At 37.5% G+C, this 115,343-nt stretch carries 108 protein-coding genes, 1 tRNA gene, 1 pseudogene, 1 CRISPR repeat array and 1 riboswitch (2 of these 112 running past the window's edge); of the genes and pseudogenes, 23 read left to right on the top strand and 87 right to left on the bottom strand.

The features are described 5' to 3' along the window. Window positions 1-38: the 3' portion of a uracil-DNA glycosylase gene (locus NXG62_RS12465; RefSeq protein ID WP_427112750.1), read on the top strand. The gene continues 622 nt to the left of window position 1, outside the view; 38 of the gene's 660 nt are visible here — the last part of the coding sequence; its start codon lies beyond the left edge, outside the window; the stop codon is at window positions 36-38. A 52-nt stretch (window positions 39-90) separates the two neighbouring features. After that, window positions 91-164, top strand: a tRNA-Gly gene (locus NXG62_RS12460). Window positions 165-307: 143 nt separating this feature from the next. Here NXG62_RS12460 and NXG62_RS12455 read toward each other — a convergent pair. The 13 genes from NXG62_RS12455 to NXG62_RS12395 all read right to left on the bottom strand — a co-directional run bounded on the left by NXG62_RS12455 (window position 308) and on the right by NXG62_RS12395 (window position 10,953). Then, window positions 308-772: a hypothetical protein gene (locus NXG62_RS12455; RefSeq protein WP_427112749.1), complete on the bottom strand. Its 465-nt coding sequence runs from the start codon at window positions 770-772 to the stop codon at window positions 308-310. Window positions 773-778: 6 nt separating this feature from the next. Continuing rightward, window positions 779-1,525: a DUF805 domain-containing protein gene (locus tag NXG62_RS12450; RefSeq protein ID WP_427112748.1), complete on the bottom strand. Its 747-nt coding sequence runs from the start codon at window positions 1,523-1,525 to the stop codon at window positions 779-781. Between the two features lie 19 nt (window positions 1,526-1,544). Further along, window positions 1,545-2,579: a zinc-ribbon domain-containing protein gene (locus tag NXG62_RS12445; protein WP_427112747.1), complete on the bottom strand. Its 1,035-nt coding sequence runs from the start codon at window positions 2,577-2,579 to the stop codon at window positions 1,545-1,547. Window positions 2,580-3,042: 463 nt separating this feature from the next. Continuing rightward, window positions 3,043-3,999, bottom strand: coding sequence for a hypothetical protein (locus NXG62_RS12440; RefSeq protein ID WP_427112746.1), 957 nt, complete (start codon window positions 3,997-3,999; stop codon window positions 3,043-3,045). A gap of 55 nt (window positions 4,000-4,054) precedes the next feature. After that, window positions 4,055-4,336 carry a hypothetical protein gene (locus tag NXG62_RS12435; protein ID WP_427112745.1) on the bottom strand — a complete coding sequence of 94 codons (282 nt, stop codon included), beginning with the start codon at window positions 4,334-4,336 and terminating at the stop codon, window positions 4,055-4,057. A 35-nt stretch (window positions 4,337-4,371) separates the two neighbouring features. Further along, the gene (locus tag NXG62_RS12430; RefSeq protein WP_427112744.1) at window positions 4,372-4,656 is read right to left on the bottom strand and encodes a helix-turn-helix domain-containing protein; all 285 of its coding nucleotides are present in this window, start codon (window positions 4,654-4,656) and stop codon (window positions 4,372-4,374) included. A gap of 417 nt (window positions 4,657-5,073) precedes the next feature. Beyond that, on the bottom strand, window positions 5,074-5,988 hold the full coding sequence (locus tag NXG62_RS12425) for a GGDEF domain-containing protein (protein WP_427112743.1): 915 nt from the start codon (window positions 5,986-5,988) through the stop codon (window positions 5,074-5,076). A 395-nt stretch (window positions 5,989-6,383) separates the two neighbouring features. Further along, on the bottom strand, window positions 6,384-7,004 hold the full coding sequence (locus NXG62_RS12420) for an ERF family protein (RefSeq protein WP_427112742.1): 621 nt from the start codon (window positions 7,002-7,004) through the stop codon (window positions 6,384-6,386). Window positions 7,005-7,058: 54 nt separating this feature from the next. Continuing rightward, window positions 7,059-7,781 carry a hypothetical protein gene (locus tag NXG62_RS12415; protein WP_427112741.1) on the bottom strand — a complete coding sequence of 241 codons (723 nt, stop codon included), beginning with the start codon at window positions 7,779-7,781 and terminating at the stop codon, window positions 7,059-7,061. Between the two features lie 175 nt (window positions 7,782-7,956). Beyond that, window positions 7,957-8,844 carry a hypothetical protein gene (locus NXG62_RS12410; RefSeq protein WP_427112740.1) on the bottom strand — a complete coding sequence of 296 codons (888 nt, stop codon included), beginning with the start codon at window positions 8,842-8,844 and terminating at the stop codon, window positions 7,957-7,959. A 1-nt stretch (window position 8,845) separates the two neighbouring features. Further along, the gene (locus tag NXG62_RS12405) at window positions 8,846-9,112 is read right to left on the bottom strand and encodes a hypothetical protein (RefSeq protein WP_427112739.1); all 267 of its coding nucleotides are present in this window, start codon (window positions 9,110-9,112) and stop codon (window positions 8,846-8,848) included. Beyond that, entirely contained in the window at window positions 9,084-9,716 is a 633-nt protein-coding gene (locus NXG62_RS12400; protein WP_427112738.1) for a JAB domain-containing protein, read from the bottom strand. The genes NXG62_RS12405 and NXG62_RS12400 overlap by 29 nt, the downstream gene beginning before the upstream one ends. A 118-nt stretch (window positions 9,717-9,834) precedes the next feature. After that, window positions 9,835-10,953, bottom strand: a complete 1,119-nt coding sequence (locus NXG62_RS12395; RefSeq protein WP_427112737.1) for a DUF932 domain-containing protein — start codon at window positions 10,951-10,953, stop codon at window positions 9,835-9,837. A 298-nt stretch (window positions 10,954-11,251) separates the two neighbouring features. Here NXG62_RS12395 and NXG62_RS12390 point away from each other — a divergent pair, with 298 nt between their 5' ends. Then, window positions 11,252-11,377: a hypothetical protein gene (locus tag NXG62_RS12390; protein WP_427112736.1), complete on the top strand. Its 126-nt coding sequence runs from the start codon at window positions 11,252-11,254 to the stop codon at window positions 11,375-11,377. Window position 11,378: 1 nt separating this feature from the next. After that, a CRISPR array of direct repeats spans window positions 11,379-17,938; the repeat unit is 28 nt; unit sequence GAATCACCCCCGCTTGTGCGGGGACTAT. A gap of 53 nt (window positions 17,939-17,991) precedes the next feature. Here the strand turns inward: NXG62_RS12390 and cas2e are convergent. The 8 genes from cas2e to cas3 are packed head-to-tail and all read right to left on the bottom strand — an operon-like array spanning window position 17,992 to window position 27,200. Then, complete coding sequence (gene cas2e / locus NXG62_RS12385; RefSeq protein WP_427112735.1) at window positions 17,992-18,927, bottom strand: type I-E CRISPR-associated endoribonuclease Cas2e; 936 nt, start codon at window positions 18,925-18,927, stop codon at window positions 17,992-17,994. After that, on the bottom strand, window positions 18,924-19,871 hold the full coding sequence (gene cas1e, locus NXG62_RS12380) for a type I-E CRISPR-associated endonuclease Cas1e (protein WP_427112733.1): 948 nt from the start codon (window positions 19,869-19,871) through the stop codon (window positions 18,924-18,926). The genes cas2e and cas1e overlap by 4 nt, the downstream gene beginning before the upstream one ends. 14 nt (window positions 19,872-19,885) lie before the next feature. Next, window positions 19,886-20,455 (bottom strand): type I-E CRISPR-associated protein Cas6/Cse3/CasE, encoded by a 570-nt coding sequence (cas6e, locus tag NXG62_RS12375; protein WP_427112732.1) that lies wholly within the window; start codon window positions 20,453-20,455, stop codon window positions 19,886-19,888. A gap of 11 nt (window positions 20,456-20,466) precedes the next feature. Beyond that, window positions 20,467-21,117 carry a type I-E CRISPR-associated protein Cas5/CasD gene (cas5e, locus tag NXG62_RS12370; protein ID WP_427112731.1) on the bottom strand — a complete coding sequence of 217 codons (651 nt, stop codon included), beginning with the start codon at window positions 21,115-21,117 and terminating at the stop codon, window positions 20,467-20,469. Then, complete coding sequence (gene cas7e, locus NXG62_RS12365; RefSeq protein WP_427112730.1) at window positions 21,117-22,322, bottom strand: type I-E CRISPR-associated protein Cas7/Cse4/CasC; 1,206 nt, start codon at window positions 22,320-22,322, stop codon at window positions 21,117-21,119. Before cas7e ends, cas5e begins: the two co-directional genes overlap by 1 nt. Beyond that, complete coding sequence (casB, locus tag NXG62_RS12360; protein ID WP_427112729.1) at window positions 22,315-22,905, bottom strand: type I-E CRISPR-associated protein Cse2/CasB; 591 nt, start codon at window positions 22,903-22,905, stop codon at window positions 22,315-22,317. The genes cas7e and casB overlap by 8 nt, the downstream gene beginning before the upstream one ends. A 22-nt stretch (window positions 22,906-22,927) precedes the next feature. Then, window positions 22,928-24,520 (bottom strand): type I-E CRISPR-associated protein Cse1/CasA, encoded by a 1,593-nt coding sequence (gene casA / locus NXG62_RS12355; RefSeq protein ID WP_427112728.1) that lies wholly within the window; start codon window positions 24,518-24,520, stop codon window positions 22,928-22,930. Next, window positions 24,501-27,200 (bottom strand): CRISPR-associated helicase Cas3', encoded by a 2,700-nt coding sequence (gene cas3 / locus NXG62_RS12350; RefSeq protein WP_427112727.1) that lies wholly within the window; start codon window positions 27,198-27,200, stop codon window positions 24,501-24,503. Before cas3 ends, casA begins: the two co-directional genes overlap by 20 nt. 364 nt (window positions 27,201-27,564) lie before the next feature. Here cas3 and NXG62_RS12345 point away from each other — a divergent pair, with 364 nt between their 5' ends. Both NXG62_RS12345 and NXG62_RS12340 read left to right on the top strand, forming a co-directional pair. Then, on the top strand, window positions 27,565-27,753 hold the full coding sequence (locus NXG62_RS12345; protein WP_427112725.1) for a helix-turn-helix domain-containing protein: 189 nt from the start codon (window positions 27,565-27,567) through the stop codon (window positions 27,751-27,753). 120 nt (window positions 27,754-27,873) lie between these two features. Further along, complete coding sequence (locus NXG62_RS12340) at window positions 27,874-28,059, top strand: helix-turn-helix domain-containing protein (RefSeq protein WP_427112724.1); 186 nt, start codon at window positions 27,874-27,876, stop codon at window positions 28,057-28,059. 330 nt (window positions 28,060-28,389) lie between these two features. Here NXG62_RS12340 and NXG62_RS12335 read toward each other — a convergent pair whose 3' ends face one another. The 6 genes from NXG62_RS12335 to NXG62_RS12310 all read right to left on the bottom strand — a co-directional run bounded on the left by NXG62_RS12335 (window position 28,390) and on the right by NXG62_RS12310 (window position 32,894). Continuing rightward, a complete protein-coding gene (locus NXG62_RS12335) occupies window positions 28,390-29,400 on the bottom strand; it encodes a ParB N-terminal domain-containing protein (RefSeq protein ID WP_427112723.1) in 1,011 nt (336 codons plus the stop codon). A gap of 364 nt (window positions 29,401-29,764) precedes the next feature. Beyond that, window positions 29,765-30,298, bottom strand: coding sequence for a relaxase/mobilization nuclease domain-containing protein (locus NXG62_RS12330; protein WP_427112722.1), 534 nt, complete (start codon window positions 30,296-30,298; stop codon window positions 29,765-29,767). After that, window positions 30,279-30,710 carry a plasmid mobilization protein gene (locus tag NXG62_RS12325; RefSeq protein WP_427112721.1) on the bottom strand — a complete coding sequence of 144 codons (432 nt, stop codon included), beginning with the start codon at window positions 30,708-30,710 and terminating at the stop codon, window positions 30,279-30,281. Before NXG62_RS12325 ends, NXG62_RS12330 begins: the two co-directional genes overlap by 20 nt. A 254-nt stretch (window positions 30,711-30,964) precedes the next feature. Further along, window positions 30,965-31,330, bottom strand: a complete 366-nt coding sequence (locus NXG62_RS12320) for a viroplasmin family protein (RefSeq protein ID WP_427112720.1) — start codon at window positions 31,328-31,330, stop codon at window positions 30,965-30,967. Between the two features lie 61 nt (window positions 31,331-31,391). Beyond that, window positions 31,392-32,603 (bottom strand): tyrosine-type recombinase/integrase, encoded by a 1,212-nt coding sequence (locus NXG62_RS12315; protein WP_427112719.1) that lies wholly within the window; start codon window positions 32,601-32,603, stop codon window positions 31,392-31,394. 72 nt (window positions 32,604-32,675) lie between these two features. After that, window positions 32,676-32,894 carry a helix-turn-helix domain-containing protein gene (locus NXG62_RS12310; protein WP_427112718.1) on the bottom strand — a complete coding sequence of 73 codons (219 nt, stop codon included), beginning with the start codon at window positions 32,892-32,894 and terminating at the stop codon, window positions 32,676-32,678. A 197-nt stretch (window positions 32,895-33,091) separates the two neighbouring features. Here NXG62_RS12310 and NXG62_RS12305 point away from each other — a divergent pair, with 197 nt between their 5' ends. Then, window positions 33,092-35,779 carry a hypothetical protein gene (locus NXG62_RS12305; RefSeq protein WP_427112717.1) on the top strand — a complete coding sequence of 896 codons (2,688 nt, stop codon included), beginning with the start codon at window positions 33,092-33,094 and terminating at the stop codon, window positions 35,777-35,779. A gap of 924 nt (window positions 35,780-36,703) precedes the next feature. Here NXG62_RS12305 and NXG62_RS12300 read toward each other — a convergent pair. The 20 genes and pseudogenes from NXG62_RS12300 to NXG62_RS12205 all read right to left on the bottom strand — a co-directional run bounded on the left by NXG62_RS12300 (window position 36,704) and on the right by NXG62_RS12205 (window position 54,556). After that, the gene (locus tag NXG62_RS12300) at window positions 36,704-36,970 is read right to left on the bottom strand and encodes a type II toxin-antitoxin system RelE family toxin (protein ID WP_427112716.1); all 267 of its coding nucleotides are present in this window, start codon (window positions 36,968-36,970) and stop codon (window positions 36,704-36,706) included. Next, complete coding sequence (relB, locus tag NXG62_RS12295) at window positions 36,970-37,173, bottom strand: type II toxin-antitoxin system RelB family antitoxin (RefSeq protein WP_427112715.1); 204 nt, start codon at window positions 37,171-37,173, stop codon at window positions 36,970-36,972. The genes NXG62_RS12300 and relB overlap by 1 nt, the downstream gene beginning before the upstream one ends. 296 nt (window positions 37,174-37,469) lie before the next feature. Then, the gene (locus tag NXG62_RS12290; RefSeq protein ID WP_427112714.1) at window positions 37,470-37,706 is read right to left on the bottom strand and encodes a hypothetical protein; all 237 of its coding nucleotides are present in this window, start codon (window positions 37,704-37,706) and stop codon (window positions 37,470-37,472) included. Window positions 37,707-38,127: 421 nt separating this feature from the next. Then, window positions 38,128-38,589, bottom strand: coding sequence for an IS200/IS605 family transposase (tnpA, locus tag NXG62_RS12285; RefSeq protein WP_427112560.1), 462 nt, complete (start codon window positions 38,587-38,589; stop codon window positions 38,128-38,130). 210 nt (window positions 38,590-38,799) lie between these two features. After that, complete coding sequence (locus NXG62_RS12280) at window positions 38,800-39,300, bottom strand: cupin domain-containing protein (RefSeq protein WP_427112713.1); 501 nt, start codon at window positions 39,298-39,300, stop codon at window positions 38,800-38,802. Between the two features lie 62 nt (window positions 39,301-39,362). Further along, window positions 39,363-40,163, bottom strand: a complete 801-nt coding sequence (locus tag NXG62_RS12275) for a TrmB family transcriptional regulator (RefSeq protein ID WP_427112712.1) — start codon at window positions 40,161-40,163, stop codon at window positions 39,363-39,365. Between the two features lie 159 nt (window positions 40,164-40,322). Next, window positions 40,323-40,478 (bottom strand): hypothetical protein, encoded by a 156-nt coding sequence (locus NXG62_RS12270; RefSeq protein ID WP_427112711.1) that lies wholly within the window; start codon window positions 40,476-40,478, stop codon window positions 40,323-40,325. A 51-nt stretch (window positions 40,479-40,529) separates the two neighbouring features. Further along, the gene (locus NXG62_RS12265; RefSeq protein WP_427112710.1) at window positions 40,530-40,778 is read right to left on the bottom strand and encodes a hypothetical protein; all 249 of its coding nucleotides are present in this window, start codon (window positions 40,776-40,778) and stop codon (window positions 40,530-40,532) included. Continuing rightward, on the bottom strand, window positions 40,775-41,437 hold the full coding sequence (locus tag NXG62_RS12260; RefSeq protein WP_427112709.1) for a hypothetical protein: 663 nt from the start codon (window positions 41,435-41,437) through the stop codon (window positions 40,775-40,777). The genes NXG62_RS12265 and NXG62_RS12260 overlap by 4 nt, the downstream gene beginning before the upstream one ends. Window positions 41,438-41,944: 507 nt before the next feature. Next, on the bottom strand, window positions 41,945-42,820 hold the full coding sequence (locus NXG62_RS12255; protein WP_427112708.1) for an NAD(P)-dependent oxidoreductase: 876 nt from the start codon (window positions 42,818-42,820) through the stop codon (window positions 41,945-41,947). A gap of 1,032 nt (window positions 42,821-43,852) precedes the next feature. Further along, window positions 43,853-44,821 (bottom strand): alpha-ketoacid dehydrogenase subunit beta, encoded by a 969-nt coding sequence (locus tag NXG62_RS12250; RefSeq protein ID WP_427112707.1) that lies wholly within the window; start codon window positions 44,819-44,821, stop codon window positions 43,853-43,855. Further along, complete coding sequence (locus NXG62_RS12245) at window positions 44,818-45,804, bottom strand: thiamine pyrophosphate-dependent dehydrogenase E1 component subunit alpha (RefSeq protein WP_427112706.1); 987 nt, start codon at window positions 45,802-45,804, stop codon at window positions 44,818-44,820. Before NXG62_RS12245 ends, NXG62_RS12250 begins: the two co-directional genes overlap by 4 nt. A gap of 13 nt (window positions 45,805-45,817) precedes the next feature. Then, entirely contained in the window at window positions 45,818-47,545 is a 1,728-nt protein-coding gene (gene lpdA / locus NXG62_RS12240) for a dihydrolipoyl dehydrogenase (RefSeq protein ID WP_427112705.1), read from the bottom strand. Window positions 47,546-47,573: 28 nt separating this feature from the next. Beyond that, window positions 47,574-48,893 carry a dihydrolipoamide acetyltransferase family protein gene (locus NXG62_RS12235; protein WP_427112704.1) on the bottom strand — a complete coding sequence of 440 codons (1,320 nt, stop codon included), beginning with the start codon at window positions 48,891-48,893 and terminating at the stop codon, window positions 47,574-47,576. Window positions 48,894-48,929: 36 nt separating this feature from the next. Then, a complete protein-coding gene (locus NXG62_RS12230) occupies window positions 48,930-50,237 on the bottom strand; it encodes an MFS transporter (RefSeq protein ID WP_427112703.1) in 1,308 nt (435 codons plus the stop codon). Between the two features lie 353 nt (window positions 50,238-50,590). Beyond that, the gene (locus tag NXG62_RS12225) at window positions 50,591-51,280 is read right to left on the bottom strand and encodes a response regulator (RefSeq protein WP_427112702.1); all 690 of its coding nucleotides are present in this window, start codon (window positions 51,278-51,280) and stop codon (window positions 50,591-50,593) included. Window positions 51,281-51,283: 3 nt separating this feature from the next. Beyond that, complete coding sequence (locus NXG62_RS12220; protein WP_427112701.1) at window positions 51,284-52,867, bottom strand: ATP-binding protein; 1,584 nt, start codon at window positions 52,865-52,867, stop codon at window positions 51,284-51,286. A 99-nt stretch (window positions 52,868-52,966) separates the two neighbouring features. Next, window positions 52,967-53,542 (bottom strand): annotated as a pseudogene (locus NXG62_RS12215) (IS3 family transposase); the annotation flags it as partial. A gap of 336 nt (window positions 53,543-53,878) precedes the next feature. Further along, complete coding sequence (locus NXG62_RS12210; protein WP_427112700.1) at window positions 53,879-54,385, bottom strand: IS256 family transposase; 507 nt, start codon at window positions 54,383-54,385, stop codon at window positions 53,879-53,881. 39 nt (window positions 54,386-54,424) lie between these two features. After that, a complete protein-coding gene (locus NXG62_RS12205) occupies window positions 54,425-54,556 on the bottom strand; it encodes a transposase (RefSeq protein ID WP_427114284.1) in 132 nt (43 codons plus the stop codon). 130 nt (window positions 54,557-54,686) lie between these two features. On the opposite strand from NXG62_RS12205, the gene NXG62_RS12200 reads away from it, so the two are divergent. The 5 genes from NXG62_RS12200 (at window position 54,687) to panD (ending at window position 57,831) form a co-directional block, all read left to right on the top strand. After that, the gene (locus tag NXG62_RS12200) at window positions 54,687-54,875 is read left to right on the top strand and encodes an excisionase family DNA-binding protein (RefSeq protein ID WP_427112699.1); all 189 of its coding nucleotides are present in this window, start codon (window positions 54,687-54,689) and stop codon (window positions 54,873-54,875) included. Between the two features lie 120 nt (window positions 54,876-54,995). Next, on the top strand, window positions 54,996-55,220 hold the full coding sequence (locus tag NXG62_RS12195; protein WP_427112698.1) for a helix-turn-helix domain-containing protein: 225 nt from the start codon (window positions 54,996-54,998) through the stop codon (window positions 55,218-55,220). 358 nt (window positions 55,221-55,578) lie between these two features. Beyond that, window positions 55,579-56,514 carry a bile acid:sodium symporter family protein gene (locus tag NXG62_RS12190; RefSeq protein WP_427112697.1) on the top strand — a complete coding sequence of 312 codons (936 nt, stop codon included), beginning with the start codon at window positions 55,579-55,581 and terminating at the stop codon, window positions 56,512-56,514. Window positions 56,515-56,593: 79 nt separating this feature from the next. Then, window positions 56,594-57,451 carry a pantoate--beta-alanine ligase gene (panC, locus tag NXG62_RS12185; protein ID WP_427112696.1) on the top strand — a complete coding sequence of 286 codons (858 nt, stop codon included), beginning with the start codon at window positions 56,594-56,596 and terminating at the stop codon, window positions 57,449-57,451. Then, window positions 57,448-57,831 (top strand): aspartate 1-decarboxylase, encoded by a 384-nt coding sequence (gene panD, locus NXG62_RS12180; RefSeq protein WP_427112695.1) that lies wholly within the window; start codon window positions 57,448-57,450, stop codon window positions 57,829-57,831. The genes panC and panD overlap by 4 nt, the downstream gene beginning before the upstream one ends. Window positions 57,832-58,072: 241 nt before the next feature. Here the strand turns inward: panD and NXG62_RS12175 are convergent, their stop codons facing one another. Then, on the bottom strand, window positions 58,073-58,237 hold the full coding sequence (locus NXG62_RS12175) for a hypothetical protein (RefSeq protein WP_427112694.1): 165 nt from the start codon (window positions 58,235-58,237) through the stop codon (window positions 58,073-58,075). A 369-nt stretch (window positions 58,238-58,606) separates the two neighbouring features. After that, a complete protein-coding gene (locus tag NXG62_RS12170) occupies window positions 58,607-59,554 on the bottom strand; it encodes an NAD(P)-dependent oxidoreductase (protein ID WP_427112693.1) in 948 nt (315 codons plus the stop codon). Between the two features lie 422 nt (window positions 59,555-59,976). On the opposite strand from NXG62_RS12170, the gene NXG62_RS12165 reads away from it, so the two are divergent. The 3 genes from NXG62_RS12165 to NXG62_RS12155 all read left to right on the top strand — a co-directional run bounded on the left by NXG62_RS12165 (window position 59,977) and on the right by NXG62_RS12155 (window position 63,446). Further along, window positions 59,977-60,681, top strand: a complete 705-nt coding sequence (locus NXG62_RS12165; protein ID WP_427112692.1) for a GntR family transcriptional regulator — start codon at window positions 59,977-59,979, stop codon at window positions 60,679-60,681. A 330-nt stretch (window positions 60,682-61,011) separates the two neighbouring features. Beyond that, window positions 61,012-61,965, top strand: coding sequence for a bile acid:sodium symporter family protein (locus NXG62_RS12160; RefSeq protein ID WP_427112691.1), 954 nt, complete (start codon window positions 61,012-61,014; stop codon window positions 61,963-61,965). 68 nt (window positions 61,966-62,033) lie between these two features. Further along, on the top strand, window positions 62,034-63,446 hold the full coding sequence (locus tag NXG62_RS12155) for an FAD-binding oxidoreductase (protein WP_427112690.1): 1,413 nt from the start codon (window positions 62,034-62,036) through the stop codon (window positions 63,444-63,446). A gap of 224 nt (window positions 63,447-63,670) precedes the next feature. Here the strand turns inward: NXG62_RS12155 and NXG62_RS12150 are convergent, their stop codons facing one another. From NXG62_RS12150 to NXG62_RS12140, 3 genes are all read right to left on the bottom strand, one after another. Beyond that, complete coding sequence (locus NXG62_RS12150; protein WP_427112688.1) at window positions 63,671-64,576, bottom strand: glycyl-radical enzyme activating protein; 906 nt, start codon at window positions 64,574-64,576, stop codon at window positions 63,671-63,673. After that, window positions 64,563-66,932, bottom strand: a complete 2,370-nt coding sequence (locus tag NXG62_RS12145) for a glycyl radical protein (RefSeq protein WP_427112687.1) — start codon at window positions 66,930-66,932, stop codon at window positions 64,563-64,565. The genes NXG62_RS12150 and NXG62_RS12145 overlap by 14 nt, the downstream gene beginning before the upstream one ends. A gap of 200 nt (window positions 66,933-67,132) precedes the next feature. Continuing rightward, the gene (locus NXG62_RS12140; protein WP_322351597.1) at window positions 67,133-67,702 is read right to left on the bottom strand and encodes a helix-turn-helix domain-containing protein; all 570 of its coding nucleotides are present in this window, start codon (window positions 67,700-67,702) and stop codon (window positions 67,133-67,135) included. Between the two features lie 142 nt (window positions 67,703-67,844). Then, a riboswitch (ZMP/ZTP riboswitch) is annotated at window positions 67,845-67,923 on the top strand. A gap of 66 nt (window positions 67,924-67,989) precedes the next feature. Between NXG62_RS12140 and pflB the strand changes: the two genes are divergently transcribed. Then, window positions 67,990-70,242, top strand: a complete 2,253-nt coding sequence (gene pflB, locus NXG62_RS12135) for a formate C-acetyltransferase (RefSeq protein WP_427112686.1) — start codon at window positions 67,990-67,992, stop codon at window positions 70,240-70,242. A 58-nt stretch (window positions 70,243-70,300) separates the two neighbouring features. Beyond that, window positions 70,301-71,041 carry a pyruvate formate-lyase-activating protein gene (gene pflA / locus NXG62_RS12130; protein WP_427112685.1) on the top strand — a complete coding sequence of 247 codons (741 nt, stop codon included), beginning with the start codon at window positions 70,301-70,303 and terminating at the stop codon, window positions 71,039-71,041. A 120-nt stretch (window positions 71,042-71,161) separates the two neighbouring features. Here pflA and NXG62_RS12125 read toward each other — a convergent pair whose 3' ends face one another. The 8 genes from NXG62_RS12125 to NXG62_RS12090 all read right to left on the bottom strand — a co-directional run bounded on the left by NXG62_RS12125 (window position 71,162) and on the right by NXG62_RS12090 (window position 80,047). Next, window positions 71,162-72,787, bottom strand: coding sequence for an FAD-dependent oxidoreductase (locus tag NXG62_RS12125; protein ID WP_427112684.1), 1,626 nt, complete (start codon window positions 72,785-72,787; stop codon window positions 71,162-71,164). Window positions 72,788-72,810: 23 nt separating this feature from the next. Next, entirely contained in the window at window positions 72,811-73,374 is a 564-nt protein-coding gene (gene ahpC, locus NXG62_RS12120; protein ID WP_427112683.1) for an alkyl hydroperoxide reductase subunit C, read from the bottom strand. 177 nt (window positions 73,375-73,551) lie between these two features. Then, entirely contained in the window at window positions 73,552-74,760 is a 1,209-nt protein-coding gene (locus NXG62_RS12115; protein WP_427112682.1) for an alanyl-tRNA editing protein, read from the bottom strand. 334 nt (window positions 74,761-75,094) lie between these two features. Then, complete coding sequence (locus tag NXG62_RS12110; protein WP_427112681.1) at window positions 75,095-75,859, bottom strand: sugar phosphate isomerase/epimerase family protein; 765 nt, start codon at window positions 75,857-75,859, stop codon at window positions 75,095-75,097. After that, window positions 75,840-76,955 (bottom strand): ABC transporter ATP-binding protein, encoded by a 1,116-nt coding sequence (locus NXG62_RS12105; protein ID WP_427112680.1) that lies wholly within the window; start codon window positions 76,953-76,955, stop codon window positions 75,840-75,842. Before NXG62_RS12105 ends, NXG62_RS12110 begins: the two co-directional genes overlap by 20 nt. Next, complete coding sequence (locus NXG62_RS12100; protein ID WP_427112679.1) at window positions 76,955-77,782, bottom strand: carbohydrate ABC transporter permease; 828 nt, start codon at window positions 77,780-77,782, stop codon at window positions 76,955-76,957. Before NXG62_RS12100 ends, NXG62_RS12105 begins: the two co-directional genes overlap by 1 nt. Beyond that, window positions 77,772-78,650: a carbohydrate ABC transporter permease gene (locus NXG62_RS12095; RefSeq protein ID WP_427112678.1), complete on the bottom strand. Its 879-nt coding sequence runs from the start codon at window positions 78,648-78,650 to the stop codon at window positions 77,772-77,774. The genes NXG62_RS12100 and NXG62_RS12095 overlap by 11 nt, the downstream gene beginning before the upstream one ends. A 92-nt stretch (window positions 78,651-78,742) precedes the next feature. Continuing rightward, window positions 78,743-80,047: an ABC transporter substrate-binding protein gene (locus NXG62_RS12090; protein WP_427112677.1), complete on the bottom strand. Its 1,305-nt coding sequence runs from the start codon at window positions 80,045-80,047 to the stop codon at window positions 78,743-78,745. Between the two features lie 571 nt (window positions 80,048-80,618). Here NXG62_RS12090 and NXG62_RS12085 point away from each other — a divergent pair. Continuing rightward, complete coding sequence (locus tag NXG62_RS12085) at window positions 80,619-81,038, top strand: NusG domain II-containing protein (RefSeq protein ID WP_427112676.1); 420 nt, start codon at window positions 80,619-80,621, stop codon at window positions 81,036-81,038. 70 nt (window positions 81,039-81,108) lie between these two features. On the opposite strand, the gene NXG62_RS12080 is transcribed toward NXG62_RS12085, so the two are convergent. The 3 genes from NXG62_RS12080 to NXG62_RS12070 form a co-directional block, all read right to left on the bottom strand. Then, window positions 81,109-81,531 carry a hypothetical protein gene (locus tag NXG62_RS12080; protein WP_322351623.1) on the bottom strand — a complete coding sequence of 141 codons (423 nt, stop codon included), beginning with the start codon at window positions 81,529-81,531 and terminating at the stop codon, window positions 81,109-81,111. After that, the gene (gene arsB / locus NXG62_RS12075; protein WP_427112675.1) at window positions 81,528-82,604 is read right to left on the bottom strand and encodes an ACR3 family arsenite efflux transporter; all 1,077 of its coding nucleotides are present in this window, start codon (window positions 82,602-82,604) and stop codon (window positions 81,528-81,530) included. The genes NXG62_RS12080 and arsB overlap by 4 nt, the downstream gene beginning before the upstream one ends. A 74-nt stretch (window positions 82,605-82,678) precedes the next feature. Beyond that, window positions 82,679-83,026, bottom strand: a complete 348-nt coding sequence (locus tag NXG62_RS12070) for an ArsR/SmtB family transcription factor (protein ID WP_427112674.1) — start codon at window positions 83,024-83,026, stop codon at window positions 82,679-82,681. 192 nt (window positions 83,027-83,218) lie between these two features. Between NXG62_RS12070 and NXG62_RS12065 the strand changes: the two genes are divergently transcribed. After that, a complete protein-coding gene (locus tag NXG62_RS12065) occupies window positions 83,219-83,788 on the top strand; it encodes a phosphatase PAP2 family protein (RefSeq protein WP_427112673.1) in 570 nt (189 codons plus the stop codon). Window positions 83,789-83,935: 147 nt separating this feature from the next. Here the strand turns inward: NXG62_RS12065 and NXG62_RS12060 are convergent, their stop codons facing one another. Beyond that, window positions 83,936-84,514: a DJ-1/PfpI family protein gene (locus NXG62_RS12060; RefSeq protein WP_427112672.1), complete on the bottom strand. Its 579-nt coding sequence runs from the start codon at window positions 84,512-84,514 to the stop codon at window positions 83,936-83,938. A gap of 519 nt (window positions 84,515-85,033) precedes the next feature. On the opposite strand from NXG62_RS12060, the gene NXG62_RS12055 reads away from it, so the two are divergent. Both NXG62_RS12055 and NXG62_RS12050 read left to right on the top strand, forming a co-directional pair. After that, window positions 85,034-85,375 carry a hypothetical protein gene (locus NXG62_RS12055; RefSeq protein WP_427112671.1) on the top strand — a complete coding sequence of 114 codons (342 nt, stop codon included), beginning with the start codon at window positions 85,034-85,036 and terminating at the stop codon, window positions 85,373-85,375. A 175-nt stretch (window positions 85,376-85,550) separates the two neighbouring features. Next, window positions 85,551-85,760, top strand: a complete 210-nt coding sequence (locus tag NXG62_RS12050; RefSeq protein ID WP_427112670.1) for a hypothetical protein — start codon at window positions 85,551-85,553, stop codon at window positions 85,758-85,760. 306 nt (window positions 85,761-86,066) lie between these two features. On the opposite strand, the gene NXG62_RS12045 is transcribed toward NXG62_RS12050, so the two are convergent. The 8 genes from NXG62_RS12045 to NXG62_RS12010 all read right to left on the bottom strand — a co-directional run bounded on the left by NXG62_RS12045 (window position 86,067) and on the right by NXG62_RS12010 (window position 95,495). Then, entirely contained in the window at window positions 86,067-87,032 is a 966-nt protein-coding gene (locus NXG62_RS12045; RefSeq protein ID WP_427112669.1) for a cobalamin biosynthesis protein CobD/CbiB, read from the bottom strand. A 359-nt stretch (window positions 87,033-87,391) separates the two neighbouring features. After that, the gene (locus NXG62_RS12040) at window positions 87,392-88,174 is read right to left on the bottom strand and encodes a short-chain-enoyl-CoA hydratase (RefSeq protein WP_427112668.1); all 783 of its coding nucleotides are present in this window, start codon (window positions 88,172-88,174) and stop codon (window positions 87,392-87,394) included. Between the two features lie 110 nt (window positions 88,175-88,284). After that, window positions 88,285-89,424 (bottom strand): acyl-CoA dehydrogenase, encoded by a 1,140-nt coding sequence (locus NXG62_RS12035; protein ID WP_427112667.1) that lies wholly within the window; start codon window positions 89,422-89,424, stop codon window positions 88,285-88,287. A 98-nt stretch (window positions 89,425-89,522) separates the two neighbouring features. Then, the gene (locus NXG62_RS12030) at window positions 89,523-91,070 is read right to left on the bottom strand and encodes an acyl CoA:acetate/3-ketoacid CoA transferase (RefSeq protein ID WP_427112666.1); all 1,548 of its coding nucleotides are present in this window, start codon (window positions 91,068-91,070) and stop codon (window positions 89,523-89,525) included. Between the two features lie 44 nt (window positions 91,071-91,114). Further along, window positions 91,115-92,521, bottom strand: a complete 1,407-nt coding sequence (locus tag NXG62_RS12025) for a GntP family permease (RefSeq protein ID WP_427112665.1) — start codon at window positions 92,519-92,521, stop codon at window positions 91,115-91,117. A 467-nt stretch (window positions 92,522-92,988) separates the two neighbouring features. Next, window positions 92,989-93,450, bottom strand: a complete 462-nt coding sequence (gene tnpA, locus NXG62_RS12020; RefSeq protein ID WP_427112560.1) for an IS200/IS605 family transposase — start codon at window positions 93,448-93,450, stop codon at window positions 92,989-92,991. Between the two features lie 212 nt (window positions 93,451-93,662). Continuing rightward, the gene (locus NXG62_RS12015) at window positions 93,663-94,670 is read right to left on the bottom strand and encodes an electron transfer flavoprotein subunit alpha/FixB family protein (RefSeq protein WP_427112664.1); all 1,008 of its coding nucleotides are present in this window, start codon (window positions 94,668-94,670) and stop codon (window positions 93,663-93,665) included. A 21-nt stretch (window positions 94,671-94,691) separates the two neighbouring features. Then, a complete protein-coding gene (locus NXG62_RS12010) occupies window positions 94,692-95,495 on the bottom strand; it encodes an electron transfer flavoprotein subunit beta/FixA family protein (protein WP_427112272.1) in 804 nt (267 codons plus the stop codon). A 621-nt stretch (window positions 95,496-96,116) separates the two neighbouring features. On the opposite strand from NXG62_RS12010, the gene NXG62_RS12005 reads away from it, so the two are divergent. Then, the gene (locus tag NXG62_RS12005) at window positions 96,117-97,613 is read left to right on the top strand and encodes a hypothetical protein (RefSeq protein ID WP_427112663.1); all 1,497 of its coding nucleotides are present in this window, start codon (window positions 96,117-96,119) and stop codon (window positions 97,611-97,613) included. Between the two features lie 124 nt (window positions 97,614-97,737). Here NXG62_RS12005 and NXG62_RS12000 read toward each other — a convergent pair whose 3' ends face one another. From NXG62_RS12000 to NXG62_RS11965, 8 genes are all read right to left on the bottom strand, one after another. Next, window positions 97,738-98,397 carry a 3-oxoacid CoA-transferase subunit B gene (locus tag NXG62_RS12000; protein ID WP_427112662.1) on the bottom strand — a complete coding sequence of 220 codons (660 nt, stop codon included), beginning with the start codon at window positions 98,395-98,397 and terminating at the stop codon, window positions 97,738-97,740. Beyond that, window positions 98,397-99,140 carry a 3-oxoacid CoA-transferase subunit A gene (locus NXG62_RS11995; protein ID WP_427112661.1) on the bottom strand — a complete coding sequence of 248 codons (744 nt, stop codon included), beginning with the start codon at window positions 99,138-99,140 and terminating at the stop codon, window positions 98,397-98,399. The genes NXG62_RS12000 and NXG62_RS11995 overlap by 1 nt, the downstream gene beginning before the upstream one ends. 56 nt (window positions 99,141-99,196) lie before the next feature. Continuing rightward, window positions 99,197-99,991, bottom strand: a complete 795-nt coding sequence (locus tag NXG62_RS11990; protein ID WP_427112660.1) for an enoyl-CoA hydratase/isomerase family protein — start codon at window positions 99,989-99,991, stop codon at window positions 99,197-99,199. Between the two features lie 669 nt (window positions 99,992-100,660). Beyond that, window positions 100,661-102,013: an aminotransferase class III-fold pyridoxal phosphate-dependent enzyme gene (locus tag NXG62_RS11985; protein WP_322351622.1), complete on the bottom strand. Its 1,353-nt coding sequence runs from the start codon at window positions 102,011-102,013 to the stop codon at window positions 100,661-100,663. A gap of 66 nt (window positions 102,014-102,079) precedes the next feature. Beyond that, window positions 102,080-102,361 (bottom strand): hypothetical protein, encoded by a 282-nt coding sequence (locus NXG62_RS11980; protein ID WP_427112658.1) that lies wholly within the window; start codon window positions 102,359-102,361, stop codon window positions 102,080-102,082. Between the two features lie 123 nt (window positions 102,362-102,484). Then, on the bottom strand, window positions 102,485-102,622 hold the full coding sequence (locus NXG62_RS11975) for a hypothetical protein (RefSeq protein ID WP_427112657.1): 138 nt from the start codon (window positions 102,620-102,622) through the stop codon (window positions 102,485-102,487). 1 nt (window position 102,623) lies between these two features. Then, window positions 102,624-103,808: a M20/M25/M40 family metallo-hydrolase gene (locus tag NXG62_RS11970; RefSeq protein ID WP_427112656.1), complete on the bottom strand. Its 1,185-nt coding sequence runs from the start codon at window positions 103,806-103,808 to the stop codon at window positions 102,624-102,626. A gap of 39 nt (window positions 103,809-103,847) precedes the next feature. Continuing rightward, on the bottom strand, window positions 103,848-105,470 hold the full coding sequence (locus NXG62_RS11965) for an ABC transporter substrate-binding protein (RefSeq protein WP_427112655.1): 1,623 nt from the start codon (window positions 105,468-105,470) through the stop codon (window positions 103,848-103,850). A gap of 597 nt (window positions 105,471-106,067) precedes the next feature. Between NXG62_RS11965 and NXG62_RS11960 the strand changes: the two genes are divergently transcribed. Next, window positions 106,068-107,231, top strand: a complete 1,164-nt coding sequence (locus NXG62_RS11960; RefSeq protein WP_427112653.1) for a PucR family transcriptional regulator — start codon at window positions 106,068-106,070, stop codon at window positions 107,229-107,231. A gap of 66 nt (window positions 107,232-107,297) precedes the next feature. On the opposite strand, the gene NXG62_RS11955 is transcribed toward NXG62_RS11960, so the two are convergent. From NXG62_RS11955 to NXG62_RS11940, 4 genes are all read right to left on the bottom strand, one after another. Then, the gene (locus NXG62_RS11955) at window positions 107,298-108,173 is read right to left on the bottom strand and encodes an MBL fold metallo-hydrolase (protein WP_427112651.1); all 876 of its coding nucleotides are present in this window, start codon (window positions 108,171-108,173) and stop codon (window positions 107,298-107,300) included. 81 nt (window positions 108,174-108,254) lie between these two features. Next, the gene (locus NXG62_RS11950) at window positions 108,255-108,752 is read right to left on the bottom strand and encodes a GNAT family N-acetyltransferase (protein WP_427112649.1); all 498 of its coding nucleotides are present in this window, start codon (window positions 108,750-108,752) and stop codon (window positions 108,255-108,257) included. Continuing rightward, window positions 108,745-109,191 (bottom strand): MarR family winged helix-turn-helix transcriptional regulator, encoded by a 447-nt coding sequence (locus NXG62_RS11945; RefSeq protein ID WP_427112648.1) that lies wholly within the window; start codon window positions 109,189-109,191, stop codon window positions 108,745-108,747. The genes NXG62_RS11950 and NXG62_RS11945 overlap by 8 nt, the downstream gene beginning before the upstream one ends. A gap of 451 nt (window positions 109,192-109,642) precedes the next feature. Beyond that, a complete protein-coding gene (locus tag NXG62_RS11940) occupies window positions 109,643-110,902 on the bottom strand; it encodes an NAD(P)-dependent malic enzyme (protein WP_427112646.1) in 1,260 nt (419 codons plus the stop codon). Between the two features lie 377 nt (window positions 110,903-111,279). Here NXG62_RS11940 and NXG62_RS11935 point away from each other — a divergent pair, with 377 nt between their 5' ends. Further along, window positions 111,280-112,209, top strand: a complete 930-nt coding sequence (locus tag NXG62_RS11935; RefSeq protein ID WP_427112645.1) for a LysR family transcriptional regulator — start codon at window positions 111,280-111,282, stop codon at window positions 112,207-112,209. 162 nt (window positions 112,210-112,371) lie between these two features. Here NXG62_RS11935 and NXG62_RS11930 read toward each other — a convergent pair whose 3' ends face one another. The 3 genes from NXG62_RS11930 to NXG62_RS11920 form a co-directional block, all read right to left on the bottom strand. After that, the gene (locus NXG62_RS11930) at window positions 112,372-113,484 is read right to left on the bottom strand and encodes a 4-hydroxybutyrate dehydrogenase (RefSeq protein WP_427112643.1); all 1,113 of its coding nucleotides are present in this window, start codon (window positions 113,482-113,484) and stop codon (window positions 112,372-112,374) included. A 102-nt stretch (window positions 113,485-113,586) separates the two neighbouring features. Next, window positions 113,587-114,918, bottom strand: a complete 1,332-nt coding sequence (locus tag NXG62_RS11925; RefSeq protein ID WP_427112642.1) for a hypothetical protein — start codon at window positions 114,916-114,918, stop codon at window positions 113,587-113,589. Window positions 114,919-115,115: 197 nt separating this feature from the next. Next, window positions 115,116-115,343, bottom strand: the 3' portion of a protein-coding gene (locus tag NXG62_RS11920; RefSeq protein WP_427112640.1) for a transposase. Its footprint extends 12 nt past the window's final position; 228 of the gene's 240 nt are visible here — the last part of the coding sequence; its start codon lies off the right edge, out of view; it ends in the stop codon at window positions 115,116-115,118.

Genomic DNA, 115,343 nt, shown 5'->3' with positions numbered 1-115,343 from the left:
ATGAGTACAAGGAACTGAAAAATCAACGACATTTCTAAATTTATATATTTACAATTACCTTACATTTTGGTATACTACTAAAGTACCTTTGCGGATGTAATTCAGTGGTAGAATACAAGCTTCCCAAGCTTGATACGAGGGTTCGATCCCCTTCATCCGCTCCATAGATAAATACTGGCCTCACGGGCATTTACCGTGAGGCCGTTTTTTTGTTGAATAACCTTAAAAAAACCTTATCGGAAGTAAAACAATATATTGTAAACCATTCAATCTTTTAGTTAAATGACAAATAATTATCCACATAAAGTTAACAATTCAAAGAATTATTGGTAATAATCGTCTTATTTACTATGGCTTTACATATACGTGTTGTTATGAGCATTCTTCCCATGATAGGATCTTCTATATTTTGCAATACACTGTTCAAATGATTCCAGTAATTATCACCACTACTATTTTTAAGTATTGGCATAACATTTTCCTGTACATTGTTCTTAGCTACGACAATTCCTTTTTTTACAGCCTTAGTTCCACCAACAACGACTTTTAATATTAGTCCACATAAACAAATCAATAAAATTATTCCTAATATTCCCATGCCAAGCCTAAAAATTCTATCTGTTGATATTTGTTGCATAATGCTACTAGTCGCAGCATTCACAAAACAATCACCATAAAAGATCAAGAAACTTGACACAATTAATAATATTACAGTTTTATGCATACGTAACACTGAATCATCTTCTTCTCTTTTACAGCTATATATCGGCATACAATTTCATTCTAATGGATCCAATCCATACTGATTATCACCTGATGTACCTTTAAAAAAGATAAGGTAACTTAAAAGAAATAAATTTATAATAGGAATAACTAGAAATCCCGCAATTTTCCCTGATTGATTTAGGTCATGTAGTCGTTGAACTGAGATAAGAATTTGATAAATATTAGCAATAACAACAACAATAACAAGTATATAGAGTCCAAATTTATTATGCGTCGGCATCGACATTGCGGACAATATATATACCAAAATAATACTCATAACTTCTGACGTAATTAATCGTATATTATAAGCAGCTCTATTTAATCGCCTTTTAAAATCAAAAGCATAAAATCCCTGATTTTGTGAAATAACCACATGTTTCATGGATTGAGGCTGTGAACTTTGTGATGTGGTAGAACTGGGTGTAACATATCCATCTTTTTTGATTTCGTCAGCAATACAATCAAATATATTAACATCCGAAACGGACATTCCACAATGAGGACAGGTGGCATCATCTTTATTAAGTTTTGTACCACAATATGGACAAATATGTTCTACTCCATTATTTTTTGTTTTTGATAATTCAACTCCACAAGACGGGCAGAATATCTCATCGCCCACTAATTGTGTTCCACATTTTGGACAAACATCCTTTTTAAGTTCATCAATGACTTCTATAGTGGAATTTCCGCAATACGGACAAAAATCAACATCATCACCAAATTGTTTATTGCATCTTTGACAAAATTTTGGCATATGAAAAACCTCCACAAAATTACTGCTTTTTAATATCACTGGTATTCATACCAATCACAAAAATTGAAAGCCCTTTTTGCTGTTCCGAAAAACCTAAAAAATTTCCTGTTGCAACGATATGGTCACCTACATGTATATTATTAATAATCTCTTTCCTATCAGATGGTACTCCAAGATTTACTACATACCGAGTACCATTATAAGACCATTGGTACAACGTAATACATTTAGTTTTGTCTGTATCACTAAAATCACCTATTTTGTCTGCATTAGTAAAATCACTTATTCTAACCACGGTTCCACTAATAGCAAGTTTTTCCCCTTTATATTTTTTGTCTGCAGCTAGGGAACCTATCCTACGATAATCACCCATCAATTGTTCCGCAGTTATATTAACAGGCTGAGAAAAAATATTATTCTTGTAGCAGTAAAAATACCCCGCAAAAAACAGTACTACAATAAGTATAACTGTGTAAAAAGCCATTTTGTTGCTAGTGTCCGGTAAATTATTATTGCTATCATTATTCTTATGACGATTTTCAGCTTTAGTCTCTACTGATAATAATAATCTGGCTCCACAATGAGGACATATATTTTCATCCTCGTTGATCAACTTAAAACAATATGGGCAAAAACAGTTTGACTGTTCTGTTTGAACAGATTGTTTGGTAAGTGAATCATCAATCAATTTTGATTTTTCTTTAACTTTTCCAGAAATTGTATGTCTGTTTTCCTGTTGTTCTACACCCACTGATTGTTCTTGTGTTTTCATCTGTATAGGGTGCTCTTCTAGCAGTGTACCCAACATAATACTTAATGGATCTTCATTATCTTCATTTCCCATATCAGAATTTTGTGCCACATTTTTATCTAGAACTATGTTGTCTGACTTTTCTATTATTGGTGGCCTTTCGTTTTTGATTTTTAAATTATCAGCCGAAGAAACATTTGTTTTCCCTTCATCAAAACTTTTGACAGGAGTACCACATTTAACACAAAATTTAGCATCTTCACGCAAAGGTGCCCCACATTTTGTACAAAACTGTTTTTTCATTATTTCTTCATCTCCTGACTCTTGATTAACAGTCTGGGTATTGATACTACCTACATTTATTACCTGATAATGATACTATACGTGCATAATATCACTTTTATTGCAACTGCGTCAACGATAGTAATATATGCTTCATTGTTTATCATATAAATACTTTGTTTTTATGAAACAAGCACTCTGCAATATATGCAAAGCGCCTGTTATCTTACATCTGTATTTCTATCTCAATGCCCGATTTGAGCTCCACTTTGAAGATATCATCAAAACCGTTATCTTCTCAATTAACCGCCGAACCAGCTGATCTTCGTATTCAATAATTTTCATTGGCTACTCATCCAAGAAGGCAATCACATCCTGAACCCGTCTCCGGATGCCGTTCCGTTCTGCATCATCACGCTAGATAGCCTATTTCTGTTCACGCATCTTATAAATCTCATGCTCATACCATTAACAGTTGTTAACATCATCCGGCATAATCATTATTTCGCCATTTCCCTTTGTATTCCACACTACCATCCTTCAGATATGAAGTACCTTTCCCATCATACTGACCGGATGAAAATTCACCTTCATATTTTTTGCCACCATCCGGATAATACAGGATTCCCTTTCCGTTATATTCGTTATCTTTATATTCACCTTCATATAACAGGCTACCATTGACATATATTTTGCAATTTCCCTGCAGTTCTCCCTTGTGGAAATTCCCAATGTTTATACAATACGCTGTCTTTTTCAGGAAACTAACCGAAATAAATTGATACGAAATACCATTACCTTCCGCTGTTCCATCCTGCACTGTTCCTTCATAACTCAGATAATAATGCCCGGTTGCCTGATTTCGCTTGTATATTTGACCATACCCATTTAATCGCCCCTTTTTATATTCTCCCGCATCTTCGATTACTACGGCATCTTCCTGGGTATTTGGCTTCTTATATCCTGTCTTTTTAAACACAATACCAATTCCATCCGGTTTGTTTTCTTTTAATTCCCCACAGTAATAATAATCACTTGTCCCATTCGTCCGCATCCATTGTCCGTCTTCTTTCCGGACAGCGATTTCCTGCGGATTATCTGTTACCGCCTGTTTTATCTTTTCCCGTATTCCATTAAAATAAGGACCGGCATACTGGTTCACCTGATAAAATGCATATTCTGCAGATTCCGGAGGATAGTTGACAAACTCTGCATAGGGATTGGTATCTTCTACCTTCTGATTCAAAAAATCCGAGGTAGACATCCCCACCATTTTACTGACAGAGGAAACATGACCACAACCCATTATACATATACTGATTACAAACAGTAGAGCAGCCACACTCAGATTGCTCCCTTTTTTCTTCCTATAGTGGTTGAAATACGACAAGATATTCCGTCCGTATTTCCACAAGTTTCTACTGATTCTGTTGATTCCCATTACTACTAAATACCTCCCTAATATGATTATCTATGGTATAAAAACGCTGGCAGTGTTACCTCTTTGCCCAAGCCCGGATGCCGAACAGTATAATTAAGATGCCGATAATATACATATAATCATCCTCGATAAAGTCAATCACCCAGCCTACTGCACTCGCCAAACAGCTCAACAGAATATATCCGACAACAGTCGTCCCGACGACACAACTTAACCAAAGGCTGAACATTCTCATCAGACTGGGATTAATTATAAAGCTGTTTGCCAACAATACTCCAAATACGATCGTCCCCACAACACCAATACCAATCAACATACCTAATCCTAAAAAATCCATTCATCTATCCCTCCTATTTACTACAATCTTCCGTATTACTTTGCCCCTATATTCCCGCCTTCCTCCCACCAGATCTGTTTTTCTTTTTCTTCGAAGGTAACCAGCAGAGAAATATCTATATTAAGGGCATTGGCAATATCAATCAGAATCGACATTGGCACATTATGGTTATATTTCCCTCGTTCAATCCGTCCGATAGAACTGACACTGACATGCGCCAGTATTGCCAATTCTTTTTGAGTTAGATGCCGGATGTTCCGGTAATAGGCAACTTTAGCTCCTATCTGTTTAAATACAGTATCCTTATCTGCATACAACACTATCACCTCTTGTTCGGATACCCACTATTTTTTCTACTTGCTACATAAAAAAACAGAAAGCGGGGCTGGCTGCCTTCTATTTTTTATCCTATACTGGAAAGAACCTGATACCCGCTTTATTTCTTATTTATATTATCTCATACTTTCAGCATGTCAGGTTCGCATATACCCGCTGGATATCCGCATACATACGCTGTTTTCAGTGTCGCGTTATCTTCTTTGTACCCTAAGGCTTTCTCAATATATGCCCTTTATTTGCATCCAAAATACCGCCCACACCATCCTATCAAGTCTTGCTTGATAGGATAAAAACAGAGTTCACGGGATTTCCCATGAACTCTGCTTCTATCCAGTTTCCGTATTTTTACTTTTAGTACCCGGGTACTCTTTACTAGTTCGTCCACCATCTACATAACACTACCTGTTCATTGCCGTACAGTTTCCTCCCCGTTTTTTGGCAAGGTACATCTGTTTATCTGCCATATCTATTATTTCTTCCATGGACATATTTCTCAGCGTCTTTTTCATGTTTATTGTATACACGCCAATAGATGCTGAAATGCCTGGATCCTTATCTTGTCGTAATTGAAAAATCTTGATCCGAATTCGTTCAGCAATCTGATACGCAGACGCTTCCTTCACGTTGTTCAAGCATACTATAAATTCGTCTCCGCCAAAGCGGCACGCCCAGTCCTCTTTTATCCGAATCGTATTACAGAATATTTTTGCTACATCCGCCAGTACCTGATCCCCTTCCATATGTCCGCAGTCATCATTAATCAATTTAAATTTATCTAAATCTATAAATAAAAGTGATACGGTTTGTTGATTGGCTGCTGCTTCCCGAATATCCCGGTCCAGCCGGGAGTACAGATACTTTTTATTATACAGCCCCGTTAATTTATCCTTAACGATTGTATCATTCATTTGCATAAAAAATTGTTGAAATAAAACCGTTTCCCTATACTCATCATCCTCAATTGTTAAAGCACTTGTCACATCTTTTACCAGTTCCAGTACACTTGGTTTTGCTTTATATAACAGCGGGATTACGGCAACCAGCCACAATTTATGGTGATATCGGACTAATTTATGTAATCCTTTCTCTTCCATATATGCTTTTTCCGCCATACAGCCATCTTGTTTACAAGGATGAGCCTGTTTTTTGGAACAGATACAGCATCCACTAAAGAGTTGTGATTCCTTGTTGCTGTAATCAACAAGTACTTCTTTAGAAAAAGGATGTACGATTCTAACAACAGTATATAATGAACTTAAAAAAGACACAGCTACAACGTCCTGTGTATCTTCAACTCTTTGATTATTCATCATAAAAATGATGTCATCTCCTATATCATTTTTTCTCAATCTATAATAATGCATTATATAATAAGGTAATTAATACATCATTTGCTACGTCACTCCTTTAGTATAAATTACAACAATCACTACTTTTGCAGTCTGGAATTTATTATACCACGATATATTCCGCCGTACAGTACCTCTTCTTTTTTATTTATTACCCCTACATAAATGCTATAAATAATATAGAATCCTCTTTTAAAAATAAAAAGGAGCAAAAGGCAGGACTGGCTGCTTTCTGCTCCTTTTTCACATGCGAGAAGGGTCGGATACCTGTGGTGGTTCTCTCCTATTATCTCATAATTTCATTGTATCGGGTGCGCCTGTATCTGCGGAATATCCGCATACATACGCTGTCTCCGATGTTACGCTATCCCTTTTGCACTTCGCTGACAGTCCATACACAAGGCTCTGCCATATTTATCCTTGGAAAACTGGAGTACCTTTTCCGTGATTACCGTACCGCAGACACTGCAAACAGGCTGTCGGGTAGATTGCCGGGTTCGGTTCGGTACCGACTGCATCTGATGATGAGGTGCTGTTTTTTCTTCTGGAGCGGTTGTTATTTCATCCGTATGGCAGTCGGCTTCCGGATCATCGCCGGTACTAATGGCAAAGCTCAGGAGATAGGCATACTTAATGGCGGCGGTCTGGGCTTTCATGACCGCCTTATCTCCGCCATCCTGCCCGCTGCCCAGTCCTGTGATCTGGATCGTTTCCCCGGATTCTATATCCGTTAACTGGATATCCATCCGTACGGTTGCCAGTTTTTCTACATTTCCCTTTGCCGTGGTAATATCATCCAACCGAAGTAATTCCGGTACCGCCGCAGATGCAATTCCATATTGGACGAACGCCGTATTTATTTTTTCCAGTACATCGGCACTGGTCGTATACGTATACCCATGGTATTTGTTTTCCCCTTTTTTCATAACATATCCGCAATCTTTCATAACGGCGATTAGTTTTTTTGCTAAGGCTTTCATATACATTCACTCTCCTTGTAACAAATAGAAGTTTACCTATCCTATTTTTTCTCATCACACAGCAGCATCACAGTTACGACAGCCTTCGCAGCCGTGATACTGTTTGTGTCCCTCATCATCGATATAGAGACAGGGGGATGGTCCCCAGCAGGTTTCATACACTTCATAGGCCGTACTGGAATGAGTAGGAGCTGTATAGTCTTCCTGCAATTTTCCGTCTTGATACCTCATCCATCCACAGTTCGTACCGATATCTTCATCGGCCCATAAATGCGTAATGGTACTTTCTGAAAACATCGCTGCCAACTTTTGGATAACAGGTATCGGTGCTGCCCATGCTGTCTGGAAGGATATGGTATGATCCGGCTCCGTCATCACCACATCCATAGCATTCCATTTGGTGCCCCAGTGTGCGATAGACCAGCCATACCAATCCGTATATCCATATTGCTGTTGATTCTGATACGCTTTTTTACCTAAATTCCGGTTGATCTGCTGCTGTTTTTCCATCCGGCGAAGATACGCCTTAATCGACTCATGCGTATGTCGTTCTTTTTCATAGCGGCTTCGTAGGCCGTCCGGAAGTATTTCTTCCTGCAGGTATATTTCCGCATAAAAAGATAGTTCCATTACACTACTGGATTCGATTTGCAGGGACTGTGGCATCGGAATAATCCGGTTGAAATCCAATAGGCTGGCCTTCCCTTTCATGGCTTCCCATAGTTGTCCGATATGGGGACCGGTAATCGTCATCTTGTTTTGCACATAATTTGGCATACTATTATTCTTCCTTTCCTATTTGTTTTATGTACCTTTTTTAGCTATAGCATAAAGGCTGTCCCACCTGTCCACGTTGTCCGCAAGATAAAAATAACCTATATACAATATCCATATAGGATTATATTTTTAGGACAGTGTGGACAAAACGGACAGATACTATTTTAATAGGTCATTACCCGGCTTTTCTAAACTGTTGCAGCTTTCTGCCGTAGGGACAATATTCTCTGCCATTGCAGTAATCCAAGCATTTCCGATTCTGCCATCGTTCCCGGGAGGAGCATATCGGAGGTAGGATATGGGTATCTTTTGCTTGCTGCAGCAGTGCTGCTTTTTGGCTGAAATATCGGTTGATCCATCGGTTGCTGATTTTATAAATGGGAATGATATACAAAGATTGGTCAATTCCCCGTTCGGCAGCAATACGCAGCCCGCTGTCCCGGCAAAGTGCCTGGATATACATCCGGTGTACCGGAAATCCTGCCTGTTCCAAGAGCATCCGGTAGTAGTTGAGCTGTACGGCCCAGTCCCATACGTGTCGTACGCCGTCATGACAGAGAATTGTTTTGTATTTTAACTGTCCTTTTTTTAATCCGGTTTTATACACTTCACCGGTTGCTATTTTTTGTTTATAAATTCCCAATGCCTTCATCAGCTTATAGGAACTCGTGACTTTTAAATCACCTAAGACTCCTTCTTCCGTATCCAAAATCTTACCGTAGAGGTCAAATTGACCGCTGGTAATCTGGTCTTTCAATCGGATCTCGCTTAAGATTTCACCCTGCGTACAGCGTTCATGCATCGTATGAACGGCTTGTCCCTGCAGCGCATAGAGAATACGCTGGGGTGATACCACATAGGGCATGGTTTTCTTTAAATACGTTTCCCGCACCCCGGCAATCAGTTCCGTCACCGTTGGTTCTGCTATTGGACGGTTAACGGATTTGGCAATGGCACGGAGTGTTGGCAGAAACATGCAGCGTGTCTGTTTCGGACACGCTGTCAGGCATTGCAGAATCGGAATATGTTGTCCATCCGGGCAGATAAATTGTGTGGCTGGCATATTATTCACTTCCTTTCCGTACGGTTACGTGTTTCGTATCCGGCATCAAATGTTCGTCTGGAGGAGTATTCGGTACTGCCGGCAAGCTCAATTTCATTATCTTTCGTTCTTCATCCTGTACGGCAATATATACCTGCCGTGTTGTTTTTGTCTGAATCAAACCGATGGATACGCGTCCGACTTGCAGCACCATCCGTTCCGGCAGATTGGCTTCTATGATCAATTGCAACTGGTTCATCTTATTCATCATCTTCTTTCCATAACTCATTCATGGCTTTCCGAAAACTGTAGCAGTCATATTTTCCGATGATGATATGATCCAGCAGCTGGATATTCATCAGTGTTCCTGCTTCCAATAATCGTTTCGTCATCGCTGTATCCTGTGTACTCGGGGAAGAATCACCGGAGGGATGGTTATGGATCACAATCACTGCCGCTGCCATCTGCTGTACGGCCGCATGGAATACTTCTCGAGGCGTTGCCAGGGATGCATTGACTGTACCAATGGTAATCTGTTTCTTTCGTAAAATATGATTTTTGGCATCTAACAGCAAGGCCCAGAGTTCTTCCTGCTGCCGGTCCGCTAAAAACTGGAAACATTGGATCGCCTCAGACAAGCAGGTGATGCTGGCGATGGGTTTCGTCCGTTCTTCCTGCACTTTCGTGATGACTTCTTGGAGGCAGCGGATCCGTTTTGCGTTTCTCCGTCCGACACCGGGAACGGCTTGTAATTGTGCCTCCGACGTATGTAATAAAATGTGATATAAGCTTTGGTATTCCCGTAGTAGCTGATTAACACAACTCTTCGGTAAAAACGTGGCCAATAGTTCTTTTTCTGTCAACGGATGCCGTGTTGTATTGGTATGACGCATGTTGTTTCCTCCTAATTAAAAAAGCTCCGGATACCCGTAGTATCCAGAGATAGATGTAATGAAATGAATAAAATGATAGAAATATATGTTGTTATCGTATGGCTGTTCATAACACTGTTTATTTTACGACTGTCAGCCGTGGCAGATCCGGTGTCACATTCCGCATCGGTTTCGCTGGTTGCTGCCCGGCTGACAAGGTTTTCGGAGCCGGGTACGCTAATAATTCTCCACCGATCCGTTCTAATTCCGTAGCCCGTTCATAGGATTCGGATAACTGGCTGGCAGCGGTTACCGCATTGATCAATCCGTATCGGCTGCAGTCTTTGCCTAAGAACAACTGGCGTAATACGTCACCCCGTTCGTTCTGGTTGAGCTGGAAGCTATCTGCCAGTACTTCTACCGCTTCTACTGGATTATGGGTGAGTGGAATCTGTTTGGCTTCCTGCAATTTACGGACAGACAAATGGAATTTCGTCTCATCGACGGCACTGCGGACAATATCCTGTACTTTCATAAAGAAAGCTTTATCATCCTGTACCAGTGTTTCATCGGAATAGAGTTCATAGGCATCATTCGGCTGTTCATTGATTTGCCGTCCTACATGATATTTCTTTTGGGCGTAGTCTTTGACGATCAATCCATTCTTGCAGACTAAGCGGAATACCAACGGTTCCACCCGCAGACTACCCAGCCCGATTTCACTGTTGCTGATGACAAAGCCGGCCTGTACCACATCGCCTACGGCTACTTCTTCTTTCAGCTTCCGGTTAATGACCTTCAAATACAAATGGGCATCGGTCACGTCACAACTTGTAATCTCGGCCCCTTTCATGTTCTGAATCACCGGTAACACCGCACTGCATAATTCCAGATGGTCCAACCTGCGGTACCGGTCGGACAAAAATGCCCGGACGTTGTGATCCAGTACCCGGACCATGCGCCGTTCCGGACGCTGTCGGAACCAACCGTTCACACTTTCATCCAACAGCATGGGAAATTCCTGCTGCATCTTCTGATAGTACCGGTACGGGATCTGCAGCCGGGATGCAATCTGTTGATGGGCAATGGGTCCTACGGCATACTGCTTCTCCGTATTGCCAAGCAGTACCGCTAATTTTGATACGCCGTCTGTTGTCTCCAATTCCAAATTCCGGGTATCGGCCAAAAAATCCTTCCGGCTCTTTCGCTGCCGTGTCAGTTCGGCACCTATTTCTTGTAACGTGTGTCCTTGCTTCATGATGCGTTCCTCCTTATATACTCTATATGTGAACTATAAAAATAGATGGTACCATTCTAAGACAGCAAAAAGTCCGGACTACTAAGCGTCCGGACTGGCTGTTTTCTCTGTTACTATGTTCCTCTGCAGGGGATTGCGATGTCATTCGCAATACTGCTTAGTCACATATATAGTATATAAGTCAAAAAAGGGGAAATGACACAGAATAGCACTATCCGTTATTTGTTGTGATAAACTATAATTGTAATGTAAGTGGCTAATAGGATATAATCATCTTATTAAAAAAGAGGAAAATATCATGCCACAAAACTATGAAGCAGAATTCAAGAAGAAAATTGTTCGTCTCCATATTGAACAAGGGCAAACCTATAAAAGTATCACCGATAAATATCATATTCCAAAAGCCAGCATCTCCAAGTGGTAATAATCATCCCCCGCTTGTGCGGGGACTATAAAACGGGAGATGACAAACCATGAAGAAAAAAAAAATCACCCCCGCTTGTGCGGGGACTATGGTTATCTGATACACAAAAATTAGCTAGATTTAGAATCACCCCCGCTTGTGCGGGGACTATACCTCAAGCGACGATAACGGCCATTCTTCAATAGAATCACCCCCGCTTGTGCGGGGACTATGCCATTGCTCCGGTCGTGTTGTCTAAATATTTAGAATCACCCCCGCTTGTGCGGGGACTATTTGTTTATTTTTATCCACAATCCGAGGCGGAAAAGAATCACCCCCGCTTGTGCGGGGACTATAATGCGTTGATTGATAAGAAAATTAAATCTGTAGAATCACCCCCGCTTGTGCGGGGACTATTTATTGACTTGGATGCTTTTATTCGTAATTTTGGAATCACCCCCGCTTGTGCGGGGACTATGAAAATAGACAATTTATGCGCGGTTGATGAGTAGAATCACCCCCGCTTGTGCGGGGACTATAACACAGGCACAAGCAGCCGAAAAAATAGGTTAGAATCACCCCCGCTTGTGCGGGGACTATACATCTAGGTCCTGAATCACATGATAGTTACACGGAATCACCCCCGCTTGTGCGGGGACTATTTCCACAAAATCAGCTCATCATAGGATTGACGGGAATCACCCCCGCTTGTGCGGGGACTATGTTCAGACGTTAGGTATATAGGAGGTGAGATAAGAATCACCCCCGCTTGTGCGGGGACTATTTGATGATTTATGGACTAAAATTCATAATATAAGAATCACCCCCGCTTGTGCGGGGACTATCATGGTTAAACAATTCAATTAAGGAAACTGTTGGAATCACCCCCGCTTGTGCGGGGACTATTTAAAAATACAATTGTTCCAAACTTAAGAACAAGAATCACCCCCGCTTGTGCGGGGACTATGGCAATCTTCCACAAGAATGTTATCGTATGATCGAATCACCCCCGCTTGTGCGGGGACTATTATGTTACAAAACCAAATTGATGAGTTATTATGGAATCACCCCCGCTTGTGCGGGGACTATACATATAGGGGGTGATTATGGACACTGTAACTAGAATCACCCCCGCTTGTGCGGGGACTATACATATAGGGGGTGATTATGGACACTGTAACTAGAATCACCCCCGCTTGTGCGGGGACTATCATTCTCCCTGCAGTTGACTTTTTAACCGTGTAGAATCACCCCCGCTTGTGCGGGGACTATGGATATTGGAGTAACGGTCTATATGGAACAAAAGAATCACCCCCGCTTGTGCGGGGACTATTGGAATGCCATACAGTATTTTCCAACAACTTCAGAATCACCCCCGCTTGTGCGGGGACTATAGCTTACATCAATTGTAAGTGTACTACTATTTGGAATCACCCCCGCTTGTGCGGGGACTATTCCATCAATTGACAACAGACTTGATCACCATCAGAATCACCCCCGCTTGTGCGGGGACTATGTAAAATGATTGCGGCCGTTACTACCAATTGTGGAATCACCCCCGCTTGTGCGGGGACTATGTTTGAAGGATGCCCAGATGTCGCCCCAGCAAAGAATCACCCCCGCTTGTGCGGGGACTATTGGGTCGAATGGTTCAGCGGCGGCAACGATGAGGAATCACCCCCGCTTGTGCGGGGACTATCTTATTGTCAATTCCGTATGTGATATATTGCGAGAATCACCCCCGCTTGTGCGGGGACTATGTATCAAAGTGTCAATATGGGAATAATAAAAAAGAATCACCCCCGCTTGTGCGGGGACTATTTTTTCAGCTAGAAACATTTCAATTGTCTTCAGGAATCACCCCCGCTTGTGCGGGGACTATTAAAAAACAAATTAAGATACACAAGTATGCAGAGAATCACCCCCGCTTGTGCGGGGACTATTACATAATATAGGTTACCTATAGGTTAATTCAAGAATCACCCCCGCTTGTGCGGGGACTATTGCTTGCGTGGGTTATATTAGCAGCAATATTTAGAATCACCCCCGCTTGTGCGGGGACTATTATACCACCGTTGCCATTGTCGCACCATCCATAGAATCACCCCCGCTTGTGCGGGGACTATCCTTTGACATATTTCTGATGAAAATTGAAGCTGGAATCACCCCCGCTTGTGCGGGGACTATTATACCACCGTTGCCATTGTCGCACCATCCATAGAATCACCCCCGCTTGTGCGGGGACTATATTTTTATCAATCGTAAGCTTTCCATCCACACAGAATCACCCCCGCTTGTGCGGGGACTATATGCGGCTGTGTAATTTTCCTGGCATGTAGCAAGAATCACCCCCGCTTGTGCGGGGACTATGTTCACGAACCAAAGAAAAGGCTTGTCATGGCAGAATCACCCCCGCTTGTGCGGGGACTATAACAACAGGTGATAGTGTTGTTATTGCACGATAGAATCACCCCCGCTTGTGCGGGGACTATTGTACGCATTAGCGAATAAAACAGCAGGTGTGAGAATCACCCCCGCTTGTGCGGGGACTATAATAGACCTGTTACTTTCATATTCTCGATACTAGAATCACCCCCGCTTGTGCGGGGACTATGAATTAACAAACACTTCAACAAATGTTGGGTTAGAATCACCCCCGCTTGTGCGGGGACTATATATAGGGTTAAATATGTCGGCAAGAGTTGATAGAATCACCCCCGCTTGTGCGGGGACTATCGAAATACACCCACAATCTCCGTTACTTTCATAGAATCACCCCCGCTTGTGCGGGGACTATAAATAAACGCAGGAACAAAAAATGTAACATTTGGAATCACCCCCGCTTGTGCGGGGACTATAAAATCATATTCACTCATTTTCCGCCTCCCCGAGAATCACCCCCGCTTGTGCGGGGACTATCTTGTTCGAATTCTTCTGAATTGTTATTCGCAAGAATCACCCCCGCTTGTGCGGGGACTATACATGCTACACTACTGTTGCAGGAGGGTGTCAAGAATCACCCCCGCTTGTGCGGGGACTATATGGAGTGGTCAAATTGTTTAAATTGATTGGAAGAATCACCCCCGCTTGTGCGGGGACTATCACTTACGAAACTATACGACCATCCATGACTCAGAATCACCCCCGCTTGTGCGGGGACTATTACTTCATAAAATATAATACAAGCATTTGTACTAGAATCACCCCCGCTTGTGCGGGGACTATTAAACCTCAGGAAACTGTACAGCCGACGGAAATGGAATCACCCCCGCTTGTGCGGGGACTATATACTATCAGGTCGTTCAATGTTCTCTGGTAAAGAATCACCCCCGCTTGTGCGGGGACTATGTACGTACTCGTTGCGCTGCGCTCCGGCTTGTGGAATCACCCCCGCTTGTGCGGGGACTATAAGTAATCTATGAGGAGGACCAAGACTGACTTAGAATCACCCCCGCTTGTGCGGGGACTATAGTTGTCTACATGTTTTGTGAGCTCCATGGCTAGAATCACCCCCGCTTGTGCGGGGACTATGTTAATACCTGATATACAACGTGTGTTAGGGGGGAATCACCCCCGCTTGTGCGGGGACTATGCTTTTACCATTTGTAAAAGTCTTTTAGTTTGAGAATCACCCCCGCTTGTGCGGGGACTATATATCTACCGCCGTGAATATTGCAGGTTTTAAAGAATCACCCCCGCTTGTGCGGGGACTATAACGTCAGACCGAGCCAATGCTGTCGAAGTCACGAATCACCCCCGCTTGTGCGGGGACTATAATTGCGGCATCCCATGAACAGGTACGGAGTAGGAATCACCCCCGCTTGTGCGGGGACTATTTCAGCTGAAAAGACGTCGAAAGGTGTTGAAAGGAATCACCCCCGCTTGTGCGGGGACTATATTAGCAAAATGACGCATACCGCTGCGGTTAAAGAATCACCCCCGCTTGTGCGGGGACTATATCTAGAAGGAGATGATGAATTGCTACAAAAAAGAATCACCCCCGCTTGTGCGGGGACTATGAAGTGAAGATACCTTATTATATTCCCAATTAAGAATCACCCCCGCTTGTGCGGGGACTATGGTAACGTCAACAACAACAACGGTACGAACTCGGAATCACCCCCGCTTGTGCGGGGACTATGAAGGATTGGCAGAATTTGGTCGTCAATATCTAGAATCACCCCCGCTTGTGCGGGGACTATCTTTATCTGCGTTTTGTTGCTGTTGCATTACCAGAATCACCCCCGCTTGTGCGGGGACTATGATGGTAAATCTTGATACCATTGCTGTGAGTAAGAATCACCCCCGCTTGTGCGGGGACTATTCATCGTATGGATACCTTTTAGCGTACTTATAAGAATCACCCCCGCTTGTGCGGGGACTATAGATATGGGTCCAAGTACTGAAAACAAGATGAAGAATCACCCCCGCTTGTGCGGGGACTATGTAACTCGAATACCACATTCATGTCCACACACAGAATCACCCCCGCTTGTGCGGGGACTATCAATCATCAAAATGATTATAGGCTCCTACGTGGGAATCACCCCCGCTTGTGCGGGGACTATGAATATTTGTTTTAATGTAACTGGATATTTAAGGAATCACCCCCGCTTGTGCGGGGACTATTTCAAAAAGTATATGCTGAACAGCAGGAAGTTAGAATCACCCCCGCTTGTGCGGGGACTATGGCGCATTTGGTCCTAAGCAGTTAAGACGTCGGGAATCACCCCCGCTTGTGCGGGGACTATGACCATATCCGGCGTAATCGTTATTGTTTTCAGGAATCACCCCCGCTTGTGCGGGGACTATTTTCAGGACAACCTGCTAAAATACAAGGCATAAGAATCACCCCCGCTTGTGCGGGGACTATGTTGAATGGCGGCGGTAACGCGGGAAATAATAAGAATCACCCCCGCTTGTGCGGGGACTATGATCCAGATTTTAAATTGATGTTAGACAATTTAGAATCACCCCCGCTTGTGCGGGGACTATCATTTTCTGCCGAAGACGCCGAATAGTACTCCAGAATCACCCCCGCTTGTGCGGGGACTATTGATCCACGCCATTTACATCGATTTTTCGATATGAATCACCCCCGCTTGTGCGGGGACTATCCAAGACAAGAATGAAGGTATTGTTAAATGCTGGAATCACCCCCGCTTGTGCGGGGACTATTTTACCTCAGTTACTTGAAAAACACGCTGAGAGGAATCACCCCCGCTTGTGCGGGGACTATGAATACAAACCGGATATCTAGCTGTGGATATTGGAATCACCCCCGCTTGTGCGGGGACTATAAATATGGGAGCCAATGTGTGGAGAAGGACATAGAATCACCCCCGCTTGTGCGGGGACTATATTTTTATTCCTCCAAACCTAATAAGTAATTAAGAATCACCCCCGCTTGTGCGGGGACTATAATAAACTCAAATTATTTGCCTGCAGGGTTTAGGAATCACCCCCGCTTGTGCGGGGACTATTTAAATTACAGATTAACCTTAATAATTGAAAATGAATCACCCCCGCTTGTGCGGGGACTATAAAACTGAATAGTTGATAGTAGTTATTTTTCTAGAATCACCCCCGCTTGTGCGGGGACTATAAGTGTCCATAAACCTTCTTCCCATTCAATAGGGAATCACCCCCGCTTGTGCGGGGACTATCATGTTCCATTTTATAAAGTGTCATGGAAATTGGAATCACCCCCGCTTGTGCGGGGACTATTCATGCCCTCTTTGTAGTACATAAATAGCATTAGAATCACCCCCGCTTGTGCGGGGACTATCCTAAGGACATACACGCGTCCACCACAGTCACAGAATCACCCCCGCTTGTGCGGGGACTATTTCCGAATGAAAAACGCAAAGGGGAAATCCAGAGAATCACCCCCGCTTGTGCGGGGACTATAAGTTCCGTCTGTAAAGCATCAGGACTTGTTAGGAATCACCCCCGCTTGTGCGGGGACTATTAGAACCTGAACTGGTTGTGGTAGTTGTTTCTGGAATCACCCCCGCTTGTGCGGGGACTATATTTGTACATAAACATTTTTACCATCATAAGTAGAATCACCCCCGCTTGTGCGGGGACTATTTAATTGTTTACATTTAAAATCAGAAGAACCTGGAATCACCCCCGCTTGTGCGGGGACTATATTTTGATACTAAACGGGTTTTATTAGAAGATGGAATCACCCCCGCTTGTGCGGGGACTATCAAATTCTACATTTAACGCAAAATTTACAGCAGGAATCACCCCCGCTTGTGCGGGGACTATAGATGAAGGAAAGGTGATTATTAATGGCTGGTAGAATCACCCCCGCTTGTGCGGGGACTATGCCACAACCGTTTGCCCTTCTTTTGGCAATTCCTGAATCACCCCCGCTTGTGCGGGGACTATCTCCCACAGGAAGAGCCGAAATGATGCTAGGTAGAATCACCCCCGCTTGTGCGGGGACTATAATAAGATATCCTTTTTTACCTTGCCCTATCCAGAATCACCCCCGCTTGTGCGGGGACTATTTTTGGTAAAGATTTAAAATGCTATTTTGACAGGAATCACCCCCGCTTGTGCGGGGACTATAGCAAAAAATACTGATAAATACTCATTGCTCTTATTAATTTCTCATTTTTTTATTACTTCTTAGCAGATACAATAGTAATTTTCTTCAACGCTTCATAAAGTAAATATACATTTCGTGCATCACTTAACGCACGATGTTTTATTTTACTCTCAATATTAAGAAACTTAAGCAAGTTACCCAATTTATATGATACTAATTGCGGAAGCACAGCTTGAGCAATCATAAGCGTATCAAAATAAGTTGTCTGCAAATGCATTCTTTCTTTTTTCAGTGCCTTTTCCAAAAAGTTTTTATCAAAGTCAGCATGATGTGCTACTAACACATTATCACCAACAAAATCAATGAAATCATCTAATACATATGATAAATCTTCACCTTTAGTAACCAATTCCTTAGACTTAATTCCTGTCATTTCTTCAATTATTACCGGCAATGTCTGTCCAATATTTATCAATTTAGAAAATTCTGCTTGAATATGACCTTGGCATATTTTAACAGCTCCTATTTCTATAATACAATCTTTTTTGACAGAAAGACCCGTAGTTTCAAGATCAAAAGCCACATAATTATCTACCCAATAATCATCTGTTAATACTTCCAGTTGCTTCGTAGTCTCATTATCTTTATTTATTTTTACTTTGTATCTATGTTTATAACGCAAAGCTGCTACACCTTTTTTTAAGGTATCGGGGTCAATATCAGCAGCTATTTGTTCAAAATTAGGTCGTAACATTAGTTGCAAACCCTCATATTCCTCAATCTTCCATGTATTACCATGGGTCCTAAAGGTAAAACCTTGTTCATTGTTAGTGCTATAAGCCATCACTGCTCTTCCGGATTTTAAATTTTTTACAATACGCTCCCACAAAAGATCTCTTACCCGCGAACTAACTTTGCCCACATACACATTTGTATCAAGTTCAAATAACCACCGGGTTAAATCACCTCTTAAATTAAGTGGACATTGCGTCAAAGTTATAACAATCATTCTTGTTTTTTTCCTCCGACATTATTCTCATTTGTATATAACACACCACTGGGTACATTGTTTTGTTTATTATCCCATAAAGTTAACACATCAGCCTGAACCAAATTGTCATTTGACACATTTAATAAAGACTGAATATCACCTACTATTTGAACAATAAGTTTATTTGCTCTAAACTTATCACGTAACAACTTACGCATTTCACTGCCAATGTCCTCTACTTCCTGAGCAGCTAACTGGAAAGCATACGGTATAACATATTGAGACTTATATAAGTCCGCCATATCATAGACAAATGACCGTTCATGACCATTATGCACAAAGCCCAATCCTGGCGAACAGCCCATGGATAATATCACACTATGACATAAACCATACAAACAGACATTTCCTGCCGATAGGGCTTGATTAACTGGACTTCCATCATTAAAATTATCTACATCATAGTTTCTGCCATCCCAAGGCACCTTAAATTCTTTCGACAGTTTTCGATAAAGGGAACGCATACGTGCTCCCTCTTTTCCTCGTAATTCCTGTATAGTATAATTTCTGTCATCTACATAAGTAAATCGCATTTTATACATTGCTTTGACAACTGACGCCCTTTTATGAACATTAGAGGCCAATGTAGCTTGACGTATCAAAAGTTTCGAACTATGTGTTAGAGGAGAACCATAAGCATAAAATCGTACTCCTTCCTCACCTACCCACAGTATGGATACCCCTGCTTCTCCTAACAACTGTACTGCTCTATGGGTAATATTCGAACCTGGTCCAAGCATAACAACACTTAATACCGCTGCCGGTATATGAACTGTTCCCCGTATGTCTAAAACAGTAATTGCCCCATCTTGTCTATTTATTTTGCAATGTTCCAGATATACATAGGTAATTCTGTCCTTAATTACAGGGATTTCTTGCAGTGTAGCTTTATCTATACTCATGGCACCTCCTAATATTATGCAAGGGTTAAAAGTCCGCAACCATACGCTTTACCATGCCCTATACCTTGTATTAATGTATTTTTCAATTTATTAGTATCATTGATACGCAAACTTCCTTGATATGTAACCGTCTGTAAAGTAATCGTAGCATTACTTTTTTTAAATTTCAATTTATCAAATGATGCAATGGTCACACTAAGAAAAACAACCCCCATAGTTTTGCTACGGTTAGCCAGCCAATCTACCCAGTTATTTGCTCCTACCAAAGGTATCCTATTTTCTTTTATACATTTTACCGGATTTCCACATAATTTAAAGTACCATTGCTGTCCGTCAGCCAGCTTCCACAATAAGTTATTATAATCCTTTATTTCCCACTCTGCTTTAGAAAAAGGATAAGTAGGTTTGTCCTCACTTAAGCATAGCAAATACGTCTTCCCCTGTAATTGATCTATACGCCATCTTGCACTCTGCCTATTTCCGATAAAACACCTTTCCAATTCACCATGAATCCGTGATGGAGATGACATGATTCTTTGTATTATGCGATTATTAGTATATAATTCAACTCTAGATAAATACATTTTCTCACTCCTTATCCCCTTTCAAAAGCATCATGTTCTTCTGGATGGGTTGTTTTGTCCATATATTCTTTTTTATTCCGATATTGGTATTGTCTATATGTACGGTCAAAGGTAACCGGCAAATCACGGGACAATACAGCATTCTTATCATCAACACCAGCATCGACTATATATCGTTGAATCGCATCATTGTGCATAACTGGCTGATAACTTTTTAAGGCTTTTTCCACACTCAATTCAGATATCCCCACATATAATTCTGGTGTAACCGGACAGGATCTACGTCCACAATAGATAGGAAAGTATGGTTTACGAACAGCCTCCGCCAGTTTAAAAATAAAATTATCTTCCCCATTTATAGCTGTCAAAAACACAGCATCTGCAAGATAATAACTATATTTTAATGTATTATCTGCTGCTCTATCAGGATTTGTAACCATCTGAAAATCATAAAACACATGTCCTTCCCGTAATACCCGTACACCAAATTTGAGTTTTGCCAAATCCGTTATTGGCTCGCTGCGCCGTCTTCCTAAAGCCGCAGCAAGTACCCCTACCATACCACTTTTTGTTACTTCCCGTTCTGTTTCACGATAATCGAATTTAGTAGGCCCCCCCCAAGCTTGCAAGGGAGCATTAAACAACAATAATAATGTTTTCATTATAATTGCTCCTCAATAACCTGTTCCACATCAGTAAGTAAATCTCTTAATGTAGTCTTTTTCCCTAAATCTTTTAAGTCTGTATCCCCTACCACCCAACTATATTGAGGAGCAGATACAAAATTATCATAGACAGATTTGGCATACTGGTCAAAAGCCTGAACAGATTGAGTTTCATATCCTCCGTTCGCAATAACCGGTTTTTCAAAAGCACCAACTAAATTAACTGGTTGATCTTCCCGCAAAGTTACCATAACTGCAAAAGGCAACGTTCTATTAGCAAATGTATTCTGCTTACCAGTAGGCATAGATCGAATAAAAGCGTCCACAAAACACTCTGCCGCTTTAGCTACAGCATCTTTATTATCAGACAGTTGTTTATTCAGTTCATGTAATGCAATAGTAGCATACCGATACAAAGTAGAAGAATTAAATTCCACCGTACCAATCATGCCAGCACCTGCCGTTTCCCCCTGAGCCTCCTGAATATCGTCTACTGCAGTAAAATAATCAAATTCCGTACTAACTTTATGTGTAGAGATAGCATGGGCTACTTGACAGCTGGCATCTACATTCATCGTAGGATCATTCGCTACCATCCGGCCAAATAAAGCCATATCAATAGTTGGCGCAACATTAATAGCTTCTCGTAATTTCTTGGTCAAGTTTTTATTTGCCTTAGTTAATTCTTTTTTCGCTAATTCTAATTCTTCGGATTTTTTAGGTGCATTTTGAACATTGGCTTCAGCAATATGTAATTCACTTAAATCACATTGAGCCATCGCTTTGATTTGTGCCGGACTGATAAAGAATAACGCCTTAACATTATCCGTACTGTCCATCTCATTATCTTCTGTTTTTTCATCAGTTTCCTTTTTATTAATTATATTAGCAATTAATAAAAGCTTACGAGCCATTTTTTCAGCTTCTTCAGCTTCTTTTCCTTCTCCCATCAATTCCTTAGTCAATAATTCAACTAAATGCAAAGTTCTAATTCCTACTTTATCAGCGGGTAATTGTTCTACAAATTGTTTTCTCACCGCTCTTTTCCAAGCCTGTGAACTGACCCTGCCTCTCATTACTCCGCCATATACAGCAGTCTTGGGTGAATTTGTATCATCTCTGTTAATACAAGAAGGCGGTACTGTTTGCAAAACATGTATATCTAAGAATAATCGTTTTCCTTGATTAAAATTTTCAGTCATGATTTTCATCCTCCATTTTTTTTGCATATTTTTTGTAATAATCTTGTCCCCATCGCAAAGTAATCTTATCTTTACTATCCTCATATTGTAAAACATAAAGGTCTTTGGCCAGCAGAACATAATCTAAAGGTATAGCATGTGAACGCAACTGCCCCACTAAACTACGCAGATGAATAGCAATAGATTCTATGCTATCTGCGCTTACTAATGCCTGCATTCTCCGTGTTACTGCTTCACTACGCTTACCAATTCTACCTTCCGTAGCAAGCAACCGCACCGCATCACCAAAGCTGGCACCGAGCTTATGCATACTCCTTGTTTGCCCCTGCTGATGGTATGCATATAAAGTTAAGGTTAAATAAATAGCCCATTCTTCATAAGTTGGATTTCCTGTATGAGACAATAATTCGTCATCTAAACCTTCAAGCGTATATTCCCATAAATCTGGCAATGTACCTGGTTTTTTACCCAAGCCACGTCTTAACTTGGCTAAAGCAACTCTTGTAGCAGGATGTGTCAGCGTATGAGACCACTGTTCCACTCTTTGTGTTACAAAATTTGTCAACAGTTTTGTTTTTCCCATCAATGTTCTCTCCTTTCATGTATTATTTAAATTTAGCTAATTTATCTTGTTGTTTCGGTGTTCTATACAAAAAATCGTTATATGCTTCACTAACACTTAATACACTAATTTTACGTTTTTTTTCCTGTCTAGAAGTTACTAAACGTATATAGCGGGAACTATTCTCAAGACCAGCTATTTCTTTACCACACATTCTTATGATATGTTGTGCCTGTATATACCACTGGTTCATATCTTCATCAATATCGTCCTGCTCTGGATTAATATTAGCCAGCCAACGTCGAAATGGCACATCTAACCTTGCATAAGTTTGCTCGGATATATGCTGATTATTTAATCCTATATCACTCATAAATCTTCTTAATGCCCCTACCAACTGATCTGTAACAGCAACAATCTCAATAATTCGTTCCCCCCAGTTATCATAACGTTCTTGTAAAAGATTACCCGGATAGGACAGTGTATCAACCACACTGGTTAGTACAGACATATTCATATTACCATATTCTATGCCTACACACACTATTTTTACTATTCTAGTTCCTTGTAAATATCCTTCATTGACCAATTTCCTATACCATGCCAGAATACCAGGATTATGTCTGCCACTTATTTGTTGTTTTAAAGTAATCAGGCTGGCAAACCCTTGCCACAAACGTTTAGCAATAGAATATTTCATAGGGACTATTTCTTTTTTATTTTTAGGTCCCACTTCTTTCCATGTAGTAAATTGTTCTGCAAAACACAAATGCCTATTATTGTCTGCAAAATATTCCCCGGCATCTTTATCTACCGTCACATAACCTATTACGCAATGTTCCTTACACAGTAATTTCACACAGCGGGATTGTAACGTTAATAAAAGTTTGGGATTAGCTGGTAATGGTATTTTTACCTTATGATTGACAGGCTGCCTTTCCCAAATCGCTTCTCCCTTACCCCATATCCGTTCTGAACCATCTGGCACTAGAATCAAATTAAGAAGAAGTGTTTCAAACATATTATTTCCTTCTATCATGATAGAACCTATTTGTCCTAACCAACCCGTACCTGATCCGCCTTTATTAGAAGTATCATCCCAAGCTTGTAAGTTTAATAACCAACGAGCTGCTTCTGCCATAGATATGGATTCACAATTAGGCCGGTGATTAAATAAGCGTCTTTTATTATTGCTCTCTGCTATGTTACCAATTAGTTTATTCAGACCGACCTCTTTCACTTTGACATTTTCCCTGAATTCACTAACCTGATAAAAAGGATATCGGGGATGTACCAGCCAAAAACGCTCACTATATTTGTCTAAATACGTATGGATAGGCCCCACTTCAAATCGTTTGCATTCCCACAAACTATGCCACGTATCATAAATATCATCGATATCTTCTGCATCTGTCAATGGCTCACCATTCGCATTATTTCCTTCATACACGCAATGTAATACTGCCAACAAAAATCGTAGCATAGCCACATCCTGCGTAACGGCCTCGCCAGCTAATGCTCTGTATTCATGAGCATGCTCATATACGTTTTTAAGTGAAACCATATCTTCATTGCCATCTAACTTTAATACTTTAATCCAAGGTTCTGTTAACAGGTTAAATTCTTTGTCGTTCATATGTCAATCCTTCCTCCTTAGAATAAGATACGATATAATCGCCAAATTCAGCTTGTCCCTTTTCATCCACCAACATTACCAGCGCATATTTTAATACCGGCGAATTATTAAACAAATAACCACAACGAACTGTTGTTTCCTTAATACTTTCCAATACGGTATCATTTATAAGTATTAGTGGCAATCCCACCGCTTGGGAAGCAATTTGTTTATCCCGTTGCGCAGTTTGTTCTTCCGGTACTTGTTCCCCTTCAAAATAATATATATATTTATTTTTTTCTTGCAATAAGATAATTTCCTGACTTAAGGTACTATCACGAACACCAGTATCATCATTGCCTGAATCCGAATTTTTAGTAAAACCAATTAATGTTTTATTCAATTTATTCAGCTTTTTAGGTGACTCTATCATATATCCCCGAGATTTATTTTCCTTATTTTCAATTTTTTCCTGCCACAGTTTCCATAAACCTTCATTCTCTGCATTAAAATCTTGTGTTTCATATACTGCATCTATTAAGGAAGGGATATCGTCCGGCAACGTAACTTTTGGGCGTATATGCAGTAATTCATATGTACGTTCAAGTATATACTGATCATATACGTGCAAACTCCCCTTATCCTCGACTTTTCCTTGACTGTTTACCCCCATTATATAACACAATGGCTGCTGTTTATGCGTTGGTCTTATTACATCTGCATGTCTGAACAACCGCCCAATACGTTGAAAAAACAAATCAATAGGACAAATTTCGGTAATCAGCACATCGAAATCAATATCTAAGGATTGCTCCAATACCTGTGTACCAATAATAACCTTATGGACCTTGCCGTGATTCTTATTACTCTTGCCAATTTGTTTAATCAATGCAGATTCACGTTTACTTCTATCTGCTGCTAAAAATCGGGAATGAAACAATTCGACATTATCAGAACCAAATTTCTCTTTAGCCATCTTATATAACTGCTGTGCTTTGTTTACTGTGTTTACCACAATACCAATATAACCGCCCTCATAGTACAACTTTTCTACCAAATTCAGATTATCAGTTATTTCCCCTTCAACGAATTTAATATCAATATTCTTAACTCTTTCGTTCCTGACAGTTACATTATAAAAATTAACACGATCATTTAATATATCCGTATACGTAATAAGCGGATATGCTAATGATAAGATACTTTCTGTTAATTCTATATTACCTGCTCCTTTAGCATATTCTTCCGCTAATGTTTTTCTTAAACTTTTTGTCAATGTAGCTGATAAAAGAATAACCGGTATCTGATACGCTCCCAACCAACGTAATGTTGTTTTTAAATATTCGTCGGTATATGCATCATAAGCATGACATTCGTCTACTATAACTATCTTATTTAAGAATGCTAAATGTCTCAGGAATATATGTTTGCTTATGTGCGACATCATCAAAAGTTGATCTACAGTTCCTACCACAAAATCAGCCAATAATCCTTGTTTTCGTCCAGTAAACCAGTCATTTATTTCGGCACAAGACGACGTATGTTTCTTCAAGTTATCATCTTCATCATATATCATGCCATTTTTAGAACCTACGTGTGATAACGTAGTAAAATCATCATTTAACCAAGCATTACCATGTGCTAAATTAACAGAATGCCCAAAACCATCATTTAAATAATCTACCCACCCCTTCAAGCGAATAAACATACTGTTTGAAGTTGCCTGAGTAGGTAAAGCAAAATATACACCATCACAATTTGTTTTGTTGGCAAAATATTCTGCTGCCACTAATGCTGCTTCCGTTTTCCCCTGTCCCATTTCGGCTTCGATAATTAATAATCCAGGACTTTTTATTTCTTTTACAATACTCTCTACAGTTTGTTGCATCAAATTAGGAGTGAAACCAAATCTATCTTTATACAAATTATTTAAGTTTTTACTTTGCCAATGACCTGTTAACTTAAATTTATGCCAGCCACTAATAATTCTATACTCTTCATCAATATTATCAACACCTTGCTCCCAATCAATTAAGGGGAAAAATGTCTCATTACTAGCAATCCAATCCGCCATAATTAATAATCCACACAATACGACTTGTGCCGATTTAGAAATCAATGGTATTTCTGCTGTCAACCGATATCCTCCCAGCTCCAATGCTATTGTGCATAATTGTGCTTGTACCTTAGTCCATTGTACAATTTTTGCACCATAGTATTTGGGATAGGTATTTATCTCCTCACTTTTGGCATCATCTGTTGCAAGTCCATGGTGTGCTCCTATAATCGAGGCCACCCCTGCATTACAGCCAAAATTAGTTAGCAGTACTTCCCCCGCTCTGGCATGTTTAACTTCATTATACGCATTAGGATAGGTATTTATTAAGCCAATGTCTATCAGTCGTTCCCCCAAGTCTTGATTAGAAAACACAACATCTGTTCTAAATTGAAATCCAGGCGTAGCCTTACCCAAATCATGTGCAAGTCCTAAAAATCGTAAAAGTTTCGTTAAATTAACTTCACTAAGATTAGTTAATCTGCTTAGTTCATATTTTGCATGGCCTGATAACCATTTATCATACAGTAATTTCATTACCGCGGCTGTATCCTTAAGATGAATCACCAACGGAAGCCATTGATTATTACTTTTAATTTTTCCCCATAATGTATCCATTAATCTTGCATCGTTATAACAATCCATTGTCCATCACCTTAAATTAACTGCATATTAATAAACAATTTTTTACTTTAACAGCATCTTTTCCATTCAACTTTTATCGGCTACTACAAGGTTGGTCGTCAAAGGATCCATGTTAGGTTCCACACATTCCACAAAAGTGTAGAACGATTTCAGGTCAATTGCAATGTATGTATGATTGTCCATTGTTACCGCCTCCTTGATGAGTGGTTTCACTGATTACATTTTATCACAATACATGTTCGTCATCCATCTTAAAACAAATCACCGTGTAATAAAAATATCATTTTCCCATTCAAAGATAACCTTCTTAGCATTCAAAAATACTAACTTCCTAGTAAATAAAAAAAGAAGGGAGATCTTAATCATGAAAGCAATACCAATTACTAAAACCGTTCTCCATGTTTCCAATGTGGCATGTTTGATGAATTGCAGTTCCAGCAAAGTATATAATCTAATCAGAGCTGGAAATCTTGATGCTTACAAAGTTGGAAAAGCATGGCTGATCACCGTAGACGCCTTGAATAATTATCTGCACGTTGAAAGTCACCGATAAACCATTAGATTGATTTTTCCGACATATGTACCATTTTCAAAACATTCATATATAATCTATAACTCTTAAAATTTTATTAACATAATAATGATAAAAAATTAAAAAAAGAGGTGCATCATCATGTTTGAAATGTATGGAGATCTGTTAACCGTCGAAGAATTTGCCGAAATGCTGTCGATCGGCAAAAACGCGGCCTACAAACTACTGGCATCAGGCAAAGTAAAGTGCTTTCGGCAGAACCGCATATGGAAAATACCAAAAGAAGGCGCAATACAATACATCCGGGAACAAAGTCATCTAATATAAATCATAAGTTGAAGTGCTATACTATGAAAAAAAGAGGAATTTACAAATATGGACCTTGGTTATTTCCAAGGTCCATATGTATTATTTCTAAGATATATATTCTATAATTATTATTAATAAATTATTAATATTTGTTAATAGTCCAAAAATCATGAGCCAACTGTAACATAAAAAATCGTACTAATCCAAATATTTCTTAATATTCACATCAAATGTTTGCTCTTTAATAAATTGAAGCTCATCGACTGTATGGTATGGTCATGAAAATACCTTGATATGTATTGAATTTTTTCACTTTTTCATTCATAAATGTCCTTTCAATCACTACATTTATAATAATTGCTCTTTTTCTAATTGCATTCCTTTTATCTTTTCATCCAATGTTTGAATATCATCTTCTAATTTTTTTCGTCTGCCAGCTTGTTTGCTTACTGGAATATTTTTCAATTGTAGTTTTTTAGCTTCCATTTTTTCTTGTTTTTTTGTTACTTGATTATCTAATATTTCGATTTTATTTTTTCTTTCTCTTTCTTCTCTTTCTTTTTTCTTCGCATCTTGGAAAGCGGAATTTTGTTTTAATTCCATTTCAACTTCACTCAAAATATCTTTAATAGCTTTAATGGATTCGTTGGCTTTAAAAGAATCTTCTACCTCATTCAAATTTTTCAAATGTTTTAAAATACTGTCTACCGCTTCAACAAAATTATCTTCAACCTCTTTCTGATTAAAAGATATTGTATTGTCATTTCCCCATATAAGATATTTACCCTCATTGGATATAGGCTTATCTTTTTTCTCTTCTAACCCGGCTTTATATACATTATGCAGCTGTGTTACACGTGCTGGGGTAATTCCAAGTATAACAGCAATCTCTTTTTGAGACATCGTTTTGACTTTGCCCTTATTCCTACCTGTCATATAAATTTCCTTACCATTTTCATCCGTTACTGGCTTCTTAGTAAACTCGTCAATAATTTCCCCTTTTTCGTACTCCGTCATATCTACTCTAGAAAAGTTACTGATAAGTCCTATCAGTCGATCATCAATATCATCATCATCAATGATAGCAAAAATTTTACTCCATTTTTTGTCTTTCGTTTCTTCATATAATTTAGAAACGATTTGAAATCGTAAATTTCCGTCAATAATTCCATATTTTTTCTCCGTATTTTCCATTCCAATATTTTTCAATAGTCTTAGAATAATTGGCTGTACAACTCCGCTTTTTTCAATGCTGTCTTTCATAGCCTTAAATTCTGCTGTACCCATTGTTTTCTTTTGATTTTTCCTTACATTGTTGATTGCATTTGCATCAATGTCCGTTAGCTTAATTTTATTCATGTGTATTCCTCCCACCAATTTTAAATGTATATTACAAAAAATTAATTAAATGATTTAATTTTTATATATGACTACATTTTATCACTTTTATCCATAAAATGCATGCATTAGCACAAATAATCATAATATTTATACACTGAATTTTTGTAATATGGCACGGTATTGAACTTTCATAAATTCAGTATGCTCAGTCTTCCTTCAATTTCACCTTACGATTTATCCCTATTGCTTTGAACAGCATCCTCGACATTATTACCAACACTGTAAATGTCTTCACAAAACAGATGCCATGCTCAAGTACCCTCCCAAACAGTTACCCTTAGCATCAATATTGCTAAGGGTGTGATATACAATCTTTTATTTCCTATTCACCGGTATTACGGCCTGTATCAATATCTATAAGAGAATATCCATTACGTTTCAAAATGCAGTTAAGATGATCAACAATATCGTAAAAAGTGCTTTCACTGTTACTAAATCTTTTCCCTGTTATAAAATCAGTATTATTCACGACAAAATGAACGTGAAGGTTATCCGTATTAATATGAACACTGCTAAGCACTTGATAATGGTCGCCATTGTAATTAGAAAACATCTGATTGATTTCGACCATTGTGTAAAAAAGATCATACACATCCGAATCGTCATCCAAAGATAAGCTTACTACAGCCTCATAAAAGGCAACTCCTTGAAAAGGATTCCATCCGCCTTTTTGATCCATATTGCTTTTTTTCGCCAGCATCATTTCCGGATATGGATTTACTGTACTAACAAATTGACCATAGATAAGTTCTTTCCTTGTCGAAGCTGCATTTAAAATGTAGTTTAATCGTTCATATAATTTGACATAATTTTTCTCACCTTTTCTTGTAATAATTTTAAATATCGCCATTTTCATTTACCTTTACCCTGTCTACTACCTGAATCAATCCTTGCATTTTTAAATTAATTTCTGCTAGTTGAACATTATTCTGTTGGTTAATAACCTGCAAAATGTTCATAATCTCTTTTTCACAATAGCCGTTACCATCCAATTGGGTCGTAATTTGATTTAAATTATCTTGTTGTTCCCGAAGAGAATGAATGTTTTGCTTTAGACTTAAAACATGTTGATTTACCTCATTATGTAAGGAAGCTAATTTTATTATTGTTTCTCTCCCATATGGATTATACACAATGGTACTGTTTTTAATTGCTGCCCGTACAAACTCACTTTTACTTAAATGTGCCTTTTTAGCTTTCCCATTTAAAATGTTCCATGTGTTTTCGTCAAGTCTTATATTTAGGCTTTTATTGGCTTTATCATTCATATTTTCCACTCCTATTTTATATATTATAAAAATATGTAATACTTTTTTCAATCTTGATTAACTATTCTTATCCATTTTTAATATACATTCTTTTTCATCCACCTACAGTAGGTTTATTCTTTCTGTGATCTACTAACACTTATGTTCCCTATAATATGTATCATGTGTTTAAATTACATCATTAATAATTATATATATTTTATAGACCTTACTTAATGTTACATAATTTTAAAAAATAAATTAAATAATTTAATTTATTTTTCTACTCGAAATACAATCATGTCTTTCATCTTCTGTTTTTGGGGTTTAAGATGAATAAGCTTGAATTGGTAAAAAAAGTTCATACGAATAAAGCTGTTTTGGTTAATCGTTCCTGAACCCGTTAGGACTTCCAAGCTATTGGCTATAAAAGCAACTGCTTCTTGCCATGTTGAAAATTTCTTTACCATAAATCCTTTTATATACTTTTTACTCTGCACTACAGAAGCCCAATTAGTATATACACCAGCCCCGTTAAATCCATATACCCCGTAATATACTTTTGGGGTTCCAAGACTGTTCACAAGTTGTTGAAAATTGCTTTCGTACCATTCTGCTTCTTCTCTATATGTATTCATCATTTGACCCTCCAAATAAAAAATAAAGGGAATCGTCATAATTATCATGGCGTCCCCATTAAAGCTAATAATTATTTTGATCCCTCAAAGTTTTCAATTGATTCGATAGTACCTTTGCTGTTTCTCGTTTTTTAGAATCCAAGGGATGCAAATAAATAGACGTTGTCCGTATGCTGGTATGGCCAAGCATGCTTTGTACCGTTGTCAGTGTCGCCCCATTATTTAATGCGTAAGTAGCAGCCATATGCCGAAGAGAGTGGACACCAATATGCGGCAACTTATATTTTTTTGCCATATGTGAAAGCCATTGATATAACGCATTGGGAGAAATGGGAACTATTTGATTCCCTCGTAATCGTTCAGCCAAGAATACATAGCCTTTATCGTTTTCATAACGATTTTTCTCCAAATATACATCCTGATACTTTCGATGTAGCTTTAAAAGATTTATCGTATATTCGTCGACATATAATTTTCGAACAGATTCCGGAGTCTTAGGTGCAGAAATTTCTACATGGTTTGCGCCAGCATATTTTTCTGACTTATTTATACGAATTGAACGATCTTCAAAATCAATATCAGCCCAAGTTAAGGAACATATTTCGCCTCTTCTAGCTCCGGTAACAAGATACAAGTAAAACATCGTTTTATGCTTTACTTCTCTTGGTGTATTCGGGATAATATCTAAAATTTGAAGAAATTTCTGTAAATCTTCTTCCTGCCAAATGGGATAATGATGGTAGTCGGGCTTAGGCCAATTCTCTTTGGGTATATCTTGACATGGATTTTTCACTACATATTTCCATTCCACTGCCTTATTAAACATTTCGTTCAACAACTTAAAATGTTTATAAATCGTCGTTTTAGATAAAGGCTTACTACGTTTGTTTTTATTGATTTTAACCTGAAATAACAATTGGACAAAATCGAATATCATGACCCCTGTAATATTGTTTAACAGCACACCACCAAAAGTATCCATAATTCGATCATTTAAAAGACGACGATGTACAACTCTTGTATTCAAGGCTAATTTTTCATTGTGTTTTCGATCCCAAATTTCTGCAAACTGTTTAAATGTAATAGAGTTCTGTACCATCGTCATTTCTGGATTTTGTGTTATTTCTAAATAAAAAAGATCTAATTGTTTTTCTGCCATTCGTTTTGAAGTAGCATGAATCTGTCTCGTCATCCTTTTTTGTTTTCCATTTATATATCCCATGGAAATTCTCAGTTCCCATCTATTATTTCCTCTGTTTACTACTGTACCCGGCATATTATTTTTCCTCCAGACATAAAAAAAGAGCAGCCTGTTAGCTGCTCTAAATATTCATAACAATTATTACTATTAAATTTTAATTTTGCTCCAGCAAGGAGTTGCAAAATTATTTTCTGCCCATTTCTCTAACTCGCTGCGTCTATACAAATATCCCTTTCCTATTTTAACTGCTGGCAATTTTCCCTGCCGTGTCATGCGTAAAACAGATTGATAATGAAATTTACCATTAAAAAAATCTGTAACCACTTCTGCTGCTGTTAAAAATTCTGTTTTCTTTAATTCATCCATTTGATGACCCTCTTTGCTCTTAATTAATTTTCACTCATTATGCATGATTATTTTTCGATCATCTAAATGTATATTCTATTTTAAAAAGTTATATTTTTTGTTCCTATATAATATAAGATAATATAGTCAATAATTTTAAGAAAAATATTATCTCTGACTCGAAATCTATATCTCCACTGATGTTCAGGATATCCTATATGATAGTTTGGACTCCTATTTGGATTTTTACCCCAGTTTTATATTGGATTCTGCAATATGCACCGACCTACAAAGCGCTATTTAATCAAATTTATATACAAAAAGAAGGAATTAGCAAACTTATGTGGAATTTATTAGGTAAAATGTTTGGATTTTTTTGGATTTTATCAAAAATGGAGGGATTATATGTGAACGAAGATACAAAAGTTAACACATCTTACACATCAAATGAAATTAAACCACTTCCGAAGGTAGATGAATCTGCCATGAAAAAGTTTTTGAAAAACAATATATTTCTTAGAATAAATCGCACATTGAATCATAAGGGAAAAATAGAAAATGCACAATCTGTAAAAGAAAAAAATGAATCTTTAGCATATAATTATATCAGCAGATTTTGTCAAAACAGTGAGTGCCGAAAACATCAAAACATAATAAGTTGTATCAATAATTGTATTTTTCCTAATGCTAATATCATTTATTATTTATTAGACGATTCTTTTATATATTATTATTCTTATTCCAAAAATCAAAAAAAACTCATTATGACACCCGAAGATATTCAGAAATTATTAACTTATTACGACAACGTTTCTGATAAAAAATTAATGGAAATATTCCGAGTAAATGAAACAGATTTATCAGAATTGAAATCACATTTAATCTTTACTTCATTTAGGAATATAATAGATAAGTTCTTTAGTGAATATACTCCACAAGATATTATACGAATTATTCAGCTTTTATTACAACCTAATGGGAAAATATTAAATCCAATTGCCTTCTGGAAATTAATGCATTCTGTTCAATTACAATTTAAACCCGGTGAAACATATGATGATATCCATAAAAAAATATCATCCTCAAAAAATATACGCGATATTCCAGAAATATATTTGAAAGAAAATAAAATGACCTATGACACATTGCAATCAATTTTATTTCCAAATTCAGTTGATGCTTTTTTAACAGATCGTTTTTCCAAGAGTATTCCAACTCAAATTCATAATTTGCTTTGTTATACTAAATTTTTTGTTAAAAATTTAGTTGGATTAAAACAAGAAGAATATAATACTGCCCTCTATCATATTGCTCGTTTTTTATACTATAAAAGGCTTTCTGTATTTAACCTTTACCCCACTTCCATCGAAGAATTGATGTCTTTGTTTTATTGCCATCGTACACAATTTGAAAAACTAGAAAAACCCTCAAATCCTATTTATTTTATTAGTCTACCAGTAAAACTTACCCATCATATTGCCGCACAACGTCTTCTTGTCGCTTCTCATATGGCATTTAAAACGATAGCACAACATTCTACGATAAATGAAAAGCTGCGTGCCTACGAAAAATTAGAACAAACTATTTATCAAAGATTAGGAATTGCTATAAAAGATCCTGATGAACTAACTATAGATTTCGAACGATTTATTTCACCAAATACAAACATCTCATATTTTACAAATTTAAGAAGAGTTCTTTATAGTGTTACAAAAGGAAATATTAATGACTTAGAATCCCTATTAACTTTAATTGCTAAATCATATCTGGGAAATTCCCTATATGAAGATATTACAGGACATTCCACAAAACAACTTACTATTATTTCGTGTAATAATCCAGCCTTTATCAGTGCTTTCTTAAAAGAAATATTTTTCTGCCAAATTACAGAATATTCTTTGAAAACATTAGCAACCCCTTCCAACCTTTCGAGGTTTATCGACGATAAAATGAATGGAAAACTTGCTAATATTGATACAACTGAAATTAATTTTGCACCTGAAAATATAGGATGGTTTATAGAATTAGCGAAAGGACGCAAAGTAAACACCCGATACAAAATGACAAATCAAAATCAGGATAAATTGACAGCACAATACAAAATTACACACAGAAGTACAATACAATACATTTATATAACTAAAAATGCGATTTACAAAAAATTATCTAATATTCCTCACCATGCTATCACTCTATTAGGTGATATTGGTGAAATAGAATATCAATCCATATCTTCACGTGAAGCACTCACCTTTGCAGTTGCTTCTGTATGTTGGTTAATAAATAAATACGCCTCACCAAAAGAAAAAGATAAAACATTAAAGGAAGATATTGAAAATTTTTTATTACCGGACAAAGAAGACGCAGTTGAACAATTTATAGAAAATTTTTGTATAAATAGAACTAGTGAAATTCCAGAAAATAAAATTAATAAAATAGATAAAAGAACAATTGAAGGATCTAAAAACGAATTTCACAAATTAGACATAGCAAAAGAATTAAATATAACCTCTCTGCCATTTACTATATCTAGCGATTTTTCTTATGTATTTAAAATTTGGTATAGACTATCTTTCAATAAAATTTTTAAAGGTAAAGATAAAGATATTACCAATATATTAAAAGATAAATTACATCCAATTTTTTATCTTAAAAAAAGGAAGGTAACCTATCAATTTGGAAATAAGGAAGGAAGAGAAACCACAGGAACTCGTGGATTTTATGGTATTAAAATTAAAAAAGATGTACTACAATTTTATATTAAGGAGATCAAGATAAAAAAAGAGGATAACAATGTTTCAGCATTTAACAGCTATTTTGATAATTTGATAAATGAAACATTAAAGTATATCCCCAGTGTTAGACTAAAAATAGTACAAGACAAAATGAGAAAATCATATAAATGAAACCATAATACAATAGAAATATCAGAAACAGGAGAACTTATAATGGTGAAACACCTTGAGAAACAATTTAAACTGGATGCCGTCCAATATAATATATGTGAACTATAAAAAAACGTGTTACCCTACTTAGACAGCAAAAAGCCCGGACTGCGTAAGCATCCGGACCATCTGTTTCTATGCTACTATGTTCCCTATCTGTATATTTCGTTTTATCGTTATGGCTCCTTCTTACAGATCAATACCCTTTGGCAAGTTAAAGCGAGGATACATTTCTCATTTTATTTTGTACTAAATCTTGACATAGGACCACTCTCTCAATTCTTATAAAATAAGCTTACCGCAAAAATAGAGTCAAAAAGAGGATAACAATACCACTGTATAATATGAATAATTATAATATGCACCTTATTCACACCTTATGAACATAAAAATGAATGAAAACGTATGATGATAATGATTAATATGTTAAAATTTTCTGTTTGAATATAAATAAAGTTAAATAGCTGTAATTGCTTATATTACATGCATTTGCAGCTATTTGTTAACCGTATTTATTTATTGAATAAAAATTCACTATATTGCTTCCCAAGCTTGATACGAGGGTTCGATCCCCTTCATCCGCTCCATAGATAAATACTGGCCTCACGGGCATTTACCGTGAGGCCGTTTTTTATGTTTTGCACCTTATTGAAGAAAGTTTGCATATTGTAAGCTATAATTGCTTTAAAAAAGTTTGCAATATTAGAGTGAAAACTTGACAACTAAGTTAACAATTAAGCCAACTTTTCCCTAACGATTTAGCAAATCTATGGCACTCTTTTTAACCCTTTTTAAATAATTGCATAAACTTAGGTATAATCAAGGTTATTAACGATTTTAATTAAATTCGTCTCTTTTCTTCTATCGTAAACTAGCAGGTAATCATCACTTATAAATATTTTTTCGATGACCCACTGTCAAGATTAGGATAGTAACCGTTTCTTCAGATATATCTGCAATTAATCTATAACTTCCTACACAATATCGCCACTGTCCGCTTCGATTAGCCGTTAAGCCTTTTCCGTGCTGACGTGGATTACTACATCCTACAAGATTTTTATCAATCCAGCCAAAAATCAAGGCACGTGTATATTTATCTATTTTTTTTAAATCTTTTACCGCTTGCTGCGTATAATTTACTTGATAGCCCATTATTCTAACTCCAGCATATAACGAACCTCTTCATGGGAATACGTAACAGGATTTTTTTTATATTCTTTTACTGCCTTTTCATATGCTTTTAAATCATATTCATCTTCTATTTTTTCAAGAACAGTCCGTCTAACCAATTCGGAAACACTAATACCATTCAATTTAGCATAGTTTTTAATCAAAATAGCTTCTTTTTCATTCAAACGTACCCGATATACTCATTTTCATCGCCCCTCTCTTGTATTACATTGTAATACAAGAGAAATGTATTAGTCAATAATATATTAATAAAGCAGAAATAAATTTGATATAAGGAATTTAGTGTTCTTTATCATAGCCTATATTCATATTTTTTTGATAAAAGCTGTTTCATCTATCTGCTCTATATAAAGTTTTCTCCTTTTTTATTCTATCTTGAACTGTACGTTCTTCAATGAACAGACCCATTTCTGTATTTAAACTAACGTCACCAGCCCCTGTAATATTTTTAATTTTTTCATCATACGGTTTTTGATGCTTTATCAAATTCTACTGCCTGTCTTTTAACCTCATTATCATAGGCAACAAATAAATTAGTAACATTGACGGAACTGATTTTCCAATCACCTCCACTTTTCTTTATCGTCATGGGAATAACTATAGAACTATTCTCTACCGCCTTTGCAAATGGTTTTTGGCATCTAACAGTAAGGCCCAGAGTTCTTCCTGTTGCCGGTCCGCTAAAAACTGGAAACATTGGATGACCTCAGACAAACAGGTGATACTGGCGATCGGTTTGGCCCGTTCTTCTTGTACTCTTGTGATGACCTCCCGGAGGTACGTGATCTGTTTTGCGTTTTTCCGTTCGATACCGGAAACAGCTTGTAATTGCGCTTCCGACGTATGCAATAAAATGTGATATAAGATTTGGTATTCCCGTAGCAACTGATTGACACAGCTCTTTGATAAAAATGTGGCCAATAATTTTTTCTCCGTCAACGGGTGACGAGTTGTGTATATGATGCATTTGAGTTCCTCCCAACAAATCAAAACTACCTGTATAACAGGTAGTTTGCTCTGCGGCTAGAAGCCTTATTACCTGCCTAGGCCGCAAGGGCCTATGGAAAATCCACCAACCGCACTACACTTACCTGCTGCCCCTCTCCGAGGGGCGCTTCTTATTTATAGGGATTCCCCGTGAATGGATCTACCAGTTCTTTCAGTGTCATTTGGTCACACACCATATCTTCCTGTAACTGTTCTCGGATATATTGTGCTATTACCTTCTGATTTCTTCCCACTGTATCAACGTAGTATCCTTTACACCAAAATTTTCTGTTTCCGTATCGATATTTTAATTGTCCATGTCTTTCGAAAATGATTAGAGAGCTTTTTCCTTTCAAATATCCCACAAACGCAGATACGGACAACTTAGGTGGAATACTCACTAACATATGTATATGATCCCTACACGCATTAGCTTCCAGTATTTCTACATCTTTCCGGCTACATAATTCCCGTAAAATTTTTCCAATATCTTTTTTTAATTTCCCGTAAATCAATTGTCTACGGTACTTGGGTGCAAACACAAGATGATATTTACATCTCCATTTTGTATGTGCTAAACTTAAAGTGTCCATGGATAGCATTTTCCTCCTTTGCTCTAAGTACGGTTGGCGAACCTGTGCTTAGTATAGCAAAGGAGGTTTTGCTTTTTCTACCTATAGCTATAAGCTTTTAGAACCATACGCACAGCGTATGGTTTTCAATACGACAAAAAAACGCTGGATACCCTATGGCATCCAGCGTAAATTTCATAATAATCAATTTACTTTTCTTGTAACTAATACTTATTTTCCCTTTATGTCTTCGTTATCCTCTTCCCCTTCATACAGGCCTACAGTGCTTGTTTTCCGTAACACTCCAGTATAATTTTCACCAAAAATACCGATTTTATCCTTACCTGGATAATAGGTGATATCAAGCGGTACATAAGTATCAAAATCAATATAAATTAAATTCTCCGTAGAGGAACGATTCGTTAATTTATGCATTCCTTCAGATCCTGTAGGAAAAAACATAATATCTCCCGTTTTTACTTCCCGTTTTCCATCCTTGGTCTCTAACACCCCTTCGCCTGAAATAATATAAAATGTTTCCTCGCTGTATTCATGATAATGCAATGGAAATGCGGCTTTTTTAGGTGGAAGGCGTAAAAAAGCAATATTAGACTTAAACCCATCTTCACCCTTAATAAATTTATAACGATCATACTGATATGTCTTACCAAAAGAATTACCTTGCTTATCAAGGTCTTCCCATCTGGAAATTACAGCCTTCTTATTATCCATGTGAATCACTCACCTTTCTAGTATACGTATACGTCTTCTTATCTTACCCAGTGTTTGGATTATCATTTGTTTTGTATCAAATACGAAACTATTGCATTCGTTTGACGTAATTCGTTAAAACGTTCCGTTCCCAATTCATCAATAAGCACTTTTCCCCATATGTCATGTTTAACATATTCTTTGGCTATCAAAACAATACAAGGTGTAGTAGTCCATATTCCCGAAGTTTCTGTTTCATCACCTGACTCACTGATTACCACCATATTGGAATCAGCAATTACAACATTTAATCGTCGTCTAAGACGTCTTTGAGAAGTTTTTCCGCAGGATTCTAAATTGACAGTATGCATACACCCCGGATTATAGGGACCGAATATGCCTGCAATAACACATACTCCGTTTTTTTCTGCCTCGACAAGTTGCGCTTGTACTACCTTTGCTTCCTGTGGCCATAGTGAAACCAGCAATTCATCCGAAGCACCTTGAATAACTTGTATGATTTTTTCAATAACATTCTCCTGTCCTTTTAGATTCCATGTTATATCTATCTGATTCGGTATAGGCGGTATATGGTCCAATAAATCGTTGAGATCTTTTATTTTCTCATCAAACCCCGACTGAATCCGTTTCAAAAGCATATCTGGCTCCAGTGGATAATAAAGCACGGGTTCTGATGAACTGGAAAGAACCATTCCCTTATTCTTTAAATTAGTTAATGTTTCATAAATTTTGGCAGTTGGTATCTTTGCAATTTTACTCACTTCATACCCAATAATAGGATGTTTTTGTAATAACGCCAAATATGCCTTGGCTTCATACGTAGAAAAGCCAAACTGTGTCAATTTAAAAACAATGGGGTCCATAAATTTCCTCCTCTCTATATAAATTATTTTAATATACTATATACTACTAAAAACGTAAGAATACTGCAATAACTACTAAATATCGGTAGTATGGATTTTACATTTTTGTTTATCAAGCCACATATTTTAATACCCATACCCCATCAAATAGAATTTTCTTTACTTCACCACTGTCAGCCGTGGTAAATCGGGTGTCACATTCCGCATCGGTTTCACTGGTTGCTGCCCAGACAGTAATGTCTTCGGAACCTGGTAGGCTAATAACTCTCCGCCGATTCGTTCTAATTCCGTGGCCCGTTCATAGGAATCAGACAACTGACTGGCAGCGGTTACCGCTAATCAACCCGTACCGGCTGCAGTCTTTGCCTAAGAACAATTGGCGTAATACACGCCCCGTTCGTTCTGGTTGAGCTGGAAGGTCTCCGCCAGTACTTCCACCGCTTCTACCGGATTGTGAGTCAGTGGAATCTGTTTAGCTTCCTGCATCTTACGGACAGAAAGATGAAATTTCGTCTCATCGACGGCACTGCAGATAATATCCTGCACCTTCATAAAGAAGGCTTTATCATCCTGTGCCAGTGTTTCATCGGAATACAGTTCGTAGGCATCATTCATTTGTTCTGTAATCTGCCCCCTATATGATATTTTTTCTGGGTATAATCTTTACTAATCAACCCATTTTTGCAGACCAGCTGGAATACTAACGGTTCCACCCGCAAACTTCCCAATCCAATTTCACTGTTGCTGATGACAAGTCCGGCCTGTACGACATCCCCTACCGTCACTTCTTCCTTCAGCTTCCGGTTAATGACCTTCAAATACAAATGGGTATCGGTCACGTTACAACTCATAATCTCGGCCCCTTTCATCTCCTGAATCCCCGTCAACACGGCACTACATAATTCCAGATGATCCAATCTGCGGTACCAGTCGGAAAGAAAAGCCCGGACGCTGTGCTCCAGTACCCGGACCATGCGCCGTTCCGGTGTTTGCCGGAACCAGCCGTTCACGCTTTCATCTAGCAGCATAGGAAATTCCTGCTGCATCTTCTGATAATACCGGTATGGAATCTGCAGCCGAGATGCAATTTGCTGATGGGCAATGGGTCCTATGGTATACTGTTTCTCCGTATTACCGAGTAATATCGCTAATTTCGATACTCCATCTGTCGTCTCCATCTCCAGATTCCGGGTATCGGCCAAAAAATCTTTCCGACTCTTCCGCTGCCGTGTCAGCTCGGCGCCTATCTCTTGTAACGTTTGACATTGCTTCATAATGAATGCCTCCTCATATACTATATGTAAAATATGTGTTACCCCATTCAAACAGCAAAAAGCCCGGACTGCTACGAGTCCGGGCCTTTTGCTGTTTTCTATGTTACTATGTTCCTCTGCAGGGGATTGCGATGTCATTCGCAATACTGCTCAGTCCTGTATATAGTATATAAGTCAAAAGAGGGAAAATGACAAATAATTTTTTAATCTATTATTATATAAATTTATATAAAATACATTTTCATTTTTCTCATATATAATAGACGATTTAAGCAATCTCCCCCATACCGGTAAATGAAATCGAATTATCTTTTTCTTAAATTTTTCATCATATTGCTTCATTTTCATTCCTCTTTCTCTGCCAGATTCATTGTAATCTATCAGACAGAGGTGTTACAATTGTACTAAACCACTGCAATCCAAGGTATACAAAAACTTTTCACTTTATTCTTCCAAAAATAATATAAATATACTCTCCATACGTTTTTTTTATTTGCGCAGTACATATTATTTATCACTGTTAATTTCCATTTTTGCTTCATAGTATTTAATTACTGCAATTTGGTCCTCATTAATTATTTTATTATCTTTCATCCATTCCATATTATTAAGGACAACATCTGTAATAGGAAGATCAACACCTAATTTATGAGCATAATGTTTGGCATTTAAAATATCTTTTAAATGTACTTGCATCCTAGCTCCTGGTGTAAAATCACGAGAAATGATCATAGGCACTTTTTTTTCATAAGCTGGTCCACCGACAAATCCATTGCGTGTGGCATCAAATACTGTTTGCAAATCAAGTCCCGCTTTTTCTGCCAACGCATATGCTTCAGCAATCCCCATCAAGTTGGCCCCTACTATGATTTGGTTAATTACTTTAGTGAGACTACCACTTCCAGATCGTCCTACATAAGTAGGTGTTCCCATACACTTCAAAATAAATTCTACTTGATCAAAAACATTTTTATCTCCACCCGTCATAATAGCCAGTGTCCCGGCTATGGCTCCTGGGTTACCACCACTAACGGGTGAATCTAAAAAATGCATTTTAGCATTTTTTACTTTTTTATTCAAGTCTAGAATGATATCTGGTGAGGTAGACGACATATCGATGATAACATTTCCAGGTTTGCCATATTTAATAGCTGATTCAACTGAATTAATGATGATTGGATGTGTTGGTAACATTTGAATAATGATATCACACGTTTTATATAATTCTGTTGCATCACTAATTGGATGTCCCCCCACTTTTTTTAATTCCTCTAACGTTTTAGGAATTACATCATAACCATAAACAGGCTCATTTATTTTTTTTACTATATTTGTCACCATAGGTAACCCCATGACACCTAAACCCAAAAAACCGATTTTCATTGTCAACATCTCCTTGTGTCAATTGAAAAATCAAACATTATCTTTTGAAATATCCTATTAATACAGCATACTCTAAAATCTTAGGCACATTTATCCTCCATGAATCATTTTGAGCAACTGTAATCTATAACGTATCTCTTTTATTCAATCTAAGTTCACGTTCTTCATCCAATACTAATATGGAATTCCCCTTTACAGCCATTGTCTCATCCAATTTCAGTTTTCTCTTTTTAGATTTTTAAAGATTCAATTATGCCTACCACAAGAGGTGCAAAAACTGTACTACCTCGTTTAGAAGCTAAATGAATCGCCATCCAAAAATTATTTATATAACGAATGCTATCTATACAACCAACTACATCTGAAAATTCCATACTAGCAAGATACACTCGTGTGACAATAATAGCTTGTACTTGTTTGGTTTTCCACATAACACATGAACCAACACAATTTTTTTAGAAATCATCACATTGATTAAAGCTATATCCGTGTATTTTCCATTAACTGCAATTTCAATACGTTTACCACAGATACAAAAGTCCAGTGGCGATTGCCACACGAGTAATTATTACGACCGACATATTAACTACTGTTTCTGCTATTATAACAAGAATAAACATCATTGTTATATGTAGACCGGGAATATGGCTAATTGCTTTTGCAACAGTTCCCTCTCCCTCTAAAACGACTGCACTTCCAACGTCTTTTTTTGCATATAAATCACTACCCGAGTAATATCATCAAAAAACGCGATAATATGATATTCCAAGGTTTGACAATCAGTAGTTAATTTATTGTCCTACCTAAGAACTTCATTTACTTGCAATTCCATATCAAATATATCTGGCATAAAATAAATGTAGTCAATAACTAACCTCTGAGTTCCTAAAACGATTCTTTTTACAATATCCAACACTGATAATCTACTGCAGTAGCATACGCAACAACCTGTCTAATATCTTTTTCTAATGCAGGATTTGCAAGAAGTCCAATAGACCGCATAATATAATGCCCCTCGCTTATTGATAGTAATTAGACTATTTTCCTAATATTATTAATAATGTCCTGAGCATTCGGAATATAAAGTTTTTCTAATACAGGAGCAAAAGGTACTGGTGTATTTAATGCTCCGATTCTCATGACAGGTGCATCAAGCATATCAAATAATTCTTCATTAATAAAAGATGAGATGCTTTCACTGTACGCCCCACGCCTATTTTCTTCTGTAATAATTACAACTTTATTTGTTTTATTCACCGACTTGGAAATTAATTCTTTATCTAATGGAAATAACGTCCGTGGATCCAAGACTTCTACATCAACACTTTCATTTTTCATTGTATCTGCTGCTTTTAACGCTTCATGAACCATTTTTCCCGTAGCTATAACAGTAACATCTTTTCCTTCTCTTTTAATGTCCCCTTTACCCAAAGGAATTGGTTCAAAGCTAGAAACATTACCTTTTGAGGTATAAAGCATCTTATGGTCCATATATACAACAGGATTATCATCATCAATAGCTGATAACATCAACCCTAATGCATCTTGAGGGGTAGAGGGAAATACTATTTTTAAACCAGGTACATGAGTAAGCCATGCCTCTGTTGATTGTGCATGTTGTGCTGCAGCACTTGCTCCCGCTCCACAGGCCATACGTACTACCATTGGTAAGGAAATTTTTCCACCAAACATAAACCTCATTTTTGCTGCTTGGTTTGCCAATTGATCCATCGCCACCGTTACAAAATCACAATACATAATTTCAGCAATGGGACGTAATCCAGTAGTCGCAGCACCAATAGCACTCCCTACAATAGCCGTTTCAGAAATAGGGGTATCCAAAATCCGTTCACTTCCAAATTCATCAATCATCCCTTTAGTTACCCCAAAAACCCCGCCAAATTCACCAACATCTTCGCCAAACATAATTATATTAGAGTTTTCTCTCATGCGAATGCTCATACCTTCTTTTATCGCTTCTTTATATGTCATTACACTCATCTTATGCGCACCTCCTCAATAATATCTGAATAAACATCCTGCACACCGCTTTCCGGAGTTGGAAATGCACTTTCTTCCGCAAATTTAACAGCTTCGTCTAATTCATGTTGAACCTGATTATCAAATGTTTCGATTTCTTTTTTTGTAAATATCTTATTGCTTTCAAGATAATCTATATATCGAGGCAATGGATCCTTTTTAAGCCACGCAGCCTGATCCTTAGGATTTTTATATTTTGCTGGGTCACCTGCAAAATGTCCTAACCAACGCCACGTTTTACATTCTATCAAAGTTGGTCCATGACCTTGACGACTTCTCTTCACTGCTTCATTAGCAACTTCATAAACTGCCATGATATCATTACCATCAACAACAATCCCAGGAATTCCATATGCCGCTCCTCGATCAGCAATATCTTTAATATTCTGATGATAACTTTGTGGAGTAGAAATTGCAAATTGATTATTTTCACAAACAAAAAGAATCGGAAGTTTCCAAATTGATGCCAAATTCAAAGCTTCATGAAATGTTCCTTCATTGCTAGCTCCATCTCCAAAGAAGCATGCGCAAACTTTTTTATTCTTAAGATATTTAGCAGATAAACCTGCTCCAAGAGAAATCGGCAATCCACCACCAACGATACCATTAGCACCTAAAATACCTTTATCAGGATCACAAATATGCATAGAACCCCCTTTACCATGACAGTATCCAGTTTCTTTGCCATATATTTCCGCCATCATATATTTCATATCTGCCCCTTTGGCAATAATATGGCCATGACCACGATGGGTACTGGTGATATAATCATCATCATTCATAGCACCGCAAATACCACCTGCGACTGCTTCTTCTCCTAAATATAAATGAAAATGTCCTGGTACCTTTCCTTGTTCAAACAAGTATTTTGCACGCTGTTCAAATTCACGAATTCTGCGTATCCGTAAATACATTTTTTTCAATATTTCTTTTGATACATTCATTATAATTCCTCCTCTATTTCTTCGAAGGCCAACTAAGTGGAATTCCAAAGACATCCAATGCAGCTTCGCCAATAGCTTCACCAACAGTTGGATGAGCAAAAATCGTCGACGTTAATTCATCTGTCGTAGCTTCCAAACGGATAGCTATCGCAGCCGTAGCGATAATATCACTAGCCCGCGGGCCATACATATGGAATCCGAGAATTTGGCCGTATTTAGCGTCAGCCAAAATCTTTATAATACCTACACCTTCTGATTCGATCAGGGACTTGCCATTACCGACCATCTGGAATTTACCAACCTTATAGTCAATTCCTTTTTCTTTAAGCGTTTCTTCTTGAGCCCCTACGCTGGCACATTCCGGTTCGATAAATATGCACGAAGGAACTGTTTCTGGATGATAAGAATGTTTCCCTGTCATGATGTATTCAACAACTGCAACACCTTGTGCTGATGCGACATGAGCAAGCATCAGTTTGCCGTTGCAATCGCCGATAGCCGAAATGCTCGGGATATTCGTCTGGAAGTTGTCATCTGTGACCACTTTGCCACGATTTAATTCAACACCTGTTTCTTCCAAACCGATACCTTTTATACTGGCACGGCGGCCGACGCACATGAGAACTTTTTCACCGGTCACAGATTTTATTTCACCATTATGTTTCATGAATACCTTGCAGCCATTGCCGTCTTGTTCAATAGACTGTACAGGAGCATCTGTCCAGATTTCGATGCCACGAGCTTCAAGATCTTTTTTGAGAATTGCCGTGATTTCTGCATCAATAGGCGGTAAAATTTTTGGCAATGCTTCGATAATTGTACATTTCATCCCCATGGATGTATATAAAGAAGCAAATTCGATACCGATGACGCCACCGCCGATGATAACCATGGACTTCGGCAAGGGATCAAGTAATAAAGCACCCGTGCTGTCGATGATACCCGGTAAATCTTTTCCCGGGATAGGAATCATAACTGGTTCGGAACCAACTGCCAGAATAATATTATCTGCCGTCAGCTGTTGGTCATTTACTTCTACCGTATGGGCATCAACAATTTTGCCTTCACCCATCATTATTGTAATACCATTGCTCTTGAGCAATCCTTTAACACCATTAACGAGGGTCTTGACAATACCACCTTTATATTGCTGGACTTTTGTCCAGTCAACGTCAATACCGGACACCTTGATACCAAGAACAGTAGTTTTGTTCTTCATCAATTCCACTGCTGAGGCAACATGGATAAGTGCTTTTGTCGGAATACATCCAACATTTAGGCATGTACCACCGAGATATTTTTTTTCAATGATTGTAACCTTAGCACCCATCTGTGCAGCTTTAATAGCTGTGATATAACCGCCAGGGCCAGCACCGATTACGATGATGCTCTTTTGTCGGTCTGCAATAGGTATATTTACCTTAACAAGCGGAGTTGATGTGGCAATCGGAGCTGCAGGGACCGCTACATTAACCCCAAAGGAAGAAATACTATTAATTTTTTCGCCAGTGGTGCAGATATAACCCATGACAGATTTAACCGGACCTTCTTCACCTTCCTGCATAACGATCTGCAACACGCCATCCGCATGTGCTTCAACAATATTACTGATTTTATCTGTTTCTACTTCGACAATTTCGTCGCCTTTCTTAACTTCATCGCCATTACTCTTCAACCATTGGGACACAGTTCCTGTAGTCATGGTAAGACCTAACTGTGGCATGATAATTTCAGTAGCCATTTATATAAATTTCCTCCTATATCAATTTTCACAACAGTAGTACCGGATTTTCCAAATATTCACGGAGACGTGATGTGATTAATCCCGCCAACGCCCCATCTACTACCCGGTGATCATACCCCAGGATGACATTCATCATCGGCGCGATACCGATTTTACCATCTATTACCACCGCTTTATCTACCGTGCGGCATATCCCGAGAATCGTGGCTTCCGGCGGATTGACGATCGGTGTAAAATGATCGCAGCCGTACATGCCCAGATTACTGATGGTACAGGTGCCGCCTGTCAGATTATCCGGTGACAGTTTATTGTCACGGGCGGCCCGTGCCAGTTCGCCAACAGCCCGATGAATATCCATCAGCCCTTTATGATTGGCATTCTTGATGACCGGCACGATGAGACCTTTTTCGACCGCAACAGCAACTCCCATATGAATCCCTTCGTTATGGACCAGATACCCGTCTACCAGACTGTCGTTGGCTGCCGCATATTCTTCCAGAACTTTGCACATGGATTTGATGATCAGATCGGTAAAGGAGAATTTCTTGTCCATAGCAATGAAGGTGCTGCGCAGTTCGGTGGCCTTTGTCATGTTGATTTCAACGGTATGATGGACATGCGGCGTATTTCTCCAGCAGTCACCCAAACGCTGGGCAATAACTTTGCGCATCCCTTTCAACAGGACACCGTTTTTCGGAACTGCTGTCGCTGTAGGTACGGGTGCTACCGGTACGGGTGCTGCCGGTACAATTCCAGCCGCTTTAAGCACATCTGCCTTCATTATACGTCCGTCGCCCTCTACGGTTTTGGCATCTATCCCGAGATCCACAGCCACTTTGGCGGCAGTCGGAGAGATTCGTACTTTTTCTTCTGCTTCAAAAGCTTCCACATCTCGTCCTACAACGCGGCCATTAGGTCCCGTACTAGTCACAAATGCCAGGTCGACGCCGGCCTCCTTGGCTAATTTACGGGCATACGGAGTCGCCAATACTCGGCCGCCGACAATCGTATTCTGTACCGGGGTGGAGGATGCAACCGAAACCGGTACAGCAACAGCAACTGCCGCTGATTCCACCGGACCACCTTCATCTCCCAGTACCGTTTCACCGTCTTGCCCGATATACCCCATAACAGCCTTAACCGGTCCGGCATCGCCTTCCTTCATGACAATGGAAAGCAGAATGCCGTCTTCATTTGCTTCTACTATATTGCTTATTTTATCTGTTTCAACTTCTACAACTTCATCGCCCTTTTTTATCGGGTCGCCTACTTTTTTAAGCCATTGCGAGATAGTTCCTTCTGTCATCGTTAGGCCTAATTGTGGCATCTTAAGTGCTGTCGCCATTAATCATTACCTCCTTTTTACCAACACAAACATTATTTATTCTTTATTTTGTGTTTTATCAGGCGTCACGGGTTTCATTGTAGCCATCAATATACCTGCTAGACCCAAACAACCAGCTAAAATGTAAAAACCAATATCTGTTGATCCTGTGTTTGCTTTAACAACACCAAGTAAATATGGTCCAATATAACCACCCAAATTACCCGTAGAATTAATCAACGCTACAGCACCAGCAGCAGCTGCTCCACTTAGGAAAGAAGTTGGTGTAGCCCACCAAACGCCCAATGCAGAATAACAGCCAATACCAGCAATACAAACAAATATTAAACTAATAGTCGGATCATGAACCAGAGGTGCAACACCTAAACCAATGGCACCAAGGAATAATGTCCATGTAATATGCCACTTTTTTTCTCCTGTTTTCGAAGAATGCCCGCCAACTATTAATTGAGCAATTAACGCTAACATTAAAGGAATTGCAAAAGCAAAACCAACAACCATTGGAGACCATCCTGACAAATTCTTGATAACTTGAGGCATCCAAAAATTAAATCCCCAGAAACCCGTCATCCATAAAACATAAATCACTACAAAACGCAATACCTTGGAATCGGTAAGTGCTTGCATAACTGTGTATTTTTGGGCTTCATTTTTCTTTTCTTCTTCTTTTGCTAACAATTCAATCATGTACGCTTTTTCATCATCAGTAAGCCATTGTGATTTTTCCGGACGATCTTTTACCCAAAACATAAACACAAAAGCGAAAATAATAGCTGGCAAAGCTTCGATAATAAATAAAGTCTGCCAACCATGTAATCCAAAAAAGCTTAATTCAAGCAACCATCCAGCAAATGGAGCACCAATAATTGCAGATACCAACAGAGATGTCAACATCATTGAAATTGCTTTAGCACGTTCTTCCGGAAGGAACCAACGACGAAATAAAATAGCGTAGCAAGTTGGATATAAGCTAGCTTCACACATCCCTAACAAAAATCTAAATAGATAAAATTGAAATTCTGAATTCATGAATGCCATTAAGCCACAAACTGCGCCCCATGTAATCATGATACGGGCAATCCATTTACATGCATCAAATTTTTCAGCTAATAATGTGCCTGGAATTTCAAAAATAAAATACGATAGGAAGAATATGCCAGCGCCTGCTCCAAAAACTTCAGGCCCTAACCATGGTAAATCTTTCGTCATCGTCATCCCTGCATAAGCAACATTGACCCGGTCAACATACGCAATAACTGATACTAAAAAGACTGGTAAGATAACATGCATTTGCCGTTTCCTAAATAGTACAGCGGTATCAACATTATATTTATTGCTTTCCATAATCGCATCTCCTTTATTTAAGTCATCCGATTTAAAGCAGTATAAAAATCATATGCTATAGCTTTTATCATCTAACTATAATACCGGTATTGCCTCACTTGTTAAATACCCTCTCATTAGATTCTGCGTCCAGATTCTAATATCTTTGAAATCAATTCAACATAAAACCAACTCCTTTAACTAAGACATTAGTTTTGTTACTTGTAATTATAATGTCAAAGGAAAGGAGTTGGAATCATTCGAAATATAGTTTTAAATAAGAAATTATTTTCAACATTAATAATTTGAAAATTAATTACATCTTTTCATTACAAACAAATGAAACTTAAGTAAGTTTACATAATTCGCATAAGTTATATATCATTTTTCCCTACATACTGGTACATTTGCGTGGGGCGTCCTTTGTGTCTATATGTTAAGGTGCTTTTAATATCTCCCATATTTTCCAAATATATAAGATATTTTCTTAATGATACACGAGAAATTCCTATGATTTCAGCTAATTCTTGCGTACTACAAGGACGAATCTGTTGAGCAAGTCTGTCTTTTACTATGCATAGCGTATGCGCTTCAACACTTTTAGGCAAAGAATCATCTGACGTTGATTCTTTTGAGAAAAATTCCTTGTCTAAAACAGTTTGCTCTAATGATTTATTATTTCGTAAAATATTGTAGCGTGAACGATAAGAATTTAAAGCAACTGACATTCTTTCATAAGTAAAAGGCTTAATTATATAGTCAACTACACCTCGCGATAAGGCCGCGCGAACAGAATCCACCGATTGAGCGGCCGTAACCATAATGACATCAATATCAGGTGACTTAAGTTTTAACTCTCTTAAAAAAGTCAGCCCATCCATTTGAGGCATAAAAACATCTAATAAAATTAAATCCACTTTTCGTGAATTTTCAGATAAGAAGTTCAATGCTTCAGTTCCACTATGAACAATACCAGCCAAAGAAAAACCTGGAACTTTCAGCAAGTATAACTTATTGATATTAGCAACCATCGGATCATCTTCAATAATCAAAACTTTTATCATATATTATTCCTCCCTAATCGGTAATAAACTTACCGTAAAAATAGTTCCCTTTGGTTTATTTACATCAATACGTACATGGCCTGCATATGCTTCTACCGTCTTTTTAATTAGATATAAGCCAAATCCCCTATTTTCTCCTTTTGTAGAATATCCTTTCATAAAAATTTTCTCTGTTTCCTCTTGTGCTATTCCACTTCCAGTATCGCTTACACGTACATACCATTCTCCCTCGTCTTCATCTAAAAACAGCTCAACATTTTTAGTATCGCTAAATTGAACAGCTTCAATCGCATTATCAATTAGATTACCCAAAACAGTAATTAAATCATTTCTAAAATTTACATTCACTATTTTTGAAATCTGATTATCAATATGAATAATCAGATTAACTCCCATTTCTCTACTAAAACTCAACTTACTTTGCAAAAATGAAGAAAGAATAGAATCACTCATGTGTTTATCTATCCATTTTAATTCATTTTCACCAACAAGAGTGATTCGTTGCACGTATGTCGATAATTCATCATAATGATGATTGATAATCAGCCCACTAATAACATGTATCTGATTTCTAAATTCATGAGCTTGCACTCTTAATGCCTCAACATATTTTTTGACACCCGTCAATTCTTCAGATAATCGACGAATATCTTCCAATTCTCTGAAAGATCCAACAGACCCAACAATTCTCCCATCAATTACCAGCGGCAATACACTGGTAATAACGAATAAATTACCAAGTTTAAGTTCCCGATCGACATCCGGTTTCCCTGTTTGTAAAACATTGGTCATAAAAGTATTTGGAATGATTGTCTGAATAAATTTACTTTCTAAAATTTCTCCCGGTTTTTGAATACCCGCTTTTATGTATATTTTTTGAGCCGCTTCATTAACAAATAAAATGCTTCCATTCTCATCCGTAACCATAATACCCTCTCGAATAGATTGGATAATGGCTGTTCGTTCTACCATCATCCACGCTAATTTACGTGGTTCCATTCCTAACAAAGATCCTTTTATACTTTGACTCAATGTAATCGCTGCCATTAACCCAAATGCAAATATAACAATGAGTACCCAAACAAGGCGAAGATTCCGCAGTGTTATTACTCTTCCTATTTTGTCTTCAGTGACTTCAACTATAACAGCCCCAATCCTTTCACCATGCTTATAAATTGGATAAAAAGATTTTACACCATCACCAGGATATCCAGTTCTAATAAACTCATTATCTAATTCAGATAATATAACTCGCTCCTCATTAGTTGTCTCTTCTATTAATGTTGAAATAGAATTATCTGTTATTACTCTTCCTTCTTTATCAATTACATTTATAGAATCGGTGTTTTTACCTTGTTGCACCTGTCGTATACACCTCTGAATATTATCATAATTATATGGATTATTAATATTATTGACTATATCAGGCGATACTGCTAGAATTGCCGCAGTCGTAGACGCACGTTCACCTATTTTTTCTTGCATCCACTGGTTATCATTAGTAAAAAAAATTTCATAGATTACCAAAGTCAACACAGTGAAAAAGATCACACTAATAAATGAAATTATTTTGGTCTGTAGCTTCATATCAGTATCCTCAAAATTTTTATTTGGATTGTCGACAGTAAACTAAACAACGTTTTTAAGGGTATTCATTCGATACTCGCCTAGTGTTAAATACCCGAGTCAGGAGTAAATTCTGTGAATGTTAAACCAATTTACATTATCAGCAAGCTGAAAGTTTCAATGCATCCAAATTTGCAAAAGTTTGATTTTTTACAAATTTTGTTTTAATAATTTTAAAAGTTAGGGTTATTTTTGATTCACAACATTTGCAATTTTATTTTCATTGCAGCTAGCCTTTTGTAAATGAAATTGAGCAGTTATATACGTTGATACAAGCCCTTCCGGCTTCATAATAATAAAAATTTGCTTCTATAAATTTTAGGACTCTACCCATTGCTGATACAGAGTATTTGTGAGCATTTACCTTAATCACATTTATTTTCATCCTAAGCTCAGCGTTGCTTGTTTTAAAATACCATTCCACATTTTAAGTTGCTGGTTTGGCTTGCGAAGATCAATAAGCTACTGTTGTTCTGAAGTACAGTTATCCTTCTCTTTGAAGAATTCTGAATGATCTGCCTGAGAAATCCATTTATCCGATAGAGAGTTGGCAATATCGTATTCGCACACAATATCACATTTACGTTTGCCACTGCGATGTAAATCAACAAGTTGCGATTTAAATTCTGGCGTATAGGCCCGTCATTATATGTCCTTAAAAAATCTGTCTAGTTTATTGCAGCCGATTCCTATTATCTTTAAATAAAGTATAACATATTTAAGTAATTAACGTCACTATTATGTAATTTTTGTAATATCATTAATGATAAATTGTTATTATAAAAAATATTTCTATCGATGAAAACACAATGGGGCCGTAACAAAATGAGAATTTTTTCTTCATTTAAAGAGAGTGCACACATTTTTGTGTAAAGTCCAAATATTAGGATGAAATTAATTTAAGTTTTACAAAGAAATTATGACGCAATCACCAAAATAAATCATGAGGTTATCCAGTATTATTCCCCAGTTTCAAATTGGCATTGTCCATTTAACGACGATGTTCATCGTCGTTAAATATAGCAATTTCATTAAAGCATTATCCGAAACAAAAGCACTTTTTGTCTTAGTTACTTTCGGTAATTGACAGTTGAAACTTTCAATCGCATTGGTTGTATAAATTAATTTACGTATTTCTGGCGAATATTTGAACATGGTAGATAGTTCATTCCAATTAGCCCTCCAAGATTTTACACCTAACGGATATTTCGAGTTCCATTTAGCCTCAAATTCATCTAAAGCAAATAAGACAGCCTCTTCTGTTGGTGCTTTATAAATTGGTTTTAGATCAGCAGTAAATTGCGTAACGTCTTTATAAGATACGTAACGCGTCGAAGCACGAATTTGATGAATTACACAACGCTGTACTTCTGTTTGAGAAAACGCAACCTTGATGGCTTGTACAAATCCAGATAAACCGTCTACCGATACGATAAGAATATCTTGACAATATAGAAGGCCAATATTTAGAGGATTCACTCGCATCTAACCGAATATCTAAAACATCTTTTTGTCCATCTAAATTCGTACCCATGGCAACATATGCGTTTTTTTTTTGGTAACAATGCCGTTTTCACGAAAAGTGTAATGAATGGCATCTAAAATAACCATTGCATAGATCGTTTGCAAGGAACGTTCTTGCCATACGATGCCTTACTACTTTCATACTCTCATATCTGTATCTCATACAAAATTTCCCTCTTTTACGAATCGTTTTGATACTTGTGTTGAGAAATACTAACATACTTGTAATAACAAAGAGAAGGGAGGTCCAACGACCATGAAAGCACTAGCAATCACTAAAACTGTTCTCCATGTTTCCGATGTAGCATGTTTGATGAATTGCAGTTCCGGCAAAGTATGCAATCTAATCAGATCTGGAAATCTTAATGCCTACAAAGTTGGAAAAGCACGGCTGATCATGGTAGACGCCTTGGATGATTATCTGCACGTTGAGAGTCACCGATAAGTCATTATATTGATTTTTCCGACATATGTACCATTTTGAAAGCATTCATATGTAATCTATAACCCTTAATATTTTACTAACATAATAATAACCATAAATCATAGGAAGAGGTGCATCATCATGTTTAACGATTTTGAAGATTTATTAACTGTAGAAGAATTTGCTGACATGTTATCCATTGGAAAAAACGCGGCTTATAAATTAGTGGCGTCAGGTAAAGTGCTTTCGGCAGAACCGAATTCAGAAAATACCGAAGGAGTGTGCTATACAATACATTCGAGAACAAAGTCATTTGATATAAAACGTAAAATTAAATATCATAGCATTACAAAAAGAGGAATTTAAATACATAGAGTCTTGGTTAATACCCAGGCTCTAAATCTATGAAAAATTTAAATAACTTCGACCCAATCTACCTGTTTTTCATAACGATTATCCTATATCTATATTTGTTCAGTGTCATTTTAACCTTGAAAAATTATTACTATTATGGTATTATGCTTTCATGGCAAAAGATAATATCACCCTTGTGTGAGTTATACTTTTTAGCATCGTAACTATCATATTATGTTTTTTTATCTGCTTGGATTCATATTATGAACCGAGACGGAAAGGGTAAAATCATTAGAGGGATACGTATGTCCTTTCGGTCTGTCCGGGAGGACTTTTTCTTTTGCCCAAATTCTATTTGGGAGGTTTTACATTGAAAAAAATTTGTTCATTTATTGTAAAAGATATGGTTTTTTTTATCCTGCTTGTATCTTTTGCCGCTGCTTGGCAGCCACTATGGTTTACTTGGATTGGGTCTAAAATCCCCTGGCTTTTGGGTATCGTCATGTTGGGGATGGGAATGACATTGAAAGTAGAAAATTTTTGTGCTATTTGGCAGCATCCCCGTAATGTTTGTATTGGTTTCATAGCACAGTTTATTATTATGCCCACTGTAGCTTTTGGATTGGTGAAACTCTTTCAATTACCCGCCGAATTAGCTGTCGGTGTTATTCTTGTTGGTACAAGTCCAGGCGCAACCGCTTCAAACGTTATCACTTATTTGGCTAAAGGAGATGTTGCCTTATCTGTATCTATTTCTCTGGTTACTACGTTACTTGCTCCTTTAGTAACGCCAATGTTAACTTGGTTTTTAGCAGGTACATGGATTGATATATCTCTTACTGCCATGATAGCATCTATTGCGAAAATTGTATTAGTACCGGTTATATTCGGATTACTTATTCATTATTTCTTAAACGATTTTACACAAAAATGTATACCTTATTTACCAGCTATTTCCGTAATAACCATTATTCTGATTGTTGGAGGCGTGGTTTCTTTAAGTGCTGCCGTTCTCTGGCAAGTAGGCATAGTTATTGCCGCCGTGGTTATCTGTCATAATCTATTAGGCCTAGCTTTGGGATATGGTGCTGCTACCCTATTTCACATGGCACCTCCACAGGAAGCCACCATTGCCATCGAAACCGGCATGCGAAATTCCGGGCTGGCAGTATCCTTAGCAATGTTGTATTTTACTCCGGTAGCTGCCATACCTGGCGTCATCTTCAGCATATGGCACAACATGTCCGGATCACTTATTGCTACATATTTTGCACGACGGAATCAGATAAAAACTTCAACTATGTAAACAGTTATATCATACTAATATTAGGTGCCCTGATGTATACAAGCAGATAAATCTATCAGAAAAAGAGGATTATATCATTATGGAAATTTTACGCACTCTTGAACAGATACAAACATTTAGTAAAAAATCAAAAGAATCAGGTAAAATCATTGGTCTTGTCCCAACTATGGGAGCATTGCACGAAGGACATTTATCACTTGTAGAATATGCCCGCAGACAGTGTGATGTAGTCATTGTATCAATCTTTGTGAATCCCGTTCAATTCGGTCCTAATGAAGACTATACTATGTATCCTCGCTGCTTTGCGCAAGATTGCGAAAAGCTACAACTTGCCGGAGTCGACGCAGTATTCCATCCTACTGCACAGGAAATGTATCCAAACGGTTATTGTACCTATGTAATGGTAGACGGAGAAATAACACATACCTTATGCGGAACACAACGTCCCGGCCATTTCCGCGGAGTAGCTACCGTAGTCACGAAATTGATACATTTAGCACAAGCCGATAAAGCTTTCTTTGGTCAAAAAGATGCACAGCAAGTAGTTGTTGTACGTACATTTACAAAAGATCTCAACATTCCCTGCTCCATTATCACGGTGCCAATTGTACGGGAGACATCCGGATTAGCACGAAGCTCACGGAATCGATACTTGTCACCTGTAGAAAGAAAAGCAGCCTGCATTTTATCACAAAGCCTCCGTCAAGCCAAAGATGCATATATCCGCGGTAATCATAACGCTGATTCGTTGAAACAGCTTGTTACACAACATTTGCAAAAAGAACCACTAGCTTTGATTGATTATGTTTCTTTATATACTTATCCAGGACTGGAACCTATACAAATAATTTCCGAGCCATGTCTTTTAGCAATCGCTGTACGTATCGGAACTGTCCGTCTTATTGATAACGTTATACTCGGAGGTGATCCGTTATGATGTATTGTATGCTGAAGTCTAAAATCCATTGCGCTTCCGTCACGGAAGCGGATCTGCACTATATGGGTAGTATTACGATAGATGCCAACCTTATGGAAAAGGCTCATATCTTCTCTAACGAACGTGTCCAGATCACAAATAATAACAATGGGGCACGTCTGGAAACATATGTCATTCCCGCTCCAGCAGGAAGTGGCGTGATCTGTCTAAATGGGGCCGCCGCACGCTGCGTACAACCGGGGGATAGTATTATTATTATGGCGTATGCATTGATGACAGAAAAGGAAGCCTGTTCATATCATCCTACTGTAGTAATGGTCGATCAAAATAACCAGATCAAGGAAATTCGGATGTTGGAACATCCGCAACAATTAGACTAAGAAACTGAAATAAGGAAATAAACGCTATATATCAAGCGTGTTATTATATGCCTTCAGGTGGCATCATAATAGCTACCTGAAGATGTTTTTTATATCATAAACTATACGTATCACGATGTCACATCTGTCACCAAAAATAACACCCCCTACCAAATAAATTCAATATGGCAACTATAATACATTATAATATTTTTAAAAGGGACATATGTATATTCTTGGCAGACATGACATTGTGACACATTCATAATACTTGTTCAATGACCTGTATCCGTTGATCAGCAGTACACATATTAATCCCCTGTGCTGCATACGCTTGCTCTTCTGTAATATGCGGTAAAAGCTTTAATTCATCCCTATATTGCCCGGCTAACATTTTTTTCGTGATTTTGTAGCCCGTATGTAGCATTCAACCTTCCGCGTTCCATATGAAAAAGTAGGGATAATTGGTTAAAAGCTGGCATGGCCTGTATGACGTTAATTATATCTCCCACTGTCTGCAAATATACATACACACCAGTATCACCACTCATCGGCAAACATCCTGTACCGGATGTCTGTTACACTTGATAGTATAATCTGCCCCCCTTATAAAGGCTTTAACTTTTACAAACGCTTTTTTCATCCATCTTAGTATTAATAAGATAAAATCAACAAGACTCAGCTTAAGGCAGAATTTATTTGTAGCGGATTCACTGTTGAAATGTACAATATGCAGAATCTGCACTCAACATTTTATTACAATGCTCTTTTTATCTGATCATATACTGTTGCATCACTAAGTTAATTGATTCAGTTTATTTTTTGGTTCTTCTCCATTCTCCACTCGTTTTATATTATTTATAAAAAAATCATATCTTTTTTTGTGGAATTTAAAACCATCCGGCATACCTGCGGTATGGGGAGTGAGTATCACATTACTGAAATCCCGGAGTTCACTGTCAAAGGAAAGTGGTTCAGATTCAAATACATCCAGACAAGCACCTGAAATATTTTTGTTTTTTAAAGCCTCTATCAAGTCTTTTTCATTGACAATTCCACCGCGGGCGGTATTGATAAAAAGAGCTGACCTTTTCATTTTTTTAAATACTGCCTGATCGATGATACGCTTGGTTTGTTGATTTAATGCGGTGTGCACACTCACAATGTCTGATACCTGTATAAGATCATCAAAATTTGTCATTTTCACAAAACAGCCTGAAGGAATAACGCTGCTTCTAGAATAAGCCAACACGTTCATTCCAAAAACCTTACAAAACTCGGCTAATTTTTTACCCACAGCACCTAACCCAATAATTCCAATTGTTTTTCCTTTTAACTCACTTCCCGTATAGTCCAACTGTTTTTCATCCGTTTTGTTTTTCATAAAATCATTGAGATATGGGATATTTTTATAATAAGACAACATCATAGCCATTACATGTTCGGCAACTGCCTGTGCATTTACTCCGGCTGCATTGGCAGCCCAAATACCAAAGTGAGTACAGGCATTGATATCTATATTATCAAAACCTGCTCCAGTCTGTACTAATTTTAAATTTTTTGCCATAGACAACAATGCACTGTCCACGCTAATATGCTCCGGTATCATTACATCACAGTCTTTTATATGCTGCAGTACCTCCTTCCCCGGCGGAACCATTACAACATTCCAATCTGCCGGAAAATAACGTATAATATTTTCCTTTGCTATTTTGGTGAAATACCCTACGATAAGAATTTTCATAGCGAATTGCTCCTCTTTTCTGGTATACCACGTTTTTTAAAAATGCGTTTGATACTTATGATTACAGATTTATCATAAAGTTTCCACTTTTACATTATCCCCTAATTCTTATATGATACTCAATTATATCTGAAAGTTTTTAAACGGAATACATTACCTATAGGCAGCACGTACAGTACGTATTCCACGGCAATGTTTATATGATGTAATTTCCTATGTAATCAATATATTTATTATCTAGGTCTTCTCTTTTTTTTGCAACACTTTAACTATAATTTTTTTATTATTTTCAAACAAGATAATTCTGTGTGATGTAAGAAAAAATATTGTTTATCGAAAAAAATTATTGTTGTATAATAAGGATTAATAGTTATCGATAAATTTTTTCATTTATTTTAATTGAACAGATAGGAGGTCTTGTTTTGGATAAGCAGTTAGTAGAAACATTACGTCAGCAAAATCCGTTTATATCTCTGAACGATATTGTGTATTCGATTTTACTGCAGGAAATTGTCAATTTTCATATCCCCCCAGGTACAGCCATTAATGAAAATGCAATTGCTAAGAAATTAGAAATCAGTCGTTCCCCCATCAAATTTGCACTGCTTCGGTTGAAAAAGGAGGGATATGTAAAAAAAGATAATAAATACCGTGTAGCCGGTTTTTCCAACAAAGAATACCAAGATGTGAAAGAATTGTGTTTTCTTTTAGAATCCTATGCAGCCGGCCGGGCTGCTTTAAACGTAACCGACCAGCAGTTGGAAGAACTGCAGAAAATAGCACAGCAAATGCATGATATTTGTCATCATGCTGATAAAGAAGATCCTGCTACTCTTCATCGGCAAATCATAAAATTAGAATATGCTTTCCATATGAAATTAGTTTCTTTGGCAGATTCTCCTTTATTGTTGGATTTATATGACCAGATTAAATACAAATTATTTCGATATCGCAGCTACATCATCTACAATCCGCCGCAAGAATATTATAAAATTATAGAAACCGATCATCTACTAATTTGTCATATTTTAAAACTGCATGACCGTGAACTTGCTGAATCAATGCTGCGCCGTCATTTGAATTTTTTTAATAATCATTTTATAAATCTTTTTCACCTAGAAAAATAAGACTATGACTTATAAAATCCATAAAAAAATATACTGTTAGAAATAAGAATTTCTAACAGTATATTTTTTTATGGATTTTATAATTTTTTAAACAAATTTTAGAATTCTCTGGTTACAAATTAAGAAATTAAATTATTTTTGCACAAATTTTGACACAAATTTTACGAAGTACTATCATTAATTCATAAAAATCATTTCGTATATGCATATTAATCATGTTTAAAGTTTCCTTATAAGGAATTGTGTGCATTATTTACTTCTTGCTGCAGCAAGAAGTAAAATAGATGTTTATATGTACTTTTTGTTTTCGTAATAGGAGGTATTTAAAACATGACCAGTTTTGCAAAATTTGTTAAGTTTTTGACGAAATACGTTACGGTATGGGTAATTCTTTGCGCAATTTTGGCATACTTCTTCCCAGCTCCATTCAAACCATACGGCGGTTCCATTTCCTATTGCCTGGGCATTATTATGCTGGGAATGGGACTCTCTATGACGCCTAATGATTTCAAGCTGATCTTTTCACGTCCAAAGGATGTTATCATTGGTGTCGCTACTTTGTATATTTTTATGCCTCTTGTCGGCCTGGGAATCGGAACAGTTCTTGGTCTCTCTCCCATGCTTATCGTCGGTTTTGTATTATTAGGTTGCTGCCCCACGGGAACAACGTCTAATGTCATGACCCTCCTGGCAAAAGGGGATAAAGCCCTATCTGTAACGATTTCCAGTATCAGTACAATTATTGCACCTATTCTTATGCCTGCCATGCTGCTGTTTTATGTCAACCAATATGTATCGATCGATACAATCGGTCTTTTCCTCAGTATTGTAAAAATCGTAATTATCCCTATTGTATTAGGGCTTTTGATACATAAGATATTTAAAAAACAGTTACCTGTAATTTTACAAGTAATGCCGCTGTGTACAGTGTTGGCAATTTTAGGAATTATCCTAGTTGTCGTTGCATTAAACGTAGAACGGCTGCAAACAGTTGCCGGCATGGCAGCTTTAGCATTAGCTCTCTACACATTAATTGGATTGATCATCGGTTACGGAGTATCCAAACTGTTACGTATGCCGCCTGCCAAGGGAAAAGCTATGACGTTTGTCGTAGGTGTTCAAAATACGGCATTAGCCGTCACATTGGGTGTTACCTATTTTGACCCTCTGGCCGCTATACCGGCAGCTATCGGGGTAGTTTGGACAACTGTATTCTGTTCCTTTGTCGCTTCCGTCTGGGGAAATCGAACACCAGATCCACAACAGGAAAATATCAACAGCTAAATTTACCGTACTATCCATACGGTTTTCATGACAAGAGTTACAATTCAATAAAAGGAGTGTGTATGTATATGTCAATGTATAACAAAGTATCAGATGAATTAGTGCAGGAGTTAATACACGTGCTGGGTAACAAGAGTGTAACAACGGATCCGGAAAAACTAGACGTGTATAAGACAGATGAAGAAGGTAACTCGTACTGGTTCCACACACCGGAAGTTGTGGTGTTCCCAGAAACGACCGAACAAGTCGCAGCTGTCGTAAAATTAGCTAATAAATATCTTGTTCCGGTTACTCCTCGAGCAGCTGGTTCCGGTGTGGCTTGCGGTGCTATTCCTGTCTTGGGCGGTATCGTTATAGAGTTAGATCGCATGGACAAAATTCTGGAAATCAATGCGGATAATATGTATGCCGTCGTACAAACCGGTGTCCGCACCAGTGTCATTCAAAAAAAAGTTAACGAACAGGGAATGTTGTATGCCGGAGACCCCTGTAGCGCTGACAGTTGTCAAATCGGCGGAAATGTTGCTACCAATGCCGGCGGCAATAAAGCCGTCAAATACGGTACGACACGCAACCAAATTTACGGTATGAAAATAGTGACTCCTACGGGCGATATTGTTGATGTCGGTGCCCGTCTGCAAAAATGTTCGACCGGTTATTGTTTGGAACAACTGATTTGCGGTTCTGAAGGCACATTGGGCATCGTTACCGAAATTACACTTAAATTACGCCCCCTGGCACCTTATAAATTTGATTTAGTTGCTATTTTCAAAGAAGACGAAAAGGGATTTGCTCTCCCTAACAAGATTCTTAAAGCCGGTCTGGAACCGACAAGTATTGAATACATGGATAATAAAGCTTTAAACATGTGCAGTAAATTCTGTAAGGTCACACTTCCTCATCTCGATGAAGGCTGCTGCTATGTTATTATTACAGTCGAAACATTTGATGAAGATGAATTAGATAAAAAAATGGAAAAACTCAGCGATCTATGCGACTCTATGGGGGCTGTCGATGTTATCCAAGCTGATGATCGTATTTGGGGATGCCGCCGCCAATTTGCAGAAGCCGCCCGAGATATTGATATCATGTTCGTTGCAGAAGATTTTGTCGTACCTCTCGATAAAATAGCAGATATTACTGCTAAAATACCGGGACTCGAAAAGAAACATGGTATTTATAGTGTAACTTCTGCACATATTGGTGATGGTAATATTCATGTACTGCCATTAAATATAAATAAATTATCCCCCTTAGAATGGATGAAAAAAATGGAAGGCTTCCATGAAGATCTATTCCGTGAAGTATATGCCATGGGCGGTAAAATGTCTGGAGAACACGGTATCGGTTATAAAAAATTGCATGATTTTAAGCGTTGTACACCAGAGGGTGAATACAAGATGATTTGTGCTATCAAAAAAGCGCTGGATCCAAATAATATTTTGAATCCTTTAAAAATCGTAGATGTTGACGCAAAATAATTTTTTTAAAAAAACTTTATATGTAAGATTTATTTTAAGAATGAAACGTAAAAAACAAACAGGACTGAGCGGAAACGAAAAATGGCATTTCGTTTCCGCTCAGTCCTGTTTATTAAAAATTCTGCAGTATACGATGTAACGGATGTTTCCATCTTGAAAACATCGTTACATGATCGAACACGGTACTATATAAAGCACCGTGTTCTTTCAGTTCTAAAAAAACGCTATTTAAATGATATAATCTGCACCCCTTCTTTTTCAATTAGATAATTCATATGATTTAATTCCACTGCTGTAGGTGTTCGAAACATATTTTCCGGATATGACATATCTAATTGTTCATATTTATCCACTCCATAAGAGTGGTATGGCAATAATTCTATTTTGGGATCCAATATATGTTGTTTTACAAATCTTGCTGTAGCAATAATATTAGCATCATCTCCGTTAACTCCCATAATAACCGGAATACGAATCACAAGATCATTGCGAAATTGACCTAAACTGGCAATGGTACTTAAAATATGTTCATTATCACGCCCTGTATAGTATGCATGTTTTTTACTATCCATATGTTTAATATCAACAAACAATAAATCAATATACTTCAATATAGACTGCACTTGATCAAAATCAAATGTTGCACTTGTTTCCATCGCTTGATTTAATCCTATATCATATACTTTCTTAACCAGTTTTTCCAAAAATTCCGGCTGATTTGTACATTCTCCCCCTGAATAGGTTACTCCTCCGCCAGACTGACGAAAATAAGGGATCTGTGGTTCTAGTTGTGTGATAACATCCTCAATCGTCCATGTCGATACCGTATTTTTTCTTGCATTATCCAAACAAGCCGGTATACAGCAACCACACCCATCACATTGGCTTCGCACAGCTTTATTATGCAAATCAAAATCTAAATGGCGAGGACAGACAGCCGTACATCGTCCGCACGCTGTACATAATGATCCTATGTACATAATCTGATTATGCATCGTATATCCTTCCGGATTCGCGCACCATTTACATCGAAGAGAACAACCTGCAAAAAATATGATGGTACGAATTCCTTCTCCATCATTAACGGAAAAGTGCTGCAGTTGCAGCACTTTTCCGTTAATAGCTGACATGTTCACTCCTGGCAATAATGGAATCCTGCAGCGTCTTAGATAGATGAACAAACTGCGTACTATACCCGGCTACCCGCACAAGCAGATCCTTATAGTTTTCCGGATGCTCTTGCGCTTCCCGCAAGGTCTTAGTCGATATCGTATTAAACTGGACATGAAATGCACCCATATTGAAAAAACTTTGAATAACTGCCGCCAAATTACTACGTCCTCGTTTGGTATCTACAAGGCTATGACTTAACCGTATATTTAACAACGTGCCGCCGGAATGGACATCTTGATTCATTTTAGCTGCCGACTTCATAGTTGCTAACGGAGTAGACGTATCACTTCCCGCAAAAGGTGAAACTCCTTCAGAAATCGGCTGCCCCGCAAGTCTGCCGCAAGCTGTTGCGCCTATAACTTTTCCTGTCGGAATAAAATTAGATATTCCCATAAAAGCCGAAGTAAACGGATTACCGTAAATATCGGTGTACGCATGCGTTGTTTCATAGTAATGATTTGAAATTCTCTGGGCAATTGTATCTACATAATCACTGTCATTCCCATATTTAGGAACATGTTGTGCCATTTTTCTTAATCCTTCATACCCAACCCAATTTCGGTCAAGAGCATCAAAAATTTCGTGGAGTGTACAGACCTTATCTTCAAACACAAGTTTTTTAACAGCAGCCAAACTATTGGCCGTAACTGCTAATCCAATTCCTGTCAATACAGGTCCAATATTATATTTTGCTCCGCCATTAACCATATCCTTTCCTTTTTCCAGACAGTCTTCGGATACTGCCGAAAAATACGGACGAGGAATCATTTTTTGCTGCAGTCGCTGTGCTACCAGGGATGCCGTAACAGAAATACGGATAAGATTATCAAACTGTTCAAAAAAAGCTTCTTCCAGTTCTTCGTATGTTTTAAAATTGCGATCTTGATGAATAGGTAATCCCATCAATTTTCCCGTAAGGCGGCTTTTTCCTCCATTGGTAGCGTACTCAAAAGCCCCGCAGAAATTTACATTAACCGTACTTGTCCATTCAAAAGTCTTGCGGAAATGAGGTACAACACAGCCGCAGTTATTCCAATCTCGTGCATCTTCCGTATCATACCCCAGGTTTTTCAGCATTTGATACCCTGTTTTATCACTGTGAATAGCCGGAAAACCTGTCCCTTGGGCAACTAGTTCCATAACCGCATCTATAAATTTTTGCGGACTATCTTGCGAAATGCGGACAGACAACCCGGGTTGATGTGTTTTTACCTCCGAGGTCGCCTGCAACGCTAAATAGCTTAATTCGTTGGTCGCATCCTTGCCGTTGCGATCACTCCCGCCAACCGTCAAATTTTGAAATTGATTATACCCGGCAAAAAAATCTGCTGTATTAGATGAAATCGTCCAAACCCATTCTGATAGCTTCAGCCAATAACACTCTATCAATTCCAAAATACCGGCATCGTCATGTAATCCCTGTTTTTTGTCATAACAATAATACGGATACATATATTGATCAAATCGTCCGGGGTTTAACGACAACGGATTTTCCATAAGAATTCCGCCTAATTGATAAAACCATATCATCTGCAGTGCTTCCTGGAACGTTGTCGGCGGCATCATCGGAACTTTACGGCAAATAGCCGCAATATTCTGCAATTCTAACTTACGAACAACGTCTGTTTCTTTACCTGCCATTTCTTCCGCCTTATCCGCATATCGGCTGGCAAGAAGAATCATTCCTTGACTAACCAATATAATAGATTGATAAAATTCATATTTTTCTAAATCAGTATAGTTTGTAAGATCTAAAAACTGTAATTTATTATTACAATCATGTATAATTCCCTTAAATCCTTTTTTAAATAAAACATCTTCATAGTCAGGCGTAATTTCTCCGACAGATTGCCGCCATTTTGAATCACAGTCAACAATCCCCGTATCCACAGCAACTTTTGCTGTTTCACTCGGAATTTGTTTTAAAAAGGCTTCTTCCAGTGACTTTCCCTCCCAATACGGAAATATATTCTCACGAACAAACACACGCTGTTCATCTGTCATTTCGTACGGATCTTGTACTCGAACAGAAAAATGATCCATTTCCTGATCCACCCACGTCCAGGAAAATTCAGGAGTCAATATCCCGCATTTACGAAATTCACCAACCGCACCGACAATTAATTCTCCTGAAAATATAGTAACAACTAATTGTTCACATACCGCCTTAAATGCCAAGGCCCGTCGTATAGCTTCTGATTTTCCTTCTGTTTTTTTATAGGATTCCGTCCAGATTCTGGCTCTCTCGTATGAAATCGACGGTTTATTATTTATGTATTCATCTTTAGCCTTTTGTACCCGTTTTGTCAACATAACAAGAACTCCTTTAAAGGTCTACATTAAATGCTTTATAACGTTAAATATACTTTATAACGTTTATGTCATGTACTATAACACTTGGGATTTATGTTGTCAATTAGTATTCAATTCCATTGCTATATTGGAATCATTATTAAAAAGAAAAACCTTCTATAGTAAGTATTGCTACCATAGAAGGCCGCTTGTAGTATATATCAATATTTTATAATGTTTTGAAAAACAACCTTGTCTTGACCATAATTAGCATAACTGTGAGAAACATTAGATTGAAACTTTATTTTTGAAGGTGCCTCTAATATAAATGTTTGTGTATCCACCATAAGTGTCAACGTTCCCTTTGTAACAACAATATATTCTTCTATAAATTCACGATGGGAATCTGATTTATGCACTGTACCCGGTAACAATATGATATAAAGATATTCGAAACCATTGGCCGGATTAAATGGAAAAACATTATATAATATCATATTGTTTCCTTCATCAAATACTGGTTGCAGATCTTCTTCAATATTTACAACTTTATACTCTTGTACTTTCTCATTAAACAATGTGGATAATGATAACTTCATTCCTTTAGCTATTTTCCACAATACAGAAATTGTCGGAATCGACACGCCACGTTCAATCTGACCTAACATAGTTTTGCTAACACCAGTCATATCTGACACATTATCCAATGTCAAATTTCTGTCAAACCGAACTTTTTTTAATACACGTCCTATTTCTTTTATCGGACTATTGATATCTTCTCCACTATACATTCATATCCTCCTGATAGTAAAAACATTTTTCCTAAAAATAATAGTACCATATTATCTATTTAAAAAAAAGTAAGATACTATACTTGACTATATCTCTTTTTTATTATATTGACAAATGCCTCTTCCAACGGTTATAATTTCATTAGAATTATGTGACTGACGGAAGTGGAGCAACCACATGAAGCATAATTCCTGATAAGCCGACCGTCTGGGCAAAGGACCAGATTTGTCGGTCTTTTTTTATCATCTATTTAAAATAAATAGCTGTATAAGAAAGGGGTATGCACATGCTGCATTGTCAGGAATGGAACGGATTTAACGGCAGGCTATGGAAAGAAGAATGCAATGTACGGGATTTTATTCAACACAATTATCGAATTTATGATGGAAATGCCGATTTCCTGGAAGGGCCTACAGAAGGAACAAACAAACTCTGGGCTAAACTGCAGGAATTGCAAAAAGCTGAACGAAAAAACGGCGGTGTCCTAAAAGAAGAAACGGAAATCGTCTCCAGTTTAACTGCCTATGGTCCCGGTTATATTGATGATCAATTGAAACACTGGGAACAAATTGTCGGGCTGCAGACAGATGAACCGCTAAAACGTGCTTTTATGCCTTACGGCGGTATAAAAATGGCAGAAGAAGCATTGGAAATGTATGGCTATACACTGAATCCATCACTTCACAAAATTTTTACAGAATATCACAAAACACATAATCAAGCTGTTTTCGATGCCTATACAGAAGAAATGCAAACAGCGCGTCACACACATATTGTCACCGGTCTTCCAGATACATACGGACGCGGTCGTATTGTAGGCGATTATCGCCGTATAGCACTTTACGGAATAAACCAATTAATTGTGTGGAAACAAGAAGACAAAACAAATTGCGGTGACGGAGTAATGACGGACGACGTAATTCGACAGCGCGAAGAACTTTCCGAACAAATCCGTGCACTTGAAGATATGAAAAAGATGGCAGCTGTTTATGGCTTCGACATTTCCCATCCTGCAACTACGGCAAAAGAAGCAGTGCAGTGGCTGTATTTTGGCTACTTAGCTGCCATCAAAACCCAAAATGGTGCTGCTATGTCTGTAGGTCGTATTTCCACATTTTTAGACATTTATATTGACCGGGATCTTCAACGCGGCATACTCTCAGAAAGTACAGCACAAGAACTTATTGATCACCTGACGTTAAAACTTCGTATGGTAAAGTTTGCACGTATCAAGTCCTATAATGAACTTTTCTCCGGTGATCCCGTTTGGGCTACATTGGAAGTGGCAGGAATCGGTATGGATGGCCGTTCTATGGTAACGAAAACAGATTTTCGTTTTCTCCACACATTAGAAAACATGGGACCTGCTCCAGAACCCAATTTGACAGTTCTCTATTCATCCGCTCTTTCTGATGCATTTAAACGGTACGCTGCCAGTATTTCTGTAAAAACCAGTTCTATTCAGTATGAAAATGATGATGTCATGAAACCCGTATGGGGTGATGATTATTCTATTTGCTGCTGTGTTTCAGCTACACAAACGGGCAAGGAAATCCAGTTTTTCGGAGCTCGGGCAAATCTGGCCAAAGCACTGCTGTATGCCATTAACGGTGGTGTAGATGAAAAATTCGGGATACAAGCCGGACCGGAATTAGCGCCAATTACATCAGAATATCTTGATTATGATGAAGTGTTGAGAAAATACAAGCTCATGTTGGATTGGCTGGCCGGTTTGTATGTCAATGTACTGAACACCATCCACTATATGCATGACAAATACTATTATGAAGCCGCAGAAATGGCGTTGATCGATACAAATGTACGCCGTACGTTTGCAACAGGCATTGCAGGTTTTTCTCATGTTATTGACTCTTTATCGGCAATCAAGTATGCCAACGTTCGCATTATCCGTAATGATAAGGGACTGGCAGAAGACTTTGCCATAGAAGGAGATTTTCCGAAATATGGAAATGATGATGACCGAGCTGATGATATCGGTATCTGGCTCTTGCACGAATTTATTACAGATGTCCGCAAAAGACATACCTATCGTAATTCTGAACCTACAACATCTATACTGACCATAACATCTAACGTCGTATATGGACGTTTTACAGGAAATCTTCCTGATGGCAGACGCGCTTGGACTCCTTTTGCTCCCGGAGCAAATCCCAGCTATGGGGCCGAAGAAAATGGAATGCTGGCTTCTTTGAATTCCGTTGCCAAGCTTCCTTATATTTGGTCGTTGGATGGTATTTCCAATACGCAATCCATGAATCCCGAATCTTTAGGTCATACCGATACCGAACGAACCGCTAATCTCGTCCATGTCTTGGACGGCTACTTTGACCAAGGAGCACACCATCTAAATGTCAACATCTTTGAAAAAGAAATGCTGATCGACGCGATGGAACACCCTGAAAAGCCAGAATATGCTAATTTAACAATTCGTGTATCAGGCTATGCTGTCAAATTTATCGCGCTTACCCGGGAACAGCAACTAGACGTTATTTCCCGTACATTTCATAATAAACTCTAACTAAAACCATAGCCCTGAATAGTTTCAGGGCTATGCCATTTGGAACAAGAGGAGAAAAATGGCTGAACAACTTACAGGACTCATTAATTCGACAGAATCCTTCGGAGCCGTTGATGGACCCGGTGTGCGTTTTATTGTATTCATGCAGGGATGCCATATGCGCTGCCGGTATTGTCACAATCCCGAAACCTGGAATACTCACACAGGTACAAGAAGGACACCGCAAGATGTATTGCAGCAGGCATTACGCTATAAGTCATATTGGAAGAACCACGGCGGTATCACGGTGAGCGGTGGTGAAGCCTTGCTTCAATTAGATTTTGTGACGGAATTCTTTCGATTATCAAAAAAGCAAGGTATACATACCGCGTTAGATACTTCGGGAAATCCCTTTACACGAGGTCAACCCTTTTGGGGAAAATTTAAAAAACTTTGCGAATTTACCGATTTATTTATACTGGATATCAAAGAAGTGGATGAAGAAAAACATAAAAAATTAACAGGACAAAGTAATGTCAATATTCTCGAACTGGCAAGCACATTATCAGACTTTGGTAAACCTATGTGGATTCGCCATGTTCTTGTACCCGGATTGACTGATGATGAAGAGGGGCTGCATCGCATGTCCAATTTTATAAAAACCTTAAAAACGATAGAACGAACAGAGATTCTGCCGTATCACACATTAGGAGTTCCTAAGTGGGAACAGTTGGGTATTCCCTATACATTAAAAAATATGCAATCCCCTACGGCAGAACAAATCCGACGGGCAGAAATGATATTAGGTATAGATCATTAATATATGCCGTATACAATTTCTTATGTTTACCGCTCATGTCAAAAAAAATATACCATAGTAACAATAGAACGTCCTCCTATACAACATGTGTACAGGAGGACGTTCTATTGTTACTATGCCTTACAACAGCAAATCTATAATTTCAGAAATATTCTTTTTGCCAAAATAAACAGCTGTATCGTTTACAATCATACAAGGTACACTCATAATATTATATTTCTTTCTTAAATCAGGAAAATGCTGTGCATCATACATTTCTGCTGTAATTTTCGATGATGCGGCTGCCAGGCGCTGTGTTCCTATGACAACCTCCGGACACATCGTACATGATAAAGATACCACAACTTGAATATGTATCGGTTTTTGTATGTGTTCTAATTTTTTTTCCACTGCGGGATCCAAATCTTGTCCTGGACCAGCTACATTATATAATGCAAGAACAAAGGAATTGAACTCATGCCCTCCCGGGACACTGTGAAAAATAATTCCGCTGCTAGTCTCATCTTCGCGAATAATTTCCAAACCGGGCGCTCCCTCAATTATACCTTCCTCATACAATATATTTGCAGTTAAACTGCAAAATTCTTTGGCAAAGTTTTTTAGTTCCATTGAAAATTCACTATCATTAAGCCATACTTTGAGAATTACTTTATGTTCAAATTTAGTTAAAATCGGTTCAAGCTTTTCCCTAATATCTGCTGAAATAAAATTCATATCATCACCCTCTTTTTGCACCACGTTATCTTCATCTTGTTTTTTCGATTTATCTTCCACTTCTTCAATTTGACTGACCTCAGATAAATTAAACTTCTCATGCATCGCTGAAATATACGTATCCAAGGCCGTTGCGGCAATAGCCCCATCCGATACGGCAGTTACAATCTGTCGTAAATTTTTAATACACACGTCACCCGCTGCATATACCCCATCAAGATTAGTTTTCTGATTTGCATCTGTAATCACGTATCCTTGCTGATTTAAATGTATTGTATCTGCAAAAAGTGCTGTATTAGGAATATATCCAGCAAATACAAAAATGCCAAAATCACCATGTCCGACCGCATCATGCCGCCACATTTCTCCCGTTTTATTATTCTTAAACTCGGCATAGGATATTGTCTGTTGGCCATCCGCTCGAACCAGTTCTGTGTTGAATTTAACAGTAATTTTGGGATATTTTTTTAATTCATCGACAATTGCTCCGGCACACGAAAAACGATTTTTACGCACAAGAATAGTTACACTTTTAGCATATTTTGTCAAAAAAATACTTTCTTCAACAGCAGCAAAACCACCGCCGATAACAAAAACATCCATTCCTGAAAAAAACTCACCATCACAAGTTGCACAATAGGAAACACCATGACCTTGAAATTTTTCTTCTCCGATAAATCCTATTTTCCGCGGATTTGCCCCCGTTGCCAATATAACAGATAGCGATTGATAACTTCCTTTAGTCGTATCAATCCTCTTTATTTGCTGGTCCAGTGTCAATTCCCTCACACCTGCTTCAACAAATTCTGCACCAAATTTTTTTGCTTGGGCATACATTTCATCCGTTAATTCTGTACCGCTTATCTGTGTTATTCCGGGATAATTGGCAACATCAGAAGTAATAGTAATCTGTCCGCCGATTTTTACTTTTTCCACAACAAGAACTCTATGCTTTGCTCTGCCTAAATATATGGCGGCAGAGAGCCCTGCCGGGCCTCCGCCGACAACTACGGCATCATACATATTTCTCATATGCATCGCCTCACTGTTATTTCTTAAATAGCACCGACTAAATCAAAACTTGGTTTCAATGTTTCTGCACCAGGCTGCCATTTCGCCGGGCATACTTGATCTCCATGCTCCGCCACAAATTGAGAGGCCTCTACTTTACGAAGCAATTCATCGGCATTACGTCCCACATTGCCGGCATTTACTTCATATGCTACTATTTTTCCTTCCGGATTGACGACAAAGGTTCCTCTTTCGGCTAGCCCCGCACTCTCAATATACACATCAAAATCACGCGCCAATATAGCCATGGGATCACCAATCATAGGATACGTCACCTTTTGAATAGATTTTGAAGAATCATGCCAGGCTTTATGTACAAAATGAGTGTCACACGATACACTATATACTTCACAATGAATTGTCTTAAATTTATCATACGAATTAGCCAAGTCTTCCAATTCCGTTGGGCATACAAAAGTAAAATCCGCTGGATAAAAGAAAAATACATTCCATTTTCCAAGAATATCTTTTTTTGTTATTTCTTTGAATTTACCATTTTGATATGCCTGTACGGTAAAATCAGACACTTCTTTATTAATTAAAGACATAATAATCACTCCCTTTATCTATTATTAACTAATATATATTATTAATTGATACTTATAAGATACCACCTTTTTCTTTATAAGTCAATAATAATTCTCAATATTGTATATGCCCACGGTAGATTGAAAACCCGGTATACCGTACAGGTCTGTATTTTCTGCAGCCTGCTCACTTGTTTATTATTTTCTAATACATTCAAAAAGTTTTTCCGCCTGTTGTTTCCATTGAGAAAATACGGAAGCAGATCCTTGACATAAAACAGGGCTGCCGCCGCCTTTACCGTTAAAAAGTGTATTGGCTAATTTAAGATACGTACGGCAATCCAAGTTCACTTCCGCCCCACTGCCAACCATATAATAAATCCGATTCTCCTGACAATATACAATTACTGCTACCGCATGCTCAACAGCAACTAATTTTTGAAGAAGCATTTTTGCCGACTTAGGAGTATAGGGATCCTTCATAACGGTAAATATCACATTGCCTTGTCCATCATTTACGCCCTTCTTCCATATTTCATCTATTTCCTGCCGCTGAATAACGTCCGTCTGCTGACGCACATCTTCATGCAGCATACGCACTTTTTCCTGCAAGCTCCGAATTCCTTCACAAACCAATTTTTCTTTTGTTGATAACATATTACTTGCTTCTTCAATATACTGTACCTCCTGACGGATAGTTTCCAGCGCCCATCGCCCACACAAAAATTCAATACGCATACCGCCGCGATGTCGTATCATTTTCATTATTTTAATAATTCCGATCATCCCAGTATAGGGCGGATGGGTTCCACAGCAAGTACACACATCCCCATTATCAATAGCCACGATACGAACCATCCCCTTAATTTTTTCATTTTTTTTTCTCATAGCCAGCTTAGCTGCTTCAGAGGAAGGTGCATATAACACATGAATTGCCTTATTCTGCCAAATTTCTTCATTCGCAAAATTTTCCGCCTGCACAGCCTGCTCTTGCGTAATTTCCTGATCCAAATCAATTGTAACCATTCGTTCACTCATATGAAATCCTATGTTATGCACGCCAAACAGCTTCCAGAACGAATATGATAAAATATGTTCCCCACAATGCTGCTGCATGTAATCCAGACGTCGCTGCCAATCTACATATACAGTTACTTCCGTTCCTGGTGCCAGCAAGGCATCACAACAATAAGAAATAGTACCTGCTTTTTCTGTCCCGTGAAGGACATGAACGATTTTCCCGCCTCCTTCTATTCTTCCTGTATCACTCAATTGTCCGCCGCCTTCGGGAAATAAGACCGTTCGATCCAATACAATATTGTATTTTTCTCCATCAAAAACACACGATGTAACAACCGCCTTACATTCCCGGGCCAAAGAATCTTGCTCATATAATTTTTCTGTCATTATATTACCTCACAAAAATAACATAGTATAAACCAACATAATTAACGTAAAAGTGCATATCGATACATTGACGCCTCAATTCCTGCTTTAAATACTGCTTTTTCATCACAATCAGAATACTAGCTCACACAATTACCGCTCTTTGTTTTATCAATCAGCAGTCTAACCAGCAACAATTTCATTCTCGGCGTAATATCGATTGCAATATGACTGTACCTATCTCCTAAAAAAACAGCACACAAGAATATTCCCCCTTCACCTCCTTGTGTGCTATCCTTTGTATTTTATTTTACTATAGTATACCTATCTAAATTGTATTATGCAAGAAAACAATTTAAATCCTTAGTTTTTTTCGAACGACATCCAATTCCTTTATCATATTCGCTGCGTTTTTATAGTTTCCATCTGCATATTCAAAAACAAAAGCTGCTTGCGACGCATACTGCTTAATTATCTCCATAAGACTTCGCCAATCAATCGTACCTGCGAATAACGGCAAGTGTTCATCGATTTTTCCGTCATTATCATGGAGATGAAATGCACTGATGCGTCGGTTTAACGCCGTAATAACACGACAAGTATCCCAGTTATTAATATGTGCGTGCCCTACATCAATGACGGCCCCCGCTGCCTGAAATTCTTCAAAAAGAGCGACGTATGCCTCTTCATCAAAAAGATTATTTTGTTTTAATCCTACGTTTTCTATCCCCATTTTGGCTCCATCCAGTTCATTTGCTAATAGCTCGATTCTGTGCAGCCGTTCCAATACCAGTTGACGACAAAATTCCATATCTCCGCTCCACTGTTCATTGGTATGAACAACAACATATGTTGCCCCGTTTTTTTTGGCGTACGAAAATGCTTTTCTATATTGTTCTAAATATGCCGTATCGTTTGGGTCTGCCAAATTCACAGTAACACATGGTCCATGAATAGACAACGTCTTTTTGTCTGCCCGCATGCGCTGCAATATAACGTCCCAATAGCTATTACTGCCAAATTCATAAAAGAATTCAATGCCATAATCTTCCGGCAGTTTTTCCATTTCTATTTCATTAAATGCTGGAAATGCAAGATCACTAATTTCTATAATTGCCATATTTATTTTCTCCTTTTTCACGAACATATAAATTTATTTCTGTTTCTCTATCAAAAAACAAAACATTTTCCCATAAAAATTGTATTCCTACATTTTCACCGGCTTTTATTTCATAAGTTTCGCCTGCAAACTGACTAAATATAGCTGTACCATCAGCCAAATACAGCTGTGTCGTTTGTAAATTACCTGTATTTTCCGTATACCGGCAACTCCCTTTGAGCATAGCCCAATCATCTGTAGTAATATGTATGTTTTCCGGACGAATACCAACAATAACACTATGTTTCCCGGCTAACACTGAAGCAATCCGATCCGGCAGCGGAACTGCAACTTTCCCTATAAAAAGATGTCCATCGACAATATCTGCCGTTATCAGATTCATCGCCGGCGACCCAATAAAAGAAGCAACAAATTCATTAGATGGATTATCATAAATTTCACGAGGTGTCGCAATCTGCTGCAATGTACCATCACGAAGTACAGCAATCCGCTGTCCTACCGTCATAGCTTCTACCTGATCATGGGTGACATAAATCATAGTCGATTTATTTATTTCATGAATTCTGACTAAATTTTGCCGGGCTTGCTGCCGCAATTGAGCATCCAAATTAGATAACGGTTCATCAAGAAGAAAATAGGGAGATTGCTTAACAATCGCTCGACATAATGCAACACGCTGCTTTTGTCCACCCGACAAAGACTTTACAAGACGTTGTTCAAATCCATCCAGATGAAGCATTTCCAACGCATCCTTTGCTCTTTTTTCAATTTCTTTTTTACCCAGTTTTTGAATTTTTAAACCAAAAATAATATTTTCCCATACATCCATGTGAGGAAATAAAGCATAACTTTGAAATACCATTGCAATATTTCGTTTTCCCGGTGCCATAGTATTAACACAGGTTCCCCCCATAAACAACTTCCCGTCAGTAATATCTTCAAATCCCGCAACCAGTCGCAGCGTTGTGCTTTTCCCGCATCCTGATGGTCCTAGGAATACAACCCGCTCTCCTTCTTGTATCTCAAAGTTTAGTTGCTTGATAACTTCTTTATTTCCATACGACTTACTTACATTATCAAATATAATATTGTGCATTACCCTTTCACTCCTGCCTGCATAAATGTATTAAGAATAAATTTCTGGAAAAACAAGTACAAAATAAGCGGCGGCAAACTTGTCAGCACAGCTACAGCCATGGCAATTCCCCATTCACTGCCGCCTTCGGCACTAATGAACATTTGCAGTGCCAAAGACAATGTATATTGTGATTTATCTTTTAGTATTAGCAGCGGCCAAAAATATTCATTCCACGAATTGATAAAAAACATAATCCCTATAGCTATAACCGATGGACGTACAAGAGGGAACACCACACTGCGAAGAAGATAAATAGGACCTGCTCCTTCTAATACAGCTGACTCCAGAAGCGCCTTCGGTATACTTCTCATGGCCTGACGCATAAGAAATATTCCCATGCCATCCGCCAGTTCGGTAAGCATGACTCCATAAGGAGTATTCAGCAACCCTACGTGGGATATCAATAAATAATTCGGCATAATCAAAACCGTAACGGGAATAAAAAAGGTCATAAGCATGGAATTAAATAAAAGCTCTTTTCCCTTGAATCGATAATATACAAATGCAAAGCCAGCCAGCAAACTGGTAGTAAGTTTGAAAAAAGTTACAAAAAAAGCAATAAAAAAAGTATTCCATATAAAATCGAAAATAGGAAAACGTCCCAGAACTATCATATAATTTTCTAACGTCGGTGAAGAAGGAAGTGGATTCAACGCAGATTGAAATATCTGATTTAATTCTTTAAACGATGCCGAAAGCATAAAAACAACAGGCCATAAGGAAATAATAACCGCCGCAATCAAAAAAATATGGCAAATTAGTTCTTTTTTTATATTAATTTTCATAATACACCTTTTTGTCTGCCACACGGCTGCGCCACCCTAAAAACAAGGTAAAAAGCATCATTGTGATCATTGCATACGCCGCTGATTTACCCGTTTGATAAAAAACAAAAGCATATTGATAAATAGCATAAACCAGATTGGCGCTGCCCTGATCCGGACCTCCCTGTGTCAACATATTGACAGGAACCATGACATATTGCAGACCGAAAACAACGGTAATAACAAAAACATACATCGCGGAAGAAGATGTCTGCGGCAAAATGATTTTTTTAAAAATTATCCAATCCGATGCATTTTCCAAGCGTGCTGCCTCGATGATTTCCCGCGGAACGGATACCATTGCCGCCAAAAGAAGAATCATATTATAGCCGAAAACCTTCCAGCCAATAATGCTGCTTATCGAGAATAATACAATATACGGCTCTTTAAACCAGCGTGGAGAAGTACCTCCAAACATTTTTACTATCTCATTAACCGGACCGGCCATGGGATTATATATCCACAAAAAAATAATACTCGCTACAGCAAGACTCAGCAAAGAAGGTAAAAACAACAGTGACCGATATATCGTTTTTCCATATTTCAACATATGCGCTATCATATACGAATAAAAATACGGAAGAATAAAGTTAAAAACAAGTAAAAAAACAATAAATAAAATTGTATTGCCTACGACTTGATAAAATTCCGGACTTTGAATAATGACAATATAGTTACGTATTCCTACAAATTTTGCCTTGGCACTGACCATATTCCACGAAAAAAAGCTCAGCCCCAAATTCACAAGCAGCGGCCAATAATAAAAAACAAAGAAAATCAGTACCGATGGAAGAAAAAAAGCATATCCTTTACCGGATAATCGATTCATAATTACTTCTCCTTTCAAAAAAACGGCAGACAGGAAGATTCGCTCTACAGTTCCCCGTCCGCCGCTTCTTACACGTATCATGTCAATATTTTTCAGCCTTCCAGTAATTCATTGATTTTTACAGCCGCATCATGCAATGCTTCTCTCGCAGACTTGCTTCCATTCAATACAACATCGCGAGTATCAATAAGGACCTGTTCTGCCTGCAGTCCATTCTGTCCCGGAAAACTTATCCAAGGCGTTACATTCGGAAGCATTTCCATGGCTTTCTTAACATTTTCATTTTCATCCATTAATTTCTTGTAAGGACCTTCGGCATCCATTTTTTTCCTCGGCGGCAAATATCCGGTGCCTGTATCCCATTTTGTTAAATTGTCCGCTGATTCCAAATATTTTACAAATTCGGCAGCAGCTTTTTGTTTGGCCGGATCTTTGGATAAAATCATAAGGAAGTTACCGCCCGCCGGTACCTTTACCGGTTTGTTGCCGAATGCGGGAAAGGCTGTCGTCATTACCTTAAAGTTGGAACTTTTTTCAAAATTCGCTCGTTTGCCAATTGTAGTACATACCATAGCCAATTTACCTGATGTAAATGCCTGGAATCCTTCCTCATTTGTTGCATGAAGACCTATGCCATCCCTTACCATATCCGCAATAAATTGATATCCTTCAGCGGCTTCCGGTGTATCGAAACCCGCCTTCCATTTTCCGTTTTCCTGTTTCAGCATAGTACCGCCGTTTGATTCAACCAGTGCTTGATTCGTCCATGTATCTGCATATTCTTGCATAAAAAATGCCGATGCCCCTGTTTTATCCTTAATCTGCTGTGCATATTCACGAACCTCCTGCCAAGTCTTTGGCGGCTTTGACGGATCAAGCCCAGCTGCCTTAAAGATATCTGGATTATAATATAACACAGGAACAGACAAAGAATAAGGCACACCTACTTGCGTTCCGTCAGCCGTCTGCGCCAACTTGGCAATATTGGGTTCAAACGTATCTTTGATAAAGTTCGGATCACCTGCTGTCGCAAAAATCTTATTTATATCATCATGTTTAAAATTTTCATCGGCATAATTGAGGAAATCCCATCCCATCTGCACTACATCCGGTGTCTGTCCAGAAGCAACCGCTGCTTGTAAATTCTGTGTCAATCCCTTATACATATCAGGATTAAATTTTTCTTTTACTTTTATATTGGGATGACTCTTGTTGAAATCGTCCACTAACTCTCGCAGCGTCTGTCCGCCGAAACTATCGGAAGCCACGTGCCAGTATTCAATTTCTACCACCTTGCCGGTATCACCAGTCCCACTGCCAGAATTACTACAACCTGCCAAACCTGCGACCGCTATAAGACCGACAGATGCACAAATTATCATCTTTTTCCAATTCATTACCATATCCTCCTTATTGTCCAAAAGCCAGTATTGTTAAACTATTTGATATAAGGAATTGTATGAAATGTATGTAAAAATATCACCTTTATTTGATAAATAGTCTGTAAAATCTAAGTTCCTCGGTTATACTCCCACCGCATTTCGTATTCACCATCTGCATCATCTAATATTCATATGTTTTATGAGAACTATATTTTTGTTTATCTCTCTATATATTAAATAAAAATTTAATGCAAATGAGACGCGTTTAAAAAATTGACATGCAAAAAAATATAGAAATTCTCCCAGATACATTCCATAAACATAGCATATATATTATTTTATTTAAGATATTTTCCCCTGTTTAAGTTGCTGGACTTTTTTATAATATATGTGATATACTCAGCTATAGTTGAGAATTGTTTTTATATTTATTTTAATTTTTTAGTTCTTTTACAGCACAATATTTACATTATTTTGATATATTATATAAATTGAAAAATTCGGCATTCTATTGCTCTTATTAGCTCGGTAAAATATAATGTATTATACTTACTTAAAAAAAATCAAGGAATCTCAACGTAAATACATGAGATTCCTCTATCAAAAGAACGCACGTTTTGTATCTGCCACACATATAAATAGAAATGATATCTGTTTACTTTTATGCTTATTAGTACTATCTTGTATCCCATTAGCATTTGAATGGAAAACATTTTTCCAAAAACCAGATGAAGCACAAGTATGGGTCAATGGCAAGCTACAGACGACTATTTCACTTTCCTCTGAATTAAATACAGAATTTGAAGTACAAGATATTCCCGGTTATGCAATTATACAAGTAAAAAATGGGAAGATACGTATACATACTGATGATTCTCCCCGCCAAATCGGAGTTCATATGGGTTGGATTGACAAACCATATGAACAAGTGGTTAACGTCCCTTACAAAATAATGATCGTTATAACGGGTAAACAAACCTCTGACATTGATGCTCTCGCTCAATAACGGACTTATGTTCTGCTTTTATGTCTTTGGTGGCCGTTCTTTAAACTATGATTCAAAACTATTTTTATTACTACGTAAATAACATCCCCCTACGATTACTAATATTTTCTTTCAATACAATAATCTTTTTTTCAATCACAAAAATAATTTTTTTGAACTCTTCATCATCTTTTCCCGTCGGATCATCTAAACGCCAGTCTTCTCGATACTTACAAGGAAGGTAGGGACAAGTAACATCACATCCCATAGTAACAACAATATCTACTGAAGGTATATCTCCCAATAATTTTGATTGTTGTGTTTTCTCCATATCAATTCCATACAGCTTTTTTACTAAGCGCACTGCATCTTGATTTATTTGCGGTTTTATTTTTGTTCCTGCCGAGTAGCTTTCAAATACATCAGCAGCATAATAAGTTCCTAAAGCCTCCGCAATCTGGCTGCGGCAGGAATTATGTACACAAATAAAAGCAACCCTTATTTTTTTAGTCATATACATTTTCCACCGTTTATAAAATTGCAATAATACCTCCGTTTAAAATACAATGCTGCATTTACGAATGTGATCATAACAGGAACTTCTACTAAAGGTCCAATCACAGCTGTAAAAGCTTGATCTGAGGCAATACCAAATATCGCAACAGCAACAGCAATCGCCAACTCAAAATTATTACTGGCAGCCGTAAATGCCAAAGTAACCGTCTGTTCATAGGTAAATCCACTGCGATACGATAGAAAGAAGCTTGCAAAAAACATAATCGCAAAATAAATTAAAAGCGGGATTGCAATACGAACAACATTTTCCGGATTGTTTATGATTTCCTCTCCTTTAATCATAAACATAATAACAATGGTATACAACAGAGCCAGTAAGGCTAATGGGGAAATTTTAGATATAAAAACCTGTTCATACCACTCTTTTGCTTTGACCCGAAGTAATCCAAATCTTGTGAGAAAACCGGCAGCAAATGGTATACCAAGATAAATCAGGACGCTTTCTGCGACCTCAATCATTGAAATTTCAATAACTTGTCCCCCCCAAGACAAACCCAGCCATTGCGGCAGAACAGTAACAAAAAAATATATGTATAATGTATATAATAGAATTTGAAAAATAGAATTGAGCGCCACTAGTGCTGCACAATATTCATTATCACCTTTGGCAAGTGTATTCCAGACAATGACCATAGCAATACACCGGGCTAATCCAATAATAATCAACCCAATGGCAAAACCAGGTATATCGTTTAAAAACAGTACAGCTAATCCAAACATTAAAATAGGACCGGCAATCCAGTTTTGAAAAAGAGAAAAAGCAAATACTCTTTTGTGCTTCATTACTTTTCCGATTTCTTCATATTTTACCTTAGCCAACGGTGGATACAGCATAATAATAAGACCTATGGCAATAGGCCAAGATATCGTACCTGTACTGAATGAACCCAATGACAATGCTGTTGATGGAAAAAGATAACCGCCAATTACACCCAAGACCATTGCTGCGAAAATCCACAGCGTAAGAAACCTATCTAAAAATGACAACCTATTTTGTTGTATATTCTCCATATTGTCTATCTCCCATACCTTAAATTTTTTACACGCCCATGAAATTAAAAATTTTATTTTTCACCTGAAACCAATTATTTTGTTTTATTACAATAATCCTTCTTTTGTGTTAACCACATATTTAATCTATCTAAATCATGTTGATATAAGGCAAGTTCTCTTAAAGTACCATAAACTAAGTAATCTATAAATCTTACCCGTTCATCTTTATGTATAGAATAGTATGCCCATTGTGCTTGTTTTCTATCCTGTACCAATCCTGCGTTTTTCATATAAATTAAATGCCGGGAAGCTTTTGCCTGAGTAATCTGCAATGTCTCCATAATATCACACACACATAATTCTTTTTCATACAATAGATTTAATATTCTTAATCTCGTTTCATCTGATAACGCTTTTAAAATATCCACTAATTTTTCCATGTAGCTCTCCCTCTTTTATGATCGTATAATCGTTTAAATGATTATACGATCATAATACTATTATTAACAACTATTTGCAACTGTTTTTAGATAAATTATATGATCTATTCCATTTTTTCTTGCATTTGACACAAAAATATAACTGCTTTACAATAATTTTAAAGGGTTTATAAGTGAAGGGAGAACTATATAGTGGAATTATTTGCAGTCATAGACCAAAATCTACTGTTCTGGATACAAAACAACGTGGTAACTTCTACATTGACTCCCTACATGCTGCTCCTATCCAACATAGGCAACATAGGTCTAATTTGGATTGTTTGGGCTATATTCTTGTTATGCATAAAGGAATATCGCATGACCGGTATTGCTGTATTATTAGGATTATTAATCAGTTTAATCCTGGGAAATGGTATTTTAAAACCTTCTTTAGCACGTTTGCGTCCTTATATTATTTATTCTTGGATGTCGCCAGACATAGTGATTCCGCTACCAACAGATTATTCATTTCCTTCTGGTCATACTTTCGGATCCTTTTCCGCAGCCACTATAATTTTCTGCCGAAATAAACATTGGGGAATTTTTGCCTTGATATTAGCCTTAGGAATTGGATTTTCTCGCGTATATTTATTTCTTCATTATCCTAGTGATATACTAGGTGGTATGTTGTTAGGAATACTATGCGGCATTTTCACATATAAAATAATCTGCTATGTATTAATATCTCCCCCATGGCATAAAAATAAACAAAAAATGAACTAACATTAATTATTTAAGAAAAAAACAAATTGTCTTTATAGACAATATAAAAGCTGCCAGTAATATGCTGTTTTACTGGCAGTTTTTATATTGCTTATTTTTCTATTTAATAGGATAAAACAATAGCGTATATTCACAACCGCATATTTTTTATTTTTCCAACAGTTTAATAAATTCTTTCAATATCGCCGTATTACCCGGCCAAGCCGGTGATGTTGCAAGATTTTCACAAACCACTGCTTTATCGGCATCAACAGCCTTAAACGTCCCGCCTGCAATAGTAATATCTGGGCCAACTGCGGGATACGCTGTGAGTGTCAATCCCCTGACAACATTGGCGGCTGTCAAAATCTGCGGACCATGACAAATAGCCGCCACCGGTTTTTTGTTTTTCATAAAATATTTAGTAATTTCAATAACCTTAGGATCCAACCGAATATATTCCGGAGCTCTCCCCCCTGTAAGGTACAATCCATCATATTGACTCATATCGATTTCATCAAAGGATGCATTTAAGACAAATTGATGCCCTTCTTTTTCGCAGTAGGTTTGATCACCGAGAAAATCATGAATCGCCGTTTTAATTTTATCTCCTGCCTTTTTCCCGGGGCATACAACATCAACATGAATTCCTACCATTTCCAACGCTTGAAAAGGAACCATTGTTTCATAGTCTTCTGCAAAATCACCAGCTAACATTAATACTTTTTTTGCCTTCATCATTGTCATATTTATTCCTCCCCATCTGAAATAATACATTTCTACACCCCATACATCGTGCACACCTGTAGTAATAATGAGGTCCCATATAAAATTTATAAATACAAGGTATTGTCCCATATGGGCTATTAACAAAAATTTTAATTAAAAAACATTTTTATATTATAATGTATTATATTATTATCATAATACTCACCGCTCATTATGATATACTGACAATACTACTACAAATCAACTAGGTCACTTCTATTGTAACACGCAGACAGTTACGTATCAAATCGCTGTTTTCATCAAATAGTGACAAGTTGTTGTGGATATTTTTTTGAAGGTCTTCTTTGATTTATACGTCATCAGTTCATGAAATCACCTTGTTCTATATTGCGCATCCAGCGGTGTAATATCGATGCACTTCCCGACATACTGTACTGATCAACGGCTTGGTTACAATACGGATGCCGGTGTTTATTTCTTACTCCATCCCATTTCCCGTTAACTCAATCATATGGATATATCCCGGTATCTAAATCCATGAATCCAACAGACGCCCTCGGGTGTGGCACTATTTGTACCAAACACTGCTGTCACCGTCGATCTATTGTTAATCAGATGTTGCGAGAAATAGCGCGTGAGCTGAAACTGATTGCCAAAAAACGTCAGCCATCATCCAATATGCCACAACAGATTATAAACGATTTATCCGTCAACAACACATACCTACGGATGGAGAACTTGCAAATCGGAAGTTATACCCTATTAATACAGACCTTACTGCACAGGAAGAAAAATTCGATAGATATTACGGTGTCTGCACGAATCTGGAAAATATACGTCTTCTATCATCCAGATCAATCGGCAACAGTGGGAAATTGAGGGAAGTTTCCGTATCATGAAGACAGGGTTCAACCCCCGGCCGGTATCTCAGTCGGGGTAACCATATTAATGCCCATTTTACGATATTTTTTTAACACTCATGCTGTACCGCTTTTTAGAAAAGAAGTTGGATAACCGGTTTATCCGCCCCCAGATTCCGCAGGGACTTCGGGATATGAATTTTTACAAGTTGGGGAACGAAGGATACGTCCCCGCCAATGTCAGTAATGTATTTACCGACACTTTGCATAAAAAATTTCAGTTCCGTACCGATATGCAAATTATTCCCACAAAAAAAATGAAAAAAATTTGTAACTTAACTAAAAAAGGTAAAACATTACTTACTTTTTCTTTTACAACTGTCAAAGATGAGATGACGTTATAGCATCTTCCAATGCTGCATTCCAACATTTTTCACACGAAATATTGCCACAAAAACAGTTATTATCCAACCCATACTGTTTCGGACAATAATTTTTTTTGATTGATTTCCATATATCAGGGCAATACTCCCGGATTAAACTAAGCTTTTTTTTCATAGTGAATGTACCCATGATTATATTACTCCATCCTTATAGTCCAAAAATCAACGCCTCATTATCCGAATGAAAACATTGTGCTCACTGCTGGACACAATATGCTAAAAAGCATTAAAGGATACCGGCATGTCAACTATTTTCTCTGAACTCCATTACAATAATATTCCAAACACAATCCATGCCACCGCTAAAGACAATAACATATACATAATAGATGACGCATACATCATATTATTCGCTTTTATAATATCTTCACAATTCAATTTCTGCATAGCATCTCCAATATATGGCAGATATATAATGTGTTCTCCATAATTACGTTGTCCACCCATCTGTATATTCAAAGCACCTGCAATAACCGATTGCGGATATCCCGCATTGAGTCCATTTTTCTTATGATCTCGCTTAAATATCCGTACTGCATTTCTCAAAGAATAACGCAGTAAATATGCAGAATATATCAAACATATTATATTAACACGAGTAGGCAACCAGTTAAAAAAGCTATTGACTCGTGTTGCTGTTATACCAAAGTACCGATATGTTAAGTGTTGACTGCCAAACCTATCAGCCATAATCAAAACAGCTCTATGTAAACAACCAAGAGGAGCTCCTCCAATACACATAAAAAATAATGGAGAAATAACTTCTTCTGTAGATTTTACAGCAATGGCAGATACTGTATCATTAACAATTTCTTCCTGATTCAAGTGTGAAGAATCATGTCCGGTAAACTTACCTAATTCATCTCGAGCTGCGTTAAAATCTTCGTTCAGCAAGTCCGTATGAATCCATCTCACGGTATCACGAATATGACGTAAATTCAAAATCTGATAACACACTACTGTATGTACAATCCAATCAGCTCCATGAAATAGAAAAAAAGCGATGATAATCAATATTACTGGAACAATCATCACAATAAACATAACTAAAATAACATACAAAAAGCCAAAAACGTTCTGCCTTATGGCAGAATCATTTTTATTCCACATATGCTGTTGTAAAAAATCGACTAACCATTTAATAAAACAAACGGTATTAGGTATCCATGGAAGATTGGCTATACTTCTATTAAAAATATAGGCTAAACAAACCGAAGTGAGTATATAAATCATTGAAATCATACACCTCATTTTTTGTCAACTCAATATGTTCTAATATTTTATAATTTACCTAATTTATATTATGCATCATTACTAATAATTTTTGCTATCAATAATTACAAATCTTACTTTATTCAAATACAGTACAACACATATATTTTATCACGATAAGAAGAAATATTTTTACTACTTTCCAAAAAAGAAATTAATACCGCTGTAAAATTATATTAATTTCAGCAATAAATGTTGAGTCCTAATAAAAATATATTAGAACTCAACATTTCTCAAACTTATTTTCTTATAATCTCATTTAAAGTTCACATATCTAATTGCATTTGGTAAAATACTGATATCTTAAAATTGTTTATGCACTACTTACCGCTAAACTTAGCTTTTCTTTTTTCAACAAATGCCTTCATGCCTTCTTTTTGATCGTCTGTTGCGAAACATAATCCCCACACTTCATCTTCATATTGAATACCGGATTGCAGGTCCATATTTATGCCACGATTAACGGCCGATTTGCAGAATTGTACTGCTAACGGTGCAACAGATTGAATTTTTGCAGCCATTTTTTTAGCTTCATCCATTAACTGGTCTGCAGAAACAATTTCATCTACTAATCCAATACGATATGCTTCAGCAGCATCAATCATTGTTCCAGTAAATAATAACTTCTTTGCCATTCCTTTACTGACTAAACGAGGCAGCCGCTGCGTTCCGCCAAATCCCGGCGTAATTCCCAAGGTTACTTCGGGTTGGCCGAATTTAGCAGTATCTGCTGCAATACGAATATCGCAGGCCATCTGCAATTCATTGCCACCGCCAAGTGCATATCCATTAACAGCTGCAATAACGGGTTTCTTCATATTTTCAAGTTTATTAAATACGCCCTGTGCCAAAATACCCCAATCTCTACCTTCTATGGCATTTTTATCTTTCATTTCAACAATGTCTGCCCCGGCTACAAAAGATTTTTGTCCACTGCCGGTAATAATAAGGACCGCCACATCTTGATCTGCTTCCATTTCATCAATCATTTTATCCAACTCACGGACAGTCGCTTCATTCAACGCATTTAAGGCTTTAGGCCTATTAATCGTAACAACAGCCGTACCATTTTCCTTTTCTATCAAAAGATTTTCATAACTCATAGTAAACACATCCTTTTTTTATATTCAAAAACAATAATTTCACAATATCACTATCTCAATATTTTTTATCCAAATGCATATATGCTGCGGTTTATTATTATCTGCTATATTCAGCGGAGAATGGAGCCAGAAATAACCATTTGCTGTACTTCATTCGTACCTTCATAAATTTGAGTTATTTTAGCATCGCGCATATAGCGTTCCACTGGGTATTCTCTGGTAAAGCCGTATCCACCGAATATCTGTACCGCATCTGTGGTAACTTCCATGGCAATATCTGAAGCAAATTTTTTTGCCATTGCCGCAGAAACACTATAAGGAATATTATTCGACATATCATAGGCTGCTTTATAGACTAACCAGCGTGCTGCTTCAATCTTAAGTTTCATATCAGCAAGTCGAAAAGAAATCGCCTGTTGCTTTGAAATAGGTCTACCAAACTGTACACGTTCTTTCGAATACTTTACCGCATGTTCAAAAGCTCCTTCAGCAATTCCTAAAGACTGGGCTGCTACACCAACACGGCCACCGTCTAGTGTTTGCATTGCAATTTTAAAACCTTCGCCTTCTTTTCCCAGCAGATTAGCCGCAGGTACATGTACATCTTGTAAAATAACTTCACGTTGTACGGATGCACGAATCCCCATCTTTATTTCTTTTTTACCAAAGCTCAAACCAGGTGTTCCTTTTTCTACAATAAACGCACTCATGCCTTTTGATTTTTGAGTTTTATCGGTAGTTGCAAAAATGATTTCAACCTCAGCTTCTCCTCCGTTAGTATTAAATATTTTTGTTCCATTTAATACATATTCATCACCTTGCTTTACAGCGGTAGTTGCCCCATTCAATGCATCCGTACCGGCATTAGGTTCTGTCAGGCCAAATGCTCCCAACCATTCTCCTGTTGTCAGTTTAGACAAATACTTTTTTTTCTGTTCTTCTGTACCATATGTATTAATGGGCCATGAGCAAAGCGAAGTATGTACTTCAAATCCAATACCGGTAGAAGGATCAATGCGAGAAATTTCTTCACATGCAATAGCAAAATTAATAAAATCCAAACCGCAACCATTATATTTTTCCGCATAGGGAATCCCCATCAATCCCAATTTTCCCATTTGATTAAAAATTTCTCTATCAAATATTTCATTTTCATCTCGCTCTTTAACAGTTGGGAGTAATTTTTTTTCAGCAAAATCTCTCGCCAGCTTGCGAATATCTTTCATTGCTTCTGTTTCTTTAAATTCCATAATTACATCATCCTCCTAAAAATATACAATAAATATATATATAACAGCGCTAGTTTCTTATGTTGTAAAACGATACAGCGCCTGACAACCACTGTGGTTTATAGTGTAAGTCCCATTAACTCATCTTTAAAAATGCGAGCATCCATCTGTTTTAAGCTGGATGAAATAATCGGTTTAAAATCCATATGCGCCAAGATATCCGTTTCAAGATTGACTCCGGGGGCAATCTCAGTTAGGATAAGTCCTTGTTCTCCTAATTCAAATACAGCACGTTCTGTAATATATAAAACCTGTTGATGGTGTTGCTGGGCATAAGCTCCACTAAAGGTAACCTGTCCTACTTTCTTTAAAAATTTATTGAATTTTCCTTCTGTCAAAATAGTTAACGTACCATTACTGACTTTTACTTTCAGGCCTCCCGCCGTGAAAGTGCCACAGAAAATCACTTTTTTGGTGTTTTGTGTTATATTGATAAAACCGCCACAACCCGCCATGCGACCCGTAAATTTACTTACATTGATATTGCCTTCTCTATCTGTTTCGGCTAATCCCAAGAATGCAACATCAAGTCCGCCACCATCATAGAAATCAAACTGGTACGGCTGATCAATAATTGCTTCCGGATTGGTAGAAGCTCCAAAATCAAGACCGCCGGCCGGAACACCACCAATAGTTCCCGCTTCAGCTGTTAGTGTCATCGTATCTCCGATACCTTCTTCATTCGCAACACTTGCCACACCTTCGGGAATACCAATGCCCAAGTTTACTTTCGCATTGGGAACCAATTCCATGGCTGCCCGGCGCGCAATTACTTTACGCTGATCCAGTTTCATCGGCGCAATACTGTCTAACGGGATGCGAATCTCTCCGGAATAAGCCGGATTATACGCATTTCCATAGCTTTGTTCATGTTTTGCTTTATCAGCTGCTACAACGACATAATCAACATCAATACCGGGAATGACAACATCCATTGGTTTAATATTCCCGCTTTCCACTATCCGTTCTACCTGTACAATAACGATCCCACCAGAAGCTTTAGCTGCCAATGCAATCGACAGATTTTCCAACTTGACAGCTTCATGTTCAATCGATATATTCCCTTTTGTATCAGCAGATGTACCTCTTACAATCGCCACATCAATAGGAAACGGTTTGTACCACAACCATTCTTCTCCATTGAGTTTAATAACCTCTACCAAATCCTCACTCGTTGCTGCATTGACTTTCCCCCCTTCAACACGAGGATCCACAAAAGTCCCTAATCCGACTTTTGTAATAATACCCGGTTTTTTCCCGGAAATACTGCGAAACCACTGTGTCAGCGTCCCCTGGGGGAAATTATAAGCTTCTAGTTTATTATCAAGCATTAGTTTCCCTAAATTGGGAGCCATATTGAAATGACCGGCTACAATTCGCTTTAACATTCCTTCGTGAGCGAATCTATTACCTCCCGCATTTTTTCCGTCTCCCATGCCGGCACAATGTACTACGGTAAGATCACGAGGAAATCCTTCTGATAAGAATTGAGTTTCCATAGCACACAATACATCTTCCGCAATATTACAACCTACAAACGTTCCAATACCGATAGTTGCTCCATTGGGAATACACTTTGTTACCTCTTCTGCACTAATACATTTCATTTGTAAGCACCTCTTTAATTTAGTTATGCTTGTATATATATTTTTTATACAATACCGGTCAACATATACACACCAACCATGAAAAACGCTACCAGAACCTTAAATATCGTAATTGCAAACATATCCTTATAAGACTCACGATGTGTCAATCCGCAAACAGCCAAAATCGTGATAACTGCACCGTTATGCGGCAAACTATCCAATCCACCGGATGCGGCGGCTACAATGCGATGTAAAACTTCGGGAGGAATTCCGGCGGCGGCCGTCAGTTCCAACCAATGATGTCCAAAAAGTTCCAAGGCAATACTTAATCCACCAGAAGCAGATCCTGTAACACCTGCCAGGATGTTTACCATAATAGCCGCATTTAAAAGCGGTGCTCCTTGTGCAATTCCCAATAAAAAATTAGCAATATCTGTAAATCCTGGCAGAGAAGCTATAACATTTCCGTACCCAACTTCAGAAGCCGTATTCATAATAGCAAGCAGCGATCCAATAGCTCCAGCATTTAATGCAGCTTGAAGACCACCGTCCTTAGAGATAAATTTACGTCCGCTGATACAAGCTACAATGATTCCTGCCAATAATCCAACAACCAATGCCCAAATAGAAATAACATTCTGGACAGATTTAGCTACCAGCGGAATACCCATTTTTTGGAACGGTACAATTAAATCCGGATTCCACGAATACATAGACAGTCCAAAATTAACAACCAAAACTACAAGTAATGGTATGATAGAAAAGTACCACTTCGGTAATGGAATCGTATCATCAATTACCGTTTCATTTATAGTATGCTGTCCATATCCTTCATTTCTGTCTTTAGCCACTTTAACACGCCATTCTAAATATATATAAGAAATTGCCACCAGTATAATGGCTCCGATAGTTCCTAATATAGGTGCAGAATACGTCGTTGTTCCAAGATATATCGTCGGAATAATATTCTGAATCTGTGGTGTACCCGGAAGCCAATCCATGGTTGCGGTAAATACTCCCAAGACCAATGTAGCCGGAATAAGTCGTTTAGGAATATTTGCTTCTTTATACAGAGCTGCCGCAAACGGATAAATGGCAAATACACACACAAACATGGATATGCCACCGTATGTCAAAATCATACATGCCAGCGCAACTGCAGCTATGGCTCTCTTTTCCCCTATACAGCGAATAACTTTAAGTGCAATACTTCGCGCCATTCCCGTATCTTCCATAACTTTCCCAAATACAGCACCCAGTAAAAATATAGGAAAAAAAGCTTTGATATACGTAACTGCTTTCGGCATAAATAATTCCGTATATCCTGGTAAAATATTAATGCCTGACAATCCTGCCGCAAACATCGCAAAGATTGGCGCAAACAAAATTACCGAAAACCCCCGGTAAGCAAATGTTACTAATAAAAACAAACTCAGGATAATGCTTCCTATCGCAATTGCCGTGAACATAATTTATGAAATTCCTCCTTTATATTTATATCTGTAACTTATATAAAAATGAACGATTATTTTCCTCCTTTTCTAACTTAATAAATACACAATAATAAATACACAATTTATTAAGTCAATAAATAAAAACAAGTATGCATACTTCGTTTGTTGTTACTATAAATAGTATCTGAAATTATAGATTAAATACATAGGAAAAATTTGTCTTATATTGATTATTATTTTGTTATAAAAATGCAAATCGAATACTTTTTTTTGCAACAATACGTTGAAAAAAAAGTTGACTTATATTGATTTTATAAAAATACCATTATTTAAATCGAAAAACAGGCTAATCAAAACTACCTGTATAACAGGTAGTTTGCTCTGCGGCTAGAAGCCTTATTACCTGCCTAGGCCGCAAGGGCCTATGGAAAATCCACCAACCGCACTACACTTACCTGCTGCCCCTCTCCGAGGGGCGCTTCTTATTTATAGGGATTCCCCGTGAATGGATCTACCAGTTCTTTCAGTGTCATTTGGTCACACACCATATCTTCCTGTAACTGTTCTCGGATATATTGTGCTATTACCTTCTGATTTCTTCCCACTGTATCAACGTAGTATCCTTTACACCAAAATTTTCTGTTTCCGTATCGATATTTTAATTGTCCATGTCTTTCGAAAATGATTAGAGAGCTTTTTCCTTTCAAATATCCCACAAACGCAGATACGGACAACTTAGGTGGAATACTCACTAACATATGTATATGATCCCTACACGCATTAGCTTCCAGTATTTCTACATCTTTCCGGCTACATAATTCCCGTAAAATTTTTCCAATATCTTTTTTTAATTTCCCGTAAATCAATTGTCTACGGTACTTGGGTGCAAACACAAGATGATATTTACATCTCCATTTTGTATGTGCTAAACTTAAAGTGTCCATGGATAGCATTTTCCTCCTTTGCTCTAAGTACGGTTGGCGAACCTGTGCTTAGTATAGCAAAGGAGGTTTTGCTTTTTCTACCTATAGCTATAAGCTTTTAGAACCATACGCACAGCGTATGGTTTTCAATACGACAATAAAAAGAGGCCCCGAAGGGCCTCTAAAATAATATAACTCTATTACTATACTACAATATCTAAAAAAATTTTCTATCAACCTTTAAGTTTTTTGATCGCTTCTGTGATCTTAGGAACTACTTCAAACGCATCTCCTACGATACCATAGTCGCAAACCTGGAAGATAGGAGCATCCGGATCTTTGTTGATCGCGATGATGCAGTCCGATCCTGTCATACCCGCTAAATGCTGGATCGCCCCGGATATCCCGCAAGCCACATAAATCTTCGGGCCTACAGTCTTTCCAGTCTGTCCTACCTGATGCAGTGCATCTATCCAGCCGGCATCTACCGCAGCACGGGAAGCTCCTACGGCTCCTCCCAGCAAGGTCGCCAGTTCCTTCAGCATTCCTTCGAACGGTTCCGAGCCGTTCATTCCTCGGCCGCCGGATATGATAACGTCGGCTTCTTCTATCTTGACGCCGCCGCCGCCCATTTTAATCAGTTCTACGAACTTCGTCATGAAGTCGCCATCACTCAGTTCCGCCTTCATGTTGATGATTTCGCCCGTCGCGGATGCGTCGGCTGCCGGTTTCTTAAATACATTCGGTCGAACCGTACCCATCTGCGGCCGATTTTCACGGCATACGATTTCTGCCATGATATTCCCGCCCAGTGCCGGACGCGTCCATACGATCGTCTTTCCGTCGTCATCCACATCCAGTCCCGTGCAGTCTGCTGTCAGACCGGTCTTTAATACATTGGCTACGCGCGGTCCTAAATCCCGTCCGATATTCGTCGCCCCTACCAGAAATACGTTCGGTTTTACTTCTTCAAAGAAGTGCTGCAATACCTTCGCATACGCCGTCGTATTGTATTGTTCCAGTCTCGGGTCGTCATACACATATACCTTATGCGCTCCGTGGGCAATCAATTCCTGAGCCAGCGGGGTTACCCTGCTGCCGATCAAGACGGCCCCTACTTCGTCTCCGATTTTGTCGGCCAATATCCTGCCCTGGCCTAACAATTCCAACGATACATTGCGCAGTTTGCCTTCAAATTGTTCAGCGATGACATACACGCCTTTGTAATTAGCCAAATCCATCTTCCCGTTTCCTCCTTAGAATTAAATTATCTTCTGTTCTGCTAATTTTTCCATCAACGTAGCAACAGATACAGCAACATCTTCATTGTTCAAAATAAGACCCTGCGTTCTCTGAGGCGGAGTGAAGATTTTGCGGACATTCGTCGGCGAGCCGCTCAAGCCGATCCGGCTTTCGTCTACTTTGATATCCTCTGCCGACAAGGTTGGTATTTCCCGGCGTTTCGCCTTCATGGTTCCGCGAATGGTCGGGAACCGCGGTTCATTTAATTCTTTTACAGCCGTAATGAGAACGGGGAACGATGCTTCCGTAACGATATACCCTTCTTCATTCTGCTGTTTTACCGTTACTTTTTCTCCTTCTACTGCGATATGAGCTGCGTAAGTGATCTGTGGAATACCGAGTTCCGCTGCTATCTGCGGACCGACCTGAGCTGTATCTCCATCAATAGCCTGCTTGCCGCAGAGAATTATGTCGAAATGGTCCAGCCCCTGTAGTTCCGCTACTTTTCTAACTGCCTGTGCCAGGCAGTAGCCGGTTGCCAGGGTATCCGAACCGCCGACTTTTCTGTCTGTCAGCAAATACGCTTCATCGGCTCCCATGGCCAGTCCTTCACGAAGTACTTCCACAGCCTGCGGCGGCCCCATAGAGAGCAGCGTTACCTTAGCTCCCTGTTCATCCTTTAGCTGCAGCGCTGCTTCCAACGCATTCTGGTCAAACGGATTAAAGATGTTAGGCACACCCGCACGAATGACGGTATGTTTCACTGGATCGATTTTTACTTCTGCCGTGTCTGGTACTTGTTTTACACATACCAATATTTCCATATTACGCTAACCTCGCATTCTGCCACATATGGCATATAATGAATATCAAAAATAATGTTGTTCTACCAATGTATCACACTATGTAAAATATATAGGCTATTTATGAATACTAAAAAAGCATGCAAACAACCGCAATTTCAGCTTTACCGCCTGACACACTGAACAAGTTGAAATGTACAATACACCATGGTCGCCCTGCTGTACGGTCGTAGTGTTTTCATTTGAAGCCTTTATCTCAACACTCTATCTTAAAAAATATTTACGTCTCGTCTATGCTTTGCTTATTTTTAAGTTATGTATGTTTGCTTTATTAGTATATCAATATGCAAAGTTGAATAAAAGAGAAATTGTTGATTGTTTATTGAATGCAACATTATCAACATTGCATTATTTATAGATAATGTTTAGAATGTAACTAGTTATATCCTAAAAGTATATAAAAAATGTAAAAACAACATATAATCAGCAATATAGCATCATTGTTATATGGAAACCCACTTTATTTTTGATGCTATATGTGAAAAACATCACATTAATAAGAAATTTTTCCATAAAAAGAGTATACAACAATCTGCTGTTAGTATATCGATAAAAATTCAAACTAAAGAAGGGATGGTTAACTTGTCAACAAAAAACTATGCATTAACACTCAAAAATTTAGTGACACTCACGCAAACAAAATTACATGTATTAGCCGAAGTAGTAGGATATGATATTTCTTATATCAGCAAATGGAGCAGCGGCATAAAATTACCTTCCAGCAGATGTATTGAGCAAGTCAATGAAGCGATGAGCCTTTATTTTGCTAAGGTAATTATGGAAAACCATAGACTGGAAAATTTTTATGATATCTTTAACATATCGGCAGATATACATGACGTAAAACAATTAAATATTGAAATACAGCGTCTTCTCTGTACTGCATATCAATCTTCAATCAAAGGAAATCAAATACATAAGACAAAAGAAAAAAATTCACTTTTTAGTAAAATTGTTATTGGAAAATTAAACGCTACCTTGTTTCTTTCTAAATTACTGCAAGAAGAATTAAACCAAGTAAACGGCACCGGGGATTTACTTATATTCGGTGAATTTTGCACGTTGGCAGACATTGGATTATGGAATTATTTTACCTCTGTTCATCTTAACGCTTCTCGTATTACGGTCCGTGTCGGCTTAGATGTTGATAAATTAGATAAAAAAGTTAAGTACATGCAGGAACTATATTGGACGTTAAACGCACATCTTGATTATGATTTTATGTTTTATGACAGTCAAAAATTAGAACACACAAATCTAATTATACTGAAAGACAGATTTGTCATACAATACTCTCTCAATGCCGATGATATTATCAACATGTGCAGTTGTATTTCCGATAAAGATTTAGTCCAAACTATTTATGATGAATTCATTTTGAGTTTTGTTCATCAACCCTGTCTTATTACGCCGATGAAATCACTAGGCATGAATGAAATGGGATTTCGTACAGGTTTTTATGCTACTAATCATTTTTCTTTTTTCCTTGCAAATGGAATTGAATTTTTACTCCCCCGCAAAGTGTTCGATTCAATCATTGACAGTATTGATGAATCAACACAATCACAAGATTTGGTCATGCAGGTAGAACGACTACAGGTCACTTGGGAAGAACTACTGGACAGAGTCGATGTAGACTTTATTATTCCAACAACGTCTATCATCCGTTATATTGAAACGGGATATATTTATTTAACAGACATTGAATATAATTTAACCTTGGAAGAACGGAAAGAACACTATACCAGCATCCTTAATGCAATGAAAAGTAATCACCATATTACTATGGGTGTCATCAAATCTTCCGTTAAAGCAACTGATTATCAAGGATATAATTTATCTTTTTATTCAAATCACTCTTCCTGCTTTTTCAAAAAAAACAAGCAATATATTCATAATGACGCGTATTCCTTTTATGTTATTACAAATAAACGATTATTAGATATTATTCAAAAAGGATTTGATTACCTGAAAAAACTGCCAATGTATCATCAATATACGGTAGAGGAAATCACAAAGACCTATGCTATGTACCAATCTTTAATCACGAGGATGTTAACTCTACGTGAAAAACAGTGAATATAATACGAAGTGTCGGTGTAAGCGCTATTGATTATATTAATAATATATGACAAAAGGGGGCTGTAACAAAATGAAGAAAAAACTTCATTTTGTTACAGCCCCCTTTATTAAAATATTTCGTTTATTCCATTACACCTATTTTATCAGGCACAATAACATCAGCCTCAGTACAAGCAAGAACATCCTCAACCGTATAATCCTTAGCAAGTTCTTTTAAAAGCAAACCATTAGAAGTAACTTCAAAATAACATTTTTCTGTCACGATATCCGTCACACAATTTGCACCCGTCAATGGAAGTGTACATTTTTTAAGAATTTTTGATTTACCGCTTTTTTCACAATGATCCGTTGCAACAATAATTTTTTTTACGCCGGCACAAAGATCCATCGCGCCACCCATTCCAGGAACGAACTTACCAGGAATAGTCCAGTTTGCAATATTTCCTTCTTCGTCAACCTGCAGGGTACCAAGAACAGCTGCATCAATATGACCACCGCGGATAAACGCAAAGGAAGTTTCGTGATCGTATACACTGCCACCTTTAATAATAGACGCAGGTTGTCCGCCAGCATCTATTACGTCAACATCGACATTTTCCCATTTTGGAACTGCTCCGCTGCCAACAGTACCAATTTCGGCTTCAAGCCAAATGTCTACGCCTTCAGGTAAATAATTCACACACATCAGCGGAACTCCGATTCCAAGATTTACGAAATCACCGTTTTTGAAAAACTTTGCACAACGAGATGCAATAAGTGCCCGTCCTGTTAATCTTTCCATTATTTTTTGCCCCCTTCCGCTTTAGCTTTAGCCTTTGCTTCCGCCTTAGCTTTTGCGCGTTGCCACATTGGGCATAACGGTTTCTTTTCACCGGTTTTTACATATATCATATCAATGATCGGTGCTGGCACATCAATTTCTTCTGGACCAAGTTCTCCCACCTCTACCACGTCTTCTACTTCGACAATAACAAAATCAGCGGCATAAGCAATCGTACTATTAGTAGCTCTAGAATTCATTCTAAAAGAAATATTACCAGCCGTATCTGCTTTTGTTGCTTTTACAAGTGCAATATCAGCATGCAGCGGCAGTTCAAGAAGGTACTCCTTCCCATTGACCATAAGTTTTTGCTTGCCTTTTTCCATTTCTGTTCCAACACCTGTCGGTGTAAGACAGCCTCCAAGTCCCGCACCTCCGCACCGAACTCGTTCAGCCCAAGTCCCCTGCGGACTGAATTCAATTTCCAATTCGCCTGCAAGCATTTGTTCTCCTGCTACAGGATTAAGTCCAATATGTGTTGTAATCAGGCTTTTAATACGTTTTTCTACAATAAGCTTGCCAACTCCCTGATCCGGCATACCGGCTGATACGGCAATCGCAGCTATATCCTTTACCCCTTTTTCAATCATTCCATCAATAATCTCATCTGCCGCAAATTCACCGTGCCAATCGCCAAACATAATCGTTTGCCCATCATGGATTTTACTAAGCGCTTCTTCTTTAGTTACTACTTTTGATAACAATTGGATTACCACCTTTCTTATATAGTAATTCAAAATTGATTTATTTATCTCATATATTATTTGCCTTCAAATACTGCTTTCCGTTTTTCCATAAAAGCTTTTACTCCTTCGCAAAAATCAGAAGATGCCGAGCATTCACTCTGTGTTGGAATTTCACAATCATCCAAATAATGTTTATAATCCTCAAATCCGGCTGCATAAATTTGTTTTTTTATGTTTTTATAGGAAATAAGAGGACCATTGGCAAACTTTTCAGCTAATTTCATAGTAGCCGCATCCAATTCTTCATTAGCAACTACTTGATATACCAGCCCCAGCTCTTTAGCTTCCATCGCGGGTAAGGGGCGCCCAGTTGCACAAAGTTCCATAGCACGTTTTTCTCCCAGCGCTTTCACTAGCAGATAGGTTCCTCCTGTATCAGGAACAAGTCCTAAATTAACAAAAGCCATAATAAATTTTGCATTTTCAGCACAAACTACAAAATCCGCAGTAAGAGCAAGACTAACACCTGCTCCGGCAGCTGCTCCGCTAACAGAAGCAATGACCATTTTACTCATTTTTTTAATTCCGTCTGTCACTTTGCCGACCTTACCGATAAGACCATCCATATTAACTTTTCCGCCTGCTTTAATGAGCTGATAAAAATATCCGATATCGCCGCCCGCGGAAAATGCTTTAGGCGATCCTTTAATTACAACTACCTTAACATCGGAATCATTTTCAGCTGTTTCTACAGCATACATCAATTCATCTGCCATTTGTTCATCAATCGCATTTAAGTTTTTCGGATAATCCATTGTTACAACAGCAATACTGTTTACTACTTCATAATGCAATTTCTGCAGTTCCATAACGATCCTCCTTATCTCAATACAGTAACTTATCATTTGTACTTTGGGAATCTAAATTATTTGATTATGAAAGCAACTATCTCTTATGAAAATAATATCTGCATAAAAAATTCCCTGATATATTCCATAAACACCAAGATACACTTGATTGTTGCTCTCCAAAGTACTATTCAGCATTTGAGTTACGAGTTCTACATTATCGATAATGTTATAATAGTATTTTTATTATTCTATTTCTATATATGATATATCATTTATGACTATATTATATATTAATTAGTGAAATAATGCAATAAATGAATATTTTATAATGTTATATAAATATTATAATTATAAAATAGTTAAACGTTATTTTTTCAATAAAACTTAATATTTTATAATTATATTATTTATTTAGTTGTAAAAACAATAATACCTATATCTGTTAGTTGTGAATTTTTTAACTTTTTTATTATTTATTTATTGTATTTATATTTTTTTTATAATTTACAGCTTTTTATAAAATGATTATATCAGAAAAATTTTTCCTTTTTTATGTATCACTATAAACCTTTAAAGGGACTGTGAAAAAAGAGAAATCATTCTTCCGCAACCCCTGTAGGCGATATTTTTCGTTTAACAGAATCTATCACTATTGCTTACTTTTTATAATAACTTATACACAGTATATTATATATATTTTTTTATTGCCATCTCAAAGATATCCAAACCAACACATAGTTGTTCGTCTGTAACAACCAGCGGACATAAGAAACGAATAACATTATTATATACACCGCAATTCTCCATGATTAATCCATGCTGAGCGGTTTCCTGAATAATATTTTCAACTAATTCCGGATATGGTTTCTTACTTTCTTTATCATGAACAAATTCAATACCAAGCATAGCTCCCAACCCTCTATATTCTCCAACGACAGAAAAATTTTTCATCCATTTTTGATATCGATTTGTAACCAATTTACCTATTTTTACAGCACGCTCTTCCAAATGCTCTTGCTCCATAATCTTTAATACTTCCAATGCGGCAGCACATGCCAAGGCATTACCTCCAAAAGTTCCGCCAATAACTCCGCTTGGCACAGCCTGCATAATTTCTTCTCGTGCAACTACAGCTCCCAATGGAATACCCCCTGCCAGTGATTTTGCTGTTGCAATAATATCCGGCGGACATCCTGCTTCTTTCCAATAATCGGTTGCTAGCATTCTTCCAGTACGACACCAACCAGTTTGAACTTCATCTGCAATTAACAAAATACCATTTTCATCACAAATAGTCCGCAAGGCTTTAATCCACTCTATCGGGGCGGGAATGAATCCACCTTCTCCTTGAAGCGGTTCAACTACAATAGCTGCAATATATTCCGCAGGTGATGAATACATAAATACTTCTTTAAGAGAATCTAAATAATATGATATAGCTTGTTTTTCCGTATACCCATCCGGTCTTCTATACAAATATGGAAATTTTGCTCTATACACCCCGTCTGGAAAGGGTCCCATACCAACCGCATATTTCTTTTTAGCCGTCATAGCCATAGTCATCAGTGTGCGACCATGAAATGCTCCTGAAAAAACGATAATATTCGGCCTTTTAGTAAATGCTTTTGCCACTTTAACTGCATTTTCAGCTGCTTCTGCTCCACTATTGATAAAAAAGGTACGTTTTTTCTCTCCACGGACAGGTGCGATAGAATTAATTTTTTCAGCCAATGCAACATATCCCTCATGTGTGACAATATTAGCCATTGCATGAAAATATTTCCCAGCTTGTTCTTGTACCACACTAACTATTTGCGGGTGACAATATCCAATATTCAAAACACCGACACCACCAACCCAATCTAAAAAATAGTTACCATCTACATCCTCAAACATAGCTCCTTCGCCACGTTTAATAACTGTTGGATATATCGTTCCAATTGCATCGGGTACAGCTTTATGCCTTCGATTCAAAATAGCCTTAGCTTTTGGTCCCGGAACCGTTTTAGTAATAATTCTCGGTAATTCTTCTCTCAACATAATACATTCCCCCTATATATCTTGATCTTGACACATAAATTAATAAGTAATTCAAAAAATACCTAATTAAACTTTTATCTGTAGAATAAATGATGAACCTTTTTCATACAAATCAGTACGTGGCGAGATGCTTGGCAACAACAGCGGCGTACCCAATCTTATCCACTCACTATGAACATCCGCCAGCAACACTGTTTCTGCCATTCCAGTTCCAGCTACAATTTCCCCTAATGAACTATCACCAGGCTGTATCCAATGACTCTTACCAATTAAATCTGTCCCGCATACATATACAGTGTTTTCCATATTTCTTGCCCGCATATATGTCTCATCTTGTTGTTCTTTCATAGGTCCTGTTATCCAACCCATTGGTAAAAATAAAATTTATGTTCCTTGCAAAACTAACGGATTTCTAATATCATAAAATTTTATTTTATGACAGAATAATATGGCAAATGATCCAACGCTGTATTAAAGTGTATCCCCCAGTGCAATAAAATCCGATTCTGTAAAGGAATACTTTCCTTCTTCAGGATAAATTTCATATGTGCCACAAACACTGCTATGACCAATCTCATAAACTAATTCCTTTTCATATTGATGATTCATATTAAGAATTTTCGTATTTTGTCCCAAATTCACCTTTTAATCTGACTATCATGGCGATGATTTGTTTTGTCCGTATAAATAAACTGTTAACATCGGCCCATTCTTCGTTAGTATGATTTCTCGCTCCTTCAACCCCCATCGCACATAGTGTAGGAACGTTGGCCATAACGGCATATGCTGCATCGCTTCCGCCTCCACAATGTTTCCCATAAGGTATAGGAAATCCGTTTTCTTGTGCTATACGCTTCGCCATACGTAATAACTGGATATTACCGTCAGTTCGTTTCATAACATCATATCCAACATCTTCTTTCCACACGGTTCGAGTTCCTGAAATCCAAACAGTGTTGCAAATAGTATTCACTGATTTTCTAACACTAATCAAATCTTCCTGCTTCGCATAATGTAAATTAATGATTGCTTTACAATATGCTGGTTTTGAATTGGCTACTGTTCCACCTGAAATAACTCCCGTATTTAACCACCAATGTTTTGATGGATCCGTCAATTTTTCTATTTCGATAATCTTATGTGCCATTTCAATAACAGCACTACATCCATTTTCCGGATCATTTCCCATATGACAACTACGCCCGTATACTTCTATTGAAAAATTACGACATCCATTTCGTTGTACTACTAAACCGTGATCAGTAAAACCTGTCTCAAAATTAAATGCACACAAGGCACCTGCTGCTTCCTTTATAATAACATCATGAACGTTACTATATAAATGATTTGATTCTTCATCTGCATCTAATATGATTTTCATTGGAATCTCATCCCATCCTATGGCCGAAAGCGCTTGAATCAGGAAAAATAATACAACCAGTCCTCCTTTCATATCCAATACGCCGGATCCATACGCTTTACCTTCGCAAATAGTAAACGGGGTACCTTCATACAAATATGTAGTCAGTACCGTATCCATATGTCCCATGAGTAAAATAAATGGATTTTTCATGTTACCACGTTCTGCAATAATGGCACTGCCACATTTTGTATACGGAATTTTTTTAACAACAAATCCATTTTTTTGTAACATAGTTTGACACAATTGCCCTATAACTGTTTGCCCTATCTTATTTCCCATACTAGAATCAATACAAACCATCTTTTCCCATAACTGTATCATTTCTTTTTTATGCATATCTACATACTGAAAAGCCAACGTTTTTTTATCCATGTCTTATCTCCTGTTATTGCTGTTTTGTATAATGGCATATTATTTTAGACTCCACTCATGCAGGTCATCCAAGGAACCTTCCCAAAAGTCTTTAATACCGCCATTAAGTTCTTTACTCTGCGCAATAATATCATCTGGAGCACATAAAGTTGTCAAAAATTGTTGTTCATTCAAAAATTCTTGAATAGCGCTATATGCCATTCTACGTTCCGTCAGAGAAGTCATCGCCAACGCTTTTACAAACATATCAGTTAATTTTGGATCATTTGTTTGTGAATAATTACTGCTATTTCCGGGAGTAAAATATGCACTGTAATCTGGTTCTACAGAAGGCACATAACTCATGAGCATCAATTCATAATTTCCTTTTCTTCCATTAGATAGTACCGTTGGAAAATCTAACTTCTGCTGTTTCACATTGATTCCAATCCCTTTTAAATCTTGTTGAATCAAGTCTGCCGATTGTTCACGCAAAACATTTCCCAAAGGTACTTGCAAGGTTAATTCTTTAGATATATCAAACCCGGATTCAGCAAGTTCTTGCTTGGCCTTCACTGGATCATAACGCAATGGCTGCAAATTTTTATTATATACGGGACTAATTGAAGTATATAAAGTAGGCACCATGTGAGCATTTCCTTTATATAACTGATCAATAATTTTTTCTCTATTAATCGCCATTGTAATAGCACGACGAAATTTAACATTAAACATAGGATTGCTATTATTAACTTCCAAAAACTGGACGGAATTAGAAGGGGCACTTTTTACAACTAGTTTCTTATCATTTTGTAGAATCTCCAAATCTTTTACCGGAACAATACCTATACTTCCACCAGCTGCCATTTGTATATTTCCTGACTTAAGTTCTGTAACTAAATTAGTACCATTCATAATGCGAAGAAAAATTTTTTTTAGTTTAGGAGTTCCTTTGTAATAATCAGTATTAGCTGCATACTCTACATAATCATTAGTTGCATACTTCACAAATTTAAAAGGGCCACTCGTAACCATCGGATTTTTGACTGCCTCGGAATTAGATATAGTTTCGGGTTGTATATTTTCAAACACATGTTTAGGGATAATATACACTTCAAATCCCAGCATACTTTTAATATAGTTAGGATCTACTGGAACTTTTGTCTTAAATGCTACTGTATGTTCATCTTTAGCTATTAAATCAGGAATCTGGTTTCCCGCTGTTAATTGTCCTTTATCATCTAACCCTTCCAACATTTTAATATATGTACCCTTTGTTGTCTCCACGGTTGGATTTGCAATTAAATTAAATGTATATACTACATCTTGTGCCGTAACCGGTTGTCCATCTGTCCATTTTGCATTAGGATTTAATTTAATAATAAAATTTTGATTATCTTCTGTATTGATACTTTCTGCTAATTGAGGAGTAAATTCATTTGGTTCCGGCATACCCAGCAAAGTATCATACATAAAACGAATAGCAAATCGTCCCGCAATGCCTGGATTAAACAGTGGATTAAAAGAATCCGGAGCGTTAGTCATACCAATATATAATGTACCTTTATTATTTTTTTTAGTTTCGCCATGATTGGCACATCCACTAAACATAAAAATACATAAAATCATAGAAACGCCTAAAAACAAACTTCTTTTTTTACATACCCAACTCAATATACCCACAATGATACCCCCTTTTTCCTTTCCTTATATTAAACAAATAAATCACGCCGTCAATTTTCATTTACATAATTTAATTAATTAAGTAAAACACTAAAAGTATACATCTCCGATAAAATCTACACATAATATTGTTCCCCATTAGATACAGTTACATCATCATCTCCTATCTCAAAAAAAAGTACACGGCAAATGATTCTTCAGCTTCATTGCCGTGTACTCAAAATTATTTAATATTGGTGTCATTATAATCAAATTATGCAATAATCACAAGATATACATAGCACAAAAAAAAAACAATGATTTGTGTTACAAGCACAATCATCGTATAAAAATATTTTTTCTTTATTATTTTTAATAAAATAAAAACATAAAAACAAGAAATTAATATACTTGTTACTTCATAGCAGTCAAATAGTAAGGAGTAGGTAATCTGAAAAACAATCCGCATTTATTATAACCAAAAAATATATGTTTTTATACATATCACTACTATACTTTGTATTGTTATCTGAGAACAACATAAAGTATAATAATAATATGCAGCATGTCTATATTGCGGTACATGCTATTGAATTTGTATGCAAAGGAGATATAAAAGTGCCCTTACTGTTAAAAAATTTTTATAATGCGACCAAAAATAAATATAAACTAAAACTGATTTGCGGAGAACACGGATTATGCCAAGAGGTGTCTTGGGTATATTACTCCGAAGATCTGCATACAACAAATTACATACGAAACGGAAACTTAGTTATTACTACAGGTATGATTATCAATTCCGAAAAAAATTTAAAAAAGTTCATATGTGAAATTATACATCGAAATACCGCCGGTTTGTTCATTAATATCGGTCATTATTTACAGGAAACTGATATTAACAGAGATATCATTGAGTATTGTAATGCTCATAATTATCCTTTATTTGTTTTTCCATGGGAAATACATATTGCCGATATCATGCAGGATTATTTAAATCGCATCGTTCTGGGACAGCATTATGAAGAAAGCCTGACTAAAGCATTTATTAACCTTATACATAGACCGGACCGGGAAGAACTGTACAAAGAGGAGATTGGAAGCTCCTCTTTTATGCAAGTTAAAAATTACTGTATCATCTGCTTTTCACCGCACAACAAGCAAATTGCCCCTGAAAGCAGGGAACTCATACTGTTACAAGGCCGCAATGCTATGAATACATATAATACACCGTATCTTTTTTTCCCTTATTTTTATTACTATATTTTGATCATAAGTGACTCGATGTGTAAAAATATAGAAAATATAGTGACTATTCTTGAAAATATCTTTCTTCACGAATCGCAAGCGTGCCGTATCGGTATCAGCAATAGTGTTTCCAAATTGACAGAACTGTCGGAAAGTTACAAACAAGCTATCGGAGCCGTTACTATTGCAGCCGTTCGACAAGTTTCTCCATTATATTTTGAAAAATTAGGAATCTATCAGCTGTTGTTATCTATCGAAGACAAGCGTATATTACACCAATTCAGCAACATCCGTTTATCCATTCTGGCAGAATATGACCGTGTTCACAACACCGCATTATCCGCCACCTTGAAAATTTACCTTGAAAACAGCTGCAGTTTACAATCAGTCGCTGAACAAACATTTTTACACCGTAATACGATTAATTACAGAATGAAACAAATACGTCAGTTACTGCCTGTTGATTTTTCTAATGCAACAACACGAATGGAATATTTGATAGCCTACGCTATAGAAGAATATTTAAAAACACAGTAGCAGATCAAAGTCTTCGCAAAAAACATGTCTGTCTATCAAAAAAATTTTATTCGCTAAACGGCTAAATCAAATACATTTCCAATACAATTTATTATTGTCAAATTCTACATTTATTTTTTGTGCATCTCGCAGCCATGATAAATAAGAACGCAGTGTACTGCCAACAAGAACATATTGTTCAAAATCCAATTGCAGTGAATAAGCATCAAATACTTGTTTTAGTATTTCTTCAAAGATAAGCGGTGTATGACACATATCATATATCCGTTCGCCAATTTCCATGACCTTTTCCCTGTTATACTGCACTAAAGGAATGATATCCGAAGTTACGGCGGCATGAGATGGAACAAAAATATCAGCCTTCATCGCTTCTACTTTATCTAGTGTCTGTAAATATTCTGCTACATTATAAATAAAGCTGATATGATATTTATCTAATATTTCCCTGCTACTCAGACAATCGGCTAAAAAAACAACGTCATCCGAAGTCCGAAATCCAACCATATGAAAAAAGTGTCCCGGTAAATCAATAGGCATTAATGCCTGCGGAAATCCATCAGCAGAAAAATCTTGAGCCGGGCTTTCAGCTGCCAGCAAAAATTTATGACGCAAGTCCTTCGGCGGATATCCTCCATATAAAAAAGATGTCTCTAAAATCGGCCAGCGGGTAAATGCCTGTTCGATACCATTGGCATAAATTCCACACTGTGTTTGCTTGGCCAAATATGCATTTCCCCCAATATGATCAGCATTGGAATGCGTATTAACAATTCCCCGTAAATGCCAGCATTTTTCCTCCAAAAGCTTACGGAGCTTTCTTCCTGCATCTTTATCATTCCCGCTGTCAATAAGATACACCTCAGTCCCGCTTAGATATACACCTATCTTAGCGGGACTTTCAATATAATACGTATTGCCCTTCAATTTAACTAATTCAAACATATCGTTCCTCCTTTTACTACTTATCCTAAAAAATCTCCTTATTTTGCAAAAATAAGTCTATAGGTATACTCACACTGTAATTCATATATTCATTTCCCATTTCTCCTCGTATATTGTTTTTCCCGAAAGGTTCCATACATCGTTGGAAATACTTTCTACACAAGTAAACCCCATCGTACTATAATGTTGTCTTGCTTCTATCAAAACATCTGCAGTCCAAAGGACAAGCTTTTTATAGTTACAGACCCGTGCCTTATTCATCAATGCACTTGTTAAAGCAGTACCAACACCGTTTTTACGATATTTTTTGTCAACAAGAAACAAGCGAAGCTGACCTATCTCCGGGTTTTCTGCTTCACTCAGCATAATGCAGCCTGCCAATGTTCCTTGGATTTCAGCAACCCATAATTCTTCTCTGGATTTTCTCTGCGTCAATGCAAAATTGCAAGCTACGCTTGCAGCATAATTGCCAAATACCGGCCCCCAATTATATTCTTCCAAATAAACGTTTCTATGTTTATCCGCAACATATTTCTCTTCTCCTTTTTTATAGGGGCGGATACTATATGAATTATACATGATGTGATTCCTCCAATATTTGTTCAATGCATTTCATGCAATGAGCTAATTCTGCCCTTTGCGTTTCCGATAACGTATTTAAAATTTCTGCAATCTGTGCATCCGATCTGACACTTAGTGCATACATTCGTTCCCGTCCAGCCGCAGACAGCTTTAAATAGTATACTCGTCCATCTTCTGGAGATTTCTGCTTTTTTATAAGTCCCTGCTGTTGGAAAGACTTTAAAATCCGACTTAAATATCCCTGATCAAGAAATAATTTTACAGACAACAATTTGGCCGTACAGAACTCCATATTAGCAATTTCATATAATATCCGTACCTCTGACAAGGAAAATGAGCTATCAAGTATATGTCGATCCAATAACCCTAATATATTGGTATAGTATCTATTGAATTGTCTTATATCTCTAATTTCTTTTCTTAATTTTTCATGCATAATAATCACCTTATATATATAGTATTGCAACTACTTGCTTTTGTCAATTATTTCTTTGTTAAAGGTATGTATCAAGAAGTTTTCGGTAACTGTATTCACCTAGATAATAACGGGCCTCATTGCCTTCATTTTTTTACAAAGAAGGCGCAGATAGGTAATGGTGCCGAATAGTCCTTGCATTGTACGGCGGTCCTGTCGTTCTATCTGATACCCTTATTGCTTGTACTGTTTTCCACCAATTCTGTATCCATAGTTTTTAACGCACAAACCAGTGCCTCCGTGAAAGCGCAGATAAACAACTGCAATAATCTTGTTTCGCGTATAATGGCGGTAACTGAGAACTATTTACACTAATCTTGTTAAAAGCAAATGCAAAAAAGCGAATATGCGTTGTATGCTAAATAGAAATAAGTCCGAACAGTATACCGTCCGGACTTTTCGCCAAAAAAAATTATTTCTTTTCATAAATTTTTTTAATTTTATGATGAAGTTTCTGTATCTGTATTCTTGCTTCCCGGCGTATCGTTTCCGGATCAACAGTAATACGTGCATCTCCGCTTTTCATAGCTGCTTCTGCAACGGCTGCTGCAACGGCCGGCGCTACCCGTTCGTCAAAGGCATCAGGAATAACGTATGCTTCATTCAACTCAGCATCGGAAACAAGAGAGGCAATCGCATACGCAGCAGCAAGCTTCATTTCTTCATTGATATGCCGTGCTCTTACAGCTAAGGCTCCTCGGAAAATGCCCGGAAAAACCATCACATTATTAATTTGGTTAGGAGCGTCAGAGCGTCCCGTACCAACAATTCTCGCACCAGCCTGTTTAGCGGACTGATAATCTATTTCCGGTATAGGATTTGCCATAGCAAATACGACGGCATCCGAGTTCATAGAACAAATAAGTTTCTTAGTAAAAAGATGTGGCCCTGATACACCCAATAACAAATCCGCCCCAACTGCGGCATCCACCAGTGTTCCCTGTATATTATCTGTATTGGTGACCTCTGTCAGTTGTTTTTGTACACTATTCAACCCATTCATGCCTTTGTACAAGATGCCAGCTTTATCAACTACGATAACGTGCTGCGCACCGGCCAGAATAAGAAGACGTGCAATAGAAGCCCCCGCAGCTCCCGCCCCATTAATAACAATCTTAGCTGTTTTTAAGTTTTTCCCGACACAACGAAAAGCTCCGATAACTCCTGCTAAGGCCGAAATAGCAGTTCCATGCTGATCATCATGAAACACCGGTATATCCATTTCATTTTTTAACGTTGTTTCAATTTCATAACATTTAGGCGATGAAATATCTTCTAAATTAATCCCTGCAAACGAAGGCTGCAGCAACTTTACTGCTTCAATAAATGTATGCGGATCTTTTGTATCCAAACAAATCGGTATTGCATTAACCCCGCCAAACACCTTAAACAATACAGATTTTCCTTCCATAACCGGCATAGCCGCTTCCGGTCCAATATCCCCCAATCCCAAAACACGTGTTCCGTCAGATATAACGGCAATCATATTACCGCGACAGGTCAAATCAAAAGATAAATCTTTATTTTTCGTAATCTCACGACAAGGCTGTGCAACACCGGGGGTATACAATGTGCTTAAATCGTCACTTGTTTCTAACACAGCACAAGGAAGCATTTCCAAAATACCTTTTTTCCCTTTTCTAACCTCCATTGCTTGTTCATCGAAATTCATAAATATCTCCTCCATTATAAACTTAAAATACCCTAAAATAAGCAATAACATCCCTCACACAACAGTCAATAACAGTAATCATACCTGCCCACCACTATCAAGTGGTACAGCAATAGCAACAGCTGCCGTTTGGAAATTTACAAATTTTAAAGTAAAAAATAAAAGAATGACATATGTCCATGGATATGCGAACACCTCTTTTTTTCGGGATACAATGGATATCACATTGCACAATCCATGTATATATAGTATAATCCCCCTATATATAAGTCAAAGACTTTAAGAATTATATAATCGATAGCTTTTATACTATATCATATGTATTTTTGTATACCTCTTCAATTTTTACAACTTAATAACGCAAAGGAATGAGCCTTATGAGTGAATCTTCAAAAGAGTTTGAATACTTAAATAAACTTGTTGAAACCGGCAGTTTTTCTATAGCAGCTGAACAATTATATATTGCACAACCTTCTTTAAGCCAATTTGTAAAGCGTATAGAAAGAAATATCGGTACCGAAATCTTTGATCGGTCACATGTACCTATTCAACTAACAGAAGCCGGCAAAATTTATCTGGAAATTGGACGCAAGATACAGGAATTGCATCATTCACGAGAAAAGCAAATTCAGGATCTAGGAAAGTTTATTCAAGGACAAGTACGTATAGGCAGCTCAAATTATCGAAGTTCCACGTTATTATCGAAGGTTATTCCTATTGTAAAAAATCTTTATCCTCATATTCATATCACGTTGGAAGAAGGAAAAACTAAGGAGTTGGAAGACTTTATATTACAAGGGAAAACAGACTTTTCTATTGTACTGCATCCCTTCTTCAATCCTGGACTGCAATATATCGAATTGTTTCGCGAAGAATTGCTTCTGGTCTTATCTTCAAACCATCCTTTATGCATACATAAAGATTACACTTTGTCTGCAAATTCTAAGTATCCGACAATTGATCCGCATAAACTTTTCCACGAACCGTTTATCGTTATGAAGGAAGGCCAGCGGCTTAGAAATTCTTTTTTTGAATTTACTACAAAAAATGTTTTTTCTCCCCCCATTGTATTAGAATCCGGTGATATGGCTACTGCGCAAACACTAGCTGCCGCAGGTGTCGGTGCTACAATCGTTCCTGAGAAATTAGCGGCACATTGTACAGCGCCTATACCTCCCTGCTATTTCAGTTTAAGAAATTTTTTATCAGATTGGCAGGTTGTCATTGCTTTTAAAAAGGAAAAATATCTTTCCAAAGCAGCAAAAACGGTTATTCAAATTATAGAAGAAATCACAAAAAATGATTAATTAAATAGTAAGAATTCCATGACGTATTAAAAAACAGAATATACCCTCTTTGCAAAAAAACATCGGGGGACGCCTTTTGAAGTTATGACACAAAAGGCGTCCCCCGATTCTGCTTGATACCGTCAATTATCCGACAATTACCAACACATATCTTCCTAGAAATTAAAATAAGTTTTTATAAATTTCAATCACATCATCTTCACTCAAAACAACAAAATTATTAGCCATTAATCTGCCCTGATTCGCCATCACCGAATCGGCAAATTCCTTTAAATCTGTTTCTGTTACTCCATATTCATGGAGCGCTTTTTTCGGTAAAATAACATTTAAAAGTCTTTCCAATTCACCATATACATTCTCCCCCTTACATCCCAGTATTTTTGAAAAGAACTGATTCATTACAGCAATTTCCCCATCTGATTTGATAGACATATACCGATTCATAACACCTGTAAACATGGCATAGTTCGATTCACCGTGCGCTACATGATATTTTGCTCCCAACGGATAACTCATCGCGTGAACAGCAGCACATCCTGCATTTCCAAATGCAACGCCAGCATAATTACTCGCAAATAAAAAGTTTTTCATCAAGGGGATACGTGCCTCTCTGCCCTGTTCTCTAATCCGAATAAACCCGTTTAAAATCTTTTCAATTGCCTTGTAACTAAACATGCGAGTCGTTTCGTTCGCCTTGGGTGACAATGCCGATTCAACAGCATGCACCAACGCATCAATAGAACTTGTCGCAAACACGTTAAACGGAAGTGTCTTCAATAATTCTGGTATAAGGACAGCTTGATCACCATATAATTGCTCAACGGCTAATCCTTTTTTCGTATGCCGGCTGACCAATGCCAGTACCGCCACATTCGTTACCTCACTGCCTGTACCACAGGTCGTTGGTACAATAACCAGCTCCTTATCTTTTATTGGTGTAATTTTTCCGTCATACAAATCAAGAACAGGTGAAACATTTTTAAGTGCGAAAATTTTTGATAAATCAATGACAGTACCCCCGCCGATAGCGATAATTCGTTTTACATTTTTTGGCATGTCTTGGTAAATAGCTTCCGCCATTTCATCTGATGGCTCTCCTGTTCCATATTTTTCCTGAAATAGTATCTCACACGCTAAATGTAAATCCCTAAAATTCGGATCATAAATATATTGATTGGTAATAATCAAATCACCCTTGCCAAGATGAAAATCGTCGGCAAATTCTCTACATGTAGTATAGGACATAATCGTCGGTTTAATCATTAACTCCTGCATATAAGTTCCCCCTTTTAACAAAACAACATAATTTATTTATTCCAAAATTCTTATGCTGCCGGAATATGGACAGCTTTTATATTATATGATTTCTTCTATCCACTATCCGTCCAAATGAAATCGTATCATACGACTAGGGCGACCTGCTGTTGACGTCGCCTTTTTACCGATAACAACAATTGCCTGGCATTGTTCAAGACGGGAAAGGATTCGGTTTACTGTGCGAATATTCATTTTAAGATATTGTGACAATTCACGCGGTGTGCACACACTAATTTTATATTGCTGCAACGTCTGCTGGATACGCGTCAATACTTGCTTGCTAATTCCCGCACGGATAGATAGGTCATTTAGTCTGCCATTATCTGCAAAAACAGACACATGAGCAGATTTAGCTACGGTCAATAGCGGCCCTATAAATGAATCATATCCATCCAGAACATAACAACTTACTTTTTCAGCATGTTGCACCGCTTTCCGCTGTGCTGTAACTGCACACTTTTTCGCATCAACCGGTGTATCTCCTAATCCAATTCCTACTGCAAAAGCTGTAACATATCCATTATCTGCCAATGACGGATTAAAAACATCAAACCGTGTAAAATTCCCCGTTTCAGCTGCTATCATTGCCTGCGTACTTGCTAAATAATATTGATTGTATTCCGTTTGAAATACAGCCGCTTTAATTCGTTTGGCATAATGATATACCATTTCTCTAATATGTTCCTGTGTTTTCAATAACGGAATTTCACTTTTTTCATACCATGAAACATCTTCGGAAAAATCAATATGAATAGCTATAACAGCAAATCTACCACTTTTTGTATCTATAATTTGATAACGTAATTCCAGAATTTCTATATGATGAAAGAAATCTTCTACATTAGGAAACATTCGAATAACCGGAATATTTTTTTTACGCAGCGCTTCCGCCACTGATTCCAATCCAGTAATGCATACATCTGCTTGATGCTTCTGGTAATTGTTAACATGATACATTATCAATTTTTGAATATAGTCTTTATCCAAAACATCATAAATTACATTATAAAATATAATTTTGTTAAAGGCGATTCCAAGACTACGTCGTATCTTATCAAAGGTATCCGTTTCAAAACCATCTATGCTGATGGTATGGATAATATATCCATAGTTAATATTTGCCTGAATAATAGCAGCTGCTGTCGAAATAACATTTCGTGGAAGATAATCCCATAAACAATGAGGGAAATATCGATTCGAAGCATAGTAATATGGGGCTTGACCAGTAAATAAAATACCATCTGCACGAGATTCAATAGAAGGCAATATTTTATCCAGTTCCGTGAATGTCGTATAGGATATCCACGCAACCGTAACCGGCATTTTGTATAATGATATATTTTTTTTTAAATATGTAATACTAGTACGAGGACCAATAACTGAAATTTTCATAATATACCTAAATATTATACGAAATAATAAATAAAAATATTAAAATTATAATTAACATGCATTTACATCTTATTAAAATTAGTTAAAGACATATTAAAGGACTATTAGAGACAAATTCATTTTAGTATAATTACCATTAATTTTCAAGTATTTTATAAGCAATCTGGTAATATGTCAACTCTATAAAAGAAAAGGTTTCAAAAAGATTCCCAGAAAGAGAGTGGTGTATCGTCAGCCTGGAAATTTCCTGACTGATTCTCTCGCCAGACAAGGCTCGCGTATGTTGCCAGTGCCTCCTGGTTCTTGAATGCATCGATATAACCAATCTCTGACAGGATACCGGCAGCCATGACGGGCCCGATTCCAAGGATAGACAAAAGGCTTTGATACGCAGTGGGGTCAATCCCCTTGAGCGTCTTCTCGAT

Origin of the sequence: Megasphaera sueciensis, from assembly GCF_050219315.1 — a bacterium.
Taxonomy (GTDB): Bacteria; Bacillota; Negativicutes; order Veillonellales; family Megasphaeraceae; genus Megasphaera_A; species Megasphaera_A sueciensis.
This window is presented reverse-complemented; position numbering and strand designations above follow the sequence as displayed.

Bases quoted from the DNA above. Each gene is read 5' to 3' on its own strand.
- tnpA (WP_427112560.1), bottom strand. From the start codon at position 38,589: ATGGACACTTTAAGTTTAGCACATACAAAATGGAGATGTAAATATCAT.
- NXG62_RS12060 (WP_427112672.1), bottom strand. From the start codon at position 84,514: ATGACAATGATGAAGGCAAAAAAAGTATTAATGTTAGCTGGTGATTTT.
- NXG62_RS11930 (WP_427112643.1), bottom strand. From the start codon at position 113,484: ATGCAGGAGTTAATGATTAAACCGACGATTATGTCCTATACTACATGT.
- NXG62_RS12010 (WP_427112272.1), bottom strand. From the start codon at position 95,495: ATGGAAATATTGGTATGTGTAAAACAAGTACCAGACACGGCAGAAGTA.
- NXG62_RS12330 (WP_427112722.1), bottom strand. From the start codon at position 30,298: ATGAAAATGGCGATATTTAAAATTATTACAAGAAAAGGTGAGAAAAAT.
- NXG62_RS12110 (WP_427112681.1), bottom strand. From the start codon at position 75,859: ATGGCAATTATAGAAATTAGTGATCTTGCATTTCCAGCATTTAATGAA.
- NXG62_RS11925 (WP_427112642.1), bottom strand. From the start codon at position 114,918: ATGAAAATTTCAGTTATTGGTCCTCGTACTAGTATTACATATTTAAAA.
- cas2e (WP_427112735.1), bottom strand. From the start codon at position 18,927: ATGATTGTTATAACTTTGACGCAATGTCCACTTAATTTAAGAGGTGAT.
- NXG62_RS12290 (WP_427112714.1), bottom strand. From the start codon at position 37,706: ATGTTTCCAGTTTTTAGCGGACCGGCAACAGGAAGAACTCTGGGCCTT.
- NXG62_RS12160 (WP_427112691.1), top strand. From the start codon at position 61,012: ATGACCAGTTTTGCAAAATTTGTTAAGTTTTTGACGAAATACGTTACG.
- NXG62_RS12405 (WP_427112739.1), bottom strand. From the start codon at position 9,112: ATGAGTTATGGAAAGAAGATGATGAATAAGATGAACCAGTTGCAATTG.
- NXG62_RS12260 (WP_427112709.1), bottom strand. From the start codon at position 41,437: ATGAAGCAATGTCAAACGTTACAAGAGATAGGCGCCGAGCTGACACGG.
- pflB (WP_427112686.1), top strand. From the start codon at position 67,990: ATGCTGCATTGTCAGGAATGGAACGGATTTAACGGCAGGCTATGGAAA.
- NXG62_RS11955 (WP_427112651.1), bottom strand. From the start codon at position 108,173: ATGTTTGAATTAGTTAAATTGAAGGGCAATACGTATTATATTGAAAGT.
- NXG62_RS12035 (WP_427112667.1), bottom strand. From the start codon at position 89,424: ATGGAATTTAAAGAAACAGAAGCAATGAAAGATATTCGCAAGCTGGCG.
- NXG62_RS12145 (WP_427112687.1), bottom strand. From the start codon at position 66,932: ATGTTGACAAAACGGGTACAAAAGGCTAAAGATGAATACATAAATAAT.
- arsB (WP_427112675.1), bottom strand. From the start codon at position 82,604: ATGGAGAATATACAACAAAATAGGTTGTCATTTTTAGATAGGTTTCTT.
- NXG62_RS12310 (WP_427112718.1), bottom strand. From the start codon at position 32,894: ATGGATGAATTAAAGAAAACAGAATTTTTAACAGCAGCAGAAGTGGTT.
- cas7e (WP_427112730.1), bottom strand. From the start codon at position 22,322: ATGACTGAAAATTTTAATCAAGGAAAACGATTATTCTTAGATATACAT.
- pflA (WP_427112685.1), top strand. From the start codon at position 70,301: ATGGCTGAACAACTTACAGGACTCATTAATTCGACAGAATCCTTCGGA.
- NXG62_RS11940 (WP_427112646.1), bottom strand. From the start codon at position 110,902: ATGAATTTCGATGAACAAGCAATGGAGGTTAGAAAAGGGAAAAAAGGT.
- NXG62_RS12095 (WP_427112678.1), bottom strand. From the start codon at position 78,650: ATGAATCGATTATCCGGTAAAGGATATGCTTTTTTTCTTCCATCGGTA.
- NXG62_RS12125 (WP_427112684.1), bottom strand. From the start codon at position 72,787: ATGAGAAATATGTATGATGCCGTAGTTGTCGGCGGAGGCCCGGCAGGG.
- NXG62_RS12320 (WP_427112720.1), bottom strand. From the start codon at position 31,330: ATGATGAATACATATAGAGAAGAAGCAGAATGGTACGAAAGCAATTTT.
- NXG62_RS12225 (WP_427112702.1), bottom strand. From the start codon at position 51,280: ATGATAAAAGTTTTGATTATTGAAGATGATCCGATGGTTGCTAATATC.
- NXG62_RS12455 (WP_427112749.1), bottom strand. From the start codon at position 772: ATGCCGATATATAGCTGTAAAAGAGAAGAAGATGATTCAGTGTTACGT.
- NXG62_RS12170 (WP_427112693.1), bottom strand. From the start codon at position 59,554: ATGAAAATTCTTATCGTAGGGTATTTCACCAAAATAGCAAAGGAAAAT.
- NXG62_RS11945 (WP_427112648.1), bottom strand. From the start codon at position 109,191: ATGCATGAAAAATTAAGAAAAGAAATTAGAGATATAAGACAATTCAAT.
- NXG62_RS12055 (WP_427112671.1), top strand. From the start codon at position 85,034: ATGAATCCAACAGACGCCCTCGGGTGTGGCACTATTTGTACCAAACAC.
- NXG62_RS12140 (WP_322351597.1), bottom strand. From the start codon at position 67,702: ATGTATAGTGGAGAAGATATCAATAGTCCGATAAAAGAAATAGGACGT.
- NXG62_RS12395 (WP_427112737.1), bottom strand. From the start codon at position 10,953: ATGAAGCAAGGACACACGTTACAAGAAATAGGTGCCGAACTGACACGG.
- NXG62_RS12245 (WP_427112706.1), bottom strand. From the start codon at position 45,804: ATGAATGTATCAAAAGAAATATTGAAAAAAATGTATTTACGGATACGC.
- NXG62_RS12115 (WP_427112682.1), bottom strand. From the start codon at position 74,760: ATGACAGAAAAATTATATGAGCAAGATTCTTTGGCCCGGGAATGTAAG.
- NXG62_RS12175 (WP_427112694.1), bottom strand. From the start codon at position 58,237: ATGCTACATACGGGCTACAAAATCACGAAAAAAATGTTAGCCGGGCAA.
- NXG62_RS12335 (WP_427112723.1), bottom strand. From the start codon at position 29,400: ATGAATAAAATTAAGCTAACGGACATTGATGCAAATGCAATCAACAAT.
- casB (WP_427112729.1), bottom strand. From the start codon at position 22,905: ATGGGAAAAACAAAACTGTTGACAAATTTTGTAACACAAAGAGTGGAA.
- NXG62_RS12410 (WP_427112740.1), bottom strand. From the start codon at position 8,844: ATGCCAGCCACACAATTTATCTGCCCGGATGGACAACATATTCCGATT.
- NXG62_RS12230 (WP_427112703.1), bottom strand. From the start codon at position 50,237: ATGGAAAGCAATAAATATAATGTTGATACCGCTGTACTATTTAGGAAA.
- cas6e (WP_427112732.1), bottom strand. From the start codon at position 20,455: ATGTATTTATCTAGAGTTGAATTATATACTAATAATCGCATAATACAA.
- cas3 (WP_427112727.1), bottom strand. From the start codon at position 27,200: ATGGATTGTTATAACGATGCAAGATTAATGGATACATTATGGGGAAAA.
- panC (WP_427112696.1), top strand. From the start codon at position 56,594: ATGGAAATTTTACGCACTCTTGAACAGATACAAACATTTAGTAAAAAA.
- NXG62_RS12265 (WP_427112710.1), bottom strand. From the start codon at position 40,778: ATGAATGATGCCTACGAACTGTATTCCGATGAAACACTGGCACAGGAT.
- NXG62_RS11935 (WP_427112645.1), top strand. From the start codon at position 111,280: ATGAGTGAATCTTCAAAAGAGTTTGAATACTTAAATAAACTTGTTGAA.
- NXG62_RS12000 (WP_427112662.1), bottom strand. From the start codon at position 98,397: ATGGAAAGATTAACAGGACGGGCACTTATTGCATCTCGTTGTGCAAAG.
- NXG62_RS12200 (WP_427112699.1), top strand. From the start codon at position 54,687: ATGAAAGCACTAGCAATCACTAAAACTGTTCTCCATGTTTCCGATGTA.
- NXG62_RS12015 (WP_427112664.1), bottom strand. From the start codon at position 94,670: ATGGATTTGGCTAATTACAAAGGCGTGTATGTCATCGCTGAACAATTT.
- cas5e (WP_427112731.1), bottom strand. From the start codon at position 21,117: ATGAAAACATTATTATTGTTGTTTAATGCTCCCTTGCAAGCTTGGGGG.
- NXG62_RS12315 (WP_427112719.1), bottom strand. From the start codon at position 32,603: ATGCCGGGTACAGTAGTAAACAGAGGAAATAATAGATGGGAACTGAGA.
- NXG62_RS12070 (WP_427112674.1), bottom strand. From the start codon at position 83,026: ATGGAAAAATTAGTGGATATTTTAAAAGCGTTATCAGATGAAACGAGA.
- casA (WP_427112728.1), bottom strand. From the start codon at position 24,520: ATGAACGACAAAGAATTTAACCTGTTAACAGAACCTTGGATTAAAGTA.
- NXG62_RS12025 (WP_427112665.1), bottom strand. From the start codon at position 92,521: ATGTTCACGGCAATTGCGATAGGAAGCATTATCCTGAGTTTGTTTTTA.
- NXG62_RS12450 (WP_427112748.1), bottom strand. From the start codon at position 1,525: ATGCCAAAATTTTGTCAAAGATGCAATAAACAATTTGGTGATGATGTT.
- NXG62_RS11985 (WP_322351622.1), bottom strand. From the start codon at position 102,013: ATGTTGAGAGAAGAATTACCGAGAATTATTACTAAAACGGTTCCGGGA.
- cas1e (WP_427112733.1), bottom strand. From the start codon at position 19,871: ATGAGTATAGATAAAGCTACACTGCAAGAAATCCCTGTAATTAAGGAC.
- NXG62_RS12100 (WP_427112679.1), bottom strand. From the start codon at position 77,782: ATGAAAATTAATATAAAAAAAGAACTAATTTGCCATATTTTTTTGATT.
- NXG62_RS12195 (WP_427112698.1), top strand. From the start codon at position 54,996: ATGTTTAACGATTTTGAAGATTTATTAACTGTAGAAGAATTTGCTGAC.
- NXG62_RS12220 (WP_427112701.1), bottom strand. From the start codon at position 52,867: ATGAAGCTACAGACCAAAATAATTTCATTTATTAGTGTGATCTTTTTC.
- NXG62_RS12305 (WP_427112717.1), top strand. From the start codon at position 33,092: ATGATAGTTTGGACTCCTATTTGGATTTTTACCCCAGTTTTATATTGG.
- NXG62_RS12150 (WP_427112688.1), bottom strand. From the start codon at position 64,576: ATGTCAGCTATTAACGGAAAAGTGCTGCAACTGCAGCACTTTTCCGTT.
- NXG62_RS12280 (WP_427112713.1), bottom strand. From the start codon at position 39,300: ATGGATAATAAGAAGGCTGTAATTTCCAGATGGGAAGACCTTGATAAG.
- NXG62_RS12275 (WP_427112712.1), bottom strand. From the start codon at position 40,163: ATGGACCCCATTGTTTTTAAATTGACACAGTTTGGCTTTTCTACGTAT.
- NXG62_RS12085 (WP_427112676.1), top strand. From the start codon at position 80,619: ATGAGATTCCTCTATCAAAAGAACGCACGTTTTGTATCTGCCACACAT.
- ahpC (WP_427112683.1), bottom strand. From the start codon at position 73,374: ATGTCTTTAATTAATAAAGAAGTGTCTGATTTTACCGTACAGGCATAT.
- NXG62_RS12435 (WP_427112745.1), bottom strand. From the start codon at position 4,336: ATGGATTTTTTAGGATTAGGTATGTTGATTGGTATTGGTGTTGTGGGG.
- tnpA (WP_427112560.1), bottom strand. From the start codon at position 93,450: ATGGACACTTTAAGTTTAGCACATACAAAATGGAGATGTAAATATCAT.
- NXG62_RS12340 (WP_427112724.1), top strand. From the start codon at position 27,874: ATGTTTGAAATGTATGGAGATCTGTTAACCGTCGAAGAATTTGCCGAA.
- NXG62_RS12105 (WP_427112680.1), bottom strand. From the start codon at position 76,955: ATGCACAATATTATATTTGATAATGTAAGTAAGTCGTATGGAAATAAA.
- NXG62_RS12050 (WP_427112670.1), top strand. From the start codon at position 85,551: ATGAATTTTTACAAGTTGGGGAACGAAGGATACGTCCCCGCCAATGTC.
- NXG62_RS11980 (WP_427112658.1), bottom strand. From the start codon at position 102,361: ATGAAAGAACAACAAGATGAGACATATATGCGGGCAAGAAATATGGAA.
- NXG62_RS11990 (WP_427112660.1), bottom strand. From the start codon at position 99,991: ATGGAACTGCAGAAATTGCATTATGAAGTAGTAAACAGTATTGCTGTT.
- NXG62_RS12255 (WP_427112708.1), bottom strand. From the start codon at position 42,820: ATGAAAATCGGTTTTTTGGGTTTAGGTGTCATGGGGTTACCTATGGTG.
- NXG62_RS12440 (WP_427112746.1), bottom strand. From the start codon at position 3,999: ATGGGAATCAACAGAATCAGTAGAAACTTGTGGAAATACGGACGGAAT.
- NXG62_RS12420 (WP_427112742.1), bottom strand. From the start codon at position 7,004: ATGAAAGCCTTAGCAAAAAAACTAATCGCCGTTATGAAAGATTGCGGA.
- NXG62_RS12030 (WP_427112666.1), bottom strand. From the start codon at position 91,070: ATGAAATGTATTAGTGCAGAAGAGGTAACAAAGTGTATTCCCAATGGA.
- NXG62_RS12415 (WP_427112741.1), bottom strand. From the start codon at position 7,781: ATGCCAAATTATGTGCAAAACAAGATGACGATTACCGGTCCCCATATC.
- NXG62_RS11970 (WP_427112656.1), bottom strand. From the start codon at position 103,808: ATGGATAAAAAAACGTTGGCTTTTCAGTATGTAGATATGCATAAAAAA.
- panD (WP_427112695.1), top strand. From the start codon at position 57,448: ATGATGTATTGTATGCTGAAGTCTAAAATCCATTGCGCTTCCGTCACG.
- NXG62_RS12080 (WP_322351623.1), bottom strand. From the start codon at position 81,531: ATGACTAAAAAAATAAGGGTTGCTTTTATTTGTGTACATAATTCCTGC.
- NXG62_RS12045 (WP_427112669.1), bottom strand. From the start codon at position 87,032: ATGATTTATATACTCACTTCGGTTTGTTTAGCCTATATTTTTAATAGA.
- NXG62_RS12040 (WP_427112668.1), bottom strand. From the start codon at position 88,174: ATGAGTTATGAAAATCTTTTGATAGAAAAGGAAAATGGTACGGCTGTT.
- NXG62_RS12425 (WP_427112743.1), bottom strand. From the start codon at position 5,988: ATGATGAATAATCAAAGAGTTGAAGATACACAGGACGTTGTAGCTGTG.
- NXG62_RS12400 (WP_427112738.1), bottom strand. From the start codon at position 9,716: ATGCGTCATACCAATACAACACGGCATCCGTTGACAGAAAAAGAACTA.
- NXG62_RS12090 (WP_427112677.1), bottom strand. From the start codon at position 80,047: ATGAATTGGAAAAAGATGATAATTTGTGCATCTGTCGGTCTTATAGCG.
- NXG62_RS12345 (WP_427112725.1), top strand. From the start codon at position 27,565: ATGAAAGCAATACCAATTACTAAAACCGTTCTCCATGTTTCCAATGTG.
- NXG62_RS12325 (WP_427112721.1), bottom strand. From the start codon at position 30,710: ATGAATGATAAAGCCAATAAAAGCCTAAATATAAGACTTGACGAAAAC.
- NXG62_RS12445 (WP_427112747.1), bottom strand. From the start codon at position 2,579: ATGAAAAAACAGTTTTGTACAAAATGTGGGGCACCTTTGCGTGAAGAT.
- NXG62_RS11975 (WP_427112657.1), bottom strand. From the start codon at position 102,622: ATGAATCATCAATATGAAAAGGAATTAGTTTATGAGATTGGTCATAGC.
- lpdA (WP_427112705.1), bottom strand. From the start codon at position 47,545: ATGGCTACTGAAATTATCATGCCACAGTTAGGTCTTACCATGACTACA.
- NXG62_RS12250 (WP_427112707.1), bottom strand. From the start codon at position 44,821: ATGAGTGTAATGACATATAAAGAAGCGATAAAAGAAGGTATGAGCATT.
- NXG62_RS12235 (WP_427112704.1), bottom strand. From the start codon at position 48,893: ATGGCGACAGCACTTAAGATGCCACAATTAGGCCTAACGATGACAGAA.
- NXG62_RS12300 (WP_427112716.1), bottom strand. From the start codon at position 36,970: ATGGGCTATCAAGTAAATTATACGCAGCAAGCGGTAAAAGATTTAAAA.
- NXG62_RS12390 (WP_427112736.1), top strand. From the start codon at position 11,252: ATGCCACAAAACTATGAAGCAGAATTCAAGAAGAAAATTGTTCGTCTC.
- NXG62_RS12155 (WP_427112690.1), top strand. From the start codon at position 62,034: ATGTCAATGTATAACAAAGTATCAGATGAATTAGTGCAGGAGTTAATA.
- NXG62_RS11950 (WP_427112649.1), bottom strand. From the start codon at position 108,752: ATGTATAATTCATATAGTATCCGCCCCTATAAAAAAGGAGAAGAGAAA.